Raw genomic sequence first — 109,112 nt, 5'->3', positions numbered from 1 at the left:
ACCGAATGGCTGATCGGCGAAGGCATCGAGCGCAGCGACCATGTCATCGCGCTCGGCGGCGGCGTCATCGGCGACCTCGTCGGCTTTGCGTGCAGCATCGTCAAGCGCGGCTGCCATTTCATCCAGGTACCGACCACCCTGCTCGCGCAGGTCGACAGCAGCGTCGGCGGCAAGACCGCGATCAGCGTCCCCGCGGGCAAGAATCTGATCGGTGCCTTCCACCAGCCGGCGCTGGTCGTGATCGACCCGACGACGCTCGCCACGCTGCCGCGGCGCGAACTGGGCGCGGGCTATGCCGAGGTCGTCAAATATGGCCTGATCGACGACGCAGCGTTTTTCGACTGGTGCGAAGCGAACGGCGCTGCGCTGCTCGCCGGCGATGCGGGAGCGCGGCACAAGGCAATCGCGCACAGCGTCGGCGCCAAGGCGCGCATCGTCGCCGCCGACGAACGCGAGACACAGGACATCCGCGCGCTGCTCAATCTCGGCCACAGCTTCGGCCACGCGCTCGAGGCCGAAACCGGCTATTCGGACCGCCTGCTCCATGGCGAAGCTGTCGCGGCAGGGATGGTGCTCGCGCATCAATTTTCCGCAGCGAACGGCCTGTGCCCCCTCGCCGACGCCGACCGCGTCCGCGACCATCTGGCCAGCGTCGACCTGCCGCACAGTCTCGCCAGCGCCGGGGTCAACACCGGTGGCGCCGCGCTCGCCGCGCATATGGCGCACGACAAGAAAGTGCGCGGCGGCAAACTGCCGCTGATCCTGACACGCGGCATCGGACAAAGCTTCGTCACCGACGAATATGGGCTGGATGCCGTGGCGGCGTTCCTCGATCGTTGAGGACGGCGGTTCGACCGAAATAAGCCGTCGCCCCCGCGCAGGCGGGGGCCGCTGTCGGTTTACGCGGCCGCGCAGAAATAGGCGGCTAGCGGCCCCCGCCTGCGCGGGGGCGACGTTGTTGATACATCCGCTCCCCACCCCAAAGCCGCCATCGCCGTCAAAAAGGTCTTTCCTACATTATCCGGCTATGCCAGCCTTCGTCCGGCTCATTCATCCGGGGAACGAAAAGCGGTCGCTGCCCGGTTCGCGGGTTCAGCTCCTGTGGGCCTGCCGCGCGCGTCCAGCACGCCGCGAGGTCCAAGCCCGGGTGCGCGTAAGGCTGAACTTTCCTGAACTTTGGCGACGGCCACGCGCCCTCGCGCCGGCCGAACAGCGCGGCTAGGCGGCTTGTTCTGCCTCAGCTTCCTCGCGCGCCCGCTTCGCGGCCTGCCGCCGTTCGCGCAGCGCCTCGAGCACGCTTGACGCCTGCCGTCCGCCCCCGGCAACGAACCGGTAATCGCGCCCCGCCGCGATATCGCCCTCGCTGATCTGCATGTCGAGCCGTTCGGCGTCGAGCTGGCGCAGTGCGCTTTCGACATCGTCGATCTCGCGCGGCTCGACCTCGAGCTGGCGCAGCGCCATGAGCCCGAGCGCGATCGAACTTTCGAACACCTCGCGCACCGCGCCCACGGCCCCGGAGCCCTCGATCGCCAGCAGCTGGCGGCGGTCGAACACCCGTGTCAGCACGCGGGCATTGGGAAAGGCCTCGACGATCGGCGCGAGTGCCGCCGCATCGATCGTCCGGTCGTCGGTGCAGAAAACGATCAGCCGCGCTTCCTCGGCCCCCGCGCGCCGCAGCACGTCGATGCGCAGTCCGTCGCCGAAATAGACCTTGGTATCGAAACGGCCCGACAGCTCGATCTGGCTCGGCTTCTTGTCGATCAAGGTCACCGAACAATCGACGGCATGGAGCATCTGGGCGACGATCTGGCCGAACCGGCCATAGCCGATGACGATCGACGACCCGCGCGGGGCATTTTCGGGGTCGTCGAGATCGGCCTCGACGCCCGACGAGAATTCGAGGTTGCGCGCGAACAGCATCAGGAAGGGCGTCGTCATCATCGACAGCGTCACGACCGCGCTGAACAGGCTTGCCGCCTCGGGCGCGATCAGCAGCGCGTCGGCCGCCTGCGCAAAGAGCAGAAAACCGAACTCGCCGCCCTGGCTCAGCAGCAGCCCGAGGCCGAGGCACATGCTCCAGGGCTTGCCGAAGGTACGCACGAGCAGCGTGAGCACGACGATCTTCACCGCCACAAGCCCCGCCGCGAGCCCGACGACCTGCATCGGTTTCTGGATCACGACATTGACATCGAGCACCATGCCGACCGCGAGGAAGAAAAGACCGAGCAGCACGAGGCGAAACGGCTCGACGTCGGCCTCGATCTCGTGCCGGTACGGCGAATCGGCGAGCATCATCCCCGCGATGAAGGCGCCGAGCGCGGTCGAGAGGTGCAGACTGTGCATGAAGGCGGCGCTCGCCAGCACCGCCAGCAACCCGACGACGACGAACAGCTCGCGTTCGCCATAGCGGCCGATCAGGCGCAGCAGCGGATTGACGACGAACCGGCCGACGAGCACCAGCGCCGCGATCGCTCCCACCGTATAAAGCGCCATCTGCCATCCCGGCGGCGCCGAGGGATCGGCGGGCGCGCGCGACAGCGCGGCGATGATCGTGATCATCGGGACGATCGCCAGATCCTGGAACAGCAGGACAGAAAAGGCCTTTTCGCCGAACGGCGAATTGATCCGCCCCGAGCTTTTGAGGCTGGGCAGCACCTGCGCAGTCGATGAGAGCGCGAGCGGCAGGCCGAGCGCGAGCGCCGCCTGCCAGCTGAAGCCGAGCGTCAGCAGGATCAGCCCCGCGAGGATCAGCCCGGTGATGACCACCTGCGCCAATCCCAGTCCGAAGATCGCCTTGCGCATCTCCCACAACCGCCGTGGATGGAGCTCCAGCCCGACGAGAAAGAGGAGGAAGGCGATGCCGATCTCGGCGAAGGCGAGCTTCGACTCGCCGCCGCCGACGAGACCGAGCCCGTGCGGCCCGACCAGCGCGCCGGCGATCAGATAGCCGAGCACCGCACCAAGACCGAGCCGGCGGAAGATCAGCACGAACAGCGTCGCAACGCCGAGCAGGATCGCGCCCTCGAACAGCGCGGTGTCGGTCGCGGTCTCCGCCGCCGCCGTGGCCGCCTCGGCCGTCGCGGCGGTGAGGAGGATCGGGCTCATGCCGCTGCCGCCTGACCTTCGAACGCCGTGACCGCGGCGTCAAAGGGCAGCAGGATGGCACCGTGCCGCGCAGGATAATCGCGCGCGGGTGCGAGCAGGTCGAAGCCCGGCCAATCGGGCACGGCGCCCTCGTTTCTGAACCAGCCGGCAATCGCGTCGCGGGCGGCGCGAATGTCGGCGAGCCCCCGCCCCACCGCGTGGCGCGCAAGCAATGCCGCCGACGCCTGCCCGAGCGCGCAGGCTTCGACATGCATCCCGACCGCGGTCACATGGCCCGCCTCATCGGTATCGAGATCGAATATGATCGCGCTGCCGCACAGCGGCGCGCGCGCCGAAACGCGGTGGCGCGGTGCCTCCAGTGGTGGGAAATCGGCCGTTGCCACCGCCAGCGACAATATGTCGCGATTATAGAGCGGAGCGCTCATTTCGGCGCCGCCGCAGGCGCGCCTTCGGATCCGGCGGCACGCGCTTCGGCGCGGCGATCGGCGATCACCTTGCTCAGCGCCCCGCTGGTCGCGCTGAGCGCGGGATAGGTTCGGCTGTCGGTCATCCACGCCGGCCTTTGCGCATTGCCATATCCGACATCATAGAGGAGCGTGACCAGCATGAAGCCGAGGGTCGCGATCATCAACCCCTTCACCGCACCGAACCCGGCCCCCAACCCGCGGTCGAAGCCGCCGACGAGCGACGCGCGGCTGCGCTGACCCATGGCGCGCGATCCCCATTTGACGATGGAGAACACCCCGCCGAACAGCAATACGAACGCCAGCACCGCCGCCCCGCCTTCCGTCCCTACCCACGCTTCGAGGAAATCGGTGGCGAAGGGATGGCCGAAACGCACCGCCGCGATCGCGAGCACCCAGGCGAGCAGGCTCGTCACCTCCTGCACCAGGCCGCGCAAGAACCCGAGGATCGCGCTGCCGCCCACGAGGGTCAGCACGATGATATCCAGAGCCGTCAGACTTGCCATTCGCCGGTCGCTAGTCGCGCCCGAGCATCAGGTCAACGAGTTCGCCGAGCCGGCCGAAGCCGGTGACGCCGATCCCGTTCACGCCCTTCATCCCCTTTGGCCCCCAGCCCCTTGAAAAACCGAGTTTCGCCGCTTCGCGCAGACGCAATGCATCGTGCGAAACGGGGCGCACCTCGCCCGACAGCGACAGCTCGCCGAAGACGATCGCGTCGGCGGGCACCGGCCGCTCGCTGAAGGCCGAGATCAGCGCCGCCGCGACCGCCAAATCGGCGGCCGGGTCGGTCAGCCGGTAGCCGCCCGCGATGTTGAGGTAGACTTCGGCGCCGCCCATCTGGAGCCCGCAGCGCGCCTCCAGCACCGCCAGCACCATCGCCAGCCGCCCGCTGTCCCAGCCGACGACCGCGCGCCGCGGCGTCGCCCCGCTTGCCAGCCGGACGGTCAGCGCCTGCACCTCGACGAGCACCGGGCGCGTCCCTTCCAGCGCGGGGAACACGACCGAACCCGGCACGTCGCAGCTGCGGTCGGTCAGGAACAGGCTCGACGGGTTGCTGACCTCGCCCAGCCCTTCCTCGCCCATCGCGAAGACGCCGATCTCGTCTGTGCCCCCGAAGCGGTTCTTCACGGCGCGGAGGATGCGATATTGGTGGCTGCGCTCGCCCTCGAATGCGAGCACGGTGTCGACCATATGTTCAAGGACGCGCGGTCCCGCGATCGTCCCGTCCTTTGTGACGTGCCCGACGAGCACGATCGCGGCGCCGCTGTCTTTGGCGTAGCGGATCAGCTCCTGCGCGCTGGCGCGCACCTGGCTGACCGTGCCCGGCGCGCTGTCGATCAGGTCGCTGTGCATCGTCTGGATCGAGTCGATCACGACGAAATCGGCGGCCCGGCTGTCGAGCGTCGCGAGAATATCGCGCACCGACGTCGCGCTGGCGAGCGCAACCGGCGCATCGCCGAGCCCCAGCCGCTGCGCCCGCAGCCGCACCTGCCCCGCGGCTTCCTCGCCGCTGATGTAGACGACCGACTTGCCCGATTTCGCCAGCCGCCCCGCCGCCTGCAAAAGAAGCGTCGACTTGCCGATCCCCGGATCGCCGCCGATCAGCGTGGCCGATCCCGCGACGAAGCCGCCGCCGAGCGCGCGGTCGAACTCGGCGATTCCGCACAGCATCCGCTCGGGCATCGGGCTATGCACGTCGAGCGTCTCGAGCGCGAGAGCGCGCCCGCCCCGGCTCAGGTCGTGCTTCGCCGAAAAAGCCGTCTCGCCGGCCTCCTCGACGAGCGTGTTCCACTCGTTGCAGTCGGCGCACTGTCCCTGCCAGCGGTACGAGACCGAGCCGCAATTCTGGCAGACATATTGACGTTTCGCTTTGGCCATCATGGCCTCGCTTAACGGGAACAAAGAACGAACGCTAGAAGATAATGACATCGTCATTGCGAGCGAAGCGAAGCAATCCAGGGCGACTTACGCAACTCTGGATTGCTTCGCTTCGCTCGCAATGACGAGGAAAGGGCTATAGGGGATCGCCAGCATCCGAATCACCCTCCCAAAAGGAACGCCCGCGCCATGAAATTCTTCGCCGACACCGCCGAAATCGCCGACATCCGGGAACTCGCCGCGACCGGCCTGCTCGACGGGGTGACCACCAATCCGTCGCTGATCGCCAAGTCGGGCCGCGACTTCAAGGAAGTGACCAAGGAAATATGCGCCATCGTCGATGGTCCGGTGTCAGCCGAGGTCGTCGCGCTCGACCACGAAACGATGATGAAGGAGGCCGAAATCCTCCGCAAGATCGCCGACAATGTCTGCATCAAGGTGCCGCTGACGATCGACGGGCTGAAGACCTGCAAGGCGCTGACCGACGACGGAACGATGGTCAACGTCACGCTCTGCTTCTCGGCGGCGCAGGCGCTGCTCGCCGCGAAGGCGGGCGCAACCTTCGTCTCTCCCTTTGTGGGCCGCCACGACGACAATGGTTTCGACGGCATGCAACTGATCGCCGACATCCGACTCATCTACGACAATTACACCTATGAAACCGAAATCCTCGTCGCGAGCGTGCGCCACGGCATCCATGTGCTCGAAGCCGCGAAGATCGGCGCCGACGTGATGACTGCGCCGCCGTCGGTGATCAAGGGGCTGTTCAAGCATATCCTGACCGAAAAGGGCATCGAAGGCTTTCTCGCCGACTGGGCGAAGACCGGGCAGTCGATTTAATTCTGCGCAACCTATTATAACGGTGTGTCCCCGCGAAGGCGGAGATCCATCTTCTGTCGGTTCGAAGTGGCGCCGACCGGTTATGGGCTCCCGCCTTCGCGGGAGCACACCGCATATTTGCACAGCCACCCTTTCCAGTTGACGTAAACGTCAACCACCCGCGATACTCGCCCGAAAGGGAGAGATTCGCGATGACCGATACCACCATCCTGACCGAACGCCGCGGCCATGTCCTGATCGTCACGATCAACCGGCCCGAGGCGCGCAACGCGGTCAACGCCGCGGTGCATATCGGCATCGGCACGGCGCTCGAAACCGCCGAGGCCGACCCCGAAATCCGCGTCGTCGTCATCACCGGCGCGGGCGAAAAGAGCTTTTGCGCCGGCGCCGACCTCGTAGCCCTGTCGCGCGGCGAGAGCCTCGCGCCGTCTGACCCCGATCAGCTTGCGTGGGGCTTCGCAGGCATGGTGTCGCACCCGATCTCGAAACCGATCATCGCCGCGGTCAACGGCTTCGCTTTCGGCGGCGGCTGCGAGATCGCGCTGATGAGCGACATCATCGTCGCCGCCGAGCACGCCCAATTCGGCCTGCCCGAAGTCAAGGTCGGGCTGTTCGCCGCTGCGGGCGGTGCCTTCCGCCTTGCGCAGCAGATGCCGCGCAAGCTGGCGATGGAGCATATGCTGACCGGCGACCCGATCCCTGCCGCGCGCGCGGCGCAATTCGGCCTCGTCAACCATGTCGTCCCGCTCGCCGAACTGATGCCGACCGCGCTTGCGCTCGCCGACAAGATTGCCGCCAACGCGCCGCTATCGGTGCAGGCATCGAAGCGCGTCGCACTTGGCATCCAGGACGGCCGCATCGCCGCCGACGCGCCCTATTGGGAGCACAACACCCTGGAACGCAGCGCCTTGATGCGCAGCGAAGACGCGCGCGAAGGCCCGCGCGCCTTTGCCGAAAAGCGCAAGCCCGAATGGAAAGCGCGCTGACATGACCATGACCGATCCCGAGCGCATTCCCGTCATCATCGGCGTCGGCCAGGTCAACGACCGCCCCGCCGACCCCGACGAAGGGCTCGACTCGCTCGGGCTGATGGTCGCGGCGCTGCGGGTCGCCGCCGAAGACGCCGGCGTGCCGCTCGCCGAGATCGACAGCCTCGCGATCGTCGACCAGATCAGCTTTCACAGCCTTGGCAAGCTGCCCGAACCGCTGGCCGCCGCCATCGGCGCCAGCCCGGCGATCAATTACCAGTCGGCGGCGCCGCACGGCGACACGCCGGTACGCCTGCTCAACGAAGCCGCAAATCGCATCGGCGCGGGCGAGGTCAAGCTCGCCGCGATCGTCGGCGCCGAAGCCTTACGCACGGCCGCCGGGCGCGCCGCCAAGGCCGCGAGCGGCGAAGACAAAAGCTATAACGCGATCCGCAAGGTCGCGACGCGGCGCGAGCCGAACTACGCGCAGCTCCACGGCCTCGCCGCTCCGGTCGATGTCTATCCCCTCTATGAGAATGCCACGCGCGCCGCGTGGGGCCAGACGCTCGCCGAAGCGCAGACTGAAAGCGCGGAAATCTGGTCGCGCTTTTCGGAGATCGCGGCCGCGAACGACGGTGCATGGATTCGTAAACCCGCGACGCCCGATGACATCCTCCGCGTCGACGAGCGCAACCGCCCGATTGCCTTCCCCTATTCGAAGCTGATGGTCGCCAATTCGTCGGTAAACCAGGGCGCGGGCTTCCTCGTCGCGAGCCTTGCTGAAGCGCGCCGTCGCGGCATCGCCGAGGACCGGCTGATCTATGTCGGGATGGGCGCGGCGGCGAAGGAGCCCGCAAGCATCCTCCACCGCGACCGCTACGACGGCAGCGTGAGCATGGAGACGTCGATCAATCGCACGCTTGAGCTGAATGGCATGGCGGTCGGCGATTTCGACTATGTCGAACTCTACAGCTGCTTCCCCTGCGTGCCCAAGATGGCGCGGCGCACGCTCGGCTGGCCCGCCGACCGGCCCGCAACGGTGTTCGGCGGGCTGACCTTCGGCGGCGGCCCGATCGCCAATTATATGAGCCATGCGATCGTCTCGATGGTGGATAAACTCCGCCGCGGAGGCCGCTATGGATTCCTGTTCGCCAATGGCGGCTTCGCAACCGACAATCATTGCATCGTCCTCGGCAGCGAGCCGATCGCGGCGGCGAGTTTCCCGCAGGATTTCGACTATCAGGCGGAGGCGGAAACGAAGCGTGGACCGGTGCCTGAATTGGTCGAGGATTATACAGGGCCGGCGACGATCGAGAGCTACACGGTCTTTTACGACCGTGACGGCAGTCCGAAAGCGGGTGTCGTGGTGGCGCGCACGCCCGAAGGCGCACGCACGCTGGCGCATGTCGATGTGACCGACGCGGCGATGCTGGCGTTCTTGACTGATGGCAAGGCCGAGCCGGTGGGCACTGCAGGGCAGATTGTGGCGTTGGAGGAAGGCTTCGGTTGGCGGTCAATCTGATCCAACCTCTATTCCGTTCGTGTCGAGCGAAGTCGAGACACCTGTCGGCCTCGCACCACTCCGATGGGCATCTCGACTTCGCTCGATGCGAACGGAAATTTTGGACCGGCTTTTCGGAAGCTAAATCTCGAACGAAACCCCCTGCGCCAGCGGCAGCGCGTCAGAATAATTCACGGTATTCGTCGCGCGGCGCATATATTGGCGCCAGCTGTCCGAACCGCTCTCGCGCCCGCCGCCGGTTTCCTTTTCGCCCCCGAATGCGCCGCCGATCTCGGCGCCCGAGGTACCAAGGTTAACGTTCGCGATGCCGCAGTCGCTCGCGGCCAGAAACCGCTCGGCCTCGCGCATGTCGGTGGTGAAGATCGCCGACGACAGCCCGGCCGCGACGTCATTGTGCAGCCCGATCACGGCATCGAGGTCGTAGTAGCGCATGACGTAGAGGATCGGCGCGAAGGTCTCTTCGAGCACCGGCCCGACCTGCCCCGGCATCTCAACAAGCGCGGGCTTCACATAGAAGCTGGCGCCCTCGCCGATGCGCTCGCCGCCGTGCACCACCCCGCCCGCTGCCTCTGCCGCACCCAGCGCCTCCTGCATCCTCTCATAAGCGGCCCGATCGATCAGCGGCCCGACGAGAACCTCGCCCTCCAGCGGATTGCCGACACCCACGCTGGCATAGGCGGCCTTAAGCTTCGCTACGAAACCATCGTAGATGCCGTCATGAAGAAACAGCCGCCGCGTCGTCGTGCAGCGCTGCCCCGCAGTTCCCATCGCCCCGAAGGCGACGCCGCGCAGCGCCAGGTCGAGGTCGGCCGAAGGCGCGACGATCACGCCGTTGTTGCCGCCGAGTTCGAGGATCGCGCGTGCGAAGCGCCGGGCGAGGCGCGGCGCCACCGCGCGGCCCATCCGCGTCGACCCCGTCGCCGACACCAGCGCGACGCGCGCGTCGTCGACCAGCGTCTCGCCCGCCTCGCGCCCGCCGATCAGCAGTTGCGACAGCCCCGCGGGCGCATCGCCGAAACGCGCCAGCGCACGCTCGAAAATCGCCTGCGTCGCGAGCGCGGTAAGCGGCGTCTTTTCCGACGGTTTCCACACCACGCTGTTGCCGCACACCAGCGCGAGCGCCGCATTCCACGCCCACACCGCGACGGGAAAGTTGAATGCCGAAATCACCCCGGCGACGCCCAGCGGATGCCAGACCTCCATCATCCGGTGCCCCGGCCGCTCGGTCGCGATCGTCAGGCCGTATAGCTGGCGCGACAGCCCGACCGCGAAGTCGCAGATGTCGATCATCTCTTGCACCTCGCCCGCGCCCTCGGACGGGATCTTGCCCGCCTCGATCGTCACCAGCTTTGCCAGATCGTCCTTGGCGGCGCGAAGCTCTTCGCCGAGCAGGCGAACGAGTTCGCCGCGGCGCGGCGCCGGCACGTTCCGCCATGCGCGAAAGGCGGCGCTCGCCTGATCCAGCACCGCCTCGATCGCCGCCGCATCGACGATCTTGATTTTCCCCAGTTGTTCGCCGGTCAGCGGCGTCACAGCAGGCATCGATCCGTCGGTCCATGCCGCCCGGTCGACGCCCAGGGCGCCGAGAATGCGATCGACCTCTTCGCCGACTCCGGCCATCTTCCGTCCTTTCGATTGCAATATTGCGCTGCCTCTAATCCTCTGCCCCCGTTCGTGTCGAGCGAAGTCGAGACGCCTTGCGAGTGCTCACGACCGATCGGCATCTCGACTTCGCGCGATGCGAGCGGATAAGGAGAGAAACGAGGATTCGCGGCCGCACGTCAATGCGACGAGGACGGGCCTGAAATCGGGAGAAGAAGATTGTCCTACCTGCCCCCGTCCGAACCGCTGGTTCCCGTTCCTGCCGATGCCGCTGCGAACACGCATTGCACAGCAGAAGACTACGACCGCCTCTATGCGCAGAGCGTGAGCGATCCCGACAGCTTCTGGGCCGAGCAGGCCAGGCGTCTCGACTGGATCACACCGCCGACGAAAATCGGCAACTGGTCCTACGACCCCGTCGAAATCCGATGGTATGAGGACGGCGTCCTCAACCTCTGTCACAATGCGCTCGACCGCCATGTCGCCGAGGGGCATGGGACACGCACCGCGATCATTTTCGAACCCGACGCGCCCGACGGCGAGACGCGGACGATCAGCTATGCGGCGCTGCTCGCCGATGTCATCCGCTTCGCGAACACGCTGAAAAAGCTGGGCGTCCGGAAGGGCGACCGCGTCACCATCTATATGCCGATGATCCCCGAGGGCGCGGTCGCGATGCTCGCCTGCGCGCGAATCGGCGCGGTGCACAGCGTCGTCTTCGGCGGCTTCTCGCCCGAGGCGATCCACGGCCGCATCGAGGATTGCGCGAGCGACTGGGTGATCTGCGCCGACGAGGGCCTGCGCGGCGGCAAGACCGTGCCGCTCAAGGCCAATGTCGACAAGGCGCTCGAGCGCATCGAGGTGAAGGCGGTGCTCGTCATCGCGCACACCGGCGGCGATGTCGCGATGAAGGAGGGCCGCGATCATTGGTATGACGCCTTGTCCGCGGACGTCCCCGCCGACTGCCCGTGCGAGCCGATGAACGCCGAAGATCCGCTGTTCATCCTCTATACCTCGGGATCGACCGGCAAACCGAAGGGCGTACTGCATACCGTCGGCGGCTACAGCGTCTGGACCGCGACGACCTTCTGGTACGGTTTCGACTATCGCCCCGGCGAGATCTTCTGGTGCAGCGCCGACATCGGCTGGGTCACCGGACATTCCTATGTCGTATATGGCCCGCTCCAGAACGGCGCGACGACGCTGATGTTCGAGGGGGTACCCAATTACCCCGACCACGACCGCTTCTGGCAGGTCGTCGACAAGCACCGCGTCAATATCCTCTACACCGCCCCGACCGCGATCCGCGCGCTGATGCGCGAGGGCGACGATTATGTCACGCGCCACGACCTGTCATCGATCCGCCTGCTCGGCAGCGTCGGCGAACCGATCAATCCCGAGGCATGGCGGTGGTATCACCAGATTGTCGGCAAGGGCCGCGTCCCCGTGATCGACACCTGGTGGCAGACCGAGACCGGCGGGATCATGATCACCACCCTGCCCGGCGCGCACGCGATGCAGCCTGGCAGCGCGGGCAAGCCCTTCTTTGGCGTCCGCCCCGAACTCGTCGACGCCGAGGGCAACACGCTCGTCTGCGAAGAAACGGGCGGCGCGGCGGAAGGTAACCTCTGCATCACGCACAGCTGGCCCGGACAGGCCCGCACGATCTACGGCGACCACGGCCGCTTCGCCGAGACCTATTTCTCGACCTACAAGGGCAAATATTTCACCGGCGACGGCTGCCGCCGCGATGCCGAGGGCTATTGGCGGATCACCGGCCGCGTCGACGATGTCATCAACGTCTCGGGCCACCGCATGGGCACCGCCGAGGTCGAAAGCGCGCTCGTGCTGCACGAGGATGTCGCCGAAGCCGCGGTCGTCGGCTTCCCGCACGACATCAAGGGCCAGGGCATTTACGCCTATGTGACGCTCAACGCCGGGGTCGAGGCCACCGACGCGATCGTCGCGGCGCTCAAGCAGCAGGTCCGCAAGGAAATCGGCCCGATCGCGACCCCCGACCATATCCACCTGACCCCGGGGCTGCCCAAGACGCGCTCGGGCAAGATCATGCGCCGCATCCTGCGCAAGATTGCCGAAAATGATTTCGGATCGCTCGGCGACACGTCGACCCTCGCCGACCCGAGCCTGGTCGACGGACTGATCGAGGGACGGAAGAACCGGTAAGGTTTCGCCGCCACATTCTTTCGTATGATTGAGGCCGGGGCGATGAGGCGCCATATCGGGGGCGCCCCCAAGTTCCGGCCGCCTTTCCCCCTCCCTGCGGCCGGAGCAACATGGCCCGGAAGGCACCGTCCTTCCGGGCCTTCCTTTTCAGGGACTGTCGATCGCCCGGCGGGGCGGTCAGAAATGGAAGTCGGGCAGTTCGGCCAGCGCGATTCCCAGCGCCTCGGCCCAGCCGTCGGCGACGCTTTCGAAATAGGGATCGTTGCGCTCGAACCGGCGCTCCCGCACGCCGACGAAATCGTCGCGCTCGTGCACCTTCAGATCGATCGGCAGGTCGACGCCGGCATTGGCGCGGATCGTCGAATCGAACGAGACGCACAGCAATTTCACCGCATCCTCGAACGACATCGCGGGATCGTAGGAGCGCACGATGATCGGCCGGCCGTATTTCGTCTCGCCGATCTGGAAGAAGGGATTATCCTCCCCCGCCTCGATGAAATTGCCTTCGGGATAGACCAGGAACAGCCGCGGCTCGGCGCCGTTGATCTGCCCGCCGACGATCAGCGACGCGCGGAACAGCGACTCCGCCGCCGGCCCCTCATCATTGTGGCGCATTACAATCTGGCGGAGCGTCTCGCCGACGATCGTCGCGACCGCGAACATCGACGGCGCCGCCAAGATCGAGGGATGGCGCTCTTCGGGGGCCTTGGTGCGCTCGTCGAGCAAGCTGACGACCGCTTGCGTCGTTGCCAGGTTGCCCGCCGACATCAGGGTGATCACGCGCTCGCCCGGCACATGCCAGCTGCGCATCTTGCGGACCTGCGAGATATCGTCGACGCCGGCATTGGTGCGGGTGTCCGACATGAACACCAGCCCCTTGTTCAAACGCATGCCAACGCAATAAGTCATCGAATCCCGTTTCCCGCCCCGGATTATTCTGATCGCCCGCAGCCCGCTTATTGCTGGACCTGCAATTGGACAACCAGATTTTCTTGCGCTGCACCATAACGCATCCCGCGAACCGGGGCCGCGTCGCGATAGTCGAGCCCGGTCGCGACGCGGATGTAACGGCGATCCGGAGAATGGCCGTTGCTGACGTCGAAACCGATCCAGCCGATGTTGTCGAAATGGGCCTCGGCCCAGGCGTGCGTCGCATCCTGATGCGTTCGGTCGTTCATCATCAGATAGCCCGAGACATAGCGCGCCGGGTGCCCGAGCTGCCGCATCGCCGAAATGAAGATATGGGTGTGGTCCTGACACACGCCGCCCTCGCCCGAGAGCGCGGTCTCAGCCGTCGTTTCGGCATCGGTCACGCCGATCCGGTACGGCAGTTTTTCGAGGATCAGCGCCGACAGCGCGTGCGCGCGTTCGATATCCGATGCAAAATCGCGGCCCAGCGAGGATACCAGCGCGCGCACCCCGCGTCCCGGCCGCGTCAGCGGAGTGCGGCGCAGGAAGCTCCACAGCGGCATCGGCCCGCGATGCGGGCCGATCACCCCGTCCCACGTCACCAGTTCGACCTCGCCGGCGCAGCGGATGACAAGCTCGCGCGCGCCGCTGTCGACCGCGATCAGGTCGACGCCATTGCCGTGATGATCGGTATAATGGAACTGCTGCGAACCGCCGTCGATCGCGATCGTCCAGTCGTGGATCAGCTGTTGCCCGGGTCGCTCCTTCGGCGTCAGCTTGAGCTGCTGCAGCGCGTAGCGAACCGGGCTGTCGTACTGATAATGGGTGGTATGTTCGACACGCAGTTTCATCGTCATTCCACAAAGCGGTAGTCGCGCTCGATCTGCTGCGCGAGCGCGGCGTTGGCACGAAGGAAGTCGGTGATGAATTCGTGCAGCCCGCCGTCGAAGATCGACCCGATCGGGCGCGACAGGCGTTCGCGGCACATCGACGAACCCATGCGGATCGCGTCGGTCTCCACGCCATAGGCGCGCTGGAGCAGGCCTAGATTGTCGTTCATCTGGTCGCAGCAGAAAGCAAGACTGCGCGGCATCTGTTTGTAGAGGATCAGGAATTCGGCGATCTTGAGCGCGCTGATCTCGGTACCGTAGAGCCAGTGATAGGCGCGGTGCGCCGACACCGAGCGCAGGATCGTCTCCCACTGCACATTGTCGATCGAGGTGCCGATATGCGCAACCGACGGCAGCAGCAGATAATATTTGACGTCGAGGATGCGCGCGGTGTTGTCGGCGCGTTCGAGGAAGGTGCCGAGCCGCGCGAAATTATAGCCGTCGTTGCGCAGCATCGTGCCCGAAAAGGCCCCGCGCACGAGCGCATTGTTCTGGCGGATCGCCGCGAGCACATCGGGCAGATCGTCCTCACGCACCTGCCGCTTGAGCTGCGCGCCGAGCGCCATCCAGCTGGTGTTGACCGCCTCCCATACTTCGCGGGTGAGATAGGTGCGCGCCGTGCGCGCATTGTCGCGCGCCTGCTTGACCACCGATAATATACTCGACGGATTGGCCGGGTCGCGCAGCATGAAATCGACGACGCGTTGCGAATGATAGTCCTGATGCGCCTGACGGAACCGGACATCCTGTCCCGCGGTGACGAGCACCGAGCGCCATTCGGCCGCCGCGGTGCTCGACCGTGTCAGCGCGATGCGGAAGCCCGCGTCGATCAGCCGCGCATTATTCTCGCTGCGCTCGAGGTAGCGCGCCATCCAGAACAGCGATCCTGCCGTTTTCCCGAGCATCAGTCTTCCAATACCCAGGTGTCTTTGGTGCCGCCGCCCTGGCTCGAATTGACGACCAGCGACCCCTTGGTCATCGCGACGCGCGTCAGCCCGCCGGGCGTGATCGTGATCCCCTGCGGCGACATGAGCACGAAGGGCCGAAGGTCGACGTGCCGCGGTGCCAGCCCCGCCTTGGTGAAGATCGGGACGGTCGAGAGCGACAGCGTCGGCTGCGCGATGTAATTGCCGGGGTTCGCCTCCAGCTTCCTGCGGAAGGCGGCGACCTCCTTCCTGCTCGCAGCCGGGCCGACGAGCATGCCGTAGCCGCCCGACCCGTGGACTTCCTTGACGACCAGTTCGGGCAGCCGGTCCAGCACCTCTTTCAGATGGTCGGGGTCGCTGCAGCGCCATGTCGGCACATTGGGCAGCAGCGCCTTTTCGCCCGTATAGAATTCGATGATGTCGGGCATGTAGCTGTAGAGCGCCTTGTCGTCGGCGATCCCCGTACCCGGCGCGTTGGCGATCGTGATCCCGCCGGCGCGATAGACGTCCCAGATCCCCGGCACGCCGAGCATCGAATCGGGCCGGAAGTTCAGCGGGTCAAGGAAATCGTCATCGACGCGGCGATAGATGACGTCGATCGGCGTATAGCCCTGCGTCGTGCGCATCGCGACGCGGCCGTCGACGACGCGCAGGTCATGCCCCTCGACCAGCTCGGCGCCCATCTGGTCGGCGATGAAGCTGTGCTCGAAATAGGCGCTGTTGTGGATGCCGGGGGTCAGCACCGCGACCGTCGGCGTGCCGTTGCACTTCGGCGGGGCGCAGGCCGAGAGCGACTTCAAGAGGTTGAGCGGATAGTCGCTAACCTCGCGTACCGAGATTTTCGCGAACAGCTCGGGAAACATCTGGAGCATCGTCTCGCGATTCTCGAGCATGTACGACACGCCCGATGGCGTGCGCGCATTATCCTCGAGCACATAATATTCATTCGGCCCGGTGCGGACGATGTCGATACCGCTGATATGCGTATAGACGCCGCCCGGCGGGTCCATACCCATCATCATCGGCAGGAAGGCCTCGTTGCGCGAGATGAGATTGACCGGCACGCGACCGGCGCGAAGGATTTCCTGCCGGTGGTAGATATCGTGGAGGAAGGCGTTGAGGGCGCGCACGCGCTGTTCGATCCCGCGCGACAGGCGGCGCCATTCGCCCGCCGAGATGATGCGCGGAACGACGTCGAACGGGATCAGCCGCTCGTCGGCCTCATCCTCGCCATAGACGTTGAAGGTGATGCCGGTGGTACGAAAAAAGGCCTCGGCCTGCTGCGCCTTGCGCTGGATGCGGGCCGCATCCTCACGATCGAACCAGTCATGATAATCGCGGTAGGGCGATCGGACCTCGCCCCCATGTCCCGTCATCTCGTCGAAAAAAGGAATGCCCCAGCCCTTTCCACGCAACATGCCTTCGGTCCGGCCGCGCGCGGTGCGCGGCCCGGGTCATCCCTGCCTGCTGCGTCGCTTGTAGGCTACGCGGCCGCCAAGCTTGTTGGATGATGCTAGCACTGACACGCCGGAAGGCAAGAGCGCTGAAAGCCCTTAAAAACCAAAGAGCAGGCGCAATGCCACAAAGCCGACGAGCAGCGCCGTCAGCCGCCGGATCAGCGTCGCGGGCCCGGTCTTGACCGCGAGCTGGGTACCAACCGCACCGCCGATCAGCACCGCGACGAGCAGCGGCCAGTGCCCGGCGACCGCGTCGATCATCTCGGCGCCCTTGCCCTTGATCAGCTGGCCGGTCAGCCCGAACAGGCTGTTGACGAGGATGAACAGGCTGGCGGTCGCGGCGACACTGCGCGCCTCGGCCCAGCGGATGAGGTGGAGGATCGGCGCGAGGAAGATACCGCCACCGATGCCGACGACGCCTGCAAGGTAGCCGATCGTGGCGGCGATCGGCAGCAACAGCTTGGGCGACAGCTCGACGGGCTTCGCGGTCTGCGGCTGGAACAGCAGCGCGATGGCCGAGGCGAGCAGCGACACGCCGAGCAGAATGACGAGCACGCCCTGTTTCACCGGGGTCAGCCCGCCAAGAAAGGCGAGCGGCGCCGCGACGACGATCAGGGGAAGCGCCTTGGCCCACGGCATCACACCGGCGCGCGCGAAGCGGATCGTCCCGCCGGTGACGACGACGACATTGCACGCGAGGCTGATCGCCGGGACGAGCCCGACCGCAACGCCGCCCAAGAGCAGCAGCGCAGTGTACGTCGACCCGCCACCGAAACCGACCGCCGCATACAGCAGCGCGGTCAATCCGAAGAGAGCGGCGAGTCCGGGCATTGCCTCAGCCTGACGTCATAGCTGCCCGTGGCAATGCTTGTACTTGCGACCCGAGCCGCACGGGCACGGCGCGTTACGGCTGATCTCGAGCGCCGCGTAAGGGTTTTCGCCCTCGGGCAAATCCGGGCGCGGCGCCTGCATCGGCGGCAGCGTGTTCGCGATCACGCCCAGCTGGCCGCCGTCGATATCGGCGCTGTCATCCTCGCCAGTGAACGGATCGATGTGCGTGGTCAGGAAGTCGGGCAGTTCGGGAAGCGGCATCGCCTCGGGCTCCTGGAACTGGAAATCGATCCGCGCGACGGTGCGCGTCACATCCTCGCGGATATTCGAGAGCATCCGCTCGAACAGCGCGAAGGCTTCCTGCTTATATTCGTTGATCGGCTGCTTCTGCGCGTAGGCGCGCAGGAAGATCGCCTGGCGCAGCGCGTCGAGCGTCGCGAGGTGATCCTTCCAGTGATGGTCGAGCGTCTGGAGGAGGATCGACTTTTCGACGCTGCGCCAGGTTTCGGGTTCGACCTGCCCCGCCTTTTCAGCCGCGGCCGCGTCCGCCATTTGCTGAATGCGTTCCTCGAAAATTTCGGGATCGACCGCATCCTCCTGCATCCACGCGTCGATCGGCGGATTGAGGTCGAGCACGTCGGCGACGCGCGCCTTCATCGTCTCGATATCCCACTGCTCGGGATAGCTGCCCGGCGGACAGGCGTCGGCGACGATCGCATTCACCGTCTCGGCGCGCATCGCCGTCATCACCTCATCGACGGTCTCGCTGTCGATGATCTCGCCGCGCTGTTCGTAAATGACCTTACGCTGGTCGTTCATGACGTTGTCATATTCGACGACCTGCTTGCGGATATCGTAGTTGCGCGCCTCCACCTTCTTCTGCGCGGTCTCGATCGCCTTCGACAACCATTTGGAGCCGATCGCCTCGCCATCTTCCAGATTCTTGTTCATCATCTTGGCGAACAACGTGTCCGGCCCGAAGATGCGCAGCAGGTCGTCGTCGAGGCAGAGATAGAATTTCGACAGGCCGGGGTCGCCCTGACGCCCCGACCGGCCGCGCAGCTGGTTGTCGATACGACGGCTTTCGTGGCGTTCGGTCGCGAGCACGAACAGCCCGCCCGCGGCGCGCACGGCTTCGCGTTCGGCCGCGACCTCGTCGCGGATGCGCTGCTCGGCGGCCTCGCGCTCGGGGCCCGCCGGCATGTCCTTCAGCTCATCCTCGATACGGAACTCTTCGTTGCCGCCGAGTTTGATGTCGGTGCCGCGGCCCGCCATGTTCGTTGCGATGGTGACCGCTCCGGTCCGGCCCGCCTGCGCGACGATATGCGCCTCGCTTTCGTGGAAGCGCGCATTGAGCACGCTGTGCGCCACGCCTTCCTTTTCGAGGAAGGACGACAGCAGCTCCGACTTCTCGATCGATACGGTGCCGACGAGCACCGGCTGGCCGCGCTCCTGCGCCTGGCGGATCGTCTTGGCGATCGCGCCGAACTTGTCGGTGATATTCTTGTAGAATTCGTCCTCGTCGTCCTGCCGCGCGATCGGGCGGTTGGTCGGGATGGTGACGACGTTCATCTTGTAGATGTCGAAGAATTCGGCCGCTTCGGTCGCGGCCGTGCCGGTCATGCCGCTGAGTTTCGGATACATGCGGAAGTAATTCTGGAAGGTGATCGACGCGAGCGTCTGGTTCTCGGGCTCGATCTGCACGCCTTCCTTGGCCTCGACCGCCTGGTGCAGGCCGTCGGACCAGCGGCGGCCGTCCATCATGCGGCCGGTGAACTCGTCGATGATGACGACCTTGCCGTCCTTGACGATATAATCGATGTCCAGCTTAAACATCTGGATCGCCTTCAGCGCCTGGTTGACGTGATGGACGACCTGCGTGTTCTCGATGTCGTAGAGGTTGCTACCCTGCAGCAGACCCGCAGCTTCGAGCAGGCGTTCGACATGCTCGGTGCCTTCTTCGGTCAGGTTGATCGACTTGGACTTTTCGTCCTTCTCATAATCCTCCTCGACGAGCTGATGCACCACCTCGTTGACGCGGACGTACATCTCCGACTTGTCGTCGGTCGGGCCCGAGATGATCAGCGGCGTGCGCGCCTCGTCGATGAGGATCGAGTCGACCTCGTCGACGATGCCGAAGTTGAATTCGCGGTGGACCATTTGCTGGCGTTCGAACTTCATATTGTCGCGGAGATAATCGAACCCCAGCTCGTTGTTCGTCGCGTAGGTGATGTCGCTGTTATAGGCTTCGCGGCGCTGCGTCTCGTTGAGGTTCGGGACGATGATCCCGGTGGAGAGACCGAGGAAGCTGTAAACGATGCCCATCCATTCGGCGTCGCGGCGCGCCAGATAGTCGTTGACGGTCACGACATGGACGCCCTTGCCCTCGAGCGCGTTGAGATAGCAGGGCAGGGTCGCCATCAGCGTCTTGCCCTCGCCCGTCGCCATTTCGGCGATCTCGCCGCGGTGGAGGACGATGCCGCCGATCATCTGCACGTCGAAGTGGCGCATGCCGAGCGTGCGCTTCGCCGCTTCGCGCACCGTCGCAAAGGCTTCGGGCAGGATGTCGTCGAGCGTCTCGCCGGCCTCGAGGCGGTCGCGGAATTTTTGCGTCTGCGCCTTCAGATTCTCGTCGCTCAGCGCTTCGAGTTCGGGTTCGAAAGCGTTGATTTTGGCGACGATCTTGCGGATCGAGGCGACATAACGGTCGTTGGACGAACCGAACAGGCTCTTGGCAAGGCTGCCGAACATAATGGATTTCCTTGGAATTCTATGGCTTCAGCGCAGTTTCAAACCGCACGCGAATGATATGCAAAGGCCCCCGCGCGAGCGGAGGCAAAGCCCGAAAGGGCGTCAGCGGGCGATGCTATTCGAGCGCGCGGTCGCTGCCGGTGAGGAGGCCGGGAAGATGCGGCGGGCCCGCCTTGCGCGGCTTGCCGCCGCCGCCGCTGGCGCGGCGGGTCGGTGTGGTGGCCGCCGGACGGCGCTCGCTGTCGCTGGCCTCGACTTTGCCTGCGCTTTCGGCGAGCATGACGAGCGACCCCATCGCCGCCGGAACGGCAGGCGCAGCCATCGCCCGGTCCGCACTCGCGAAACCGGTGAGCAAAGCCAAAAGGGTCAGCAAAAGCCGCAAGAATCGCCCCTCTAAACGTCCGGAGCCCCGATTATTGCGCCCCGTTCCCTGAACATAGGGTGAAAACGGACCGGCGTCTAGAGTCGGGATCCATTAATTCCGCGCTCGAGGCTCCGGTTCTGGAGCGGAATTTCAGACCGTCGCATTTTGGAGACGAATTGCGCCGACGGCTTCATTGGCGGCCCAAAAGCCAGACGGATAAATGGGGTGCGGGGCTGTCATGCCTCGCTGGTCATCGCGGCCCGGATTTCAAAGTTCAGGAAAGTTCAGCCTATCGCATCACCCGTTTGTGACCGGGAGGATTGCCGACGCATCGCGCACGCCGTGCCCGCAAGCCGGGCCGAGACCGCTTTTGTCCACCAGATGAAAGAGCCGGGTGAAGGCTGGCACAGGCGGATAATGTAGGAAAGGCCAATTTGAAGCCGATGGCGGCTGTGGGGTGGTTAGCGCACGTATCAACAGCGTCGCCCCCGCGCAGGCGGGGGCCGCTAGCCGTCTATTCCTGCGCGGCCGCGTAAACCGACAGCGGCCCCCGCCTGCGCGGGGGCGACGGCTTATTTCGGTCGTTAGCGGTCATTTGCAAAGAGCGTCGTCCTTTAACCAAGACTGGGCATTTTTGCTAAGTTGGGGGTCGCTACTCTTTTCCGCGATTTCGGTCATCATTTGACGCGCGGTGGGGCAATCCTTTGGGCCAATTTTCACTGCCAAGGAATGCCTACCGGGCTCGAACCCGGCCTTTGCTGAAAGCCGCAGCCATCGCTCTTCTTCCCGCAAGTTTCTCGGGTCACCGGCGACGCCAGATTCTCCCCCCGCCATCCCATAGAAGAGTGCAAGTTTATAAGCGGCCTCCCCATCGCCCGCGCGCGCCTGCTGCTGGAGCGCAATGCGTTCAGCGGGAACAATGTCAAAAGTAGAGGCGCCATCGACACCTGCCGCCGAACTTACGGATTGGTCGCTGGACTTACGCTCAACGAGATTGTCACATCCACTCATCATCAAAGCGGCTACGCCGAGGGCGACAATGGAAGGACGAGCGGTGGTCATAGGGCAATTATTACCGCTTTAACAAACGTCTGCAATCGGTCGCAACCCGTCACTCGGCCATTTTTCGACCGCCCGCCGAAAAGCCGTGCTATCGTCGGCGACATGATCGGGAAAAGCATGAGATGACATCGGGCGATTCAGGTCCGCATTATTCGCCCTTCACCCTCGGCGGCGGCCTCATTTTCGTGTCGGGACAGCTCCCCCTGCGGCCGGGCCGCGATACGACGCTGGCGGCGGCATCGTTCCGGGAGCAGGCCGAACAGGCGCTTTCCAACCTGCGCGCGGTGCTCGCAAGCGCGGGCGCCGACCTTTCGCAGGTGGTCAAGACGACCGTCTATCTGACCGACATCGCCGACTGGGACGAACTCGACGAGGTATATGGCGCCTTCTTCGGCACCGCGCGGCCGGCGCGGAGCGTCATCGCGACCGGACCGCTGCATTTCCGCTTCCGGATCGAGATCGAGGCCATCGCCGTCGCGGCGAAAACCGCCGGCTGATGCCCAAACGGAAACCGGCGCGGATCGCTCCGCGCCGGTTTCCGTGTAATAACTGGCTTGAAGCGGCTCAGGCGACCCGGCGCACTTCATTCCCCTCATCATCGATATCGCGCAGCACATAGCCGCGACCCCAGACCGTCTCGATATAATTTTCGCCGCCGCAGGCGAGCGCCAGCTTCTTGCGCAGCTTGCAGATGAAGACGTCGATGATCTTCAGTTCGGGCTCGTCCATGCCGCCATAGAGGTGGTTCAGGAACATTTCCTTGGTCAGCGTCGTACCCTTGCGGAGCGAGAGCAGCTCGAGCATCTGATATTCCTTGCCGGTCAGATGCACGCGGACGCTGTCGACCTCGACCGTCTTGGTGTCGAGATTGACCGCCAGCTTGCCCGTCTTGATGACGCTCTGGCTGTGGCCCTTCGACCGGCGGACGACCGCATGGATGCGGGCGACCAACTCGTCGCGGTGGAACGGCTTGGTGACATAGTCATCGGCGCCGAAGCCGAACGAGCGCACCTTCGAATCCATTTCCGAAATGCCCGACAGGATCAGCACCGGCGTCTGCACCTTCGCAGTGCGCAGCTTCTTCAGCACGTCATAGCCGTGCATGTCGGGCAGGTTCAGGTCGAGCAGGATGATGTCGTAATCATAGAGCTTGCCCAGATCGAGGCCCTCTTCGCCCAGATCGGTCGTGTAAACGTTGAAGCCCTCGGTGGTGAGCATCGTGTCAATCGCCTTCGCGGTCGTCGGCTCGTCCTCGATCAGCAGTACGCGCATTGGGCACCCCTTAACTGTTTCCCACGATGATCCCGCGAACCCGATCGCACGACCCCCCTGGATGTGCCGACCGGAACCCGCTCGCGAGACTGCCGGAACATTAACCATGAAACTAATGAAGGGAAAAGGTTAATTTTGGTTTAACCCGCAGGAATCCACGAGTCGCGGCGAATTCCGTTGCCATTTTGCACCAGATTCACCCCGTTCGCCGGGCGAGATGATCGTCATGCGCGCCGGTGCAGGAGCGTTTGAGGACATCGACCAGAAAGTCCGCCAGCGCGGTCACGCGCGCGGGACGCAGCCGCGACGGCGGCGACAGCAGATGCAGATAGGATTGCGGCAGCGACCAGTCGGTGAGGATGCGGACCAGCGCGCCCGACGCCAGTTCCTGGTCGGCGATGAAGTCGGGCAGCACCGCGATCCCGCCCCCCGCGACAAGCAAAGGAACCGCGATGTCGCCGTTGTTCGCGAACAGGGGCCCGCTGGGGACGACCGTCGCCTGCTCGCCCTCGCGGTGGAAGTGGAGCGGCATCGCGCGTTCGCGGTGCCCGTATCCGACCAGCCGATGGCCCGCGAGTTCGAGCGGGTGGCGCGGCGTGCCGTGGCGCTCCAGATAGGCCTCGCTCGCGATCACCGACGCCGCGACCGGCGCGATCGTCCGCGCGAGCAGGCTGGAATCGTCCATCCGCGAGATGCGGAGCGCGAGGTCGATCCCCTCGGCGACCAGGTCGCTCCGCGCGTCGCTGAGGATGATGTCGACCTCGACCGCCGGATGCATTTCGAGAAAGGTCGCGAGCGGACGCCCCAGCACCTTGATCCCGAAGCTCATCGGCGCGGCGAGGCGGATCGGCCCGGCAAGGTCGCGCCGGTCGCCGCGCGCCGCTTCGGTCGCCGACACCGCCGCCGCGACCATCGCCCGCGCCTCGTCGACCAGCCCCGCCCCGGCGGTCGACAGCGTCACCTGCCGCGAACTGCGCAGCAGCAGCGTGATGCCGAGCGACGCCTCGAGCCGCGTCACCGCTTTCGACACGCTCGCCTTCGACAGGCCGAGCGACGCGGCGGCGGCGGTGAAGCTGCCGCTGTCGGCGACCGCGGCGAAACAGGCCCAGCCCTCATAATCGGGAAGCGACATCCAATACCTCGAAAATGGAAACGATGATTTTCCATCTACGCTATTTTCGAAACGATCCCAAAGCCTATTTTGTCCTCAACACAAGGGCGCGGTCCGGCATCAATGCCGGCAAGGCCGCACCCAGGAAGGACAAGGCCATGATCGATATTCGCAAATTCGACACGCTGGGCCATGCCAATCACGGCTGGCTCGATGCCCGTCATCACTTCTCTTTCGCCGACTATTACGAACCCGGCCGCATGGGTTGGGGCGCGCTGCGCGTCTGGAACGACGATGCCATCGCGGCGCAGTCGGGCTTTCCCGCCCACCCGCACCGCGACATGGAAATCATCACCTATGTCCGCAGCGGCGCGATCAGCCACCGTGACTCGATGGGCAATGCCGGCCGCACCGTGGCGGGCGACGTCCAGGTAATGAGCGCCGGCACCGGCGTCATGCACAGCGAGTTCAACCTTGAGGACGAGGAAACGACGCTGTTCCAGATCTGGATCATGCCAACCCAAGGCGGCGGCAATCCCGGTTGGGGCCAGCGCGAATTTCCGAAGGCCGACCGGTCGGGCCGGTTCGTGACCCTGGCGAGCGGCATCGAAGGCGATGACGACGCGCTGCCGATCCGCGCCGACGCCCGTGTGGCCGCGGCGACGGTCGAGGCAGGTGAAAAGCTCGCCTACGACCTCGGCCCCGGCCGCCACGCCTATCTCGTCGCCGCCAAGGGCCGCATCCGCGTCAACGGTCAGGATGCCGACCCCCGCGACGGCATCGCGATCCGCGACGTCGGAACGATCGAGGTCGAAGCACTCGACGACGCCGAACTGGTGCTGGTCGACAGCCTCTGACGAAGTCCCCCGGGCCGCCGCCAAGCCCCTCCCCGTCGGCGGCGGCCCACCCCCTTTTCACCAAGTTCAAATTGAAGGAGTAACACGATGAGCCACATTCTTCGTATCGATGCGAGCGCGCGCCACGCGGGCTCGACCACCCGCCAGCTTGCCGACAAGCTCGTCGCCCGCCTGGTCGAACAGGGTTATGGCGCCAGCGTCACCGTGCGCGACCTCGCCCAGACCCCGCCGGCCCTGCTGACCGAAAACTGGGTCGGCGCGAACTTCACCGACGATGATGCCCGCAGCGCCGATCAGAAGGCCGCGCTCGCAGCATCGGACGAGCTGATCGGCGAACTCGAAGCCGCCGACACGATCGTCATCGGCGTGCCGCTCTACAACTTCGCGGTTCCGGCGTCGCTGAAGGCCTGGATCGACCTCATCGCCCGCGCCCGCCGCACCTTCCGCTACACCGAAGCCGGCCCCGAAGGGCTGCTGAAGGGCAAGAAGGCCTATCTGGTCGTCGCCACGGGCGGCGTGCCGGTCGGCAGCGACTATGATTTCGCGACCGGTTATCTGCGTCATGTTCTCGGCTTCGTCGGCATCACCGACGTCACCGTAATCGACGCCGGTCAGCAGATGATGGATGGCGATGCCGTGAACCGCGCAACCGCCGCAATCGACGAACTCAAGCAGGCCGCTTGATCCCCGAGTCGCCGCCGCGCGCTTCCTCCTGCGTGGCGGCGGCCTCTCTGCAAGGAAAGGACTGAACGATGGCCAAGGTACTGGTGCTTTACTATTCGAGCTATGGTCATGTCGAACAGATGGCCGATGCCGTCGCCGAGGGCGCGCGCGCCGCAGGCGCCGACGTCGACATCCGCCGCGTCGCCGAAACCGCCCCGCAGGCGGTGATCGAGGCCGCCGGCTTCAAGACCGACACCGCGCATCCGCTGCTGAGCGATCCGAACGAGCTCGCGACCTATGACGCGATCGTCGTCGGTACCCCGACGCGCTTCGGCCGCATGGCGAGCCAGATGGCGAGCTTTTGGGACACTGCCGGCGGCGTGTGGGCGCAGGGCAAGCTCAACGGCAAGGTCGGCGCGGCCTTCACCTCGACCGCGACGCAGCATGGCGGGCAGGAAACGACGCTCTTCTCGGTCCTGACCAACCTGCTCCACTTCGGCCTGACGATCGTCGGGCTCGACTATGGCTACGCCGGCCAGATGGGCGTCGGCGAGGTCAAGGGCGGCGCGCCTTACGGGGCGACGACCGTTGCCGACGGCGACGGTTCGCGACAGCCGAGCGAAGCCGATCTCGGCGGCGCCCGCTATCTGGGTGAGCGCGTCGCGAAGACCGCCGCCAAGCTGATCGCCTGAACCGATGCGCCGTCTCCCGAGCTGGTTCCTTTCGCATGGCTCGCCGATGATGGCGCTCGAGCCCAGCCCGGCGCGGGATTTCCTCGCCGGGCTGGGCAACTCGCTGCCGCGTCCGCGCGCGATCCTTGTCGTGTCGGCGCATCATGATGCGGCGTCTCAGGATGGCAGGGCGACTGTGACCGCTTCGCCCGCACCGCCGACAATTCACGATTTCGGGGGTTTCCCGGAAGAGCTGTTCGCGATGCGCTATCCCGCGCCGGGTGATCCGGCGCTGGCGCAGCGCGTTGTCGACCTGCTCGCCGCGCACGGTCTGACCGTCGCCGCCGATCCAGAGCGCGGGCTCGACCATGGCGCGTGGGTGCCGCTGTCGGTGATCTATCCGCAAGCCGACATTCCGGTCGTCCAGCTCTCGATCGCCTCAAACGCATCTCCCGAATGGCATTATGCGCTGGGGCAGGCGCTCGCCCCGCTGCGCGACGAAGGCGTCCTCGTCATCGGATCGGGCAGCATCACGCATAATCTCCGCGCCTTCTTCACCACGCGCCCGGCGATCGGTGCCCCGGCGCCCGCATGGGTCAGCGACTTCACTGCCTGGGTCGCCGGCCGGATGGAGGCCAATGCGATCGACGATGTCCTCCATGCGGTCAAGCGCGCGCCGCATGGGAAGGACAACCATCCGACGCCCGACCATATCCTGCCGCTGTTCGTCGCGATGGGAGCAGGCGCCGACGGCGATAACCTGCACGCAAAGCGCCTCCACGCCAGCACGACCTATGCGTTTCTGGCGATGGACGTTTACGCTTTCGGCGAGGAGAGCGTCGCCGTATAGCGCGGCCATGCTTCTTTCAGACCATATCCTTTTCCTCGACGGCGAGGCGCTTGTCATCGACAAGCCCGCGGGCCTGCCCGTCGACGCACCCCGCGACGGCAGCCTCAGCCTCGAGAATCATCTCGACAGCCTGCGCTTCGGCTTCAAGCGCTGGCCGCTGCCCGTCCACCGGCTCGACCGCGACACCTCGGGCTGCCTGCTGCTCGCGCGCAATCCGAAGGCGCACGGCCGCTTCACCCGCGCCTTCGAGGAGCGCGCGGTCGAAAAGCAGTATCTCGCGATCCTCGACGGCGTGCCCTCGGGCGACCGTGGCACGATCGACCTGCCCCTCGGCAAGACCTCGACGGCCGAACAGGGCTGGCGCATGGTCGTCGATCCGAAGGGCAAGCCCTCGGTCTCGCATTGGGAAAAGCTCGCCGTCGAGAACGGCCGCGCGCTGCTGCGCTTCCGCCCAGAGACCGGCCGCACGCACCAGCTGCGCGTCCATGCGCTCGAAGGGCTTGGTTTTCCGATCGTCGGCGATCCCGTTTACGGCAAGGGTGGTGCGAAGGATCGCACGATGCTCCACGCCGAACGGCTCGTCGTAAGACGTGACGTCAAGCCGCCAGTAATTGCCGAGGCGCCCTTTCCCGATCGCTTCGCCGCGATGGGCTTTTCGGCACCCGAAGGGGCGTCGCCGACCCGTGGCTGACATCCCCGAAAGCGCGATCACCGAGAAGTTCTTGGCGGGGTCGGGCCCCGGCGGTCAGAATGTCAACAAGGTCGCGACCGCGTGCCAGCTTCGCGTCGATGTCTTCGCGCTCGGACTCGCGCCCGATGCCTATCGCAGGCTCAAGACGCTCGCCGGAAGCAAGATGACCTCCGCCGGCGAACTCGTCATTCTCGCCCGCAGCTTTCGCACCCAGGAGGCCAATCGCGCCGACGCCCGCGCGCGGCTGAACGAACTGGTCGACGCCGCGCTCGTCCGCCCCGAGAAACGGATCAAGACCAGGCCGAGCAAGGCCGCGAAGGCCCGCCGCGTCGACACCAAGAAAGCGCGGAGCTCGGTCAAGGCGGGGCGCGGCCGCGTGCATCTCGACTAGACATGCAGCTCTATCGGCTCGACGGCACAGCAGCGCAGATTTCCGCTACTTTTGGCGTCGATGCGGGCGACGATCCCTGGACCGGCGGCTATGTCACGCCCGGCCGTCCCGCGCCGGTGATCGCCCCCGACAGCCGCGGCGGACCGCGCCGCTATCTGCGCCCGAAACTCTGGGGCGTCCCGCCCCCGCCGCAGGGCACGCAGCCCGTCGCCACCGTCCGCAACCTGACAAGTCCGTTCTGGATCGGGACACTCCGCCATCCCGAGCTCCGCTGCCTGATTCCGGCGACGAGCTTTGCCGTCTGGTCGGGCCCGGCGGGCGCGAAGCGCCAGCGCTGGGCGTCGGTGCCCGGTCGCCCGATCTTCGCCTTCGCGGGCATCCAGCGCCAGACCGAGGACTGGCCGGGCTTCGCGGTGCTGACGACCGACCCGAACGGCCTGCTCGAACGCCTCGCTCCTGTCGCGATGCCGCTGATCCTGCACGCCGAGGACCATGTGCGCTGGCTGACCGCCGACTGGCGCGACGCCGTGCATCTCGTCACCCCCTTCCCGAGCCATTTGATGGCGGTCGACGACACTTATCCCTACCCGTAATTTCATCAATTCGCTTCACCTTGCGATAACCAACGGCGCGTTAAATTCGCCCCGAATCGACCAGCGAGGTGGGAACACAGACGTGCTGACCAACGCCAACACCAAGACGACCACGAAGGGCCGCCGTGCCGAACGCTCGCCCGTGCAGGCACGGGCGCGCTTTCGCGAGCCCGGCTTCAATCCCTTCGACGTCGAGCTGTACGACCTGTCCTCGACGGGTTTCCGGATGGTGACATTCTCGCGCCCGCAGATCGGCAAGGCGATCTGGGTCAGCCTGCCCGGCCTGCAACCGCTCGAAGCGATCATCCGCCGCGCCGACGGCAATAACTACGGCTGCGAATTCACGCACCCGCTGCACCCGTCGGTCGCGAAGCACCTCCAGGTCAAGCTGCGCTGAGGATCAGCCCGCCGGCTTTTCCGACTTTTTCAGGATATGCTTCCACTCGGCAGGCGTGACGCGCCCGACCGACAGCCGCGACTGGCGGATGAGGTCCATGTCGGCGAGCGCCGGATCGGCCTTGATCGCGGCGAGCGTCACCGGATGCTTGAGCGCGCGCACCGGCGCGACGCGGACGATCACCCAGGGCGAGCCCTCCTCCGCCGTCGGGTCGGGCGACGCCGTCTCGGTGATCTTCATGATCCCGACGCATTCCTTGCCGATATTGCTGTGATAGAAGAGCGCCTCGTCGCCGACCTTCATCGCCATCAGGTTGAGCTTCGCAGTGTGGTTGCGCACCCCGTCCCACATCCCGGTCCCGTCCTTAACGAGTTGCTCCCACGCATAGGCGTCGGGTTCGGATTTCATCAGCCAATATTGCTTTGCCATGGCGGCGGGCTTAGCCGAGCCCCGCGCGGGGTGGAACCGCCTTTTTCCCTTTAAAGGTCGCGCCGCCGCGCCTAAATCGCGACTCATCCAGCGCCCGTGGAGGCGCCGCCCCTGATCAGATGGACAGAATATACATGACTGCTGCCGTTCCCGTCATTTCCATGTCGCTCCCCGCCGATCAGTTTGCGAAGGATTTCGGCGCCTCTTTCGAGCGCTTCGGCTTCGCGATGATCACCGACCATGGCATCGACCCCGAGCTGATCGACGACGCCTGGACGAAGGCGAAGGCCTTCTTCGCGCTGCCCGAGGACGTCAAGCGCGCCTATCACATTCCCGGCGGTGGCGGCGCGCGCGGCTACACCCCGTTCGGCACCGAGATCGCCAAGGGTGCGAAGGAAGTCGACCTCAAGGAATTCTGGCACGTCGGGCGCGATCTGCCCGCGGGGCACCGGCTCGCCGCGCAGCAGCCGAACAATGTGTGGCCGAAGGAAGTCGAGGGCTTCCGCGCCGTCTATGACAAATTGTTCGCCGAATTCGACCGCGTCGGCGGCCGCCTTCTCTCGGGCATCGCACGCTACCTCGGCCTCGCCCCCGATTTCTTCGACGACACCGTCAAGGACGGCAACAGCGTGATGCGCCTGCTGCACTATCCGCCCGTCGAAGGCCCCGCGAAGGGCATCCGCGCCGAGGCGCATGAGGATATCAACACGATCACCTTGCTGCTCGGCGCCGAGGAAGCCGGCCTCGAAATCCTCGACAAGGATGGCAGCTGGCTTCCCGTATCGCCGCCGCCGGGGGCAATGGCGGTCAACGTCGGCGACATGCTGCAGCGGCTGACGAACAACCGCCTGCCCTCGACCACGCACCGCGTCCGCAACCCCGACGAAGGCCGCGCGAGCGTCGCGCGCTATTCGATGCCCTTCTTTCTTCATTTCCGTTCGGATTATCCGATCGAGACGCTGCCAAGCTGCATCGATGCCTCGCACCCGAACCTCTACCCGACGCCAATCACCGCCGACGAGTATCTGCAGGAACGGCTGCGCGAGATCGGGTTGAAGAAATAGGGCGTCTGTTTTGAGGTGGTTTCCAGCCTTTCAATTCTCGTCATCCTGAACTTGTTTCAGGATCCATGGACTGAGCGTTCGTCCGGCGCGGCGCTTAAGGAAATGGCGGACCATGGATCCTGAAACAAGTTCAGGATGACGACGCTAGAAATGTCGTACTTCCGGTCGATAGCGGTCATGTAAAGGCGTCGGCGTCTGACCGACCGCAATGGGGAGGAGCGGACGTCTCCGATCCTCCCCGGCACGGGGAGGATCGCTTATGTCCCTAACCGGTCGATTCCGGTCATCGCATCCCTGTCGGCCGCAAATGTCAGCTCCCGCACGCAGCTCGTCATCAATGCATATGCTTCAGCTTGTCGGGGTTGCGCATCACATAGATGCCGGCGACCTTGCCGTCCTCGATTTCGAGCGCGGTGGTCTGAAACTCGCCGTCGGCCTCGCGGGTGACGAAGCCGGGCAAGCCGTTGATCGTGCCGACGTGCACGAGCGTCGAGCCATATTTGCCGAACAATACGGCAAGGCTGCGGTGCAGCGTCATCACCGTATCGAAGCCGAGTACGGGCACCATCGCGGCAGGGCGCTTGCCGCCACCGTCGGACCACATGCCGACATCGGCGGCGAGCATCGCGCCGAGCGCGCCCATGTCGCCGCTGCGTGAGGCCGCAAAAAACGCGTTGGCGATCTCGAGCCCGTGCGCCTTCTCCAGCTTGTAGCGCGGACGCGCGTCGCGGACATGGGTACGGGCGCGCGCGGCGAGCTGGCGCGTCGCGGCAGCGTCGCGTTCGATCGTCTTTGCGACTTCGTCGAACTCGACGCCGAAGACGTCGTGCAGAAGAAAGGCCGCGCGTTCGAGAGGGGAGAGCCGTTCGAGCGCGAGCATTAGCGGCAACGTCACATCGTCGTCGTCCTCCTCCTCGACCAGCGGGTCGGGGAGCCAGGGGCCGACATAGGTCTCGCGCTGTGCGCGCGCCGATTTGAGCTGGTCGAGGCAGAGCCGCGTCACCGTGCGGCGAAGGAAGGCCGCGGGCTCGCGCACCGCGTCCCGGTCCGTGCCGAGCCAGCGAATGAAGGCATCCTGTACCACATCCTCGGCATCGGCGACCGAGCCGAGCATCCGATAGGCAACGCGGGTGAGGAGCGGACGCAACGGGTCGAAACTCGCCGCCGCGTCCGCGCCCGATTCCATCTCGCCGCGAATGCCCGCGGGGGTCATCAGGCGGCCTTCACCAGCACGCCGCCCTCGTACCAGAGGTCGAAGCCGACCGCGATGCGGTTCCACCCGTTGATGATGTTGATCAGCAGCGTGAGGTTCACTTGCTCCTCCGGCGTGAAATGCGCTTCGAGTGCTTCCTTCGCGGCCTTCTGTGTGTGCCCTTCCGACATGCGGGTCAAGGCGTCGGTCCAGGCGAGCGCGGCGCGTTCGCGGTCGGTATAGACCGGGGCTTCGTGCCACGCGGCGAGCAGGTAGATGCGCTGTTCGGTCTCGCCATGCGCGCGGGCGTCGACCGTGTGCATGTTGATGCAGTTGGCGCAGCCATTGAGGATCGACGAGCGAATCTTCACCAGTTCGACGAGCGTCTTGTCGAGGCTCTTCTCGACGGCGAAGCCGGTCGCGGTCCATTGTTTCATCAGGGTCGGGGCGGCGGCATAGGGGTCGGCTACCTTGGTCATCTCACATCTCCTTCATCGGGTTGTACCTGCATGACGAGACAGCGCGGCCGCCCGTGACATGGCGTGCGAAAAAATCGTCCGGCAGGCGACATTTCGATGCGATGCCGAACCAAGTCATTGGAAACGCATCGTTTCGGATAATGCGCTTTGTCACGCCGCGGAGCTGCACTAGCATCGCCCAATCCAAAGCAAGAGAGGGGGATGACCATGAAGTTTCTCGACGACCACGGCGACCGCGCCTATGCCCTGCTCCGGATCGTTTCCGGATTGCTCTTTCTCGCGCACGGCGTGCAGAAATTTTTCAATTTTCCGACCGCCTTTCCCTATCCGCTGAACCCGATGCTGCAGGCGGCGGGGACGATCGAGATCGTTGCCGGCGCGCTGATCATCATCGGGTTTGCGACCCGCCCCGCCGCCTTCATCGCGAGCGGCATGTCGGCGGTCGGCTATTGGGTCGCGCACGGCAGCCAGGGGCCCTATCCGATCGCCAACGGCGGCGAGACGATCATCCTTTACTGCTTTATCTTCCTGTACATCGCGACGCGCGGTGCCGGGATCTGGAGCGTCGACGCCGCGCGCGCGAAGTAGCGTGTGCGTTATTATCTTGACGCCGAGTTCAACGGTTTCGGCGGCGCGCTGATCTCGATCGGGCTCGCGCCAGAGAATGCCGATCACCCGCGCTTCTATGGCGCGGTCGAGTGCCGCGACCCGACACCCTGGGTCGCGGCGCATGTGCTGCCGGTGCTCGACACAGAGCCCGTCGCCTATGAAGCCTTGCAGGACGCCTTCGCCGACTATCTGGCGCCCGACCCGCATCCGGTACTCGTCGCCGACTGGCCCGACGACATCGTCCACGCCGCGCGTCTGCTCGCGACCAGCGACGGGCGGCGGCTGATCGTCTCGGCGGTGAGCTTCGAGCTTGCCGAGGTGGTGAGCTTCTCGTCAGCCGAGCTCAGCCATGTCCCGCACAATGCCTATCACGACGCCGTCGCGCTGCGGACTTTCTGCATGGCGCGGCGCGGAATGAACGGAGCGAGGTCAGAGTAGCGCAGCGGGAGCGGCGGCGAGTTTGGACCGGAGGTGGACATTCGTTCCTCCCTGTAGCGCAGCCATGGGGAGGTGGCAGCGCGAAGCGCTGACGCAGGGGCGATGGCGCGACGTTGCGGCCCCTCCACCACCGCCTACGGCGACGGTTCCCCCTCCCCATCGCTACGCGACAGGGAGGATGCTTCTCGCTTCGTCATCCCGGACTTCATCCGGAATCCATCGCGGCGTCGAAGTCATGGACCCCGGATCAAGTCCGGGGTGACGAGTGTCGGGAATCCACCCTGAAGCCGTCATTCCTCCTGCTGGAGAAGTCGGGGCGCGGCTTATAGCCCGCCTACGCTCCCCGTTGCCTGCGCGCGGACGAAGTTTTCGAGCGCGGTGAACAGCATCGCACGCGCGTCGCTGCCCAGCATCTCGCCTGTCAGCACGTCGAATCCTATCCGGTCGCCTGCGCCCGCAGCGCGGACGATCGATGCGAGCAGCGCCTCGTCGAAGCTGAGCTGCGGGCAGCAGGGCGGGGCGACCGCGAAGGGGTCGGGCCAGACATGGCCGATCGCCTCGACCACCAGTCGGAAGCGCCGCGCGACGAGGATATTGCCCCAGCGCCGTTCGAGCTCGGGCATCGGGTCGCGCTCGCCACGGCGGCAGAGGATGCAATAGCGGAGCGCGAGAACGGCCTGGGCGGCGTCGGTAAACAGGTCGCGGACGAGCGGCTGCGCGGTGAATTTCCGGACCAGTTCGCTGCTCTGCATGAAGACTCCCCATCGATGCCGGCCCGATCGGCCGGGACGTTTCCTGGTCCCGCCCCACGCCTGAAAAAGATGCCGGCCGCCATAATGCAGCTGAAAGGTGCAGCGGCCGGCAGGAGGGGACTGCCCGATCTTGCTATTGCGAATTATTCGCATATACAAGCAAAAAAGGGGGCGCCCGAAGGCACCCCTCATTTCAACGGTTTAGGCCGTGGACGAAGCCCCCTCCGCCTTCGCGCCATCGTCAGTCTTCGCTGACCGGCTTCGACTGTAACTGGATGTAATTCTCGATTCCCATGCGCTCGATCATTTCGAACTGCTTTTCGAGCTCGTCGACATGATGCTCTTCGCTTTCAAGGATGTCCGAGAAAAGGTCGCGGCTGACATAGTCGCGAACGCTTTCGCTGTGCGCGATCGCGTCCTTGAGCAGCGGGATCGCCTCTTCCTCGAGCGCGAGATCGGCCTTCAGTATCTCCTCGACGGTTTCACCGACCCGCAGGCGCCCGAGCAGCTGGAAATTGGGGAGGCCGCCGAGGAAAAGGATGCGGTCCGCCAGCTTGTCGGCGTGCTTCATCTCGTCGATCGATTCATGCCGCTCGAAATGCGCGAGGCGCGCGATGCCCCAATTGTCGAGCATCCGGTAATGCAACCAATATTGGTTGATCGCGGTCAGCTCGTTCTTGAGCGCCTCGTTGAGGAAATCGATGACTTTTGCGTCGCCCTTCATGCTGTCAGTCCTGTCATTTTTCTTGGGATGGGATCGGGCGGCATCATACGCGCCCCGGACCGATCAGGCCAAGGTCAAAAATGGCAGAAAACCAAGAAAAATCAGGCGGTCTCGGCGACGTCGCTGATGATATTGCGAGCGAAAGGCAGGCACTGGCCGCATTTGGGTTTGCGACCCAGTTGCGCATAAGCGGCCTTGGCGCAGCGCAATTGGCCGTCGCGCGCGACGTCGCGCAGATCGCGCTCCCTTATTGCGTTGCAGACACAAACGACCATGTGCGAATCCTTCTCAACAAGGCCTATCTAGGGATAGTGCGAGCGATTCGCAACTGGAAAGTTGCGATTGGTTCGCAATCCGAACAGCGGCAATTTTAGCCCCGCCGGGCCTTGCCCGCAGCGCGATTCGCGGGCATAGGCGCCCCCATCTTCCCCGCCCCGCAAAGCAGAGGTCCGCCCCCATGAAAGTGAATGTCTATGTGACGCTCAAGCCGGGGGTTCTCGATCCGCAGGGCAAGGCGATCCATCATGCGCTGGAGGGGCTGGGTTTCGGCGGCGTCGCCGACGTCCGCGCGGGCCGCTTCATCGAACTCGACGTCGCCGACGGCACGAGCGATGCCGACCTCGACGCGATGTGCGCGAAGCTGCTCGCGAACACGGTCATCGAAAACTACCGCATCGAACGCCCGTAACACAGGAGCCGCGATCATGAAGACCGCCGTCATCGTCTTTCCCGGCTCCAACTGCGACCGCGACATGGCGGTCGCGCTCGAACAAGTGATGGGCAAGGCGCCCGCGATGGTCTGGCACCGCGAGAGCGAATTGCCCGATGGCGTCGATTTCATCGCGCTGCCCGGCGGTTTCTCCTACGGCGACTATCTCCGCTCGGGCGCAATGGCGGCCCGCTCGCCGATCCTGCGCGCGGTTTCGGATGCCGCGGGGCGCGGCGTCCCCGTGCTCGGGGTGTGCAACGGCTTTCAGGTGCTGACCGAGGCGCAGTTGCTCCCCGGCGCGCTGATGCGCAACGCTGGGCTCAACTTCGTGTGCCGCACCGTGCCGCTGAAGGTCGAAAACAGCCAGTCGCTGTTCACCGCGGGCTATGGCGCGGGCGAGGAGATTGCGATCCCCGTCGCGCATCACGACGGCAATTATTTCGCCGACGCTGCGACCCTCGACCGGATCGAAGGCGAAGGGCGCGTCGCCTTCCGCTACGCCGACAATGTCAACGGCTCGGCGCGCAATATCGCGGGCGTCCTCAACGATGCGGGCAATGTGCTCGGGATGATGCCGCACCCCGAACGCGCGATCGACCGCGCGCACGGCGGCACAGACGGGCTACGCCTGTTCGAGGCGGCGCTCGGCGTCCTCGCCTGACACGTCCGCCCGCGGCTGCGCCACGGGCTGGAGCCAGCGCCCGACGAGCAGCAGCACGGTGGGCCAGAACATCGTGTTCCATATGTCGTGCCAGTGCGCGGCGTCGGGCTGGATGGCGGCGTTGCTGAATTCCGCCGTCATGTCGAGCCATTCGCCGCCGCACGCCATGACGAGCACCGCCAGCCACGCGGCCACCCAACCGCCGCGCCAGCGCCACGCCAGCCGCACCAGCATGAAGAGCGCCAGGCCGAAATAGATGTGCAGCGCGTCCTTGCCGAGATCGGACGCCGTGACGAGCCAGGATTTTCGCTCCTCGAACAGCGAAGCCAATTCTATCAATGTCATCGGAAGGGTCAGACCTTGGCGCCGAAGGGGTTGAAGTCGGTGCCTTCATCGAACACGTCGACACCTTCGCGCCGCTTCAACGCACCGACGATGACATAGGTTGCCGGGGTCAGCGCGGCTTCCCAGGCCGTCTTGATGAGCCATTGCGACACCACGACCTGCATCAACTGCTCGGGCGGCCATCCGGCAAGCCCGTAAAAGGCGAGCGGGTAGAAAATCAGGCTGTCGAGACCCTGTCCGACGACGGTCGAACCGATCGTGCGGGCCCAGAGCATCCGCCCACCGGACCACATTTTCATGCGCGCGAGGACATAGGAGTTGGCGAATTCGCCGACGCAAAAGGCGATCATCGAGGCGAGAACGATGCGCCAGCTGTTTCCGAACACGAACTCATACGCCTGCTGCCCCGGCCAGCCATCCGCCGGCGGCAACGCGACAACCACCCACGCCATGAACGCCATGAAGGCGAGCGCCGCGAATCCGGTCCAGATCACCCGGCGCGCACGGGCATAACCATAGACCTCGGTCAGGACGTCGCCGATGATGTAGCTGATCGGAAAAAACAGCACGCCCGCGCCGAACGCCCATTGCTCGCCGCTGGGCAGTACGATGTAACTCGGCTTCGAGGCGCCGATGATGTTGCTGAGCAACAGGATCGCGACGAACGCCGCCATCATCAGGTCGTAATAACGGAAGTGGCGGACCGCCGAAGCAGCGACGTGCGCGGGGCTGGCGGAAGGGGTCGGAGTATCAGTCATCGCGACGCGGTGCTTAACCCGCTTTGCGCCGGACGCAAACCGCGCTATTCGCGCGGGCGACAGCCTTGGTGCACGCGCCCGTAGCTCAGCTGGATAGAGCACCCGCCTTCTAAGCGGGTGGTCGCAGGTTCGAATCCTGCCGGGCGCGCCATTCTCCATCGCTCTCTAAAGTACGATATCGCTTCCTGTGTTACGCTGCCACGCCTCGCCCGAATCTTTGTAAAGCAGCTTTGGTGTGGGAAGCGGACGTATCAACAACGTCGCCCCCCGCGCAGGCGGGGGCCGCTAGCCGCCCATTTCTGCGCGGCCGCGTAAACCGACTGCGGCGCAGGAAAAGGCCGATGGCGGCCCCCGCCTTCGCGGGGGCGACGATTATTGGTAACGTCCCCTCCTCACCCCAAAGCCGACTTACGGCAGCGATGATCGCGCCAGCCGGTGGACCGGCCCGAACTGCGCGACGGCAGCACCGATAAAGGGCAGCGCGACGACCCACAGGCGAACTCCGGTGACGCCCGCGGGGCTGGCGATGCTGATCGCGGCAGTCGCGGCGAGGCCGGCGCTGATCAGGACGAGGCCGAGGATCAGGCGCCAGTGCGGTGTTTCCATATCGGCCTTGCCATCGCCGCGCTCGTAGCGGGCGAAGAGCAGGATCAGCGGCAGCAGCGCGGCGATATAGAGCGCGAACCAGACGGGCCGCGCAAGCCACCATGCTGCGCTGCCCGGTGCGACGTCGAGCCCGATGCCGCCGAGGAGCCACGCCGCGACCATCACGAACACAAAGGCGGTGAGATGCCAGAGATAGATGGTCATGATCATCCCGTTGACCAGCACCACCGCGGTCCAGCGCGTCAGATTGTCGAGCATCCGCCGCCCCGCAGGTTCAAGCGCGAGCGCAAAGCCGCTTTGCGCTATGCCGAGCGCCAGCAGCGCGAGCGTCGGCGGCATCGAATTGCTCAAGGCCGAGCCCGGCACGCCGATCATTGCGACCGGATAGGGTCCAAGCCCGACAAGCAGGCCGAGCGCGACCAATCCGCCGACGCCCCAGCCGAGCGCCCTGCCCGGCGTCAGCCGTCCCTCGCTCCATGCGAAGCCGAGCTGGTGGATCGCGAGCCAGACGAAGGCGAAGTTCAGGAAGTTGACGTAAGGTACGCCGAAACGCAGCGCCGCGACGTCAATGGCGACCGCCCCCGCAACCAAGGCCCAGAAGGACGCGAAGCCCCAGCGCTTCCACGCCCTCCACGTTAGCGGTACAAGCGCCGCAACCATCAGATAGACCGACAGGAACCACACCGGGATCAGCGCGAGCTGCGCCGCCATCGCGACGACGCCCCGCTCCACCCCCATTGCGGTGCCGAAGGCCGCGAACAGCGTCCAGATCAGGAACAGCGGCAACACCGGGTTGATCAGCCGTTGCAGCCGCCCGCTGTACCACCCCGCATAGCTGCCGCCCTTGCGGAGGGTCGCGGCCCACGACATGGCGTTCGAGAAGCCGCCGACGAGGAAGAAGAGCGGCATGACCTGAAAGCCCCAGGTCAGCCAATGCGTCCAGGGCAGGATGCCGAGCAGATGTCCGCCCTCGACCGCGCCGTTTTTCATATAGGGCGCGGCGACCAGCCAATGACCGACGACAACCGCAAGAATCGACAGCGCGCGCAGGAAATCGACGTAGCGATTGCGTTCGGGCGGGGCCTGCGCCGCCATGTCGCGCGCACGGGTCCAGAGGCTTTTGCGAACTGCGCCAGTGACTTCGGTCAAGCGGTCATCCCTCTCCCGGTGAGAAACCCAAGCTAGTATGGTGCGCCGCCAACGCAAGCCTTTGCCTTGACGCGCGAGGCTTGCTATCGCGGCCGCAACAATGGCCAGTACAACCGACGATCTTCCTCCTTCCGGACCCGACCACAGCATCGACACCCCGTTCGACAGCGCGCTGTCCGAACGATACCTCGTCTATGCGCTGTCGACGATCACCGCGCGGTCGCTGCCCGACCTGCGCGACGGCCTGAAGCCCGTCCACCGCCGCTTGCTGTGGGCGATGCGCGCGATGCGGCTCGATCCGTCGCAGGGCTACAAGAAGTCGGCGCGCGTCGTCGGCGACGTCATCGGCAAGTTCCACCCGCACGGCGACACGGCAGTTTATGACGCGATGGTTCGCCTCGCGCAGGATTTCTCGCTCCGCTATCCGCTCGTCGACGGTCAGGGCAATTTCGGCAATATCGACGGCGATAATGCCGCCGCCTACCGCTATACCGAGGCGCGGCTGACGCGCGTCGCGATCGACCTGATGCAGGGGCTCGACGAGGGTACGGTCGATTTCCGCCCGACCTATAATGGCGAGGACGAAGAGCCCGAGATCATGCCGGGGTTGTTCCCGAACCTGCTCGCCAATGGCGCGAGCGGGATCGCGGTCGGCATGGCGACGAATATCCCGCCGCACAACGCCGCCGAGGTGATCGATGCGGCGCTGGTGCTGATCGAGAATCCGAAGGCCGAGCTGACCGACCTGCTGGAGCATGTAAAGGGCCCCGATTTCCCGACCGGCGGCATCATCGTCGACAGCCCCGAAACGATTGCCTACGCCTATGAAACCGGCCGCGGCGGCTTTCGGGTCCGCGCGCGCTTCTCGACCGGCAAGCTGGAAGGCGTCTGGGAAGAGACCGGGATCGAGAAGCAGGCGGGCGGCACCTGGCAGCTCGTCATCAGCGAGATTCCCTATGGCGTCGCCAAGGGCAAGCTGATCGAGCAGATCGCGCAGCTGATCGCCGACAAGAAGCTGCCGATCCTCGAGGATGTCCGCGACGAAAGCGCCGAGGACATCCGCATCGTGCTGGTGCCCAAGAGCCGTAACGTCGATCCCGATGTGCTCAAGGAAAGCCTGTACCGGCTGACCGAGCTCGAAAGCCGCTTCGCGCTCAACCTCAACGTCCTCGACGCGACGCGCACGCCGAAGGTGATGGGGCTGCACCAGCTGCTCACCGAGTGGCTGCAGCACCAGATCATCGTCCTCGTCCGCCGCGCCAAACACCGGATCGCGAAAATCGACGACCGGCTCGAACTCGTCGCGGGCTATCTGATCGCCTTCCTCAATCTCGACCGGATCATCGAGATCATCCGTACCGAGGACGAACCGAAGCCTGTCATGATGGCCGAGTTCATGCTGACCGACCGGCAGGCCGAGGCGATCCTGAACATGCGGCTGCGGTCGCTTCGCCGGCTCGAGGAAATGGAGCTCAAGCGCGAGCAGGATGATCTCTCCGCCGAGCGCGACGAGCTCGTCAAGCTGGTCGAAAGCCCGGCGCGCCAGCGGACGCGGCTGCGCAAGGATCTGGAAAAGCTGCGTGCGGTCTATGGACCCGAAACCGCGCTCGGTGCGCGCCGCACGACGCTGGCCGAAGCGGCGCCTGCACGCGACATCCCGCTCGACGCGATGATCGAGAAGGAACCGGTGACGGTCATCCTCTCGAAACGCGGCTGGATCCGCGCCCAGCGCGGCCATGTCGCCGCCGACCAGTGGGGCGAATTCAAGTTCAAGGAAGGCGACGAGCTCGCCTTTGCGACGCACGCGCAGACGACCGACAAATTGCTGGTGGCGGCGAGCGACGGGCGCTTCTACACCGTCGGCGCCGACAAGCTGCCCGGCGGGCGCGGGTTCGGCGAACCGCTGCGGCTGATGGTCGATATCGACCCGGAGGCGCGCATCGTCGCGCTGATACCGGCGAGCGCCGAGGGCCGCCTGCTGCTCGCCTCGTCGAGCGGACACGGCTTCATCGCGCAAATGAGCGAAGTGATCGCCGAGACGCGCAAGGGCCGCAACGTCGTGAACCTGAAGCCCAAGGCGCAGCTCAGCGTCGTGCGGCCGATCCCGGCGGCGCACGACAGCGTCGCGGTGATCGGCGAGAACCGCAAGCTGGTCGTCTTCCCGCTCGCCGAAGTCCCGGTGATGGCGCGCGGCCAGGGCGTGATGCTGCAGAAATATCGCGACGGCGGTCTGTCCGACGCCACCACCTTCGTCTTTGCCGAAGGATTGAGCTGGGCGATGGGCGGCGACACCGGCCGCACACGCACCGAAACCGACCTTGGCCCCTGGCGCGTCGCCCGCAGCGCATCGGGCCGGATGCCGCCGACGGGCTTTCCAAGGAATAATCGCTTCGACTGATCGTAAAACCCCTTTGCCGTAAATAGCTTCTTTACCCCCCATCCCCTAGGCAACGGCCAATGGGGAAAGGTCGCACAAAACCCGCTGTTATGACTATTGATCGAACCGGCGAAGACCGGCCCTCGCTGTTTGTCGGCTGGATCGACGCCCTGCCCGTTCCGGCAGCGCTGATCCGTCCGATGGATCGCGGCAATTTTTCGCTCCATGCCAGCAATTCAGCGTTCGATCGGCTCGACCTGTCCCCCGCCGGGGTCGACGCGCCGTTCGAGCTTCGCCGCGCGATCGAGCGCGCCGCCCAAGGCGGCGCCGGAACGCACGAATTCTCGTGCCGGCTGGGCAAGGGCGTCGCGGCGCGCGACCTGCGCGGATCGGTCGCCCTGCTGACCGATGAAAATGGCGCGACCTCGCTGTTTCTGCTGACCCTGATCGACCGCACGCAGGAGATGATGGTCGAGCGCAACTTGCGCCGCGAGCTGGTCTCCGACAGCCTGACCGGCCTGCCCAACCGCGCCGGCTTCGAGGAGCTCGTCGAACAACGCGGCGACCCCGAGGGGAGCGGCGATCATGCGATCCTGCTGCTCGACCTCGCGCGCTTCAGCCGCATCAACGAGCATATCGGCCCGATGGCGGGCGACGAACTGATCATCACCGTCGCGCGGCGGCTCAAATCGAGCCTGCGCAGCGGCGACATTCTGGCGCGCACCGGCGGCGACGAATTCGCGATCTCGTCGCGCGTCCCCGGCGGCAAGGCCGATGTCCGCGAAATGGCGCGGCGTATCCGCGGTTGTTTCGACCATCCGTTCCGGATCGGCGAGCTGAAAGTCAGCGTCGATTGCGCGCTCGGCTGCGCGATCCAGCCGGAAATTGACACCGATATCGCGGACCAGATCCGCCACGCGCAGATCGCGCTCAAGCGCGCCAAGCGCACCGATCGCATCGAAATCTATGAACCCGAAGCCGCCATCCTTTCGGACAATCGTTTCGGTCTCGAAACCGAGTTGCGCAACGCGATCGAGGAAGACCGGCTGCGCCTCGACTTCCAGCCGCTGATCGAACTGTCGACAGGCACGGTCGCGGGCTTCGAGGCGCTGGCGCGCTGGAACAACAGCAAGGGCGTCTCGGTGCCGCCTACCGAATTCATCCCGATTGCCGAGGATTCGGGGCTGATCGTCCCGCTCGGCCAATGGGCGATCGGGAAGGCGGCGGCGACGCTTGCCGACTGGGACCGCCAGAATACGAACAAGCCGGTCGATTGCTATATCTCGGTGAACGTCTCGGCGATCCAGCTCGTCCGCGACGATATCGCCGCCGTCGTTCGCGACGCGCTGTCGGCCAACGCGATCGGCGGCGACCGGCTGATGATCGAACTCACCGAAAGCGCCATCATCGGCGATCCCGACCTTGCCATGTCGGTGCTGAGCGAGCTCAAGGCGCTCGACGCACGCGTCGCGATGGACGATTTTGGCACAGGCTATTCGAACCTCGCCTATCTTCAGCGCCTGCCGCTCGACGTGCTCAAGATCGACCGCAGCTTCGTCGATCACATGGTCGAAGACCGCGACAAGGCGGCGATCGTCCGCACGATCCAGAGCCTGGCCGAAGTGCTGGGGATGCGCACGACGGCCGAAGGTGTCGAGACCGCCGACCAGGCCCGGCTGCTCTCGGCCCTGGGCTGCGATTTCGGGCAGGGCTTCCTGTTCGCGCACCCGATGGAAGCGAGCACAGCGCTCGCCTATTGGCGTCAGTCGCTGGTGCGCCCGATCATCTGATCGGCGAGCGCCGCGACGCGCGCGGCATCGGGATAATCCTCGGCCACCCAAGTCGCCTCGACAGCACGCAGGATGCGCGCTACCTCCGGGCCCGCGGTGACGCCGCGTGCGATGATATCGCCGCCCTTCATCGGGAGCTGCGGCACGTCCCAGCCGTTCAGCGACAGCACGGCGGCCGTCGCCATGTCGGGCGTTCCCGCCAGCAACCAGACGTCGCGCGCGCCATCGACCCCGATGGCGTGGGCGAGTTGGCGCGCCGGGCGAACGGGTCCGGTGCGATGCGCCGCGAGCGCCGCCAGATGCTTGCGCTGGCGCGTCGACAGGCGCAGGCGGCTCGCGACCTGTTCTGCGGTCACGGCATCGGGCGGCAGCAGCGCCGCGAAACGGCGCAGTGGCGCGGGACAGACGCCCGTCGCGGCTTCGTTGCCGAGCAGCCGGTCGAGCGTGGCCGCAAAATCGCCCGCCGTTTCGGGAAGGATCACAGCGAACATCCCGTCGGCCGCCATCTGCCTGACAATCGCACGCGGATCGGGCAGCGACAGGATCTTCATCAGTTCATCGGCCACGCGCTCGCGCGACAGGCTTTTCAGCGACTGGCGCGCCGCAATAACCGCAGCATGGCTGTCGGGTTCGAGATCGCCCTGCCCGAAACGCCCGGCGAAGCGATAGAAGCGCAGGATGCGCAAATGATCCTCGGCGATGCGCGCCGCGGCGTCGCCGATGAAGCGCACGCAGCCATTTTGCAGGTCCGCGATCCCGCCGAACCAGTCGTCGACTACGCCGCTTTCAGGGTCCGCATAGAGCGCGTTGATCGTGAAATCGCGCCGCGCCGCATCCTCGCGCCAGTCGTCGGCAAAGGCGATCGTCGCCCGGCGACCGTCGGTTTCGACGTCGCGGCGCAAGGTGGTGATCTCGTGATGGTCGCCACTGGCGATCGCGGTGACGGTGCCGTGCGCGATCCCGGTCGGAATGACCTTGATTCCGGCCTCCTCGAGCCGCTTCGTCACGTCCTGCGGCAACAGCGGAGTCGCGAGATCGATGTCGGTCACCGGCAGGCCGAGCAGCGTGTCCCGCACCGCGCCGCCGACGATCTTCACCGCGTCGGCGCCCAGCGCGGCGACGATCCGCCGGAGCCCCGGCGCCGAGCGCCATCGCGTGTCGGGCAGCACCGTCACCGATACCAGCCCGCCGGCAGTCGCCGCGCCAGATTGATGATGATATCCGCGGTCACGCCCCAGATCCGCCGTCCCTGCCAGTCCATGTCATAATAATGGCGGTCCTGCCCCTGCCAGTTCGCATGGCGGCGCTGATAATTGCCGGGGTCGAACAAGATGTCGAGCGGCACCTCGAACCAGTCCTCGACCTCGTCGGGATTGGGATCGAGGGGCAGATCGGGCGGGATGACGCCGAGCACCGGCGTGATGTGATAGCCGCTACCCGAGCGATAGGCCGTGGTCGCCCCCGCAACCATGACGTCACGGCGGTCGAGCCCGATCTCCTCCTCTGCCTCGCGGAGCGCTGCGTCGATGGCGTCGCGGTCGCCCGGATCGATCTTGCCGCCTGGGAAAGCGACCTGCCCCGCGTGGCTGCGCAGCCATTGCGGGCGTTGGGTCAGGATCACACCGGGGTCGGGCCGGTCGGTGAAGGCCACCAGCACCGCGGCGTCGCGCAGCGCCTGGCCGTGGAGCAGGTAGGCTTCGTCAGCGCCCTCATCGGGGCGCAGATTGCCGAGCGCGTCGCGCAGCCTCTCCGACAGCATCAGGCGTCCACCAGCGGGAAGCGGGCGCCGTTCGACCAGATTGCAAGTGGCTCGGCGCTCTCGGCGAGCGCCAACTCGACGATCTCGTAATAGAGCGCGCGGTCGATACGGGCTTCGAGACCGTTGCCGATGGCGCCGCGAACGTGGAGCCGCGGATCGGGATTGTCGGCGTCACTGCCGAAGCGAAGCGGGTGATCGGGGCCCGCCATGACGAGGTCGTCGGTGTCGAGGCGGAAGACGAGCTTGCGGGCTTCGCCCGTCCCTTCGCTCTTCATTTCGACCGCGCGGAAGGGCATGTCTTCGACCGCGATCGACAGCTTCTCGGCCGGGGTGACGAGGACGTGGCCGCCGTCGGACTCGCGGCGGAGGATCGTCGAGAAGAGTTTGACCATCGCCGGGCGATTGATGCGCCCGCCTTCGTGAAACCAGCTGCCGTCGGCGCGAATCTCCATCGCGCTGTCGCCTTCGCGCTCGGGATGCCAGCTTTCGACCGGCGGCAGTTTGCGCGCTGCGAGTAGCTCGGCCACCTCGGTCAGCGAGAGTTGGGCGAAGTCCTTGGGAAGCGAGGGTGCGGGAGTGACCATGCGTCCGACATAGGAATGTGGGGGCGCAAGTAAAGAGACCCCGCGCCGGGTCGCGTGAAATGGGCGATGATGGAGATTGGCGGAAAACTGCGCAACTTCACTCGCGATTTGCACTGAAGGCGTGGGTCGACGGCACGTCCGCCAGATGGATCCCGGATCAAGTCCGGGATGACGAAGACTGGGTCTGGAGAGAGGGACGAGCGATCGGGAGTCTTTCCGGGAGACCGCAGAAATCTGCGTAACTTCACGCGCAAAGCGACATTCGGAAGGGCGGGCGACCGGCATTCCGGAAGGCTATGCCCGCCGGATAATGTAGGACAGCGATTTTCTGTCTAGCGCGGCCCGATCATCCCCGCACCGGTCGGCAAGCCATGCCCATTCACTGCCCGCGCAAGCAGTCGGCGTTTCTCATAGGGGCCGGGCAAATCCCAATTGCCGGTCGCGTCGGCGGTGAAACCGAAGAAGCGGCCGTAATATTCGGGATCGCCGATCATCATCAGCGCGCTGTCGGCCTCCGTCTGAGCGGCCTCAAGCATATGCGCCATCAGGAGGCGGCCATGCCCGCCGCGCTGGACGTCGGGACGCACCGCGACGGGGCCGACCATCACCAGCGGCGTCGCACCGCCGTCCGGCGCATGATGCGCGACCGGCCAGCACTGGATCGTGCCGATCAGCGCGCCACCCTCGACCGCCGCGAAGCTCAAGGCCGGAACCGCATCCATGCCCTGACGGATACGGTAGGCGGTTCGTCCAAAACGATCCGGTCCGAAAGCGAGGTCGAGCAGATGCTCGACCGCCTGCGGCTCGATACCGGACAATGGAAGTAACTCGACCAACGCGCACCCTTTCGCTAATGCGGCGGCGCTTTAGGGGCGCTGCGCGGCGATGCAAAGCCGAATGTCGGTCCCGCCGAACAGGAATTTCTTGTGACCGATACATTGTGGCTGGAGGTGGACGGCCTGACCGTCGACGTTTTGACCGGCATCTATTCCGAAGAAACGCACCTGCCGCAGCCGCTGCGCATCTCGGTGCGCGCAAAGCTGGCGATGGCCGATCATTATGACCCGACCACACCGCTCAGCCGCTCGAAAAATTACATGCACCTGAAATTCGCGGCGACCGAGGGCATTCCGAAGGACGTGCATTTCGTGCTGATCGAAAGCGTCGCCGACCATATCATCGACACGCTGTTCCTGCAGGACGAAAAGGTCGAGGAGGTCGAGGTCAAGATCGTCAAACTCGCGATCGCCGAGGAAGGCGAGCAGATCGGCATCACGATGCGGCGGAGCCGCAAGTGACGCAGAAGCTCGCTCTCGTCACGGGCGGGCTCCACCGCGTCGGCGCCGCGATTTCGGCGCGGCTGGCGCGCGAGGGCTATGCGCTGGCGATCCACAAGCGCAGCCCGGGCGAGGCCGATCCGGTGCTGGCCGAGGCGCTGGCCGAGACGGCGGCGGTGAGTCACCGTTTTGCCGCCGATCTGGCCGATCCGGCGGCGGTTGACGCGCTGGTCCCGGCGGTAATCGACAAGTTCGGCCGCGCGCCCGACCTGCTCGTCAACAATGCCGCGCTGTTCGCCGAGGGCGAGTGGACCGACCTGTCGGCCGCGGCGTTGGCCAAGATGATGCAGGTCAATTTGTCTGCGCCGGTGATGCTGACAAAGGCGCTGGTTGCGGCGAGCGAGGGCAAGCGACCCGCAATCGTCAATATCGTCGATCAACGCGTCGTCCACCCGGTGCCCGACCAGATAGCGTACAGCCTGTCGAAATCGGCGCTGTGGCAGGCGACCGCGACGCTGGCCGTCGCATTCGGCGGCCGCGCGCGGGTCAACGCCGTCGCGCCGGGGCTGACGATGGCGACCGAGGATTATTCGGCGGCGCAGGTCGGGCGGCTGGCGAAGCGCATGCCGCTCGGCGCGCTGCCAACGCCGGCGCAGGTTGCCGATGCCGTCGTTTATCTGGCGCGCGCCGAGGCGGTGACGGGACAGACGATCTTCGTCGACGGCGGCGCGCACCTCGCCCCGCTGGGGCGCGATTTTGTGGCGTTGGAGCGGGATTGAGCAATCGCGTCCCCGCGAAGGCGGGGACCCATCTCCGGTGGGCTCGAATTGGCACCGGCAGGTGATGGGCCCCCGCCTTCGCGGGGGCACACCAAATTATTGACGTATCAATAAATGTGCACCGCCTTGGTCACGAGATAGCCGTCGAGCCCCTCGGGTCCGCTTTCGCTGCCGAAACCCGATTCCTTGATCCCGCCGAACGGCATGTCGAGCGTCGAGATGACGAAGCTGTTCACCCCGACCATGCCGCTTTCGATGGTGTCGACGATGCGGTTGATGCGGCGGCCGTTCTCGGTGAAGGCAAAGGCCGCGAGGCCGTAGGGCAGCCGGTTCGCCTGTTCGAGCGCTTCCTCCTCGGTGCCGAACGGGCGGATCAGCGCCATCGGGCCGAAGGGTTCGTTGTTCATCGCCGCGGCGTCGATCGGCACATCGGCGATCGCGGTCGGCTGGAAGAAATAGCCGTTGCCCGTCGCCTCGCCGCCCGCGATCACGCGCGCGCCCTTGGCCTTGGCGTCGGCGACCAAAGCCTCCAACGCCGGGATACGGCGGGCGTTGGCGAGCGGACCCATCTGCGTATCGGCATCAAGGCCGCTGCCGATCTTCACCTTCGCCGTGCGCTCGGCAAAGCCCTTCACAAAGGCGTCGTAGATGCCCTGCTGGACATAGAAACGCGTCGGCGAGATGCAGACCTGTCCGGCGTTGCGGAACTTCTGCCACACGACCTTGTCGAGCGTGCTCTCGAGGTCGCAGTCGTCGAAAATCAGCACCGGGGCATGACCGCCAAGCTCCATCGTGATGCGCTTCACGCCGTCGGCGGCGAGACGCATCAGGTGCTTGCCGACCGCGGTCGAGCCGGTGAAGCTGACCTTGCGGATCACCGGGCTGGCGAGCAGGTGGCGGCTGATCATGTCGGGGTCGCCATAGACGAGTTGCACGACGTCGCCGGGGATGCCGGCGTCGGCGATGCAGCGCATGATCGCGCTGGTGCAGCCGGGGGTTTCCTCAGGCGCTTTCGCGATCACGACGCAGCCCGCGGCGAGCGCGGGGGCGATCTTCTTGACCATCAGATTGACCGGGAAGTTCCACGGGCTGAAGCCCGCGACCGGGCCGACCGGATGTTTGGTGACCATCGCGCGCTGGCCGAGCGGACGCTGGAGGACGCGGCCCTCGATGCGTTTGCCCTGCTCGGCGAAATAGGCGAACAGCCCCGCAGCCGACAGCACCTCGCCGCGCGCCTCGGCGATCGGCTTGCCCTGTTCGAGGGTGAGCAGAGTGGCGATATGCTCGACGCGCTCGCGGATCAGCCCTGCGGCCTTGTGCATCAGCGCGGCGCGCTCGTCGGCGGTCTTGGCGCGCCATGCGGGCCACCCGCGCTCCGCAGCGGCGAGCGCTTCGTCGAGATCGGCCGCGGTCGCGACCGGCAGTTCGGCGATCGTGCCCGCAGTCGCGGGATTGAACACCGGTCGCTCGTCGCGCCCCTCGCCGCTCCGCCAGGCGCCGTTGATGAAGAGCTGGAGGTCGGCGTCGTAGATCGCGGTCATGGGGGATTTCCTTCTAGAGCTTCGTCATTGCGAGCGAAGCGAAGCAATCCAGAGCGGTTCACGCACCGCTGGATTGCCGCGTCGCTTCGCTCCTCGCAATGACGAAGAGCGATATAGGCGCGCTCAGCGATAGTTAAAGCTGATGCTGATGCGATCCTTCTTGGCGGCATTGGGCATCACCTCGTGCCGCAGCCAGCTTTCCCACAGGAAGACGCGGCCCGCGGCGGGTTCGGCGTAGATGAAGGGACGCTGATGCTCGGGCGCGTCGTCGGTGCGGCCCGGCGCGGCCATCAGCATCGGCAGGCGCGGGTCTTCGAGTTTCAGCGCGCCCGATCCCGGCGGGACGGCGACATAGAAGGTACCCGACACGATGCTGTGCGGATGGATGTGGCCGCTGTGGGTGCCGCCGGACTTCAGGACATTGACCCACAGGCTGTCGAGCTTGAGCGGTTTCGCGAGGTCGAAATGACAGGCCTTGGCGAAGGCCTTGACCTCCTTGTCGAGCAGCTTCTTGAGGTCGTGGAAAGCCGGGTCGCGTTCGGGCAGGTCGCCGAGGCTCGCGTAGCTGGTATAGCCTTTGTAGCCATGCTCGCGGCTCCACGCGCGGCCCGCGCCATCCTCCTCGGCGAACAGGCGGCAGCTATCCTCCAGCTCTGCGAGCAGGTCGGGGGTGCCGATATCGGCCTCGTAAAAATTGGTGGCGAAGAGCGTGCGAACGGGCATGATGGGCGCAAAGCATAGGAAACGCGCGAGAGCAAGGAGAGACGCTGCCGCTCGAGTCGTCATGCCGGACTTGATCCGGCATCCATTCCGCCCGCCGAGGCCCGGATGGACCCCGGATCAAGTCCGGGGTGACGAAAAGGAAGCAGCAGCGAACGACCCGGACCCCGCGACAATAAGCAAAGAGGGAGACGAGGATGGCCGAGTTTGAACTGATCGCCGACGGATTGCGCTTCCCCGAGGGGCCGGTCGTGATGGACGATGGCAGCGTCATTGTGACCGAGATCGCCCCCGGGCGGATCACGCGTTGCTGGCCGGGCGGACGGAAAGAGATCATCGCGACCCCCGGCGGCGGCCCCAACGGCCTCGCGATCGGCCCCGACGGCAAGCTTTACTGCTGCAACAACGGCGGCTTCAATTATGTCGAATCGAACGGCTATCTGGCGCCGCACGGGATCGCCGACGACTATTCGGGCGGACGGATCGAACGGATCGACATCGAGACCGGAGCCGTCGAGGTGCTGTATCAGACCGGCGACCATGGCGTCGTGCTGCGCGGCCCGAACGACATCATGTTCGATGCACACGGCGGCTTCTGGTTCACCGACCATGGCAAGGTCGACTATGCGAAGCGCTGCCACGACATCGTCGGCATCTTCTATGCCAAGGCCGACGGCAGCTTCATCGAGGAAGTGATCTTCCCGAGCTATAATCCGAACGGCATCGGGATCTCGCCCGACGGAACCAAACTCTATGCGGCAGAGACCTACACCTGCCGGCTGACGCAGTTCAACATTATCGCCCCCGGCAAGGTCGATGATGCCGCGGGGCCGGGCGGCCCGGGCATCCCGCTCTATCGCCCCGCGGGCTATAAATTCTTCGACAGCCTCGCGATGGAAGCGAACGGCAATATCTGCGTCGCGACGATCGGCGAGTGCGGGATATCGGTCGTCGGCCCCGATGGCGCGCTCGTCGAATTTGTCGAGACCGACGACATTTTCACGACCAACATCGCCTTCGGTGGAGCCGATATGCAGGACGCCTATCTCAGCCTGTCGGGGTCTGGCCGGCTAGTGAAGACGCGGTGGAAGCGTCCGGGGTTGAAGCTCCAGCACTAGGGATTTTGCCGGGAGGCGAAAATGAGGATAGTTGCGGCCGCAGTTCTGCTCGCGGCGACACCGGCAAGCGCGCAGATGCTGAGCGCCGAACAGGCCGACGCGATCGTCAAGGGCTGCGCCGCGCACGCGCGTGCGAAGGGACAGAGCCATGCGATCGCGGTCGTCGATCTTGGCGGCCATCCCGTCGCGACATGGCGGATGGACGGCAACGCGTTCGGGATGATGGACTTCTCGCTCGAAAAGGCGCGCGCGGTCGCAGCGTGGGGCTTTGCAACGAGCGGAATGGAGGAAGCCGCCAAGGGCACGCCGGGCTTTGCCCATGCCCCCCATGTCGTCACCGTTCCGGGCGGCGTGCCGGTGTTCAGCGCCGACGGGCGCACGCGGCTCGGCGGGGTCGGCGCATCGGGCGAAGCGCCCGCCGACGATGCGGCTTGCGCCGCCGCCGGGATCGCGGCAGCAGGGCTCAAGTCCGAGCGCGCCCGCTGACCCTGATGGCGCGCCGTTCGCAACGGGGAGCGCCACGATGCATGAGGAAACACACGCCGTTACGCGAATCGGCTGGCTGCGCGCGGCGATTCTGGGCGCCAATGACGGGATTGTTTCGACCGCGAGCCTGATCGCGGGCGTCGCCGCGGCGGGTGCCTCCGAATCGTCGATCCTCGTCACCGGCACCGCGGGGCTTGTCGCGGGCGCGATGTCGATGGCAGCGGGCGAATATGTCTCGGTGAGCTCACAGGGCGATGCGGAAAAGGCCGACATCGAACTCGAAAAGCTCCACCTCGCGAACGATCCCGAGTTCGAACTGGAGGAACTGACGCAAATCTACGAGGAGCGCGGGCTCGACCGCGTGCTTGCCGAGCAGGTCGCGGTGCAGCTCACCGCGCACAACGCACTTGATACCCATTTGCGCGACGAACTCGGCTTGACGGAGGCGGCGGCGGCGCGGCCCATTCAGGCGGCGATCGCGTCGGCCGCAAGCTTTTCGGTCGGCGCCGCGCTGCCGCTCGCGACGGTGTTTTTCGACCATGGCGGCTCGCTGCCATGGACCGTGTCGGGGGCGTCGCTGATCTTCCTGGCGCTCCTCGGCGCGCTCGGCGCGTGGGCAGGCAACGCGCCGATGCTGCGGCCGGTCGTGCGCGTGACCTTCTGGGGCGCGATGGCAATGGTGATGACGATCGCAATCGGGTCGCTGTTCGGGGCGGTCACCTAGCGCCGCTCCAGCCATTCGCGCAGCGCCAGCGCATTGTTCCGCTCGGCGCTCTTCGCGGCGTAGAGTAAGGTCACCGGTCCTGAATCCGCCGCGGCGTCGAGCGTGAACAGCGCCGCCCTCACCTCTTCGCCGCCCGCATCCAGCTCCGCGAAATAGTCGAGGCGAAAGGCGTCCCAGGCCTCGTCCGAATCGGCGGTCTCGCCATGATAGCGTTTGCGCAAGCCATCGCTGGGCGACAACGGCTTCAGCCAAGCGGAAAGCGCGGCCTTTTCCTTCGAAACGCCGCGCGGCCAGAGCCGGTCGACGAGGAAGCGCGCGCCGTCGCCTGCCTCGACCGCGTCATGAATGCGCTTTACCGCGATTGTAACTGGCTGTTTCATCTGCAAGACTATCGGCGATCCCGCGGCTGCGGGCAAGATATCGGAGGGGTCCGGACATGACTTGGGCGATCGACATCGACCGTGACGACGTGAAGCAGGCCAGCCTGGTCGACGACCCCTCGCCGCCGCTCGCGCCCGGGCAGCTCCGCGTGCATCTCGACAGCTATGCGATGACCGCGAACAACATCACCTATGCGGTGTTCGGGAAGCCCGCGGGGCTGTTCGGCCCAGATAAAAATGGGAGGGATCAGGGCTATTGGGATTTCTTCGCCGAGCGCGGCGAGCCCAGCCGGCTGCCCGTCTGGGGGTTCGCGACGGTGACCGAAAGCGCGGCCGAGGGCGTCGCGCCCGGCGACCGCTTCTACGGCTATTACCCGATGGCCGAGACGGCCGTGCTGACCGCCGGGAATGTCGGCCTCGGCGGCTTTACCGACGTAACGCCGCGCCGCACGACGCTGCCGCCCATCTACAATCATTACCAGCGGATCGAGGCGCTGCACGACTATCGCGCCGCCGATCATGATTATTGGCCGGTCTTCCGCCCGCTGTTCCTGACCGGCTGGCTGATCGCCGACCAGTTCGAGGATGAGGGCGATTATGGCGCCGAGCAGATCCTGATCGCGAGCGCGTCGAGCAAGACCGCGATCGGGCTTGGCTTCTCGCTGAAGCAGCGGCCCGAGCCGCGGCCTGAGATCGTCGGCCTGACCAGCGCTGCGAATGTCGACGCGCTGGCCGCGCAGAATATCTACGACCGCGTCATCAGCTATGATCAGATCATGACGCTGAGCGCCGGGGCGCCCTCGGCCCTCGTCGATATGGCGGGCAATGGCGCGGTGACGCGCAGCGTCCACAGCCATTTCGGGGGGCAGCTCAAGGCGTCGATCATCGTCGGCAAGTCGCATTGGGACGCGCAGGCCGATGTCGAAGGCCTGCCCGGCCCCGAGCGGCAGGGCTTTTTCGCGCCCGGCCGCAGCCAGAAGCGGATCGCCGACTGGGGCGGCGCGGTATTCGGGCAGAAGGTCGCCGAGGCTTGGGTCGGCTTCATGGAGGTCGCGCCGCGGCTGGCGCGGATCGACAAGCGCAGCGGCGGAGAAGCCGCGCTGGAGGCTTACAAGGAAATGCTGTCGGGTCGCGCCGATCCCAAGGCAGGGATCATCGTCGAACCCTAGCTTATACCGCCATTCGGCACACGGCGGCCTGCAAATGGCTCGCCAAGAACCAAATGGCGGTACAAGCTGCTCCCTGAAAGGACCAGATATGCTTCGTTCGCTTTCCCTCGCCGTCGCGGCCGCGCTGCTGCTGCCCGCCGCGGCCCATGCCGAAACCAAGCCCGCCACCGCGCCGCGCAAGACCGACCTCGCCGATCGCGTTGCCGGCACCTACAGGGGTGACGTGATCTCCGACGCGCGCGGTTCGTCGAAGAGTGGTGTCACGATCACCGTCACGCGCGTCGGACCGAACAAGGTCGAAGTGAAGTCGAGCTATGCGCGCATCCCGACCGTGACGATCCCCCTCGAAAAGGCGATGGACGCGATCCTCGCAGCGAGCGGGCCCTATGTCTTCCTACTCGACACGGTGCGCTCGCCCGACCGGCTCGACCTGACGATCGACGATGCGAGCTGGTCGGGCAATCGGGTGAAGTAGCGCAGCGACGCGCGACCGGATTGACGTTAACGTCAATCTCGGCTCTAGCCGCCGCATGTCTCGCTACACCCATGTCATCTTCGACTTCGGCGGCGTCATCACCGCTTCGCCCTTCGAGGCGTTCAACCGGCTGGAGGCCGAGCGCGGGCTGCCGCACGACTTCGTGCGCCGGGTCAATGCGACCAACCCTGACGACAATGCCTGGGCGAAGTTCGAGCGCGCCGAGATCGACGCCGCGGCGTTCGACGCGCTGTTTGCCGAGGAAGCGCGTGCGCTGGGGCACGAGCTCGAAGGCGAAGCGGTGCTCGCGGTCATCGCGGGCGCGGTCCGCCCGGCGATGGTTGCCGCGCTCGATACGCTGAAGAACAGCGGCTTCACCATCGCGTGCATCACGAACAACGTCCCTGGTGGCAAGATGGGCATTCGCGGCGCGGGGATGACGCGCAGCGCGGAAGCCGCGATCGAGGTCGCCGACATCATGGCGCGCTTTGCGCATGTCATCGAATCGAGCAAGGCGGGGGTGCGCAAGCCCGACCCGCGCATCTATCAGATGATGTGCGAGGCGCTGGACGCCCACCCCGCGAACTGCGTCTATCTCGACGACCTCGGCATCAACTGCAAACCCGCGAGCCAGCTCGGCATGCACGCGATCAAGGTGACGAGCGGCGAACAGGCGCTCGCCGATCTGTCGGCGGTGCTGGAACTGCCCTTACCCTGAAATCGCGCGCCCGGTGTCCTCGACCTAGGGTCAGGAACCTAGTGCGCGAGCAGCAACGGGAAGCGGCCGCTCGTGACCAGATATTGCGTCACCCCGCCGAACAGCGTTTCGCGAAGGCGGCTCTTGCCGAACGCGCCCATGACGATCAGCCCGGCGCCCATCGCCTCGGCCGCCTTTTCGAGCGCCTCCTCGACCGTCACGCCGCCGCGCTCGACGATCCGCGCCTCGGCATGGATATCGTGGCGCGAGAGATAGGTCAGCGCGTCGGTCGCGGGAAAGCTGCCGTCGTCCTTGCCCACCGAGACCAGTTCGACGCGCCGCCCGGCGAGCAGCGGGATCGCGGTGCGCAGCGCGTTCGCAGCCTCTCCGCTGCCGTTCCACGCGACCATTACGGGAGCGTCGAGGTCGGGCCGTCCGCCCTCGCGCGGCAGCGCGAGCACCGGCGCCGCGGCGGCGATCGCGAGGTCGCCAGCGAGCATCGACGGCTCGCCGACGCCGCTACCGGGTTTGCCGGGTAGGCTGACCACGGCGAGATCGGCAAAGGCCGCCGCCGCCGCGAGCGACCCGACGATGTCGCCGTCGGCAGTGACGATATCCCATGGCACATCTTCGCCGCCGAGCCGCGCCGACAGCGCGGCTTCGAGCGCCGCATCGTCGGCCTGCGCCTTCGCCATCGCCTCGGCGAGGACATAGCTGCCGCCGAAGGGATCGACGGCGACGAACTGCCGGAACGGAGTCGCGATCAGCAGCGTCAGATGCGCGCGCAGACGCCGCGCGATGTCGAGCGCGGTCTGCAGGCGGACTTCATTGGCTTTGTCATGATCGGCATGGACGAGAATCGAACGCATGGCAGACTCCTTTGGTGTCGGCCCTTAATGGGCCCACCGCCGCCGCCGATCATTGACCGGCGTCAAAATTGAGGCGGCACGGAAAGGCTGAGCAGCGCCGAGCGCTCGAAGATGCGCGCAAGCACGGGCTCGCTGTCGGACACGCGCATTGCGACATGAAAAGCGACGGGCGCGAGTACCGGCATATCCGAAAGCTCGACCAGCGCGCCTGCGGCGACCTCTGCCCGCGCCATCGGTTCGGGAAAGATGCCGACTCCGCCGCCCGCCTTCGCGATATCGATCATCGTGCGCGCGTTGTTGCAGAGATTGAGCGATTCCTGCGCGATCCGCGATGCCTCGATCGCATCGCGCATCCGGCCGTGGATCGGCGAGTGGCTGGCGAGCGACCAGACCGGAAGCTGCGCCTCGCCCGCTGCGAACGCCGCCGCGACCGCGGGGCTCGCCAGCCACATCAGCGCGACCTCGCCGATCGGCTGGGTCTTGAGCGCCGGGTGCGCGATCGGCCCCGCGGCGAAGGCGATGTCGGTGCGCCCCGTCAGCAGTTGCTGGATCAGGTTCGCGGTCAGATCGATCTCGATCTCCAGCCCGACATTCGGCATGTCGGCCTTGAGGTCGGCAACGAAGGCGGGCAGGCAGCTTGCCGCCGCGATCTCGCCCGCGCCGATCCGCACCACTCCGCTCGCCTCGGCAAAACCGCCGCTGCCGAGCAAGGCGACCTGCATGTCGCGGAGCAAGGGATCGCAGTCGCGCACCAGCTTGCGCCCCGCCGCGGTCAGCGACATCGTGCGCCCGTCGCGGCGGAACAGCCTTGTTCCCAGTCGTTGTTCGAGCTCACGCATCCGTGCCGATACTGCGGGCTGCGTCGTGTTGAGCCGCTCGGCGGCCGCGGAGAAGGTCCCGAGCCGGTCGATCCAGAGCAGGGTTTCGAGGTGATAGAGCGAGACGCGACTGATAGACATTGTTTATGCATAATCGAAAATTAGAAAAATTAGAATTGATGGATCAAATGCGCCAATCTCGCGCGATCATTCATCAAGGAGGCCGTTTCATGGGGAACAAGCGCTATTCCGACGCCGCCGCCGCACTCGAAGGCCTGCTCTTCGACGGCATGCAGATTTGCGCGGGCGGCTTCGGCCTTTGCGGCATCCCCGAACGGCTGATCGACGCGATCCGCGACGCGGGCACGAAAGACCTCATCATCGCGAGCAACAATGCCGGGATCGACGGCGAAGGGCTCGGCAAGCTGCTCCGCACGCGGCAGGTCCAGAAGATGATCTCGTCTTACGTGGGCGAGAACAAGGAATTCGAGCGGCAATATCTCGCGGGCGAACTCGAGGTCGAATTCTGCCCGCAGGGCACGCTCGCCGAACGCTGCCGCGCCGGCGGCGCGGGCATCCCCGGCTTCTACACCAAGACCGGTGTCGGCACGCTCGTCGCCGAGGGCAAGGAAGTGAAGAGCTTCGACGGGCAGGATTATATCCTCGAACGCGGCATCTTCGCCGACCTCGCGATCATCAAGGGGTGGAAGGCCGACGAGAGCGGCAACCTCATCTTCCGCAAGACCGCGCGCAACTTCAACCAGCCGATGGCGACCGCGGCGAAAATCTGCGTCGCCGAGGTCGAGGAAATCGTGCCCACCGGCAGCCTCGACCCCGACGCGATCCACCTGCCCGGCATCTATGTGAAGCGCATGATCGTCGGCGCGCCCTACGACAAGAAGATCGAATTCCGCACGACGCGCCCGCGCGAGACCGCGTGATGCGCAGCTTAGCCCTTACTGCCGCGCTGCTCCTTGCCGGGTGCGCGAGCGCGCCGGCAGAGGTGGCTCCGGCTCCGCCGCCCGCCCACCCTCCGGCATCCGCTCCCGCTGACGCTGCCAAGCCGCCGGTAGCGTTGCAATATCTCTATGGCTCGCCCGAGGCGGCGGTCGCGGTGCGTGCGACCAATGCGCGGATCGTCGATTATGCTGTGGGACGGATCAAGCAGCGGCCGGAGGACAGCGTCGTGCTGGCGCCGGGCGCGGGCGTGGATGCCCCGGCGTTCGAGCCTTGCGGGAACAAGCCCTTCGCCGCGGTGTTCGATGCCGACGAGACGTTGATCTGGAACCTTGGCCCGATGCGCTATTTCGCCGAGCGGGGCACCGCTTTCGATCCGAAAATCTGGGACCAGTGGGAAAAGACCGGCGCGGGCAAGGCGGTCGCGATGCCGGGCAGCGTCGATATGGTGAACGCCCTGCGCGCGGCGGGCATAACCGTCATCGTCAATACCAACCGCAGCGCCGCCAATGCCAAGGGCAGCGAAGACACGCTGCGCGCCGCCGGGCTCGGCGAGTTCAAGCATGGCGAGACGCTGTTCCTGATGGGCGATGACGCCGGCGGGTCGAGCAAGGACGGGCGACGCGCCACCATCGCGTCGAAATATTGCGTGATCATCCTCGGCGGCGACCAGCTCGGCGATTTCAGCCAGCAGTTCAACGTGAAGGATCTGCCCGCTGCACAGCGAATGGCGCTCGCGACGAGCACTGGCACTACCGCACTCTGGGACAAGGGCTGGTTCCTGTTCCCCAATCCCGTCTATGGCCCATGGGAGAAACTGGGCTGGGACGACGCTTTCCCCTCCGACAAGCAATGGGAGCCGAGCCGATGAGCTGGACGCGTGATGACATGGCGGCGCGCGCCGCGAAGGAACTGCAGGACGGCTATTACGTCAACCTCGGCATCGGCATCCCGACCCTGGTCGCGAACCATATCCCCGAGGGGATGGAAGTGACGCTGCAGTCGGAAAACGGGATGCTCGGTATCGGCCCCTTCCCCTTCGAGGGCGAAGAGGACGCCGACCTGATCAACGCCGGCAAGCAGACGATCAGCGAATTGCCGCAATCGGCCTATTTCGGGTCGGAGCAGAGCTTTGCGATGATCCGCGGCGGGCACATTGACCTGACCGTGCTCGGCGCGATGGAAGTCGCAGAAAACGGCGACATCGCCAACTGGATGATCCCCGGCAAGATGATCAAGGGGATGGGCGGCGCGATGGACCTGGTGGCGGGGGTCAAGAAGATCATCGTCGTGATGGAGCATAACGCCAAGGACGGCAGCCCGAAGTTCATCCCCGAATGCACCTTGCCGCTGACCGGCAAGAATGTCGTCGACATGATCATCACCGACCTCGCGGTGTTCAAGCGCGACGATCATGACAGCCCGTTCAGGCTGATCGAACTCGCACCGGGGGTGACGGCGGAGGACGTCGCGGCAAAGACTACGGCCCATTATATTGCCTGACCTTGCGGCCAGCCCCGGCGCCACCTGGCTGCTCGTCGGCGGATGGCTCTCGGTGGCGGCGGCGGTGCCGCACATTGCCTGCATCTTCGGCGGGCCCGACTGGTACCGCTTCTTCGGCGCCGGCGAAGCCATGGCACGCGCCGCGGCGCGCGGCGACTGGCGGCCGGCGCTGATCACGCTGGGCATAGCGGCGGCATTGCTTGTCTGGGCCGCTTATGCCTTTTCGGGCGCCGGATCGCTGCCGCGCCTGCCGCTGCTGCGCCCGGGCCTTGTCGTCATTACCGCCATCTACCTGCTGCGCGGCCTGTTGTTCGTGCCGGTCAACCTCGCCCGCCAAACCCACAGCGCCGAATTCGCGCTATGGTCGTCGGCGATCGTGCTGGTCTTCGGCGCCGTCCACGCCGCCGGTACGATCAAAGCCTGGGGATATCTTGCGCCCTGATCCCCGGCGGGGGTGACGGAGGGACAAGTCGCGGCTAAGACGGCGGCCACAGATAGGGTCGCAGTTTAGTCACGAGTCCATGAAGCGCGTTATTGTAAGTCTGATTGCGGTGGCCGCGCTGGTATCGGCCGGCTGGTTCGGCGTTCGCGCCTTTGGCAGCAGCCAACCGCTCGCCAGCATCCCGATCCCGTTCCGGCCCTCCGAAAACCTGCCCGACACGCCCACCGAATGGCAGGGGCGGATCGATTACAAGACGCTCGACCGGCAATTGTCCGCCCTTGCGCAGCGACCCGAGATGGCGGGCCTCGCGGTCGCGGTGGTCGAGGACGGCAAACTGCGCTTTGTCCGCGCCTATGGCGTCGCCGACAAGTCAACCGGGACGCCGGTCACGCTGCAGACCCTGTTCCGCTGGGCCTCGGTCTCGAAGACCGCGACGGGCGCGATGGCGGCGACGATGGCGAAGGAAGGTACCGTCGATCTCGACCATCCGGTCGCCGACTGGCACAGTTCGCTGCGCCTGCCGGGCGGCGCCGAAGCGCGGATCACGCTGGCCGATGTGCTGTCGCAGCGCACGGGCCTGACCAAAAACGCCTATGACGAAAAGCTGGAAGAGGGACAGGATCCCGCGCAGCTGCGCGCGGGCCTTTCCGCCGCGCCCCTGCAATGCGAGCCCGGCACCTGCCACACCTATCAGAATATCGCCTTCGACACCGCAAGCGAGGTTCTGGCGAAGGCGGCGCACAAGCCGTTCGGCGACGCGGTCGAGGATCGTCTGTTCCTGCCGCTTGGCATGGTCAGCGCAGGTTACGGGATGGAACGGCTGACGGGCGCGAAGGACTGGGCGCGCCCGCATCGCGGCGCACAGGTCCTCCCCGCCAAGGCAGCCTATTGGCGCGTGCCCGCCGCCGCGGGGGTCGAAAGCGATATCGTCGATTTCGCGACGTGGATGCAGGCGATGATGGGGAACCGCCCCGATGTGCTGCCTCCCCGCGTGTTGCAGATCGCGCATCACCCCCGCGTTGGCACCGACCGCCTGTATGGGGGTTCGTTGCGGCAGGCGATCAGCGATGCCGGCTACGGGCTCGGCTGGCGGAGCTTCAGCTATGACGGCCACCGGCTCGAGGGGCATTCGGGTGCGGTGTCGGGCTACCGCGCGACGATGATTTTCGAACCGGCCACGAAGACCGGCGTCGTCGCGCTGTGGAACAGCGATTGGGGCTTTCCCTTCCGCATCCCGTTTGCGGCGATCGACAGTTATCACGGGCGCGCGGACGCCGCCTGGCTCGACCTCAGCGAACTGCCCCCGGCGACAGGCGGCGCGGCCGGGGCCGGGCCGGTCACCGCGAGCCTCAAAAAGTAGCGCGCGCCTTCCCTGCCCCGTGTATCGGGCGCGTCAAAGCGAAGAGGAGAATCATCGATGCGCGTGCTGCTTACCGGATCGTCGGGCTGGCTCGGGCGCACTCTCGCCCCGCTGCTGACTGAAAACGGCCATGCGGTGACCGGGCTCGATGTCGTGCCCGGCACCCATACGCAGGTGATCGGGACCGTCGCCGACCGCACGCTGATCGACCGGACGATGGGCGAGCATGGGATCGAGGCGATCATCCACGGCGGCGCGCTGCACAAGCCCGATATCGTCCGCTATCCGCGGCAGGCCTTTATCGACGTCAACGTGACGGGCACGCTCAACCTGATCGAGGCGGCAGTCGCGGCCGGGAACGACCGCTTCCTCTTCACCTCGACCACCTCGCTGATGGTGCGCGCCGATGTGCGCGAAGGCGCGGGCGTGCATGGCGCGTGGTGGATGGACGAGGATTTCGGTCCGCTCGAGCCGCGCAACATCTATGGCATCACCAAGCTTGCCGCCGAGCAGGCGGTGAGGCTGGTGCACCGCGATCATGGCATCCATGCCCTGATCCTGCGCACCGGGCGCTTCTTTCCCGAGGATGACGACACCCATGCGGTCCCGAGTGGGCCGAACCTGAAAGCGAACGAACTGCTGGGCCGCCGCCTGACCGTCGAGGATGCCGCTGCAGCGCATCTCGCCGCGCTGGAAGCCGCGCCGCAGATTGGCTGCGACACCTTCATCCTCTCGGCCCCGCCGCCTTTCGTGCGTGAAGATGCCGAAGAGTTGGCGCGCGATGCCCGCGCCGTGATCGCGCGCCATTTTCCCGATGCGGCCGAACTTTATGCGGCCGAAAATTGGGTGCTCCCCGAGACCATCGACCGCGTGTACGATCCGTCGCGTGCCGAGCGCCGCTTCGGCTGGCGGGCGGAAACCGACTTCGGCAGCGTGCTGACCGCACTGCGTAACCGGACGCCGCTCCCCTTCGCGCATGACCCCGGCTACACCTCTCCCCTCGCCCGTCAGGAGCGCGACGCATGTATGTGCTGATCACCGCCAACCGCAATTATTCGAGCTGGTCGCTGCGGCCGTGGGTGCTGATGCGCGCGCTGGGCCTATCGTTCGAGGACCGGATCGAGCCCTTCGCCAAGCCCTTGAATTACGAGGCGTTCCGCAGCTTCTCGCCGACCGGCCAGGTTCCGGCGCTGCTGCACGAAGGGCGCACCATATACGATTCGCTCGGCATCGCGCTCTATCTTGCCGACCGGCACGCGGGCGTGTGGCCCGCCGATCCGGACGCGCGCGCCTGGGCGCAGTGCGCGACGGCGGAGATGCACAGCGGTTTTGCGGCGCTGCGCAACGATTGCACGATGAATGTCGGGGTGCGCGTTACGCCGAAGCCGATGTCGGATGCGCTGCGCAGCAACGTGGCGCGTATCCGTGAGCTGTTCGAGGAAGGCCTCGGGAGGTTTGGCGGGCCGTGGCTGGCGGGGACCGACTTCTCAGCCGTCGACGCCTTTTTCGCACCGGTCGCCTTCCGCATCCGCACTTACGGCCTCGACGTCGGTGCCGGGCAGGCATGGGTCGACCATGTGCTGGCGCATCCCGCGATGGTCGAATGGGAGCGGCAGGCGCTACTGGAGACGTGGCGCGAGGAGAGTCATGAAGCCGAATTGGCGGCGGCGGGCGCGATGACGGCGGATTACCGGACGGCCTAAAAGATCCGTCATTGCGAGCGGAGCGAAGCAATCCAGAGCGGTTACCGCACACTCTGGATTGCCGCGTCGCCTCGCTCCTCGCAATGACGAAGGTTTAGTCGACGAGCGCATCCCTCACGACGGCAACCCCAGCCTCGCGCTGCGCCTTCAATTCAGCCTTCAGCTTCGCCGGATCGCGCGCGAGCACGAAACCGAAGCTGACCCCGCCTTCCTTGCCGATCGTCGCATGGTGGAGCTTGTGCGCCTGCACCAGCCGCTTGGCGTAGCCGCGGCGCGGCACCCAGCGGAAATAGCGCTGATGGACCAGCCCGTCGTGCACCAGCGTGTAGATGATGCCGTAGAAAAGGATGCCGAGCCCGATCCATGTCCCCGGCTCCCATGCCGAATCGCCGAGGATCATCGGGCTGCCGATCGCGAACATCGCAATGCTCATCGCCGCGCCGACGATGGCGAACAGGTCGTTTTTCTCCAGAACCCGGTCGTGCGGTTCATGATGGTCGCGGTGCCATGCCCAGCCGAAGCCGTGCATGATATATTTGTGGCTCGCCCAGGCGACGCCCTCCATCGCCGCGACGGTGGCAAGAATGAGCAGGATGATCGCGAGCGTCGACATGGGGGGATTATAGGCTTGTTACGGCAACAGCGCTATCATCTCTCGTCACCCCGGACTGGACCCGGAGTCCCGCTGATCGGCGTCGCAAAGCGGGATGCCGGATCGAGTCCGGCATGACGAAGAAAGGATGGTCGTGCGACCGAAAATTGCGTTTTTGTGTCCCACTCGCTTGCATTGTTATCCGACTGGCGTAAGTGAACCGGCATGACCCGGCCCCGCACCCTCTATGAGAAAATCTGGGACGCGCATGTCGTCGAACAGCGCCCCGACGGTACCTGCCTGATCTTCATCGACCGCCATCTCGTTCATGAAGTCACCAGCCCGCAGGCCTTCGCGGGGCTCCGCGCGAGCGGGCGCACCGTCCGCCGTCCCGACCTGACGCTGGCGGTGCCCGACCACAATCTGCCGACGACGGCGCGCAAGGATGCGGGCGGAAACAAGCTGCCGATCGCCGATCCCGAGAGCGCGGCGCAGCTGGCGGCGCTCGAGAAGAACGCGCCCGAGTTCGGGATCCGCTACATCGACGCGGTCGCGCCCGAACAGGGCATCGTCCATGTCGTCGGCCCCGAGCAGGGCTTTTCGCTGCCCGGCACGACGATCGTGTGCGGCGACAGCCATACCGCGTGCCACGGCGGCATCGGCGCGCTCGCCTTCGGCATCGGGACGAGCGAGGTCGAGCACGTGCTGGCCACGCAGACCTTGCTGTTACAGCCCGCGAAGACGATGGAAGTCCGCGTCGAGGGCGAGGTCGGCCCCGGCGTGACCGCGAAGGATGTCATCCTCCACATCACCGGCACGATCGGCGCCGCGGGCGGCACCGGCCATGTCATCGAATATACCGGCAGCGCGATCCGCGCACTCAGCATCGAGGGCCGCCTGACCGTCAGCAACATGGCGATCGAGGGTGGCGCCCGCGCAGGGCTGATCGCGCCCGACGAGACGACCCTCGCCTATCTCAAGGGTCGCCCCTATGCGCCCAGGGGCGCCGACTGGGACGCGGCGGTCGCCTACTGGAAAAGCCTCGCGACCGATCCCGGCGCGACCTATGACAAGACTGTCGTGATCGACGCCGCCGATATCGCGCCCAGCGTGACCTGGGGTACCAGCCCCGAGGATGTCGTCCCGATCACCGGTACCGTCCCCGACCCTGCGAGCTTCGCCGATCCGTCGAAGCAGGCGGCGGCCGCCAAGTCGCTCGCTTACATGGGCCTCGAACCCGGCACGCGAATGCAGGACGTCAGAATCGAGAATATCTTCATCGGCAGCTGCACCAACAGCCGCATCGAGGACATGCGCGCCGCCGCCGCGATCGTGAAGGGCCGCAAGAAGGCCGACAACGTCAAATGGGCGATCGTCGTCCCCGGCTCGGGCCTCGTGAAGGCGCAGGCCGAGGCCGAAGGGCTCGACCGCATCTTCACCGATGCGGGGCTGGAGTGGCGCGAGCCGGGCTGCTCGGCCTGCCTCGCGATGAACCCCGACAAGGTGCCCGCCGGCGAGCGCTGCGCCAGCACGAGCAACCGCAACTTCGTCGGCCGTCAGGGCCCCGGCAGCCGCACGCATCTGGTCAGCCCCGCAATGGCGGCGGCGGCGGCGGTGACCGGCAGGCTCACCGATGTGCGGGAGTTGATGGCATGACGCCGATCGAGAAAGTCGAAGGCCGCGCGATCCCGCTGGGCCTCAAGAACGTCGACACCGACGTCATCATCCCGGCGCACTGGCTGAAAACCACCAGCCGCGAGGGCATGGGCAAGGGCGCGTTCGAGACGCTGCGGGCCGATCCCGACAATCTGTTCGACAGCGCCGAGTATAAAGGCGCGCCGATCCTGATCGCGGGCGACAATTTCGGGTGCGGGTCGAGCCGCGAGCATGCCGCCTGGGCGCTCGGCGACCTTGGCATCCGCGTCGTCATCGCGCCCTCCTATTCGGACATCTTCTCGGGCAATGCGGTCAAGAACGGCATCCTGCCCGTGGTGCTGCCGCAAGCGGCGATCGACCGGCTGATGGAGGTCGCACAGACCGATCCGGTGCATGTCGACCTCGACACCCAGACGGTGACTACGCCGTTCCAGGACCGATTTGTCTTCGAGATCGATCCCTTCCGCAAGATGTGCCTGCTCGAAGGGCTCGACGAGATTTCGCTGACCGAAAAGAGCGACGCCGCGATCGGCGCCTATGAAGCGAAGCTCGATGCCGAGCGGCCGTGGATGCGGCCCGCCGCCTGATAATCAAACAGAGGAGAAGATGATGAAGGCTCTCTTGTCGACCGCAACCGGCGGCCCCGAAACGCTCGCCCTTGGCGAACTGCCGCGCCCGACCGCGGGCAAGGGCCAGATCGTGATCGATGTGAAGGCCTGCGCGGTCAACTTCCCCGACGTGCTGATCATCGAGGATAAATATCAGTTCAAACCCGAACGCCCCTTCGCGCCCGGTGGCGAAGTCGCCGGCCTCGTCGCCGAGGTCGGCGAAGGCGTGACCGAGTTCAAGGTCGGCGAGCGCGTGATCGCGGGCTGCGGCAACGGCGGCATGTCCGAGGCGGTCGCGGTCTCGGTCCACAATGTCTATCACCTGCCCGAAAGCCACGGTTTCGCCGAGGGCGCGTCGCTGCTGATGACCTATGGCACCAGCATCCATGCGCTCGTCGATCGCGGGCATATCGAGGAAGGCGACACGCTGCTCGTACTCGGTGCATCGGGCGGCGTCGGCATTGCCGCAGTCGAGCTCGGCAAGGCATTCGGCGCACGCGTCGTCGCGGGCGTGTCGAGCGAGGAGAAGGGCGAGATCGCGCGTCAGGCGGGCGCCGACGAGGTCGTCGTCTATGGCCGCCAGCCGTTCGACAAGGACCAGTCGAAAGAGCTCGCCAACAAGTTCAAGGAAGCGGTCGGTCCCAATGGCGCGAACGTCATCTACGACGCGGTCGGCGGCGATTATGCCGAGCCGGCATTGCGGTCGATCGCATGGGAAGGCCGCTATCTCGTGGTCGGCTTCCCTGCGGGCATCCCGCGCCTGCCGCTCAATCTGACCCTGCTTAAGAGCTGCGACGTCGCGGGCGTCTTCTGGGGCGCGTTCGTGATGCGCGAACCGGCGCGCAACCGCGCCAATATCGCGCGGCTGTTCCAGCTGTGGGAACAGGGCAAGATCAAGCCGCGCGTCACCGAAAGCTTCGCGCTCGCCGACGGCGGCAAGGCGATCGCCAAGCTCGGCGACCGGACCGCGGTCGGCAAGCTGGTCGTCACCGTCTGAAATATCGCCCCGACCCCGCGCTGACCGCGGCACTGCGCATCCTTGCAGCGCCGGGCCGGCTGGAGGTGCGCGTGACGCCGGGCGCGCGGCGCGACGAGGTGCGGATCGTCGAGGGCGCGGTGCAGGTGCGGGTCACCGCGCCGCCCGCCGACGGCGCCGCCAATGACGCAGTGCTGGCCGTGCTGGCGGCAGCATTGGACCTTCCGCGGCGCGATCTGACCCTGCTGCGCGGGGCGGCGGCGCGGATCAAGCTGATCGGAATCGCACTCGACTGATCGCATCGCCGCGGCCCGGTTAACCCTTTGTCAGGGCTGTTTGTCTATGACCGGAGGCTGGACAATCGGGACCATTGGGTGTGGGTGATGGCGACTCGCCGCTCGAAAGAAGACACTGTGCAAAACGCGAGTCTCGCGAACATATCGCGCACCCGCCGCGCGCAGCTGGTGGCCGAATTCGAAAGCGAGCTCGGCATCGACTATAAGGCGCGCGCCAAGGCCGCCTATGAAGCCAAAAGGTGGCAGATTATCAAGACGATCATCGTCTGGACGATCGCGGTGATGTTCTTCACCATCGCCTGCCACAAGCTGTGGGTCATGGGCGAACAGGTCAAGGAACCCTTCGCCGACATCAATCCGTCGAAAAGCCTGTTCGGCAGCGAATAAGGCGCCCCGGCCCGCGGCCGGGGCATCGCGCCAATCCGTCCTAGTAAACGCGCGCCTTCGGCTTGATATATTCGGCGTCGTCGGTCAGCGTATATTCGTGGACCGGACGGTAATCGAGGCGGACGCCGCCGCCCTTGCCGCCCCAGCCGTCGAACCAGCTGATCGTGTGCTTCATCCACACCGTGTCATCGCGGTTGGGGAAATCCTCGTGCGCGTGGGCGCCGCGGCTTTCCTTGCGGTTGTACGCCGAATGCATCGTCACTGTCGCCTGCGCGATCAGATTGTCGAGCTCGAGCGTTTCGACGAGGTCGGTGTTCCAGATCAGGCTGCGGTCGGCGACATGGACGTCGGTCATGCGGCTGTAGGTCTTGGCGAGCTTTTCCTTGCCCTCGGCCATCAGCTCGTCGGTGCGGAACACCGCCGCATGCTGCGACATCGCGCGCTGCATCTCGGTGCGGATTTCCGCGGTCGGCGAACCGCCATTGGCGTTGCGGAAATGATCGAGGCGGCCGAGCGCCAGATCGGCGCTGTCCTTCGGCAGCGGCGCCTGCGCGGCGCCGGGGGTGAGGATTTCCTTGAGGCGGTGGCCCGTCGCGCGGCCGAACACGACGAGGTCGATCAGACTGTTCGAGCCGAGACGGTTCGCGCCGTGGACCGACACGCAGGCGGCCTCACCGACCGCGAACAGGCCGGGAACCACGGAGTCGGGGTTGCCATCCTTCAGCGTGACGACTTCACCATGATAGTTACATGGGATGCCGCCCATATTGTAATGGACCGTCGGCACGACCGGCAGCGGCTGGCGCGTGAGGTCGACGCCCGCGAAAATCTTGCCGCTTTCGGTGATCCCCGGCAGGCGCTCGGCGAGCACCGCGGGATCGATGTGGTCGAGGTGGAGATAGATGTGGTCGGCGTGCGGGCCGACGCCGCGGCCTTCGCGGATTTCGAGAGCCATCGAGCGCGACACGACGTCGCGCGACGCGAGATCCTTCGCCGAGGGGGCATAGCGCTCCATGAAACGCTCGCCTTCGGAGTTCGTCAGATATCCGCCCTCGCCGCGCGCGCCCTCGGTGATGAGCACGCCCGCGCCATAGATGCCGGTCGGGTGGAACTGGACGAATTCCATGTCCTGCAGCGGCAGGCCGGCACGCAGCACCATGCCGCCGCCGTCGCCGGTGCAGGTATGCGCCGAGGTCGCGGTGAAATAGCAGCGGCCATAGCCGCCCGTCGCGAGGACGACCGCCTGGCTGCGGAAGCGGTGGATGCTGCCATCCTCCATGCACAGCGCGATCACGCCCCGGCACGCGCCGTCTTCCATGATCAGGTCGAGCGCGAAATATTCGATGAAGAAGTCGGCGTCATATTTCAGCGACTGCTGATAGAGCGCGTGGAGCATCGCATGGCCGGTGCGGTCGGCCGCGGCGCAGGTGCGCTGCACCGGCGGGCCTTCGCCCATATTCTGCATATGTCCGCCGAACGGGCGCTGGTAGATCGTGCCATTGGCGTTGCGGCTGAACGGCACGCCGGCATGTTCGAGTTCATAAACCGCGGCGGGCGCCTCGCGCACCATATATTCGATCGCATCCTGGTCGCCGAGCCAGTCCGAGCCCTTGACGGTGTCGTACATATGCCACTGCCAATGGTCGGGGCTGTTATTGCCGAGCGAGGCGGCGATGCCGCCCTGCGCCGCGACGGTGTGGCTGCGGGTCGGGAACACCTTGGTGATGCACGCGGTCTTGAGGCCGGCTTCGGCGCTGCCCATCGTGGCGCGCAGGCCCGAGCCGCCGGCGCCGACGACGACGGTGTCGTAGATATGGTCGATGATCTTGTAGGCTTCGGTCATCTTACATGCCCCCCGGAACGCCCGCTACGGGGACCAATGCGATGCGGACGATGGCGAAGATGCCGTAGGCCGCACCGCCGATGGCATAGAAGTTGAGCGCGACGATCGCGAGCAGGCGCATCGCCTCGCCATGGACATAGTCCTCGATAAGAACCTGAAGCCCGAGCCGGAAGTGCCAGAAGACGCTGATCACGAGCAGGATCAGCGCGAGCGCGACGGTCGGGTTCGACGCCCAGCGATGCACCGCGGCATGGTCGTCGAGCGGCAGGCGGAGCAGCGAGACAAAGAGCCAGGTGACGAGCAGGACGTTGCCGAGCGCGGTCAGGCGCTGCTGCAGCCAGTGATGCGAACCGTGATGCGAGGAGCCAAGCCCGCGCACGCGGCCGAGGCGCGTACCATTACCCATTGAGCGCCTCCTTCGCGATATAGAGCCAGGTCGCGGTGGTCGCGAGGACCGCACCGACCATCACCAGCGTCGACCACAGCTTGTTGGTCTTGAGCTCATAGCCCGCGCCGGTGTCGAGGACGAAGTGGCGAAGCCCCGAGAAGAGGTGCTGGAAAAAGGCCCAGGTCAGGCCGACGAGCACGACCTTGCCGAGAATGTTCGTGATCTGGTGGAACAGGCCGATCTCGGGACTGGGATCGTGCCAGACGCAGGCGACGAAGGCGGCATAGGCATCGGGACCGGCGGCAAGGGCGCCGAGCCACCAGAGGAACATCAGCGCCCCGGCGATCGCCAGCCCGTCGCCGCTGATGCGGTGGAGGATCGAGACCGCCATCGAAGGCGCCCATTTATATACCTGAAGGTGCGGCGAAAGCGGCCGCGCGCTCGGTTCGTTGCCAGCCATAACAGCCCCGTTTTCCTGACTCTCATCGGTCGATGGGCGCGGGTTAAGCGTTCCCGCCGCGATATGCAATTACTTAGGGGGCGATGAACGCAGATTTTGGCTGAAGGGCGTTCGCGGGATGCAGGGGCTGCCGGTCGCTGCGAAGGCAAGGGCCGGTTGCGGGCGAGAGCCGGCATTTGCGGCCGATCGGGAGGCGATGACCGGTAACGGCCGGAAGTCGCCATTGTGCACCCCGGGGCCCAGAGCGGCAAAACACCAGGCCGGTGTGTGAATTCCTGGGCCCCGGCTTTCGCCGGGGATCACAAAAGGATGTCCGCTTCCCACCCCGAAACAGACATCGCGCCTACACCGGCGCAGGCGCGATCACTTCAGCTTGTCGCGGTTCGCGTAGAGCAGCGCCGCGAGCACGGCCGCCGAGCCGACGCCGATGCCCGCCGCGGTTTTCCAGCCGATCTTCTTGCCGCCTTTCGCCACGGCCGCCTTGTCGGCGGCTTCGGTCGCCTCGGCGGCCTCCTTCTGCGCCTGAAGCTCGCGCGCGGCGCGCAGCACTTCATTTTCCTCTTCTTCGTGAGGCGGCGGGGGAGATTGATCGGTCATGTCACGCAAGTCCTTGTTATCAGGCGAGTGCCTGATCGACAGGCACATAATCCGTTCCCACCGCTTCCGCTACGGCTTCGAACGTCACCTTACCATTCCAGACGTTGAGTCCCTGCGCAAGATGCGTGTCGCGCTTCAATGCCTCTTTCCACCCGAGGTCTGCGATGCGCAGCGCATGCGGCAGGGTGACGTTGTTGAGGGCATAAGTGCTGGTGCGCGCCACCGCGCCGGGCATGTTCGCGACCGCATAATGCACGATGCCGTCGACCACGTAAGTGGGGTCCGCGTGGGTCGTCGCATGGCTGGTCTCGAAGCAGCCGCCCTGGTCGATCGCGACGTCGACGAGCACCGAGCCGGGGCGCATCGTCTTCAGCATCTCGCGGCTGACGAGCTTCGGCGCCTCGGCGCCGGGGATCAGCACCGCGCCGATCACGAGGTCGGCCTCGGCGACGCATTCGGCGAGGTTCGCGCGGTTCGAGAAGCGCGTCTTGGCGCGCGCCTCGAAAAAGGTGCCGACGCGTTCGAGCACCTCGGGATCGCGGTCGAGGATGGTGACGTCGGCGCCGAGGCCCGCGGCCATTTGCGCCGCGTTGAAGCCGACGACGCCGCCGCCGATCACGCACACCTTGCCCGGCGCCACGCCGGGGACGCCGCCCAGGAGCACGCCGCGGCCGCCATGCGCCTTTTCGAGCGCGGTCGCGCCGGCCTGGATCGACATGCGGCCGGCAACCTGGCTCATCGGCTTCAAGAGCGGCAGCCCGCCATGGGGGGAGGTCACGGTTTCATAGGCGATGCAGATCGCGCCCGACTTCATGAGGTCGAGCGTCTGTTCGGGATCGGGCGCGAGGTGGAGATAGGTGTAGAGAATTTGGCCGGGGCGCAGCATCGCGCGCTCGACCGCCTGCGGCTCCTTGACCTTCACCACCATGTCGCAGGTCGAGAAAATCTCTTCGGCACTCTGGACGATCTCGGCGCCCGCCTGCTGATAGAAGGCGTCGTGCGCACCGATGCCTTCGCCCGCGCCGGTCTGCACCAGCACCCGGTGGCCATGGACGACGAGCTCGCGCGCGCTCTCGGGGGTCAGGCCGACGCGATATTCGTGATTCTTGATTTCCTTGGGGGTGCCGATGATCATTGTCGCTCTCCATATCTCTGCGCCCGGACGCAAAATTTCCGCATCCGTAGCCTTCGGAGAAACATAACAGTAAAGCCGCGAGAGGTGCTTGCATATCCTCGCCCGATTTCGCAATGATGCGCACATATTGAGCGCAATATGCGGAAATGACGCACAATTATGGATCGAATCGATACAAAGCTGCTTCACCTGCTGCAGCGCGAGGGGCCAAAACCCGCCGCCGAGCTGGGCGAGATCGTCGGCCTGTCGCCCTCGGCGTGCCATCGCCGCATCCGCGCGCTCGAGGCCGCGGGGATCATCACCGGCTATGCCGCGCGGCTCGATCCCGAGGCGATCGGGCTCGGCCTCGACGTCTTCGTCGACATCAGCCTGACCTCGCAGAGCGAGGAGGCGCTGACCGCGTTCGAAAGCGCGGTGAAGAGCTTCGACGAGATACTGGAGTGCCAGCTGCTGTCGGGCGCGTCGGACTATCGCCTGCGCGTCGCGGCGCGAAACGTCGCCGACTTCGACCGGCTGCACCGCCATTGCCTGTCGCGCCTGCCCGGCGTCGCGTCGATGCACAGCGCCTTTGCGCTGCGCACGATCAAGGCGTTCGAGGGCTATCCGGTATCGGCGGCGCAAATCGGCGACCCGGCGCGCTGAAGCCAAAATTCCCGCGGCTGGTTAACGCCGCTTTTACCATCCTCCCAGCATATCCCGGTGACGCGTTTCGCGGACGATGGGGACCGACAGAGTCCGCGCGTCCGAATTTGGCCAGGGAAGCAGGATCATGGTGAAGGAAAATCCGATTCATAAGCAGCAGATCGATCCCGTGCTGATGGCCGATCGTTTCCCTTTTTATGACCTCGACGGACGCCTCGCCGCAGACGCCGCCGAAATCCACGCCATCATCTCGGGCCGCGAGGACATGATCGCGCGCGCCTATTGGGACGCCTTCAACCGGCTTCCCGGGATCGAGCGCAAGGTCGAGGGCGAACTTCTCGAATCCTATGTGCGCGGCAGCGCACGCCACGCCGCGGTCAAATACAGCGATGCAGCGGGACAGGAGGTCGCGACGATCGCGTGCCAGAACACCCATATGGCACGCCGTGTGAAGCTGCCGCTGGCGTCGGTGATGTCTTGCATCGCCGAGAGCCTGCGCCTCACCATCGAATATGTCATCGAAGCCGCGGCCGGCGACACCGCGCGGCAGGCGCGACTGACCGGTGCCATCAACCGGCTCGCGTTGCTCGAGTTCGACATCATGCAGCGCTATGCGACCAAGCTGGACCGCGCCGTGATCTCGGGCGAACGTCAGGCGCTCGCGGGCGATTTCGACCGCTCGATCGCCTCGCTGGTTCAGGATACCGACGCCGCGCGGCAGCAGCTCGCGCGGCAGGCCGCTTCGGCCGACCAGGCGGCGAAGGGCATGATCGCCAAGACGAGCGAGGTCGCTGCCGCCTCCGAACAATCGGCGATGGCGATGCGCGAAGCCGCCTCGACCGCCGCGGGCCTGATCCGTGCGATCGAGGATGCGCGCAGCGAGGTCGAAGCCTCGGCCAGCGTCGCGACGCGCGCCTCCGAACAGGCGGGCGAAGCCGTCGCCATGTCCGAGGCGCTGTCGCGCCACGCCGAATCGATCGAGTCGATCCTGGGCCTGATCCGCGAGATCGCAGGACAGACCAACCTGCTCGCGCTCAACGCCACCATCGAAGCCGCCCGCGCCGGCGAATCGGGCCGCGGCTTTGCGGTCGTCGCGCAGGAGGTGAAGAGCCTCGCCAACGAAACCGCGCGCGCGACCGACGATATCGCGGGTAAGATCGCGGCGATCCAGCAAGCGACGCGCGGGTCGGTGAGCGCCAACCAGTCGATCCAGCAGACCATCGTCGAAGTCCAGACCTCGGCGCAGCGCATCCGCGACGCCATGGACGCGCAGGCGCAGACGGTCACCTCGATCACCGCCGCCGTCGACGAGACCGCGCTCGCCGCCGATTCGATGTCGTCGACGATCGCCAGCATCCGCAACGATTCGGGGATGGTCGCGGGCGAAATCAGCACGCTGAGCACCGAATTCGCCAAGATGGGCGAGCGGCTCCAGTCGCTTGAAAAGGCTGCGAGCGAGTTCAGCCGCCGCGTGGCCTGACCTTGGCAACGCCCATTCCCCTGCCCTAAGGCGGGGGAATGACGACCCGCATCTTCATCACCGGCGCAAGCCGCGGCATCGGTGCCGCGATCGCCGACGCCCTGACTCTCGACACGACCCGGGTGGTCGCGCTGTCGAGCGCCGACGGCGACCTTTCCGATCCCGCTGTTCCCGACGCGCTGTGGGAAAGCGGCCTCGACCGGCTCGAGGGGCGGATCGACATACTCATCAACAACGCCGGCATTTTCGAAGCGAATCCGATCGATACAGCCGACGCCGACTGGCTTGCCGCATGGGACCGCACGATGCGGATCAACCTGACCGCGAGCGCCCTGCTCTGTCGCCGCGCCGTTCGGCATTGGCAGGACCGCGGAAGCGGCGGCCGCATCGTCAATATCGCAAGCCGCGCCGCCTATCGCGGCGACAGTCCGGCGCACTGGGACTATGCGGCATCGAAGGCGGGCATGGTCGCGATGACCAAGACGATCGCGCGCAGCTACGCCAAGGAAGGCATCCTCGCCTTTGCCATCTGCCCCGGCTTTACGATGACCGACATGGCGGGTGAGGCCCTTCAAGGCCGAAGCGGAGAAGCCTTGCTTGCCGAGATCCCGCTTGGCCGCGTTGCCGATCCCGAAGAGATCGGCGAGATGGCGCGCTGGTGCGCGCTCGAGGCGCCCGCGTCGATGACCGGGGCGGTGCTCGACGCCAACGGAGCCAGCTATGTCCGGTAAGCTGCTTCTCTTAGCCGCCGTGGCGCTCGCCGGTTGCACGCCGCATGCCGCCCCCTCCGCCCTTGCCACCGCGCCGACCGGCAAGGCGCTCGCGGCGGCCTGCGCCGGCCGCGAGGGCTGGAGCGACCCTGCCCCGCCCGCGAAGATTTTCGGCAACAGCTATTATGTCGGCACCTGCGGCATATCGGTGGTGCTGATCGATACGCCCGCCGGATTGGTGTTGATCGACGCCGCAACCGAAGAGGCCGCGCCATCGATCCTTGCGAACATCCGCACGCTGGGATTCGATCCGAAGAATGTGCGGTTCCTGCTGACCAGCCACGAGCATCTCGACCATGTCGGCGGGCTGAAGGCGCTGCAAGAGGCCACTGGTGCGCAAGTCATCGCGCGGCCCGAAGCGGCAGCCGCGCTGGCCAGCGGCGAGCCCGACGCGACCGACCCGCAGCGCGGCAGCATTCCGCCCTTTCGCGGCGTCGCCGTCGCGCGCACCGTTCTCGACGGCGAGATGCTGGAGATCGAAAAGCTGCGCCTGACCGCGCACGCGACGCCGGGCCACACCCCCGGCGGTACGAGCTGGACGTGGCGGTCGTGCGAAGGGACCGACTGCCGCACCATCGCCTATGTCGACAGCCTGTCCGCGGTGTCGGCCGACGGCTACCGGTTCGTCGATCATCCCGACTATGTCGCGACCTTCCGCGCGACCTTCGCGAAGGTCGAGGCGCTGCCGTGCGAGATATTGATCACGCCGCATCCGGGGGCGAGCAACCTCTTCGCTCGGCTCGCGAACCCGGCGACCCTCGCCAATCCCGAATCGTGCCGCGCCTATGCTGCGGGTGCGAGGATGCGGCTTGCCGACCGGCTGGCGTCCGAAAGCACGCCACCGAAATGAGCTGGATCGTCTCGCTCCCCTGCACCCGCGACGAGGCCGAAGCCTTGTCGGGCGAGGTTCCCGAACTCGATGCGTTGCCCGAGGCGCCCGTCATCGTGACGCGCGAGATCGACGAGGATTTGGGGCTGTGGCAGCTCGACGCCTATCTGGACGACAAGCCCGGCGCGGCACTGCTGGGGCTGCTGCAGGCGCTGATCCCGAGCGCGAAGGGCAGGAAACCGCAAGTCGAGGAACTGGTAGAGCAGGATTGGGTGACGCTGTCGCAGCAGGGACTCGAACCTGTGCAGGCCGGGCGCTTCTTCGTCCATACCAGCAGCTATGCCGACCGCGTGCCTGCGGGAACCGTGCCCTTCCTGATCGACGCGAGCCAGGCCTTCGGAACCGGCGGCCACGACACAACGGCGGGCTGCCTCGCGATGCTCGACCGGCTGGCGCGGCAGGGCGCGAGCCCGCGCAATATCGCCGACATCGGCACCGGAACGGGCCTGCTCGCCTTTGCCGCGATGCACCTCTGGCCGCGCGCGAAAGCGATCGCGTCGGATATCGATCCCGCGAGCATCGTCGTTACCCGCGACAATGCCGCGATCAACGGCGTGCCGCTGGGCCGCAGCGGCGGGCGGCTCGCGCTCGCGGTCGCGCCGGGGACCGATCATCCCGCGATCCGCCGCCGTGCGCCCTATGATCTGGTCATCGCGAATATCCTCGCCGGGCCGCTGATCACGCTGGCGCCCGACATCGGCGCGGCGACCTCGCCCGGCGGCCATGCCATCCTCGCCGGGCTGATCGCGCGCCAGATGGAACCGGTGCTGGCCGCCTATCGCGCGCAGGGCTTCCGCCTTGCGGCGCGCGGCGGGAGCGCCGAATGGCCGTGCCTGTTGCTGGTGAAGCGGCGGCGCTACGGGTATCGGCGCAAGCAGCGCGCCTTCCACCGGTCCAATCCGGCGGACGCAACGTTCGGGAGCTGGTAAACAAAGCCCCCCTCCCCCCCTCCCGCAGGCGGGAGGGGTTTGGGGGTGGGCGCGAGCATAGCGAGCTTTCGGCCTCGCGAAAGCCCACCCCGCTGCGACTAACGAGCAAGCTCGTAAGTCTCGCTGCCCCTCCCGCTTGCGGGAGGAGTTTATTAGACGGTCTGCTTCCCCAGCGCATAGTCCTGCGTGCCGCGCGTGATCACCTCGTCGCCCGGCAGGATGTCGGCAATGGCGATCGGCGGCAGCGCGTCGTTCGCGGCATAGAGCGGCGCGAAATCGGTGTTCACGGTTACGTCGAGCAGCTGGTCAAGGCTGTCGATGACGAAATAATTCTGCTGGAAGTCGTCGATCCGGTAATCGGTCCGCATGACCCGCGCGAGGTCGAAGCCGATGCGGTTCGGGCTGTCGCTGTCGAGCGCGAACACGCTTTCGGCGTAACTCGACACGATCCCCGCGCCATAGATACGCAGCCCCCCGGCTTCGCGGATCAGCCCGAATTCGACCGTGTACCAGTAAAGCCGGGCGAGCTGTTTCAACGCGTCATATTTCAGGCTGCGGAGCCCGCCTTCGCCATAGGCGACCATATAGTCGGCGAACACCGGGTCGGCGAGCATCGGCACGTGCCCGAACACGTCGTGAAAGACGTCTGGTTCCTGCAGATAGTCGAGCTGTTCGGGGGTGCGGATGAAATTGCCCGCGGGAAAGCGGCGGTTCGCGAGATGATCGAAGAAGACGTCGTCGGGCACCAGCCCCGGCACCGCGACGACCTGCCACCCCGTCGCGTCCATCAGCCGCGCGTTGAGCTCGCGATAGTCGGGAATGCCGGGCTTTTCGAGCTTGAGCACATCGATCCCGCGCAGGAAGGCTTCCGCCGCGCGGCCGGGCAGCATGTCGGACTGGCGCGCGAATAGCCGGTCCCACATCGCATGCTCGTCGGCGGTAAAGGCGTCCCAATTCTGCGAAATCGTCCAGTCGGCCGCGGTACCCGGCGGCGGCACTTCGTGGACGTGGGTAAAGCCATCCTTCATGAGCAGCAGCCTAGCATGAAATAGTTTCAAATGAAACCTTTATGCGCGCGCGACTCCGAGCCACCGGGCCGCGCGCGGAAGGCGCGGCAAGATTAACCGATCGACGATCCACAGCAAGACCAGCGATGCCGCGAGCAGCGGCAGAAAGGTCGCGAGCAGCAGGACGATCGCCGCCACGCCTTTAAGCCGCGCCGGATCGCGCGGCAGCGGCGGCGCGCCGAGCGCATCGTCGGGCTTGCGGCGCCGCCACATGAGCAATCCCGAGATCGCGAGCGTGAAGAGCGCGAGCACCGTCGCCACGCCGACGAGCTGGTTCGCGAGGCCGAACAACTGCCCCTCGTGCCACGCGATCCCGTAGCCGACGGCGCGGTCGATGACATGCTTGTCGGCGAAACCGCTGCGCGAGACCTCGAGGCTCGTTTCGGGGTCGTAGCTGACCTTGCGCACCAGCGGCCGGTTCTGCGTCAGCGTCGTCAGCGTCCAGGTGTTGCCATTGGGCGGGCCGAACAGATTGGGGGCGCCGGGCGGTTGGATGATCGCGGGCGCGGGCATATGCTCGGCGCGCGCACGCATCACGATATATTCCAGCGGCGCGCGCGAAGCGTGGCCGGGTGGGGGCGCCGCCGCCATCGCATGATGATCGTGCGCCGCGTGCGGGTCCGCCCCGCCCTTCCAGTCCTGCACCCCCGACACCCACCCCATTTCGGCGCGCACCGCGCGAAATCCGCTCGCCCAGACGTCGGTCCACGGCAGCGCGGTGAAGAGCAGGACGAGCGCGAAGCCGGAGACCCAGAAGCCGGTCACCGCATGGAGGTCGCGCAGCGCCGCCCGGCCACCGAGCGACAGCCGCGGCCAGACGACCCCCGCCAGCCCGCGCCCGCGCGGCCACCAGAGATAGAGGCCGGTCAGGATCATCACGATCGCCCAGCTTGCCGCCAGCTCGACGAGCAGCTTGCCGCTGCGCCCGACGAGCAGGCTGCCGTGCAGGCGCGCCAGCCACGCCGACCAGCGCGCGTCAGGATCGGCTGACCCGATCACGCGCCCCTGCGGCGACACGGCGACATCGCGCATCGCGCCGCCGGGCAGGCCGAGATGGACGATCGCGGCGTCGCCGGGCGCCTCCGGGATGCGGTAATAATGGAAGGCCGCGCCCTTGTTGGCGGCGAGCGCGGCGGCGACCTGCGCATCGGCGTCGACCGCATCGGCGGCGGGCAACCCGCGCCATGCGCGCTCTTCCCATCGGTCGATCTGCGGCTTGAACAGATAGGCTGCGCCCGTCACCGACAGCACAAGGATGAAGGGGATGACGAACAGCCCGGCGTAAAAATGCCAGCGCCAGATCGTGCGATAGAGCGGAATCTGCCTGGTGTCGGTCATCCCCTGCCCTCTCCTCAGAAACGCGCGCGGATGCCGGCGGACACTGCGCGGCGCTCGACCGGATAGTAGATAGCCGACGCCGCAGGCGTGACCACCGACGGCGCGGTGGCGGCGATCACCGCGCTGATGTCGCCGATCGCCTTCTTGCCGGTGATATTGCGCACATCGACAAAGGCGTCGATCCCCTCGGCAATCCGGGCGCCGCCGGTCACGCCCAGCAAGGCATAGCCCGGCGTGCGGACCTGATTGCGGTAATCGGCATAGGGACCGTCGGGCACCCACTCGACGTTGGGCGCGACATGCAGCACATCGCTCCCGATCCGCACCTCGGCGCGATAGACGTGCTTCGGTACCACCGGCAGGCGATTGTCGCCGAACTGCGCATCGTTGCGGAACCGGAAGTCGCTGCAGGTATAGACTTGCCGCAGCCGCAGCCAGGCAGCCGGGGCGATCTCCAGCGCCGCCTCGACGCCCTGATGCCGCGTGCGGTCGGCGTTGAAGGTCGCCGCCGGAATGCTGGCGTTGGTGGTAAATTGCAGCAATTCGCCCTTCAGCGTCGAGCGATACAGCGCCAGATCCCAGCTGACTATGCCCGCCTTCCCGCGCGTGCCGATCTCGGCCGTCCATGCGCGCTGCGGGCGGATCGTCGAGACGACCTGGCTGACCGGCGGCGTGCCGATATTCTGGAACACTTCGCCGAAGCCCGGAAATTCGGCCGAGCGGCTGTAATTGGCGAAGACCTGCACCGCGTCGCTCGGTTCGAACAACAGACCGAACTTGGGCGAAAAGGCGTCGAAGTCGATCCGCCCGTCCAGCGAAGTCGACACATTGACCCGCCGCTTGCGGAAGCCATCGGCATAGACGCCGCCGGCGATCAAGGTCAGCTGTTCGACCGGCCGCACCCGCACCTCGCCATAGATATTGGCGGTGCGCGCGGTCTGGTCGGCGTCGAAGGTCAGCGCCCCACGCCGGCCGGCGATGTTCACGAACTGCAGGGCGTCGGTCGTCCCGCGCCGCAATTCGCCGCCCAGCGTGACCTCGACCGGCCCCCCCGCGTAATCGGCGCGGAAGAAGCCGCCAAGGTCGACCGAATCCTGGTCGATCACCTGAAAGATCGGGTGATAGAGTGACTTGGCATTGACGAAACCGCCGACGTCGAGCTTGAACGCGCCCCAGTCGAACATCGTGCGGTTCTGGATCCGCAGCGACACGATATCGCGCGCCTGATCGCCCGCCACCGCCGCCGCGCTCGCCGCGCGCGGGGTGGTCAGCGCCTGATTATAGGTCAGCGCACCGGGGATCTCCTGCTTGATGTCATTGTAGCTCGCGTAGAAGCGCGTCGATACGACGTCGCTCAGCTTCAACCCGACATTGCCGTGAAAGCGAAAGCTGCGGCGCTGCACATGGTCGCGGTCGCCGTTCGAGGTGTCGGCGCTGATCGCGCCCCACGCATCGACCCGGTCGCCCGCGACACCCGCCGACACCAGCCCGCGATAGCTGTCGAAGCTGCCGACGTCGCCGCGCAGGTAGAAGCCCTCCGCCGTGCGCCCGGTCGGCGTCACGCCATTGACCGCGCCGCCGAGCGTCCCCGAACCGAAGCGCAGCGCATTGGCGCCGCGATAGACCTCGAGATGGTCGAAGAAGATCGGCTCCAGCTCCTGGAAATCGCCATTGTCGTCGGCGAGGTTGATCGGCACCCCGTCCTGCAAGAGCGTCAGCCCGCGCATGTGAAACCCGCGCGAGAGACCCGAGCCGCGGATCGAGATGCGCACCTCCTGCCCGTAGCGCGGCTGGAGATAGACGCCGGGCGAGAAGGCGAGCGTGTCGCGCAAGCTGACGACCGATTTGTCGGCATAATCTTCGTAGGACACGACATCGGTGCCGCCCGGCGTGCGCGAGGCGCGCTCTTCGGCGGCGTCGGTCGCGGTCGGGGCGGTGACGATGATCGTCGAATCGGCCTCGTCGGCATGGGCTGGCGAGGCGGCGAGACAGGTGGCGAGCGCCAGCAAGGGCGCCGCGCGATTGGCAATGGTATTCATCGGAAAATCTTCCCTGGATACAGGCATGGGACCGCGCAGCGCTATTGTGCGCAGGCGGCAGTTCAGGCTGGATCAGGCGAAGTGCGGCGGGCCGGTACTCGGCGGGAGCGGCGAGGCGATGCCCGGCGCATAGCCGAGCGATGGGGCCGCGACAGGCGCAGGCTCGGCGATCGCGAGTTTTTCGGGCAGCGCCGGCAGGTCGGGGACGATCGGCGCCGCGGCCAGCGCGCCCCACGGGCAATGCTGCTGCCCTTCGCCCGCCTGATGCTCGCCCGCCTTCTGGAGCGGGATTGTCAGCGTCGCCCCCGGATTGGACGGGTCCGAACAAACGCGGACGGTGATCGATCCCGCCGCGTCGCTCTCGATCATCCAGCCCGGCGCGACGAGCACCCGCGCGGCGAGCGCGAGGATCAGCGGCAGCAGCAGCAGGATGCCCGGACGGCGAAAGGCGGCGAGGAGGCCCACGGCCCGCCCCTTATGACGCGGCGCCCGCGCTGACAAGCGGACAAAGCGTCCAGCGCCGCAGCAAGCTATTCGGCGGGCGCCTCGTCGCTCTTCTTGCCCGTGCGCGTCCACGGATAGAGGAACTGGCCCCAATAGGCCTTGGGTACATCCTCGGGGATGCCGTAATTTTCGGGCCAGCGGTCCTTGGGCAAATGAAAGGTCCCGAAAATCTTGTCGAGCACGGGAAAGTGGATCGCGAAATTGACGTCGAAAGCCTCGCGCTCCAGCCCGTGATGCCAGTGGTGGAAGCGCGGCGTCGCGATCCAATGGCCGAGCCGGTTGAAATTGCCGCCGACATTGGCGTGGAGCAGCGACGACCAGACATAGACGAAGCCGATATAGGCCTGCATCACCGACGGCGAGAAGCCGAGCGTGAAGAGCGGCAGCGAGGTGATCGCGCGGAGCAAGATGATCTCGACGAAATGCATCCGCGACCCGGCAAGCCAGTCCATCGACTTGGCGCTGTGATGGATCGCGTGGAAGCCCCAGAGGAACGGCACCTTATGGAACAGCCGGTGGTACCAATATTGCGCGAGGTCCGACGCGACGAGCACGATCAGGAACTGGACGATCCACGGCAGCGACGCGACCGCGGCGCGGAACGCGTCCCAGCTGTTCGTGTGCGCGTTGACGAACTGCTGCGGGGCCAATGCGAGGAAGCCGAGCACCTGCACGAACATCGTGCTCACGAGATAATAGAAGAGATCCTCGCGCCATTCGGTGCGGAACAGCCGCTGCGCGCGGCGATGCGGGAAGGCGCGCTCGAGCGGCGCGAACATGAAGCCGGTGACGAGCAGGTTCACGACGAAAAAGTCGAGCCCGAAGAAGATACCCCAGTCGCGCGTTTCCTGCGGCTGGACGTTCGATCCGCCGAGCAGGATCGCCGCCAGCCCGATCATCAGCGCGGTGAGCCCGAGCACCTTGCGCGGGCGGAGCAGCAGGCTGAGCAACGACAGGCCGTAGCTGATCAGCAAGACGAGGTGGACCGCGCCGCGAAAGCCGCCCCAATTCTTGATGATCTCGAGCTCGGGGGTCGCGAACCAGTCGGGGAAGCGCAGCGCGATCACCATGAAGAAGCCGGCGATCGCGAAGAGCAGCCCGAAAAAGCCCGAAAGCCAGCCGCTGCCGAACCGCCGCACCTCGGTGTGCGATTCAAGATCGTGCATCAGCGTCTTGAGATAATCACCCTTTGCCATGTCCGCCCCTTCACAGCATTTCGTGGCGACCGTCTGTGACGGCGCGCACGGCTTGATATCAGCCCGACTCTGTTTTCGTCATGCCGGACTCGATCCGGCATCCATTCTTTCTTCGCAGCATGGACCCCGGATCAAGTCCGGGGTGACGACTATGGTAATGTTCAACCGGACGCCTCGACGATTTTCGCCCATTCGGCCTCATCGATCACCCTGATACCCAGCGCGCTCGCCTGCTTGAGCTTCGAGCCGGCACCGGGGCCCGCAACCACAAGGTCGGTCTTCGCGCTTACGCTTCCCGCCGCCTTGGCGCCCAGCGCTTCGGCCTGCGCCTTCGCCTCGTCGCGGCTCATCGTCTCCAGCTTGCCGGTGAAGACGACGGTCATCCCCGACACCTCGCTCTCGCGCGTCTCGACGACATAGGGCGGCGGCGACACTTCGCTCAGCAGATCATCCCACAGCGCGCGGTTGTGCGGTTCGTGGAAGAAGTCGCCGAGCGCTTCGGCGACGGCCGGTCCGATGCCATCGGCCCGCACTTCGAGGATAGCCTTGATCGCGTCCATCTTGCGCGTCTGATATTTGCCGTCGGACTCGCCTTCGGCTTGCGGGTTGGCGTCGAGATAGGCCTGAATCTCGGCCGCTTTTGCGGGCAGCAGCGCAATATCACCTAAGCCTTTAAGCAAGTCGCGCGCGGTCACCGCGCCGATATGGCGGATGCCGAGCCCGAACAGCAGCCGCGCCGCGTCGGGCGACCGCTTCGCCTCGATCGCGGTGAACAGATTGTCGACCGACTTTTCCTTCCACCCCTCGCGCCCGAGCAATTCGTCGCGGTGGTTCTTCAGGCGGAAGATGTCGGCCGGCCCCTTGTCGAGCCAGCCGAGGTCGAGGAATTCCTGGATGCTCTTCTCGCCCAGCCCCTCGATGTCGAGTGCGCCGCGGCTGACGAAGTGGCGGAGGCGCTCGAACTTCTGCGCGTTGCAGATCAGGCCGCCGGTGCAGCGGACGTCGACCTCGCCCTCCTCGGCGACCGCCTCGCTGCCGCACACCGGGCAATGATCGGGGAAGATGTAAGCGGCGCGGTCTTCGTCGCGGGTCAGATTCTCGACCACCTGCGGGATCACGTCGCCCGCGCGCTGGATCACCACGCGGTCGCCCGGGCGCACACCTAGCCGGCCGATCTCGTCGCGGTTGTGGAGCGTGACGTTCGAGACGACGACCCCGCCGACGGTGACGGGCGTAAGCCGCCCGACCGGGGTCAGCTTGCCGGTGCGGCCGACCTGGATGTCGATGGCTTCGAGCGTCGTCTGAGCCCGCTCGGCCGGGAATTTGTGCGCGATGGCCCAGCGCGGCGCCTTCGCGACGAAGCCCAGCCGCTGCTGCCAGTCGAGCCGGTCGACCTTGTAAACGACGCCGTCGATGTCGTAGGGCATCTCGGCGCGCTCGGCCTCGATCGTCCGGTAATGCGCCAGCACCTCGGCAACGCCCTCGAAGCGCTTCAGTAGCGGCGAGACGGGAACGCCCCATGCCGCGATCCGCTGCATCATGTCGAACTGGGTGTCGGCAGGAACCGCGCTCGCCTCACCCCAGCCATGCGCAAGGAAGCGCAAGGGGCGCGACGCGGTGACGCTCGCGTCCTTCTGGCGCAGCGATCCCGCCGCCGCGTTGCGCGGGTTGGCGAACTGGCGGACGGTCGCGGGATCGAATTCCTGCCCGCGCTGCGCCGCAAGCGCCCTTCCCTCCTCCATCAACCTCGCGTTCAGCGCCGCAAAATCGGACTTGGCCATATAGACCTCGCCCCTGATCTCGAAGACGTCGGGCGCCTCGCCCGCCAGCTCCTGCGGAATATCGCCGATCGTACGAACGTTCGCGGTCACATCCTCGCCCACCGCGCCGTCGCCGCGCGTCGCCGCCTGCACCAGCCGGCCCTGTTCGTAGCGCAGCGAACAGGACAGCCCGTCGATCTTGTCCTCGGCGGTCAGCGCGACGGCCTCGCCCTCGCCGAGGTTGAGGAAGCGCCGCACGCGCGCGGCGAATTCCTCGACATCCTCGCCCGAAAAGGCGTTGTCGAGGCTCATCATCCGCGCCGCGTGCGCGACCTTCGCGAGCGGCGAGGCCTCGACCGCAGCGCCGACGAGCCGGTTCGGGCTGTCGGCACGGATCAGGTCGGGGAAAGCCGCTTCGATTTCATTGTTGCGGCGGACGAGCGCATCATAGTCTGCGTCCGAAATCTCGGGGCTGTCCTCGGCGTGATAGCGCTTGTTGTGATGCGCGATCTGCTTTGCCAACCGCATCAGTTCGTTGGCGGCGTCGGCGGGGGAAAGCGATTCAATCTCGGTCATGCAGCGGCTTTTGCCACCGGCTTGAACTCCGCGCGAGTACCAAATCCCGCAATAAGCGGGCGACCTTTCGCGATCGCCGCCCGAACCTCGGGAAGCTGCAGCGATGCGGCGTGCGCGTCCTTGCTGTCCCACAGTTCGACGATCCAGATCGCATCGGGGTTCGCAGCGTCCTCGCCGATCAGATAGGCGATGTTGCCCGGCATCGCCCCCGTACCTTCGCCAAGGATCGCGACGAGCGCCGCGCGCTGCCCCGGCTGCGCGATCATCTGCCCGATGAGGCCATAGTGCGGATCGGCGTCTTCCATCATGTCCTCCAGAGCCCGGACCTTCGCCGCGGGCAACAAGGCTGCGGCCATCGCCAGCAGCGCCATGAGATGTTCGCGGCGGTTCACTTCGCGATCACCAGCACATGCACCTCGCGCCGGATGCGAAAGCCGAGCGATTCGTAGAGGCCGATCGCGCCTTCATTGTCGGCATAGCTGTGCAGGAACGGCTGCTCGCCGCGCGCGACCATTGCGCGCATGACATGGCCGATCAGCGCGCGCGCCAGGCCGCGTCCGCGACAATCCTCCCACGTCGAAACGCCGCTGACCTCGGCCATGCCGGGCACGAGGATGCGCTGCCCCGCCATGGCGAGCAGGCGGCCATTCTCGCGGATCCCGAAGAAGGGACCATAGCGATGCGTCGCGGGGCCCCATGGTCCCGGCTTTGCATGGTCGGCAAGCGCCGCCATTTCCGCCGCGTCCCCCTCGCCGAGCGCGACGATCGGCGGTTCGCCCTCGCGCGGTTCGGGGGGCGGACCGTCGGCGACCATCTGCGCAAGCACCGCGCGTTTGACCTCGCGCGCTCCGGGCGGAACCGGCCAGCGCTCACCCTCGACGATCCAGAGTTCGCCGTCGTCCGGAACCAGCGCCGCGAGCGCTGCCTGCGCCTCCGCGCCGGTATCGGCGGCGACCCCGAACACGCCGTAAGCGCGATCGATCCGCTTCGCGCGGTCGCCCCCCTCAGCCAGATGCGCCTGCCGTCCGGTGAGCATCGTCCAGATCGGACGGTCGAGCGGATGCGCGGGCGTCATCGCGCGATCACGCCTGTTCCATCGCCAGCGTTTCGGTCGCTGGGATCACCACGCCTTCCATCGCATGTTCGGCATAGGGGCCCGCGGGATCGACCCAGTGGAGAAAGAGATGCGCCGACCAGCGATTGGGGTTCGGCATCGTCCGTCCGTGCAGGCGGTGAACGCCCTGGTAAAGCACCGCATCGCCCGGCAGCATCGGCACCGAGCCGTAGGCCTCATCGCCGAAATCGGGATCGGCGCGCTCGCGCGGGGTCTCGATATGCTGCGATCCGACCTCGAGCGGCCAAGGCTTGTCGTCGCTTGCGGCGAGCAGCAACGACAGGCTGTGTTCGCAGGCGTAGCGGTCCGAATGGACGTGGCAGACGTCGCCCTGCCGATACATGCGGAAATAGCAATAGGAGGGCTTGAGCGCGGTCCCGACGAGCGCGCTGACCGCCGGCGTCATCCCCCAGAGGAAGGTCGAGAGCGGCAGATAATGCCGCCCGTAAATCTCGACCGCCTCGTTCGCGAGCAGCGCGTGTTTGCGCTTCAGCCGGTCGAACGACACGCCGCCGCGCGTCAGGTCGCCCTTCATCATGCCGAGCAGCGCGTGCGTGACGTCGGTCGGCACGAAGCCGGGCAACGCGAGATAGCCCTCTTCGCGGTAGCGTTCGGCCTGCCCCGTCATATCGTCTCCAGCAATCTTTCGGCCTGCGCGCGCGCTTCTTCGGTGACTTCGGCGCCCGACAACATGCGCGCGATTTCCTCGCGGCGACCCGCTTCGTCAAGCGCGCGGACGCCGGTGCGCGTGACCGTCCCCTCGCTCGACTTGGCGATGATGAAATGCGACGCGCCCTTTGCCGCGACCTGCGGGCTGTGCGTCACCGCGAGCAATTGCTTGCCTCCTCGCGACAGGCGCGCGAGCCGCTCGCCGATCGCACTCGCCACCGCGCCGCCAACGCCGCGGTCGATCTCGTCGAAAATGATCGTGTCCGCCCCGCCCTCCTCGGCGAGCGCGACTTTCAGCGCGAGGATGAAGCGCGAGAGCTCGCCGCCCGACGCGATCTTCGCGAGCGGCGCGAAGGGCGCGCCGGGATTGGTCGAGATGAGGAATTCGACGCGGTCGATCCCGTCGGCGCCCCAGCGCTCGGCGGGCAGCCGTTCAACCGCGGTCTGGAAACGCGCCGCATCGAGTTTCAGCGGCACGAGTTCGCCCGCTACCGCCGCGTCGAGCCGCGCCGCCGCTTTGGCGCGCAGGTCGGAGAGCGCGGTCGCGGCGTGGGTATAGGCCGCCGCCGTCTCGGCCACCGCCGCTTCGAGTTTCGCGAGCCCCGCGCTGCCGCCCTCGATCGCATCGAGCCGCGCTGCGAGTTCGCCCGCCAGTTCGGCCAGCTCGTCTGGCTGGACCCCATGCTTGCGGGCCATCGCGCGCAGTTCGAACAACCGCGTCTCCGCCGCTTCCAGCCGATCGGGATCATATTCGAGCGCGCGCGCGGCTTCGTGCAGCTTCGTTTCGGCATCGTCGGCGTCGATGATCGCACGGTCGAGCGCCGCGAGCGCTTCGGCGAGCAGCGGGTGATCGCCCGCGAGCCGGTCGAGGCGCCGCGCCGCGCCGCGCAGCAGTGCGGGACCGCCGTCGCTGCCGTCGAACGCTTCGAGGATCGTGCCGAGATCGCCCGCGATCTTCTCGCCCTTCTGCATCGCGGCGCGCGCTTCGGCGAGTTCGGCCTCTTCGCCCGGCTGCGGGTCGAGCTTCTGCAGCTCGGCAACGCAATGCTCGAGCCATTCGCGGTCGCGTGTCGCTTCCGAAATCGCGGCCTTCGCCACCGCCAGCTTTTCCTCCGCCGCGCGCCAGGCCGCATGGGCCACAGCCACCGCGCCGGTGTCCGCGCGCGCATAGACATCGAGCAAGGCGCGGTGCCCTGCGGGCGCGAGCAGGCCGCGATCGTCGTGCTGCCCGTGGATTTCAACCAGATAGCCGCCGACCTCGCGCAGCAACGCCGCCGAACAGGGCTGGTCATTGAGGAAGGCGCGGCTGCCGCCGTCGGCCTTCAGCGTCCGGCGGATCAACAGCGGTTCGCCGGGTTCCAGCGCGACCTCATTCTCCGCCAGCAGCACGGCGAGCGGCGTCCCTTCGGACGGCGGCGTGAAACTCGCGGTCACCTGCGCCTTGTCCGTGCCCTGCCGCACCAGCGCGCTGTCGGCGCGCATCCCGAGCGCGAGGCCCAGCGCGTCGAGCAGGATCGACTTGCCCGCGCCGGTCTCGCCCGTCAGCACGCCCAGCCCGGCCTCGAAATCGAGGTCGAGCCGTTCGATCAGAACGATATTGGCGATGGACAAGGCAGTCAGCATGTCCCGCTCTTAACGCAGAACAAAATGCGAATCTATTCCCCGAACCGCATCACGCCGTCGGCGCGTGCTTCCGCATCAGGTCATAGGCGCGGTCGTACCATTTGCTGCCCGGATAGTTGGCGCCGAGCACGGCCGCAGACTTCTTGGCCTCCTCGGGAATGCCGAGCGCGAGATAGCATTCGGTCAGGCGATAAAGCGCCTCGGGCGTGTGGCTCGTCGTCTGGAATTTCTCGGTCACTTCGCGGAAGCGGATCGAGGCGGCGAGCCAGTTCGAACTGCGTTCGTAGAAGCGGCCGATCTCCATCTCCTTGCCCGCAAGATGGTCCTGCACCAGGTCGACCTTGAGCCGCGCGTCGGCGGCGTAGCGGCTGTCGGGATAGCGGCGGATCACTTCGCCCAGCGCATTCTTCGCCTGCTCGGTGATCTTCTGGTCGCGCGTCACGTCGCTGATCTGCTCATAATAGCTGAGGCCGATCAGATAATAGGCGTAGGGCGCGTCCTTGTTGCCCGGGTGGATCGACAGGAAGCGCTGCGCCGCCTCGATCGCCGGGGTATATTCGCGGTCCATATAGTAACTGAACGCGCTCATCAGCTGCGCGCGGCGCGCCCAAGGCGAATAGGGATGCTGGCGTTCGACCTCGTCGAACAGCGCCGCCGCGACCTTGTACTGCTTGCGGTCGAGCCGGTCCTGCGCTGCGCGGTACAGCGTGTTGACGTCGCGCGCGACATAGCGCGTGTCCTTCTTGACCCCCGACCCGCCCGCACAGGCGGCGAGCAGCGGCGAAATGACGAGAGCGGCGGCGAGCAGGCGCGTCGTGGCGCGCAGGGAGGGACGCTGAATCATGGCTGCGGTATAGCCACAGCGCGGATGAACGCAAAATAAATGATCGCTTGCCCACGCGGCCTTTGCGCTGCGCGTCAGCTGCCCCCCGTCACGCAGCCTTTCGGCGCCTCGGCCGGCGCGGGGACGCGGCGGGCAGAGACGATCTTCACCGCGGGTTCGATCATTTGACCCTTCATCGCGCCCTCGCCCGCGGTCGCCGACACCGGCAGCGCGTAGATTCTTTCCGCGACATCGCGGCCCGCGACCATCTCGCCGAACACCGCGAAGCCCGCATTGTCGCCGGGCGCCTTGGGATCGGCCTCGAACCCCGGGATGTTGCTGAGCAGCAGGAAGAAGTCGGTGGTCGCATCACCCGGCGCGAGCCGTGCCATGAGGAGAGCGCCGTCGCAGCTCTTGAGCCCCGTCACATTGGTCGGCTCGTGCGCGATGGGCGGGAAATTCTTGCGCGCGTCGCCGCGGTTGCCCGCCTGCACCAGCTTGCTGTCGGGGCCCCAGCTGCGCGTCGTGCGATAGAAGGAAAAGCCGTCCATGCGCTTGGTGTCGACATAGCGGAGGAAATTGGCGGCGGTGACCGGGGCGCGCTTGTTCTCGATCCGCACGACGATCGTCCCCGCGTCGGTGACCAGCGCCACATAAGGCCGCGTGTCGGGCTCGTCGGCCTTCGGCGGCACCGGAAGCGGTGGCGGCGGCGGCGGAGGCGCCATCATCGGCGGGGGCGATGGAGTCGGCTGCCGAGCCGGCGCGGCCGCCGCGCTCGCAATGGCAATCGACAGGATCAGCGTTTCGAACATCATGGAATCACTCTGATTGCGGACACGGTCGGCACAGAGGCTAGACGCAGTTTACGGCTGCGCCAAGCGAGCCCGCGATCATTCGACCATATGGTTGACAATAAAATCCGACTCGCCGATATTAAACCACATGGTTGAACATGATTCGCATAGCCTCGACACGATCTTCCACGCGCTCGGCGATACAACGCGGCGCCAAATGCTCGGCGAACTCGCCGTGGGCGAGCGCACCGTCGGCGAGCTTGCCGAACCTTTCGCGATGTCGCTCGCGGCGGCGTCCAAGCATATCAAGGTGCTCGAGGCGGCGGGGCTGATCCGCCGCGACGTTCGCGGGCGCACCCACGTCTGCAGCCTCGATCCGGCCCCGCTGATGAGCGCCCATCAGTGGCTCGGCATCTATCGCCGCTTCTGGACCGACCGCCTCGACACCCTCGAAGCACTGCTCCGCAATCCGCCGCCCCTGCCCGCAGAAAGCCCCTCCCCGGCAAAGAAGGAGAATGACGATGACCGCCACGCTGACCGATGACGCCTATGGCACGCTGACCGAGCCCGCGACGCTGACCCTCCAGCGCCTGCTTCCCGGCCCGATCGAGCGCGTCTGGGCCTATCTCACCGACGGCGAGCTGCGCCGCCAGTGGCTCGCCGCGGGCACGATGGAGGAAAAGGTCGGCGCGCCGGTCGAATTCGTCTGGCGCAACGACGAACTGACCGACCCGCCCGGCGAACGCCCCGAAGGCATGGCCGAAGAGCACCGCATGACGTGCGAGGTCACCGCGATCGACGGCCCGCACATGTTGTCGGTCACGTGGGGCAGCACCGGCGGCGTGACCTTCACCCTCGAAGAACAGGGCGACGAGGTCTTGCTGACCATCGTCCACAGACGGATCGAGGACGTCACCGTCCGCCTGAACGTCAGCGCCGGCTGGCACGCGCATGTCGATCTGCTCGAAGCGCGGCTGCGCGGCGCGACCCCCGCGCCGCATTGGGACAATTGGCTCCGGCTGCGCGCCGACTATGCCGAGCGCTTCGCGCGCTGATCCCCCGACCGCGTGTGAAGGGAAGGGGTCGCCCGCGCGGCCCCTTCCTTCCCGGTCGATTCGTCAGGCCGCCCATTCCGCGGGGTCGGGCTCCTCGCCGATCAGCGCGAGTCCGTGCGCGATCGAGGTCAGCTCGCCGCCCGACGCGATGCGCTCGGCCCCGAACCGGCGGTCGAAGATCGCGCGGATCGCCGGAATCAGCGACGAACCGCCGGTCAGGAAGATGCGATCGATGGCGCGCGCCTCGACGCCCGCCTTGGCGAGCGCCGCGTCCATCGCGGCCTCGATACGCACCAGGTCGTCGGCGATCCACGCCTCGAAATCGGCGCGGCGTACCGTCGCGGCGATCTCGACGCCGCCGCCGCTGAAGCGGAACTCAGCCTCCTCACTGCCCGAAAGCGCGCGCTTGGCCTTGCCCACCGCATCATAGAGCGGGAAGCCCTGCTCATGCTCGATCAGCGCGATCATCCGCCCGATCGGCTCGGGCTCGACCGCGTCGCGCTGCAGGCGCTTCAGCTCGTCGATCGTGCGGCGGTTGCGCATCATCGCAAGCCGCGACCAGTCGGCGAAGTCGGCGAAATAGCCGCCCGGAATCTCCAGTATCTTGTCGAACGAGCGATAGCGCCCACCCTTGCCGAGCAGGGGCAGGACGAGCTTGTCGACGATCCGCTGGTCGAAGCGGTCACCGGCGATCGCGACGCCCGACGAGGCGAGCGGGACGCAGCGGCGCGGACTTCCGGGCGCGGCGATGCGGACAATCGAAAAATCGGTGGTGCCACCGCCGAAATCGGCGACGAGGATCGTCGCCGGTTCGGTCAGGCGCGAGGCATAGCTGTGCGCCGCGCCGAGCGGTTCGTGGACATAGAAAAGCTCGATGCCGAACTGACCCAGCATCGCATCGTACCGCTGCCGCGCCAGTGCGGGGTCGGCGCGCGCGCCCGCATACTCGACCGGCCGTCCGACGATGACGCGGCGCGGCCGCTGGTCGAGGCGGCCGCCCGCGTGCGCAACGAGCCGTTGGAGGAACAGCCGCCCCATATCCTCGAAGCGGAACGGCTTGCCGAAGATCGTCGCGCGCTCGAACAGCGGGCTCGCCGCGACGCTCTTGAACGACTGGACGAAACGGCTGTCGAGCGGCGACTGGAGATATTCCGAAATCGCCCATGGCCCCGCCTCGGATGCGATCCCCTGCCACGCGCGCTCCTCTTCCCAGAAGCAGAGCGCCGAGCGGAAGACGGGGCCGGTCGCCTCGTCGCCGGCGAAGTCGACGAGGTGCGATCCGCCCTGCCCGTCGGCGAGCGCGACGACGGTGTTCGTCGTACCAAAGTCGAGGCCGAGCGCGGTCGCCGCCGCATTGCTGTCCATGATCTGTCCTGTGCCGGCCGGTGTGCGAGGGGCGGCGCCTATTGCACAGCACGGCGGGTGGGGCAAGCCGGGCGAGCCCCACCGATTCGTCCCCTCCGACTTGATCCGGGGGTCCACGACCTAATCGCCACGATCGATCCCGGATCAAGCCTGTCCTGAGCCTGTCGAAGGGTCCGCGATGACGAATTCTGGAAAATGGGGCTAGCCCGGTGGTGGCTGAAAGGCCTTCCTTCCGTCCGCAGCGGCAGCCCGGATCGCGCAGCCCTCGGCATGATCGTTGATCAGCCCCATCGCCTGCATAAAGGCGTGCACCGTCGTCGGGCCGACGAATTTCCAGCCGCGTTTCTTCAGATCCTTCGACATCGCGATCGACGCGGGCGACGTCGAGGCCAGATGGGGAATATCGCCGCGCGGCTCGAAGCCCCACACATAGGCGGCGAGCGAGCCTTTCTCGCCTATCAGATCCTGCGCGCGGCGAGCGTTGTTGATGACCGCCTCGATCTTGCCGCGATGCCGGACGATCCCGGCATCCTGCAGCAGGCGCTCGACATCGCTTTCGTCGAAATCCGCAACGCGGTCGAAATCGAAACCGGCGAATGCCGCGCGGAAATTCTCGCGCTTCATCAGGATCGTCCGCCAGCTGAGCCCCGACTGGAAGCCTTCGAGGCTCAATTTCTCGAACAATCGCCGGTCGTCAGCGACGGGAAATCCCCATTCGCGGTCGTGGTATGCGATATAATCCTCCGACGCCGCACACCAGCCGCAGCGCGCGATGCCGTCGGAAGCGGTGAAGAGCGTCATAGCCGGCCTCCCATCTTATTCACGATATGTTCTCTTATTGAGCCCTGTCGACCGTTTCAAGGAAGAACCGCAATGCGTGTCCGTGTCGGCCGGGGGCAGCCACGCCGCGTGGGATGGTGATGATGGTCGGTCGCGGACATCTACTGCCATTTGCGGCCGTTCCGGCGTCAACGGCCGAAATCAACCGGACCACGACATTTCTAACATCGTCATGCTGAACTTGTTTCAGCATCCATGGACTGAGTGTTCGTCCGGCGCGGCGATTAAGGAAATGGCGGACCATGGATCCTGAAACAAGTTCAGGATGACGAGAATGGGAAGGCTGGAAACCACCCCACAACCGACAAAAAAGGGGCCGCCTTTCGGCAGCCCCTTCTCGTTCCGTTTGCGGAAAGACTTAGTCCTTCAGGAAGTCGGGCACATGGCCCTGATCTTCCGGACCGTCTTCCGAACGCTCGCGGCGCGGGCCGCGATCACCGCGGTCGCCGCCGTCACGGCGGGGGCCGCGATCGCGGTCACGGCCACCACCGCCACGCGGGCCGCGGTCACCGTCACGGCGCGGGCCACGATCGCCGCGGGGGCCGCGGTCTTCGCGGGGTTCGCGCGCCGGGCGGGTGTCTTCCAGCTCTTCGCCGGTTTCCTGATCGACGACGCGCATCGACAGACGGACCTTGCCGCGCGGGTCGATCTCGAGGACCTTGACCTTGACGTCCTGGCCTTCGCTCAGGACGTCCGAGACCTTCTCGACGCGCTCGTTCTTGATTTCGCTGACGTGGACGAGACCGTCCTTGCCGCCCATGAAATTCACGAACGCACCGAAATCGACGAGGTTGACGACCTTGCCGTCATAGATCTTGCCGACTTCGGCTTCCTCGACGATGCCGGCGATCCACTTGCGGGCCGCTTCGATCTGGGTGAGGTCGCTCGACGAAATCTTGATCAGACCTTCGTCGTCGATGTCGACCTTGGCGCCGGTGGTCGCGACGATCTCGCGGATCACCTTGCCGCCGGTGCCGATGACGTCGCGGATCTTCGCCTTGTCGATCTGCATCGTCTCGATGCGCGGCGCGTGCGCCGACAATTCGCTGCGGGTTTCGCCGAGCGCCTTGTTCATCTCGCCAAGGATGTGCGCGCGGCCTTCCTTCGCCTGGTTGAGCGCGGCTTCGAAGATCTCGCGCGTGATGCCCGCGATCTTGATGTCCATCTGCATCGTCGTGATGCCTTCGGACGTGCCCGCAACCTTGAAATCCATATCGCCGAGGTGATCTTCGTCGCCGAGGATGTCCGACAGGATCGCATAATCCTTGCCTTCGAGGATCAGGCCCATCGCGATGCCCGACACCGGCCGCTTGATCGGCACGCCGGCGTCCATCATCGCGAGCGAACCGCCGCACACCGACGCCATCGACGACGAACCGTTCGATTCGGTGATGTCGCTGGTCAGGCGGATCGTATAGGGGAACTCGTCCTTCGTCGGCAGCACGGGGTGCAGCGCGCGCCAGGCGAGCTTGCCATGACCGACTTCGCGGCGGCCCGGCGCGCCGAAGCGGCCGACTTCACCGACCGAATAGGGCGGGAAGTTATAGTGCAGCATGAAGTGCTGGTACGACAGGCCGTTGAGGCCGTCGATCATCTGCTCCGCATCCTTGGTGCCCAGCGTCGCCGTGGCGATCGTCTGGGTTTCGCCGCGAGTGAACAGCGCCGAGCCGTGCGCGCGGGGCAGGAAGTGCGTTTCGGCGACGATCGGACGGATCTGCGTCGTCGTGCGGCCGTCGATGCGCTTGCCGTCCTTGAGGATGGCGGTGCGGACGATTTCGGCTTCCAGCTTTTTGGTCAGCTTGATGCCGGCCATGACGTCCTGCGGGCTGAGGCCGTCGGCGGTGAAGCTTTCCTTCGCCTTCGCGCGCGCTTCGTTCAGCGCGTTCGAGCGGGCCGACTTGTCGGTCAGCTTGTAGGCGGCGGCGATGTCCTTGCCGATCAGCTTCTTGAGCTTGTCCTTGAGCGCGGCGTTGTCGTCCGACGCGGCCATTTCCCAAGGTTCCTTGGCAGCCTGCTCGGCGAGCTTGACGATCGCCTTGATGACTTCCTTGCACGCGTCGTGCGCGAACAGGACGGCGCCGAGCATGACCTCTTCCGACAGCTCGTTCGCTTCGGATTCGACCATCATCACAGCGTCATAGGTCGCGGCGACAACCAGATCGAGGTCGCCTTCGGCAACCTGCTCGTCGGTCGGGTTCAGGATATATTCGCCGTTCAGATAACCGACGCGCGCGGCGCCGATCGGACCCATGAAGGGCACGCCCGAAATGGTGAGCGCGGCCGATGCGGCGACCATCGCGAGGATGTCGGGCTCGTTGTGGCCGTCATAGCTCAGCACCTGGGCGATCGCGTTGATTTCGTTATAGAAACCTTCGGGGAACAGCGGGCGGATCGGACGGTCGATCAGGCGGCTGACCAGCGTTTCCTTTTCGGTCGCGCCGCGCTCGCGCTTGAAGAAGCCGCCCGGGATGCGGCCCGCGGCCGAATATTTCTCCTGATAATGGACGGTGAGCGGGAAGAAGTCCTGCCCCTCCTTCACCGACTTCGCGGCGGTCACCGCGCACAGGACGACCGTTTCACCCAGCGTCGCCATCACGGCGCCGTCGGCCTGGCGGGCAACCTTGCCCGTTTCGAGAGTCAGCGTTTCACCGCCCCACTCGATCGATACTTTTTTCACGTCAAACATGTGGTTTCCTTCGCCCGCCGGGCCCTATGCCGGGCGGGGCCTCTGATTCCGGGCAATCCGGCCCGGGGCGGTACGGGGCGCTTTGATGCCCCTGTGGCGGTCCCGCCGGATGCGGGAGCGGCCCTGCGATCGCGCGCAAATGCGGGCGACCAATATGACAGCGGCCCCGGAAGTCCGGGGCCGCCCTCGAATTCTTATTTACGAAGACCCAGCTTCGCGATCAGCGCCTGGTAGCGGTCCTCGTCCTTCTTGCGAAGATAGTCGAGAAGGCTGCGGCGCTTGTTGACCATCATCAGCAGCCCGCGGCGGCTGTGGTTGTCCTTGTGGTGCGCCTTGAAATGCTCGGTCAGCGTGTTGATGCGGTCGGTCAGGATCGCGACCTGGACTTCCGGCGAACCGGTATCGCCCTTTGCGCGCGCATTGTCGTTGATGACTTCGGTTTTGCGCTCTGCGGTAATCGACATATTTCTTCCTTCGAACATCGTGTCATATGTTGAAGCCCCGCACGACTTTCAGCGTTCCCGCCAAAGCCTCGATCAGGGCGACCGGCCGACTATCGGCATCGCGTCCCCAATAGAGCCCGTCGTGCGTGCTTTCCCCGGTCCAGACGCGACCCTGACGGATCGCCCCTGCCGCTTCCGGGGAAAGGTTCAGAGCCGGGATGTCGACCAGCCCTGCCTCGAGCGGCAGAATGATATCTGATTGCGCGGCCCCTTGGCCGAAAGCGTTCAATTTGTCCAGCGAAATCGCTTGTCGCAAGTCGAACGGCCCCGCACGCACGCGGCGAAGCATGGTGACATGCCCGACGCTGCCTACCGCCCGCGCGATGTCGCGTGCAAGGCTGCGGATATAGGTGCCCTTCGAGACATGGGCGGTGAGGGTGATGGAGGCGAGCCGCGCCTCTTCTGCTTCGTCACCCCGGACTTGATCCGGGGTCCATTCTTCGGCCGCTGCAATGGATGCCGGATCAAGTCCGGCATGACGAAGGGAGTGAATGGTCACCGCCCGCGCCTTCATCTCGACCGTTTCGCCAGCCCGCGCACGGTCATAGGCCCGCTGCCCGTCGATCTTGATCGCGGAGTATGCGGGTGGCACCTGCTCGATCGCCCCGGTGAAGCGCGGCAGCACCGCCTCGACCTCGGTGGGCGTCGGCCGCACGTCGCTGGTCGCAACCACCTCGCCTTCGGCATCGAGCCCGGCGGTCTCGGTCCCGAACTGCACGGTAAACTCATAGACCTTGCTGGCATCGAGCATCCGCCCGCACAGCTTCGTCGCCTCGCCGAGCGCGATCGGCAGCACCCCCGACGCCAGCGGGTCGAGCGTGCCGCCATGGCCGACCTTGACCTTGCCCAGCCCCGCCTCGCGGCAGACCCGCTTAACCGCGGCGACCGCCTGCGTCGAACCGAGCCCCACGGGTTTGTCGAGAATGATCCAGCCGTTCATCCTGCGCGCCCTGCTGGCGCGCGGCGCGCTTGTCAATTTGCCTCGGCGGCTTTCGTCGCCTTTGCGGCTTCCACGGTCGCTTTCCGTTCGGCCTTGGTCGGCGGCGGCGCGGAGGTCACGAAGGAGATGAGCTGGCAGCGCTGGCGACCGACGAGAATTGCCGCGAACTTGTCGAGCTGCCCCGTGCCGCGATTGTCGATGCCGATGCCGTGCGCGAAATCCAGGTCGCGGCAGATCGTCGCGAACTTGCCGTAATACCAGTCGCGATGGCGGGTCTGAATCCAGATGCCGTCCTCGCCATCGGCTTCCCACGTCTTGATCGTTGCATCGTTCGGAAAGGCGATGCTCGATTCGACGCCGAGCGGGCGCGGCTCGTCAGCGGACTTGGCAAGCACGGGCGAAGCGGCGGGGAGGAGCAGGACGGCGGCGAGCGCGATGGAGAGCAGTTTTTTCATGTCCGGGTCTTTCGATTCACGAATCCCTGCCCTGCACGGTCCCATAGCAAGTCGACCCTGAACCCGGGCTGACCCTTCAGAGGCTCATGCGCGCGCCCTCCATTCGTCCGCAAGCAGCGACCACAGCCCGGTATCGCGAACATGGCCCGTCCAAGTGATGCGTTCGGCGCGCAGCACCCCCTCCTTGGTGCAGCCGAGCTTCGCGACGGCAGCCTGGGACCGCTTGTTGCGTTCGTCGATGCGAAACTCGATGCGGCGGATGCCGACGGCAAAGGCATGATCGATCATCAAGCGTTTGAGCCGTCCGTTGAACCCCGTGCCGCGTGCGTCGGGATGGATATAGCTGTTGCCGACCTCGATCGTCTGCGCCGTCCAGTCGGGACGCAGCCAGGCGGTCATTCCGACGAGCCGGTCGCCGCCGAAAATCGCATAGGGCATCCGGCTTTCGTGTCCGATCAGCGCCGCGAAGCTCGCATCGAAATGCTCGGGATCGAAGCTCGACGAATAGATCGGCCAGATGTCGGGGTCGGCCGCGCAGGCGGCGCGCAGCGCCTCGCGGTGCGGCTCGGCCAGCTTGACGAGACGCAGGTCGCCGTCACCGAGTTCGATATAGAGCGCGTTACGCATCGGCGACTACCGCGGTTGGCACGCTTGCCGCCTCGCGGCGCTTCTCCATGAAGTGGCGGCGGCACATGGCGACATAGCGGTCGTTGCCGCCGATCTCGGTCTGCGCGCCCTCGACGACCGCGCGGCCGCTTTCGTCGACGCGGAGGTTCATTGTCGCCTTGCGCCCGCATTCGCAAACGGCCTTCAACTCGACGAGCGCGTCGGCAAGGCCCAGCAGGGCCGCCGATCCCGGAAACAGGTTCGCGGCGAAGTCGGTGCGCAGCCCATAGCAAAGCACCGGAATGTTCATCTCGTCGGCCAGCCGCGCGAGCCCGAGCACCTGATCGCGCGACAGAAATTGCGCCTCGTCGACGAGAACACATGCCAGCGGCCGCTCCAGATTCTCGGCGCTGACCGCAGCGAACAGGTCGCTTTCGGGGTCGAACTTATGCGCCTCGGCGAGCAGGCCGATGCGGCTGGTGATCTGCCCCGCGCCGTACCGGTCGTCGAGCGCCGCGGTCCACAGCATCGTCTCCATCCCGCGCTCGCGATAGTTGAAGTCCGCCTGCAGCAGCGTCGTCGATTTGCCGGCGTTCATGCTGGCATAATAGAAATAGAGCTTGGCCATGTCCGCTGCGATACCGCCTTGGTGGCGGCGCGCAACGGGAATCAGCCGGCGCCGAGCAGCGCGCGGAACCGGCCCGGCTGGGGCAGCAGATCGGCGAGCGTATAATCGTCGAGATAGCGGACGAAGGCGCCGAGCGCGCCGCCGAGGACGCCCTGCAATCCGCACGCGCCGCGTACCGGGCAGGTCGAGGTCGCCGGATCCATGCACTCGACGAACGTGTCGAGATTTTCGAACTGGCGGACGACGGTTCCGACGTTGATCTCGCCGGCGTCCTGCGCGAGCCGCATCCCGCCACCGCGCCCGCGCTGGGTCGCGACATAGCCGAGCCCCTGCAGTCGCTGCGCGACCTTCGCAAGATGGTTGCGGGAGACACCATAGCGCCCCGCAATCTCGTCCACCGACATCTGCTCGCCCGTGGCGCCAAGCGCCATCAGGATGCGCAGGGCATAATCGCTATGAAGGCTCAATCGCATAAAATATGCATATCAGATATTGATTTTATCCTCAACCACGAATAAAAGGTATTTCAGATACCAATTATCGAGTCGAAGCCATGAACAGGACCGTCACCGCCCACCCCCATGCGATCACCGCGCGCGCGGGCCGTCAGGCCGAAGCCGCGGCGATGGGCATTGATGCGGACTTCATCGCTGCGCTCGTCGACCGCTTCTATGCTGCCGTCCGCGTCGACGCCGACCTGGCACCGATCTTCGGCGAACGCGTCGACGACTGGCCCGCGCATCTGGGACAGATGAACCGCTTCTGGCAGTCGATTCTGCTCGGCGCCGGGACGTTCTCCGGCAATCCGATGATGAAGCATCTCGCGATCCCGACGCTCGGTCAGCCGCATTTTGAGCGCTGGCTCGCGCTCTTTTACGGAACACTGAACGACATCGCGCCGACGCCGGCGGCGCGGGACCATGTCGGGGCGAAGGCGCGCATGATCGCCGAAAGCCTCCTCACCGGCATCAGCGTTCATCGCGACCGCGATGAGGCCTTGTCCAGCAAAGTGGAGCTTCCCCATGTTTGACCATCTGACGTCCGACCACGACAAAGCCGCCATCCATCTGCCGAACGATCCGTATGAGGTTCACGGAATGCAGGCGGGCTTCCAGCTTCCCCGCACAATCTGGCGCGCGATGTTCGCGCTCTATGGTGTCTTCTTCGTCGGCATCGCGGCGGCGACCGGGCGCGATACCGCGACGGTCTTCATGCTCGTGATCTCGCTGCTCTATGCGCTGATGTATTTCGTCACGGCGGGTATCCTACACGCGCAGAAAGGCGAGGAACATGCCTCGCCGCTCGACCGCAGCGACGGCGTGCTGCAGACTTGGACCGGGCCGATGGACCGCCACACGGTCGCAGCGCAGATCCTCGCGGTGCCGGCGGGCTTCGCCTTCCTCGGCGTCACTTTCTTCGTGATCCGCGCGACTGCGGGCTTCTGATATGGCGGCACAGATCGTCCAGCGCGGCCCCGATCTTCCAGTACAGGCCAGGCCCTACCGGACCATCGGCCCGTTCGATGCTGACAGCATGCCCGCGGGCCTCTGGCTGCAACACGAGCTGAAGGCTGGCGTCTGGGGCCTGTTGTCGGTCGAGGAAGGAAATATCCGTTTCTGCTGGGACGACCAACGGGGCGGCGAACGCCTCCTGTCGGCGGGCGAGACGATATTGATCCCGCCCGCCGCGCCGCATCATCTCGAACGCGAGGGTCCGGTCATCATCGCCCTCACCTTCTGTACCATTGCGGAAAATCGCCGCCGCTTGACTCGCTCACCGCCGCTGCCATGCTGCGCAGCATAAAGTCGCAGCATGACAGTGGGGAGAGCGACCATGCGGCTGATGCCGATAAGCGACGCGATGTTTCTGGTCGCTGAGACGCGCGAAACCCCCATGCATGTCGGCGGCGTCAATCTCTATACTTTGCCCGACAAGGTCGACGAGACCGAATGGCTCGACGAAATGCTCGCGCTGCTGCGCCAGTCCGAAGGGCTGCGGCGGCCGTTCAGCGAGGTGCTGAAGCTCACCCCGCTCGGCCAGTACGGTCCGATCCGGCTGGTCCCCGACAGGGACATCGACATGCATTACCATGTCCGTGCGGCGGCGCTCCCCAAACCGGGGCGCTACCGCGAGATGTTCGAACTCGCCTCGCGCCTCCACGGCACCTTGCTCGACCGCACTCGGCCCTTGTGGGAAATCACCCTGATCTCGGGGCTCCCCAATCGCCAGATCGCGACCTATTTCAAGATCCACCACGCCTTCATGGATGGCGCCAGCTCGATGCATTTCACCAATGCTATGCTGAGCAACGACAAGACTTACAAGCCCACCGCGTCGCCGATGTCGGTCGAGGTCTATGAGGCGTATAAGCGCAAATTCCCGACCGCGAAAAAGGCGCCGACCCCCAGCATCACCGACCTGAAAGCGATCGGCGCCTTTCTGAAGGAACAATGGGGCAATAGCGTCGGGGTAAGCAAGGCCCTCAACCAATATGCCGCAGCAATGTTTGGTATGGGCGGCGGCGACCTCACAACGCCATGGGCCGGGTTGCCGCGCACCAGCTTCAACCGCAACATCACCGGCGCGCGGCGCTTCGTGGCGCAAAGCTGGTCGCTCGAGCGCGTGCGCGCGATGGGCAAGGCGTATGACGGCACGATCAACGACGCGGTGCTCGCGATGTGTTCGGGCGCGATGCGCAAATATCTGCAATCGCTGAACGAGCTGCCCGACAAGCCATTGAAAGCCATGGCGCCGGTGTCGATCCGCGCCAAGGACGATATCGATTCGGGCAATTCGGTCGCGGCGGTGACCGCCAATCTCGCGACCCATATCGACGATCCGGCCGAGCGGATGCGGACGATCCAGGCGTCGATGAACGCCGCCAAGGCGCAGCTGCGCGAGATGACCGCGCAGCAGATCCAGATTTATACCGCGATCACCCAGATGCCGCAGATGCTGACCGCGCTGACGCGCACCGCGGACAAATTTCCGGCCTATTCGGTGACGATCTCGAACGTCCCCGGCCCGCGCGAGCAGCTTTACTGGAACGGCGCGCGGCTCGACGGCATGTATCCCGCGAGCATCCCGGTCGACGGCATGGCGATGAACATCACGCAGGTCAGCAACAACAAGAATATCGACTTCGGCATCACCGCCTGCCGCCGCAGCGTGCCGCATGTCCAGCGGCTGATCGACTATCTGGAAGACGCGCTCGTCGAGCTGGAGGAAGCGGCGGGGATCAAGGGGAAGGCATAGCCTAAATCCAACCCGTTCGCATCGAGCGAAGTCGAGATGCCCCTCAGCCTCGCGCTGTCCTGATGGGTGTCTCGACTTCGCTCGACACGAACGGGAAATAGAGGTTAGGCCTCGTCACCCTCGCCGCTCGCCAGATCGCGCGCCACCTTCGGGTCGCGCAGCAATTTGTCGATATGGCTCGCCTCGTCGAAACTCTCGTCGGCGAGGAATTTCAGCTTCGCCGCATATTTCATCCGCACCTTCGACGCGACGGTCTTCTGGAGATAGGCCGTATTGGTGCGCAGCGCCTTGATCACCGCTTCCTCGCCTTTGCCGAGCAACGGTTTCACAAAGACCGTCGCGTGGCGCAGGTCGGGCGACATGCGCACTTCGGTGATGCTCACCGGATGCTTCGCGAGCACATCGTCGTGCACGTCGCCGCGCGCGAGGATTTCGCTCAGCACATGGCGCACCTGTTCGCCCACGCGCAGAACGCGGACCGAGGGGCCGGACGGGGTTTCGTTGTGACGCATCGATCAATTCCTGCTGCACCCCCGCCGCCGGCGTGAGTGCGGCAACGGGATAATTACAGCGTACGTTCGCGCAGCTCGACCTCGAAGACTTCGAGATTGTCGCCCGGCTTGATGTCGTTGGTGTCCGCCAGCACGACCCCGCATTCGAGGCCGGCGCGCACTTCGGCGACGTCGTCCTTGAAGCGGCGCAGCGAGGCGATCGTCGTTGCCGAGACGATGACGTCGTCGCGCGTAAGGCGTGCGTGCAGCCCCTTGCGGATGACGCCTTCGAGCACCAGCAGGCCCGCGGCCTTGTCGCGCTTGCCGGCCGGGAAGACGTCCTTGACCTCGGCGCGGCCGACGACATTCTCGATCCGCTCCGGACCCAGCTCACCGGCCATCTCCTTCGCCACTTCGGCGGTCAGGTGATAGATGACGTCATAATACATGAAGCGTACTTTTTCGCGGTTCGCGATCTCGCGCGCCTTGGCATTCGGGCGGACGTTGAAGCCGATGATCGGCGCGCCGGTGGCCGCCGCCAGCGTCACATCGCTCTCGGTAATCGCGCCGGCGCCCGACTGGAGTACGCGGACCCGGATCTCGTCGGTCGACAGGCGGTTGAGCGCATTGACGATGGCCTCGACCGAGCCCTGCACGTCGCCCTTGATGACCACCGGATATTCGATGACCTTCGCCTTGTCGGCGAGCGCCGAGAACATGCCCTCGAGGCTGACCGGCGCCTGCGCGGTACGCTTCTTGAGCGCTTCGCTCTGACGATAGGCTGCGACTTCGCGCGCGCGCGCCTCATTCTCGACGACGGTCAGCGTATCGCCCGCCATCGGTACGCCGCCGAGGCCGAGGACCTCGACCGGCATCGACGGACCGGCTTCCTTGATCTGCTGACCCTTGTCGTTAACGAGCGCACGGACGCGGCCGCTTTCGGCGCCGCAGACGAAGATGTCGCCGACCTTCAGCGTGCCGCGGCGGATCAGGATCGTCGCGACGGGGCCGCGGCCCTTGTCGAGCTTCGCCTCGACCACCGTGCCTTCGGCGGGGCGGTCGGGGTTCGCCTTCAGTTCCATGATTTCGGCCTGCAGCGCGATCGCATCGAGCAGCTTGTCGAGGCCGGTCTTCTTCAGCGCCGATACTTCGACATTCTGCACGTCGCCGCCCATTTCCTCGACCACCAGCTCGTGTTCGAGCAGGCGTTCGCGGACGCGCTGCGGGTTCGCGCCTTCCTTGTCGACCTTGTTGATCGCGACGATGATCGGCACGCCGGCCGCCTTCGCATGGTTGATCGCCTCGATCGACTGCGGCTTCAGCCCGTCATCGGCCGCGACCACCAGGATGACGATGTCGGTGACGTTGGCGCCGCGCTGGCGCATCTCGGTAAAGGCTTCGTGGCCCGGCGTATCGAGGAAGGTGACAAGCGAGCCATCGGGGGTCTTCACCTGATAGGCGCCGATATGCTGGGTGATGCCGCCGGCCTCGCCCGCCTGCACATTCGCACCGCGCAGCGCGTCGAGCAGCGACGTCTTGCCGTGGTCGACGTGACCCATGATCGTCACGACCGGGGGGCGCGGCTTCAGCTGCGCGGCGTCGTCGACGTCCTCGTCATGACGGATGTCGACGTCGGCTTCGCTCACACGCTTGATCTCGTGCCCGAATTCGGTGACGAGCAGCTCGGCGGTGTCTTGGTCGATCGACTGGTTGACCGTTACCGGCATGCCCATCTTGAACAGCGCCTTCACCAGATCCGCGCCCTTTTCGGCCATGCGGTTGGCGAGCTCCTGCACCGTGATGCTGTCGGGCACGACGACTTCGCGGACCTGCTTCTCCCGCGGGCCCGACGAAATCATGTGCGAACGCTTTTCCTTCTCGCGGGCGCGCTTCAGCGCCGCGAGGCTGCGCGCGCGCGCGCCTTCATCGTCGTTGAGCGCGCGCGAGACGGTGAGCTTGCCCGACTGGCGACGGTTGTCGGTCGCGCGGCCCGACTTGGGCTCGGGACGCTTGGGCTCGGGGCGCTTCGGCGCCTCGACCGGCGTGAAGCGGCGCGGTGCCGGTGTGGCGGTCGCGGCAGGCGTCGTGCGCGGCGCGTCCTCGCCCGCTTCCTTGGCAGCGGGGGCTTCGGCAGCAGCCGGCGCTTCGGGCGCAGCGGTCGGCCCCGGAGCCGGCGCGGCTTCGACGGTCTTCGCCTTCTCTTCGCGCGCCTCGGCACGCGCCCTTTCCTCTTCGGCGGCGCGCGCGCGCTCGGCCTCTTCGCGGCGGCGGTTTTCCTCGAGCGCCTGCATCCGCGCTTCCTCGGCCTCGCGGAGCAGCTGCGCCTGGCGTTCCTGGCGCGACATCAGGCTGTCCGCGGCGGGCTTGGGCGCGGCAGGCTTCGCGGCGACCGGGGCGGTCGCGGGGGCCGGAGCGGGCGCGGGTGCGGCCTTGACCTCTTCAACCTCGGGCACGGGGGCGGCCTCGCCGGGGCGACCGAGAACGCGGCGGCGCTTCACCTCGACCACCACCGTGTTGCGGCGACCGTGGCTGAATTGCTGCTGCACCTGGCCGGCCTCGACCGTCCGCTTCAGCCCCAGCGGCTTGCGGGTAAGGGTCGGCTTGTCCTGTTCGTCGCTCATCTAAACTTCTTATTCCTTCAATACGCGTCCGAAGCATCGGAATCCTTATCGGAATCCGTGGACGCCGTCCCATTACCCGCCGTGCGGGGATTCGTGCTCGAAACGCGGTCGGCCGCGTCCCTACTCCATCCGGTGAAAAACTGCCAGCGGCTCAAATGCGCCAGCAACCGGTCAGCGGCACGGGCGTCGATGACAGCCAGATGGACCGCATTTTCTCGCCCCAATGCCATAGATAGGGTGGCCCGGTCCACTGGCAAGATCATCCCTTCGCGGCCGGAACCCTCGTCGTCCTCGCCGACACGCCATGCCTGGGCGAGTTTCTTGCGACCGTCCTCGCCGGCATCACTGGCATGAAGCAGCAGGCGAACCTGCCCGCGCCGCGCCGCCTGCTCGATCTTTTCATTGCCCGAAATCAGGGTTCCGGAGCGCGATTCGAGCCCGAGCCGGTCAAGCGTCGCGCGCTGGAGCTGCGCCTCGATGCGCGCACCGAGATCGTCGGGGATCGTGATAGCCCCCTCGTGCAGCGCCCGCGCGAGCCCGCCCTTGAGCTTGCCCTTCGCCTGCGCGGCTTCGAGTTCGGAGCGCGTCACGCCGATCCACCCCCCGCGCCCCGGCGCCTTGCCGAGAACATCGGGCGCAATCGTGCCGTCGGGCCCGAGCGCAAGGCGCACGAGCCGTTCGGCCGGCGCCACTTCGCCGGTCACCACGCAGCGCCGCTCGGGCACATGCTTCCCGCGCTTGCCCGCGCGGCCGGTTTCGCTCAGCTGATCATTGCGCGGGGTCCGCATCGGCGGCCTCCCCGGTTGCCGGTTCGTCTTCGAACCAGTGCGCACGTGCCGCCATGATGATCTCGTTGCCCTGCTCTTCGCTGAGGCCATATTCGCCGAGCACGCCGCCCTTGTCCTCGGGGCGTTCGCGCGCCGGGCCGCGGCGGTTGTCCTGCCGCTTCTTGGCGATCAGCTCGTCGGTCGCGAGGTCGGCGAGGTCGTCGAGCGTCTTGATTCCTGCCTTGCCGAGCGTGACCAGCATCGCTTCGGTCAGGTGTGGCAGTTCGGCAAGGTCGTCCTCGACGCCCATACCGCGGCGTTCCTGACGGGCGGCCTCCTCGCGGCGTTCGAGCGCCTCGGTCGCGCGGCTCTGCAGTTCCTGCGCCAGTTCCTCGTCGAAACCTTCGATGCCCGCCAGTTCGTCGAGCGGAACATAAGCGACTTCTTCGAGTTCGCCGAAACCCTCGGCGACGAGAAGCTGCGCGAGCGTCTCGTCGACGTCGAGCTCTTCCTGGAACATCGTCGAGCGTTCGACGAATTCGCGCTGGCGCTTCTCGCTCGCGTCGGCCTCGGTCATGATGTCGATCTGGCTGCCGGTCAGCTGGCTGGCGAGACGGACATTCTGGCCGCGGCGGCCGATGGCGAGGCTCAGCTGGTCGTCGGGAACGACGACTTCGATACGGCCGTCATCTTCGTCGATGACGACGCGCTGCACCGTCGCGGGCTGAAGCGCGTTGACGACGAAGGTCGCGGTGTCTTCCGACCAGGGGATGATGTCGATCTTCTCGCCCTGCATCTCCTGCACGACCGCCTGCACGCGGCTGCCCTTCATGCCGACGCAGGCGCCGACCGGATCGATCGAGCCGTCATAGCTGATCACGCCGATCTTCGCGCGCGAACCGGGGTCGCGGGCCGCGGCCTTGATCTCGATGATGCCGTCGTAGATTTCGGGCACTTCCTGCGCGAACAGCTTCTTCATGAACTCGGGATGCGCGCGGCTCAGGAAAATCTGCGGGCCGCGGTTCTCGCGGCGCACCGACAGGATGATCGCGCGGACGCGGTCGCCGACGCGCATCAGTTCGCGCGGGATCTGCTGGTCGCGGCGGATCACGCCCTCGGCGCGGCCGAGATTGACGACGATGTGGCCGAACTCGACCGACTTGACGACGCCGGTGATGATCTCGTTGGCGCGGTCCTTGAATTCTTCATACTGGCGCTCGCGATCGGCTTCGCGGACCTTCTGGAAGATCACCTGCTTCGCCGACTGCGCGTCGATGCGGCCAAGGTCGACCGCGGGCAGCGGGTCGACGATGAAGTCGCCGATCTTGGCGTCCTTCTGCAGCTTTTGCGCGGCAGCAAGATCGACCTGCTTGAAATAATCCTCGACGGTCTCGACGACCTCGACGACGCGCCACAGGCGAAGGTCGCCGGTCTGCGGGTCGAGCTTGGCACGGATATCGTTCTCGGCGCCGTAGCGGGCGCGCGCGGCGCGCTGGATCGCTTCCTCGATGGCCTCGATGACGATGCCCTTGTCGATCATCTTCTCGCTGGCGACGCTGTTGGCAATCGCGAGCAGCTCGGCCTTGTTGGCGGAAATGGCAGTGGCCATCAGTCCTGTCCTTCTTCTTCCATTTCATCCGCGCCCTCGATCGAGAGCGGGACGGTTGCGGCAATCAATTTGTCGGTGAGGACCAGCTTCGCCGTGTCGATCGCATCGAACGGCAGCTTGTGCTCCACCCCTTCCTTATCCGAAATCGTGACGGTATCACCGTCGATGCCGACCAGCTCGCCGTTGAAGCGCTGGCGGCCGTTCAGCTTTTCCTTGAGCGCGACCTTCGCCTCATGCCCCGCCCAGTCGGCGAAGTCGGCGCGGCGCGTCAGCGGCCGGTCGATGCCCGGCGACGACACTTCGAGACGATAGGCGACCTCGATCGGGTCTTTCCCTGCCTCTTCGAGCGCGTCGAGCCGGTCGGAGATGCGGCGCGACAAATCGGCGCAATCGTCGATCGTCAGCTGACGCGTGTCGGGCCGCTCGGCCATCACCTGAAGCGTCGGATCGCTTGTCCCGCCAAAGAAGGCGACGCGCACGAGCGCAAGGCCCATCGCCTCGGCTTCGGGCGCGATGATCGCGTTGAGGACGTCGAAGTCGACCAAGTCTGTTTCCCAAATCGGCTGACCGGAAAACCATGCAGGAAAAGCCGCCGCGGCCCGCGGCCCCGACGTCCCAACTGGCTAACCATGTCAAGAAGTAGGGCGCATATAGGCTTTGCCGCGAGAGTCGGCAAGGGGAGATTGGGGTGGCAGGTTTCGGCGTCCGCCGTCATGGATCCCGACCGTGACTGGGGCACTCAAAGGCATCCGACACCGGCACCACGCACCCCCTTGTCATTCCACCCTTATCCGATAGGCAGCAACGATGTCGCTCGACAGTGAAATCGACGCCCTGACGCACAGCCATGTCTATCTGGGCAAGCGGCACGACGAGAATGCGCGCCGCACGCTCTGGGTGGTGTTGCTCACCGCGGTGATGATGGTCGGCGAGATCGTCGCCGGGATCGCCTTCAATTCGATGGCGCTGCTCGCCGACGGCTTTCACATGGCGACGCACGCCGGTGCGCTCGGCATCGCGGCGCTCGCCTATCGCTACGCGAAACGCCACGCGACAAGCGGTCGCTACAGCTTCGGCACGGGCAAGGTCGGCGACCTCGCGGGCTTCGCCTCGGCACTCGTCCTCGGCATCGTCGCGATCGGCATCGCCTGGGAATCGGCGATCCGCCTCGTCGATCCAAGCCCGGTCGAATTCGGCGAGGCGACGGTCATCGCGGTGATCGGGCTCGGCGTGAACATCGCCAGCGCGCTGCTCCTCGGCCACGGGCACGATCATGAGGATCATCACGGTCACGCGCACGATCACAGGCACGAAAAGGACAACAACCTCCGCTCGGCCTATCTTCACGTCGTCGCCGACGCGCTGACCTCGGTGCTGGCGATCGCCGCGCTGCTCGGCGGACGCTATCTTGGCTGGGTGTGGCTCGACCCCGCGATGGGTGTCGTCGG

118 protein-coding genes and 1 tRNA gene (2 of these 119 cut by a window edge) are annotated in these 109,112 nt (G+C 66.1%); 54 read left to right on the top strand and 65 right to left on the bottom strand.

Annotated features, from left to right (window positions below; translation table 11 throughout):
• Positions 1-840 carry the 3' portion of a 3-dehydroquinate synthase gene (gene aroB / locus ATE64_RS01425; RefSeq protein WP_058454682.1) on the top strand. 255 nt of this gene lie to the left of the window's left edge, so the window shows 840 of its 1,095 coding nt (coding positions 256-1,095); its start codon lies off the left edge, out of view; it ends in the stop codon at positions 838-840.
• A gap of 378 nt (positions 841-1,218) precedes the next feature.
• Here aroB and ATE64_RS01420 read toward each other — a convergent pair whose 3' ends face one another.
• Genes ATE64_RS01420 through radA form a run of 4 tightly spaced genes read right to left on the bottom strand, consistent with a single transcriptional unit; the run spans position 1,219 to position 5,447 of the window.
• Positions 1,219-3,105, bottom strand: a complete 1,887-nt coding sequence (locus ATE64_RS01420) for a cation:proton antiporter (RefSeq protein ID WP_058457032.1) — start codon at positions 3,103-3,105, stop codon at positions 1,219-1,221.
• Entirely contained in the window at positions 3,102-3,530 is a 429-nt protein-coding gene (locus tag ATE64_RS01415; RefSeq protein WP_058457031.1) for an iron-sulfur cluster assembly scaffold protein, read from the bottom strand. Before ATE64_RS01415 ends, ATE64_RS01420 begins: the two co-directional genes overlap by 4 nt.
• Positions 3,527-4,075, bottom strand: a complete 549-nt coding sequence (locus ATE64_RS01410; RefSeq protein WP_156416442.1) for a CvpA family protein — start codon at positions 4,073-4,075, stop codon at positions 3,527-3,529. The genes ATE64_RS01415 and ATE64_RS01410 overlap by 4 nt, the downstream gene beginning before the upstream one ends.
• 10 nt (positions 4,076-4,085) lie before the next feature.
• Complete coding sequence (gene radA / locus ATE64_RS01405; protein WP_058457038.1) at positions 4,086-5,447, bottom strand: DNA repair protein RadA; 1,362 nt, start codon at positions 5,445-5,447, stop codon at positions 4,086-4,088.
• Between the two features lie 189 nt (positions 5,448-5,636).
• On the opposite strand from radA, the gene fsa reads away from it, so the two are divergent.
• From fsa to ATE64_RS01390, 3 genes are all read left to right on the top strand, one after another.
• On the top strand, positions 5,637-6,287 hold the full coding sequence (gene fsa / locus ATE64_RS01400; protein WP_058457030.1) for a fructose-6-phosphate aldolase: 651 nt from the start codon (positions 5,637-5,639) through the stop codon (positions 6,285-6,287).
• 191 nt (positions 6,288-6,478) lie between these two features.
• Positions 6,479-7,273, top strand: coding sequence for a crotonase/enoyl-CoA hydratase family protein (locus tag ATE64_RS01395; RefSeq protein WP_058457029.1), 795 nt, complete (start codon positions 6,479-6,481; stop codon positions 7,271-7,273).
• A gap of 1 nt (position 7,274) precedes the next feature.
• On the top strand, positions 7,275-8,777 hold the full coding sequence (locus ATE64_RS01390) for an acetyl-CoA acetyltransferase (RefSeq protein WP_058457028.1): 1,503 nt from the start codon (positions 7,275-7,277) through the stop codon (positions 8,775-8,777).
• Positions 8,778-8,897: 120 nt separating this feature from the next.
• Here the strand turns inward: ATE64_RS01390 and ATE64_RS01385 are convergent, their stop codons facing one another.
• Positions 8,898-10,397 carry an aldehyde dehydrogenase family protein gene (locus ATE64_RS01385; protein ID WP_058457027.1) on the bottom strand — a complete coding sequence of 500 codons (1,500 nt, stop codon included), beginning with the start codon at positions 10,395-10,397 and terminating at the stop codon, positions 8,898-8,900.
• Between the two features lie 201 nt (positions 10,398-10,598).
• Between ATE64_RS01385 and acs the strand changes: the two genes are divergently transcribed.
• Positions 10,599-12,563 carry an acetate--CoA ligase gene (gene acs / locus ATE64_RS01380; protein ID WP_058457026.1) on the top strand — a complete coding sequence of 655 codons (1,965 nt, stop codon included), beginning with the start codon at positions 10,599-10,601 and terminating at the stop codon, positions 12,561-12,563.
• Positions 12,564-12,740: 177 nt separating this feature from the next.
• On the opposite strand, the gene ATE64_RS01375 is transcribed toward acs, so the two are convergent.
• From ATE64_RS01375 to ATE64_RS01340, 8 genes are all read right to left on the bottom strand, one after another.
• The gene (locus ATE64_RS01375; protein WP_058457025.1) at positions 12,741-13,472 is read right to left on the bottom strand and encodes a peptidase; all 732 of its coding nucleotides are present in this window, start codon (positions 13,470-13,472) and stop codon (positions 12,741-12,743) included.
• Positions 13,473-13,519: 47 nt separating this feature from the next.
• Positions 13,520-14,323, bottom strand: a complete 804-nt coding sequence (locus ATE64_RS01370) for a transglutaminase family protein (RefSeq protein WP_058457024.1) — start codon at positions 14,321-14,323, stop codon at positions 13,520-13,522.
• A gap of 2 nt (positions 14,324-14,325) precedes the next feature.
• Complete coding sequence (locus ATE64_RS01365; protein ID WP_058457023.1) at positions 14,326-15,267, bottom strand: alpha-E domain-containing protein; 942 nt, start codon at positions 15,265-15,267, stop codon at positions 14,326-14,328.
• On the bottom strand, positions 15,267-16,706 hold the full coding sequence (locus tag ATE64_RS01360) for a circularly permuted type 2 ATP-grasp protein (protein WP_058457022.1): 1,440 nt from the start codon (positions 16,704-16,706) through the stop codon (positions 15,267-15,269). The genes ATE64_RS01365 and ATE64_RS01360 overlap by 1 nt, the downstream gene beginning before the upstream one ends.
• A 135-nt stretch (positions 16,707-16,841) precedes the next feature.
• On the bottom strand, positions 16,842-17,576 hold the full coding sequence (locus ATE64_RS01355; protein ID WP_058457021.1) for a sulfite exporter TauE/SafE family protein: 735 nt from the start codon (positions 17,574-17,576) through the stop codon (positions 16,842-16,844).
• Between the two features lie 15 nt (positions 17,577-17,591).
• Positions 17,592-20,327: a preprotein translocase subunit SecA gene (secA, locus tag ATE64_RS01350; RefSeq protein WP_058457020.1), complete on the bottom strand. Its 2,736-nt coding sequence runs from the start codon at positions 20,325-20,327 to the stop codon at positions 17,592-17,594.
• 115 nt (positions 20,328-20,442) lie between these two features.
• Positions 20,443-20,649, bottom strand: coding sequence for a hypothetical protein (locus ATE64_RS01345; protein ID WP_231728995.1), 207 nt, complete (start codon positions 20,647-20,649; stop codon positions 20,443-20,445).
• A 633-nt stretch (positions 20,650-21,282) separates the two neighbouring features.
• Positions 21,283-21,753 carry a hypothetical protein gene (locus ATE64_RS01340; protein WP_058457018.1) on the bottom strand — a complete coding sequence of 157 codons (471 nt, stop codon included), beginning with the start codon at positions 21,751-21,753 and terminating at the stop codon, positions 21,283-21,285.
• A gap of 122 nt (positions 21,754-21,875) precedes the next feature.
• Here ATE64_RS01340 and ATE64_RS01335 point away from each other — a divergent pair, with 122 nt between their 5' ends.
• Positions 21,876-22,250, top strand: coding sequence for a RidA family protein (locus ATE64_RS01335; protein ID WP_058457017.1), 375 nt, complete (start codon positions 21,876-21,878; stop codon positions 22,248-22,250).
• 67 nt (positions 22,251-22,317) lie between these two features.
• Here the strand turns inward: ATE64_RS01335 and ATE64_RS01330 are convergent, their stop codons facing one another.
• Positions 22,318-23,025 carry a response regulator transcription factor gene (locus ATE64_RS01330; RefSeq protein WP_058457016.1) on the bottom strand — a complete coding sequence of 236 codons (708 nt, stop codon included), beginning with the start codon at positions 23,023-23,025 and terminating at the stop codon, positions 22,318-22,320.
• A 196-nt stretch (positions 23,026-23,221) separates the two neighbouring features.
• Entirely contained in the window at positions 23,222-24,157 is a 936-nt protein-coding gene (locus ATE64_RS01325; protein WP_058457015.1) for a LysR family transcriptional regulator, read from the bottom strand.
• Between the two features lie 137 nt (positions 24,158-24,294).
• Here ATE64_RS01325 and ATE64_RS01320 point away from each other — a divergent pair, with 137 nt between their 5' ends.
• From ATE64_RS01320 to ATE64_RS01285, 8 genes are all read left to right on the top strand, one after another.
• Positions 24,295-24,993, top strand: a complete 699-nt coding sequence (locus ATE64_RS01320) for a pirin family protein (protein WP_058457037.1) — start codon at positions 24,295-24,297, stop codon at positions 24,991-24,993.
• Positions 24,994-25,080: 87 nt separating this feature from the next.
• Entirely contained in the window at positions 25,081-25,677 is a 597-nt protein-coding gene (locus tag ATE64_RS01315; protein ID WP_058457014.1) for an NAD(P)H-dependent oxidoreductase, read from the top strand.
• A 68-nt stretch (positions 25,678-25,745) separates the two neighbouring features.
• Complete coding sequence (gene wrbA, locus ATE64_RS01310; RefSeq protein ID WP_058457013.1) at positions 25,746-26,348, top strand: NAD(P)H:quinone oxidoreductase; 603 nt, start codon at positions 25,746-25,748, stop codon at positions 26,346-26,348.
• A gap of 4 nt (positions 26,349-26,352) precedes the next feature.
• Positions 26,353-27,177, top strand: a complete 825-nt coding sequence (locus tag ATE64_RS01305; protein WP_058457012.1) for a class III extradiol ring-cleavage dioxygenase — start codon at positions 26,353-26,355, stop codon at positions 27,175-27,177.
• A 7-nt stretch (positions 27,178-27,184) separates the two neighbouring features.
• Positions 27,185-27,868, top strand: coding sequence for an RNA pseudouridine synthase (locus ATE64_RS01300; RefSeq protein WP_058457011.1), 684 nt, complete (start codon positions 27,185-27,187; stop codon positions 27,866-27,868).
• Positions 27,861-28,259, top strand: coding sequence for an alternative ribosome rescue aminoacyl-tRNA hydrolase ArfB (gene arfB / locus ATE64_RS01295; RefSeq protein WP_058457010.1), 399 nt, complete (start codon positions 27,861-27,863; stop codon positions 28,257-28,259). Before ATE64_RS01300 ends, arfB begins: the two co-directional genes overlap by 8 nt.
• 2 nt (positions 28,260-28,261) lie before the next feature.
• Positions 28,262-28,852, top strand: coding sequence for an SOS response-associated peptidase family protein (locus tag ATE64_RS01290; protein WP_058457009.1), 591 nt, complete (start codon positions 28,262-28,264; stop codon positions 28,850-28,852).
• A gap of 82 nt (positions 28,853-28,934) precedes the next feature.
• On the top strand, positions 28,935-29,249 hold the full coding sequence (locus ATE64_RS01285; protein WP_058457008.1) for a PilZ domain-containing protein: 315 nt from the start codon (positions 28,935-28,937) through the stop codon (positions 29,247-29,249).
• Positions 29,250-29,252: 3 nt separating this feature from the next.
• On the opposite strand, the gene ATE64_RS01280 is transcribed toward ATE64_RS01285, so the two are convergent.
• Positions 29,253-29,678, bottom strand: coding sequence for an EVE domain-containing protein (locus ATE64_RS01280; protein WP_058457007.1), 426 nt, complete (start codon positions 29,676-29,678; stop codon positions 29,253-29,255).
• A 134-nt stretch (positions 29,679-29,812) separates the two neighbouring features.
• Between ATE64_RS01280 and ATE64_RS01275 the strand changes: the two genes are divergently transcribed.
• A complete protein-coding gene (locus tag ATE64_RS01275) occupies positions 29,813-30,742 on the top strand; it encodes a 2-oxoglutarate and iron-dependent oxygenase domain-containing protein (RefSeq protein WP_058457006.1) in 930 nt (309 codons plus the stop codon).
• Positions 30,743-31,076: 334 nt separating this feature from the next.
• Here ATE64_RS01275 and ATE64_RS01270 read toward each other — a convergent pair whose 3' ends face one another.
• Positions 31,077-31,955: a sigma-70 family RNA polymerase sigma factor gene (locus tag ATE64_RS01270; protein WP_231728996.1), complete on the bottom strand. Its 879-nt coding sequence runs from the start codon at positions 31,953-31,955 to the stop codon at positions 31,077-31,079.
• On the bottom strand, positions 31,955-32,413 hold the full coding sequence (locus ATE64_RS01265; RefSeq protein WP_058457005.1) for a carboxymuconolactone decarboxylase family protein: 459 nt from the start codon (positions 32,411-32,413) through the stop codon (positions 31,955-31,957). The genes ATE64_RS01270 and ATE64_RS01265 overlap by 1 nt, the downstream gene beginning before the upstream one ends.
• A 201-nt stretch (positions 32,414-32,614) precedes the next feature.
• Between ATE64_RS01265 and ATE64_RS01260 the strand changes: the two genes are divergently transcribed.
• Together ATE64_RS01260 and ATE64_RS01255 are read left to right on the top strand one after the other, a co-directional pair.
• Positions 32,615-33,001: a DoxX family protein gene (locus ATE64_RS01260; RefSeq protein ID WP_231728997.1), complete on the top strand. Its 387-nt coding sequence runs from the start codon at positions 32,615-32,617 to the stop codon at positions 32,999-33,001.
• Positions 33,002-33,004: 3 nt separating this feature from the next.
• Positions 33,005-33,460: a hypothetical protein gene (locus ATE64_RS01255; protein ID WP_058457003.1), complete on the top strand. Its 456-nt coding sequence runs from the start codon at positions 33,005-33,007 to the stop codon at positions 33,458-33,460.
• A 323-nt stretch (positions 33,461-33,783) separates the two neighbouring features.
• Here the strand turns inward: ATE64_RS01255 and ATE64_RS01250 are convergent, their stop codons facing one another.
• The 3 genes from ATE64_RS01250 to ATE64_RS01240 form a co-directional block, all read right to left on the bottom strand.
• A complete protein-coding gene (locus tag ATE64_RS01250) occupies positions 33,784-34,212 on the bottom strand; it encodes a hypothetical protein (protein WP_058457002.1) in 429 nt (142 codons plus the stop codon).
• Positions 34,213-34,453: 241 nt separating this feature from the next.
• Positions 34,454-34,936: a bacterioferritin gene (gene bfr / locus ATE64_RS01245; protein ID WP_058457001.1), complete on the bottom strand. Its 483-nt coding sequence runs from the start codon at positions 34,934-34,936 to the stop codon at positions 34,454-34,456.
• Between the two features lie 101 nt (positions 34,937-35,037).
• Positions 35,038-35,211 (bottom strand): (2Fe-2S)-binding protein, encoded by a 174-nt coding sequence (locus ATE64_RS01240; RefSeq protein WP_058457000.1) that lies wholly within the window; start codon positions 35,209-35,211, stop codon positions 35,038-35,040.
• A 182-nt stretch (positions 35,212-35,393) separates the two neighbouring features.
• Between ATE64_RS01240 and purS the strand changes: the two genes are divergently transcribed.
• Positions 35,394-35,624 carry a phosphoribosylformylglycinamidine synthase subunit PurS gene (gene purS, locus ATE64_RS01235; RefSeq protein WP_037513977.1) on the top strand — a complete coding sequence of 77 codons (231 nt, stop codon included), beginning with the start codon at positions 35,394-35,396 and terminating at the stop codon, positions 35,622-35,624.
• Positions 35,625-35,640: 16 nt separating this feature from the next.
• Positions 35,641-36,306: a phosphoribosylformylglycinamidine synthase subunit PurQ gene (gene purQ, locus ATE64_RS01230; RefSeq protein WP_058456999.1), complete on the top strand. Its 666-nt coding sequence runs from the start codon at positions 35,641-35,643 to the stop codon at positions 36,304-36,306.
• On the opposite strand, the gene ATE64_RS01225 is transcribed toward purQ, so the two are convergent.
• Positions 36,268-36,651: a hypothetical protein gene (locus ATE64_RS01225; RefSeq protein WP_058456998.1), complete on the bottom strand. Its 384-nt coding sequence runs from the start codon at positions 36,649-36,651 to the stop codon at positions 36,268-36,270. The two genes, purQ and ATE64_RS01225, sit on opposite strands and share 39 nt — an antisense overlap.
• A gap of 8 nt (positions 36,652-36,659) precedes the next feature.
• Positions 36,660-37,409 (bottom strand): queuosine precursor transporter, encoded by a 750-nt coding sequence (locus tag ATE64_RS01220; RefSeq protein WP_058456997.1) that lies wholly within the window; start codon positions 37,407-37,409, stop codon positions 36,660-36,662.
• A gap of 74 nt (positions 37,410-37,483) precedes the next feature.
• Here ATE64_RS01220 and ATE64_RS01215 point away from each other — a divergent pair.
• Positions 37,484-37,560: transfer RNA gene (locus tag ATE64_RS01215), tRNA-Arg, on the top strand.
• A gap of 257 nt (positions 37,561-37,817) precedes the next feature.
• On the opposite strand, the gene ATE64_RS01210 is transcribed toward ATE64_RS01215, so the two are convergent.
• Entirely contained in the window at positions 37,818-39,164 is a 1,347-nt protein-coding gene (locus tag ATE64_RS01210; protein WP_058456996.1) for an acyltransferase, read from the bottom strand.
• 100 nt (positions 39,165-39,264) lie between these two features.
• On the opposite strand from ATE64_RS01210, the gene parC reads away from it, so the two are divergent.
• Positions 39,265-41,562, top strand: a complete 2,298-nt coding sequence (gene parC / locus ATE64_RS01205) for a DNA topoisomerase IV subunit A (RefSeq protein WP_058456995.1) — start codon at positions 39,265-39,267, stop codon at positions 41,560-41,562.
• Positions 41,563-41,651: 89 nt separating this feature from the next.
• Positions 41,652-43,331, top strand: a complete 1,680-nt coding sequence (locus ATE64_RS01200; RefSeq protein WP_231728998.1) for an EAL domain-containing protein — start codon at positions 41,652-41,654, stop codon at positions 43,329-43,331.
• Here ATE64_RS01200 and ATE64_RS01195 read toward each other — a convergent pair.
• The 4 genes from ATE64_RS01195 to ATE64_RS01180 all read right to left on the bottom strand — a co-directional run bounded on the left by ATE64_RS01195 (position 43,304) and on the right by ATE64_RS01180 (position 46,510).
• Positions 43,304-44,506: a CCA tRNA nucleotidyltransferase gene (locus ATE64_RS01195; protein WP_058456994.1), complete on the bottom strand. Its 1,203-nt coding sequence runs from the start codon at positions 44,504-44,506 to the stop codon at positions 43,304-43,306. The genes ATE64_RS01200 and ATE64_RS01195 overlap by 28 nt on opposite strands.
• The gene (locus ATE64_RS01190; protein ID WP_197410094.1) at positions 44,503-45,090 is read right to left on the bottom strand and encodes a CoA pyrophosphatase; all 588 of its coding nucleotides are present in this window, start codon (positions 45,088-45,090) and stop codon (positions 44,503-44,505) included. The genes ATE64_RS01195 and ATE64_RS01190 overlap by 4 nt, the downstream gene beginning before the upstream one ends.
• On the bottom strand, positions 45,090-45,674 hold the full coding sequence (locus ATE64_RS01185) for a DUF1285 domain-containing protein (protein WP_058456992.1): 585 nt from the start codon (positions 45,672-45,674) through the stop codon (positions 45,090-45,092). The genes ATE64_RS01190 and ATE64_RS01185 overlap by 1 nt, the downstream gene beginning before the upstream one ends.
• 332 nt (positions 45,675-46,006) lie before the next feature.
• A complete protein-coding gene (locus ATE64_RS01180) occupies positions 46,007-46,510 on the bottom strand; it encodes an N-acetyltransferase (protein WP_058456991.1) in 504 nt (167 codons plus the stop codon).
• A gap of 90 nt (positions 46,511-46,600) precedes the next feature.
• On the opposite strand from ATE64_RS01180, the gene ATE64_RS01175 reads away from it, so the two are divergent.
• Both ATE64_RS01175 and ATE64_RS01170 read left to right on the top strand, forming a co-directional pair.
• The gene (locus tag ATE64_RS01175) at positions 46,601-46,972 is read left to right on the top strand and encodes a dihydroneopterin aldolase (protein WP_058456990.1); all 372 of its coding nucleotides are present in this window, start codon (positions 46,601-46,603) and stop codon (positions 46,970-46,972) included.
• Complete coding sequence (locus tag ATE64_RS01170; RefSeq protein WP_058456989.1) at positions 46,969-47,730, top strand: SDR family oxidoreductase; 762 nt, start codon at positions 46,969-46,971, stop codon at positions 47,728-47,730. The genes ATE64_RS01175 and ATE64_RS01170 overlap by 4 nt, the downstream gene beginning before the upstream one ends.
• Before the next feature lie 107 nt (positions 47,731-47,837).
• Here ATE64_RS01170 and ATE64_RS01165 read toward each other — a convergent pair whose 3' ends face one another.
• Together ATE64_RS01165 and ATE64_RS01160 are read right to left on the bottom strand one after the other, a co-directional pair.
• Positions 47,838-49,271: an NAD-dependent succinate-semialdehyde dehydrogenase gene (locus ATE64_RS01165; RefSeq protein ID WP_058456988.1), complete on the bottom strand. Its 1,434-nt coding sequence runs from the start codon at positions 49,269-49,271 to the stop codon at positions 47,838-47,840.
• Positions 49,272-49,394: 123 nt separating this feature from the next.
• Positions 49,395-49,994: a TIGR02466 family protein gene (locus ATE64_RS01160; protein ID WP_058456987.1), complete on the bottom strand. Its 600-nt coding sequence runs from the start codon at positions 49,992-49,994 to the stop codon at positions 49,395-49,397.
• A gap of 194 nt (positions 49,995-50,188) precedes the next feature.
• Between ATE64_RS01160 and ATE64_RS01155 the strand changes: the two genes are divergently transcribed.
• Genes ATE64_RS01155 through ATE64_RS01145 form a run of 3 tightly spaced genes read left to right on the top strand, consistent with a single transcriptional unit; the run spans position 50,189 to position 52,319 of the window.
• Positions 50,189-51,109 carry an SMP-30/gluconolactonase/LRE family protein gene (locus ATE64_RS01155; protein WP_058456986.1) on the top strand — a complete coding sequence of 307 codons (921 nt, stop codon included), beginning with the start codon at positions 50,189-50,191 and terminating at the stop codon, positions 51,107-51,109.
• Between the two features lie 21 nt (positions 51,110-51,130).
• Positions 51,131-51,595: a heme-binding protein gene (locus ATE64_RS01150; RefSeq protein ID WP_058456985.1), complete on the top strand. Its 465-nt coding sequence runs from the start codon at positions 51,131-51,133 to the stop codon at positions 51,593-51,595.
• Between the two features lie 37 nt (positions 51,596-51,632).
• On the top strand, positions 51,633-52,319 hold the full coding sequence (locus ATE64_RS01145) for a VIT family protein (RefSeq protein WP_058456984.1): 687 nt from the start codon (positions 51,633-51,635) through the stop codon (positions 52,317-52,319).
• Here ATE64_RS01145 and ATE64_RS01140 read toward each other — a convergent pair.
• On the bottom strand, positions 52,316-52,699 hold the full coding sequence (locus ATE64_RS01140; protein WP_058456983.1) for a DUF488 family protein: 384 nt from the start codon (positions 52,697-52,699) through the stop codon (positions 52,316-52,318). The two genes, ATE64_RS01145 and ATE64_RS01140, sit on opposite strands and share 4 nt — an antisense overlap.
• Before the next feature lie 56 nt (positions 52,700-52,755).
• Here ATE64_RS01140 and ATE64_RS01135 point away from each other — a divergent pair, with 56 nt between their 5' ends.
• The 3 genes from ATE64_RS01135 (at position 52,756) to ATE64_RS01125 (ending at position 55,061) form a co-directional block, all read left to right on the top strand.
• Positions 52,756-53,868 (top strand): DUF2855 family protein, encoded by a 1,113-nt coding sequence (locus tag ATE64_RS01135; RefSeq protein WP_058456982.1) that lies wholly within the window; start codon positions 52,756-52,758, stop codon positions 53,866-53,868.
• A gap of 88 nt (positions 53,869-53,956) precedes the next feature.
• Complete coding sequence (locus ATE64_RS01130; RefSeq protein WP_058456981.1) at positions 53,957-54,343, top strand: hypothetical protein; 387 nt, start codon at positions 53,957-53,959, stop codon at positions 54,341-54,343.
• A 55-nt stretch (positions 54,344-54,398) separates the two neighbouring features.
• Positions 54,399-55,061: an HAD-IA family hydrolase gene (locus ATE64_RS01125; RefSeq protein WP_058456980.1), complete on the top strand. Its 663-nt coding sequence runs from the start codon at positions 54,399-54,401 to the stop codon at positions 55,059-55,061.
• A 38-nt stretch (positions 55,062-55,099) separates the two neighbouring features.
• Here ATE64_RS01125 and ATE64_RS01120 read toward each other — a convergent pair whose 3' ends face one another.
• A complete protein-coding gene (locus ATE64_RS01120; protein ID WP_058456979.1) occupies positions 55,100-55,909 on the bottom strand; it encodes a universal stress protein in 810 nt (269 codons plus the stop codon).
• A 62-nt stretch (positions 55,910-55,971) separates the two neighbouring features.
• Entirely contained in the window at positions 55,972-56,868 is an 897-nt protein-coding gene (locus ATE64_RS01115) for a LysR family transcriptional regulator (protein ID WP_058456978.1), read from the bottom strand.
• Between the two features lie 89 nt (positions 56,869-56,957).
• On the opposite strand from ATE64_RS01115, the gene ATE64_RS01110 reads away from it, so the two are divergent.
• The 7 genes from ATE64_RS01110 (at position 56,958) to ATE64_RS01080 (ending at position 62,692) form a co-directional block, all read left to right on the top strand.
• Entirely contained in the window at positions 56,958-57,668 is a 711-nt protein-coding gene (locus ATE64_RS01110; protein ID WP_058456977.1) for a CoA transferase subunit A, read from the top strand.
• Positions 57,668-58,555: an HAD family acid phosphatase gene (locus tag ATE64_RS01105; RefSeq protein ID WP_082657525.1), complete on the top strand. Its 888-nt coding sequence runs from the start codon at positions 57,668-57,670 to the stop codon at positions 58,553-58,555. Before ATE64_RS01110 ends, ATE64_RS01105 begins: the two co-directional genes overlap by 1 nt.
• Entirely contained in the window at positions 58,552-59,187 is a 636-nt protein-coding gene (locus ATE64_RS01100; RefSeq protein ID WP_058457034.1) for a CoA transferase subunit B, read from the top strand. Before ATE64_RS01105 ends, ATE64_RS01100 begins: the two co-directional genes overlap by 4 nt.
• A complete protein-coding gene (locus ATE64_RS01095; protein WP_058456975.1) occupies positions 59,180-59,629 on the top strand; it encodes a hypothetical protein in 450 nt (149 codons plus the stop codon). Before ATE64_RS01100 ends, ATE64_RS01095 begins: the two co-directional genes overlap by 8 nt.
• A gap of 79 nt (positions 59,630-59,708) precedes the next feature.
• Positions 59,709-60,989 (top strand): serine hydrolase domain-containing protein, encoded by a 1,281-nt coding sequence (locus ATE64_RS01090; RefSeq protein ID WP_058456974.1) that lies wholly within the window; start codon positions 59,709-59,711, stop codon positions 60,987-60,989.
• A gap of 57 nt (positions 60,990-61,046) precedes the next feature.
• The gene (locus ATE64_RS01085; RefSeq protein WP_058456973.1) at positions 61,047-62,024 is read left to right on the top strand and encodes an NAD(P)-dependent oxidoreductase; all 978 of its coding nucleotides are present in this window, start codon (positions 61,047-61,049) and stop codon (positions 62,022-62,024) included.
• Complete coding sequence (locus ATE64_RS01080; RefSeq protein ID WP_058456972.1) at positions 62,012-62,692, top strand: glutathione S-transferase family protein; 681 nt, start codon at positions 62,012-62,014, stop codon at positions 62,690-62,692. Before ATE64_RS01085 ends, ATE64_RS01080 begins: the two co-directional genes overlap by 13 nt.
• A 94-nt stretch (positions 62,693-62,786) precedes the next feature.
• Here the strand turns inward: ATE64_RS01080 and ATE64_RS01075 are convergent, their stop codons facing one another.
• Entirely contained in the window at positions 62,787-63,305 is a 519-nt protein-coding gene (locus ATE64_RS01075) for a sterol desaturase family protein (RefSeq protein ID WP_058456971.1), read from the bottom strand.
• A 204-nt stretch (positions 63,306-63,509) separates the two neighbouring features.
• On the opposite strand from ATE64_RS01075, the gene leuC reads away from it, so the two are divergent.
• The 5 genes from leuC (at position 63,510) to ATE64_RS01050 (ending at position 67,207) form a co-directional block, all read left to right on the top strand.
• Complete coding sequence (leuC, locus tag ATE64_RS01070; protein WP_058456970.1) at positions 63,510-64,940, top strand: 3-isopropylmalate dehydratase large subunit; 1,431 nt, start codon at positions 63,510-63,512, stop codon at positions 64,938-64,940.
• Positions 64,937-65,527 carry a 3-isopropylmalate dehydratase small subunit gene (gene leuD, locus ATE64_RS01065; RefSeq protein WP_058456969.1) on the top strand — a complete coding sequence of 197 codons (591 nt, stop codon included), beginning with the start codon at positions 64,937-64,939 and terminating at the stop codon, positions 65,525-65,527. Before leuC ends, leuD begins: the two co-directional genes overlap by 4 nt.
• 22 nt (positions 65,528-65,549) lie before the next feature.
• Positions 65,550-66,545 (top strand): NADPH:quinone oxidoreductase family protein, encoded by a 996-nt coding sequence (locus ATE64_RS01060; protein ID WP_058456968.1) that lies wholly within the window; start codon positions 65,550-65,552, stop codon positions 66,543-66,545.
• A 65-nt stretch (positions 66,546-66,610) separates the two neighbouring features.
• Positions 66,611-66,820: a DUF167 domain-containing protein gene (locus ATE64_RS01055; RefSeq protein WP_231728999.1), complete on the top strand. Its 210-nt coding sequence runs from the start codon at positions 66,611-66,613 to the stop codon at positions 66,818-66,820.
• A 117-nt stretch (positions 66,821-66,937) separates the two neighbouring features.
• Positions 66,938-67,207 (top strand): hypothetical protein, encoded by a 270-nt coding sequence (locus ATE64_RS01050; protein ID WP_231729000.1) that lies wholly within the window; start codon positions 66,938-66,940, stop codon positions 67,205-67,207.
• A 40-nt stretch (positions 67,208-67,247) separates the two neighbouring features.
• Here the strand turns inward: ATE64_RS01050 and sdhA are convergent, their stop codons facing one another.
• The 5 genes from sdhA to ald form a co-directional block, all read right to left on the bottom strand.
• Positions 67,248-69,050 carry a succinate dehydrogenase flavoprotein subunit gene (sdhA, locus tag ATE64_RS01045; protein ID WP_058456966.1) on the bottom strand — a complete coding sequence of 601 codons (1,803 nt, stop codon included), beginning with the start codon at positions 69,048-69,050 and terminating at the stop codon, positions 67,248-67,250.
• A gap of 1 nt (position 69,051) precedes the next feature.
• Positions 69,052-69,456: a succinate dehydrogenase, hydrophobic membrane anchor protein gene (sdhD, locus tag ATE64_RS01040; protein ID WP_058456965.1), complete on the bottom strand. Its 405-nt coding sequence runs from the start codon at positions 69,454-69,456 to the stop codon at positions 69,052-69,054.
• Positions 69,449-69,898 (bottom strand): succinate dehydrogenase, cytochrome b556 subunit, encoded by a 450-nt coding sequence (sdhC, locus tag ATE64_RS01035; RefSeq protein ID WP_058456964.1) that lies wholly within the window; start codon positions 69,896-69,898, stop codon positions 69,449-69,451. The genes sdhD and sdhC overlap by 8 nt, the downstream gene beginning before the upstream one ends.
• 363 nt (positions 69,899-70,261) lie before the next feature.
• Positions 70,262-70,495 (bottom strand): hypothetical protein, encoded by a 234-nt coding sequence (locus ATE64_RS01030; RefSeq protein WP_058456963.1) that lies wholly within the window; start codon positions 70,493-70,495, stop codon positions 70,262-70,264.
• A 19-nt stretch (positions 70,496-70,514) separates the two neighbouring features.
• Entirely contained in the window at positions 70,515-71,630 is a 1,116-nt protein-coding gene (gene ald, locus ATE64_RS01025) for an alanine dehydrogenase (protein WP_058456962.1), read from the bottom strand.
• Between the two features lie 159 nt (positions 71,631-71,789).
• On the opposite strand from ald, the gene ATE64_RS01020 reads away from it, so the two are divergent.
• From ATE64_RS01020 to ATE64_RS01000, 5 genes are all read left to right on the top strand, one after another.
• Positions 71,790-72,272, top strand: coding sequence for an Lrp/AsnC family transcriptional regulator (locus ATE64_RS01020; protein ID WP_058456961.1), 483 nt, complete (start codon positions 71,790-71,792; stop codon positions 72,270-72,272).
• A gap of 127 nt (positions 72,273-72,399) precedes the next feature.
• Complete coding sequence (locus ATE64_RS01015; protein WP_058456960.1) at positions 72,400-73,752, top strand: methyl-accepting chemotaxis protein; 1,353 nt, start codon at positions 72,400-72,402, stop codon at positions 73,750-73,752.
• Positions 73,753-73,790: 38 nt separating this feature from the next.
• Positions 73,791-74,483, top strand: coding sequence for an SDR family oxidoreductase (locus ATE64_RS01010; RefSeq protein ID WP_058456959.1), 693 nt, complete (start codon positions 73,791-73,793; stop codon positions 74,481-74,483).
• The gene (gene bla / locus ATE64_RS01005; protein WP_058456958.1) at positions 74,473-75,372 is read left to right on the top strand and encodes a subclass B3 metallo-beta-lactamase; all 900 of its coding nucleotides are present in this window, start codon (positions 74,473-74,475) and stop codon (positions 75,370-75,372) included. Before ATE64_RS01010 ends, bla begins: the two co-directional genes overlap by 11 nt.
• Positions 75,369-76,340: a 50S ribosomal protein L11 methyltransferase gene (locus ATE64_RS01000; protein WP_058456957.1), complete on the top strand. Its 972-nt coding sequence runs from the start codon at positions 75,369-75,371 to the stop codon at positions 76,338-76,340. Before bla ends, ATE64_RS01000 begins: the two co-directional genes overlap by 4 nt.
• 152 nt (positions 76,341-76,492) lie before the next feature.
• Here the strand turns inward: ATE64_RS01000 and phhA are convergent, their stop codons facing one another.
• From phhA to ATE64_RS00940, 12 genes are all read right to left on the bottom strand, one after another.
• Entirely contained in the window at positions 76,493-77,368 is an 876-nt protein-coding gene (gene phhA / locus ATE64_RS00995; protein WP_058455712.1) for a phenylalanine 4-monooxygenase, read from the bottom strand.
• A 39-nt stretch (positions 77,369-77,407) separates the two neighbouring features.
• Positions 77,408-78,745, bottom strand: coding sequence for a PepSY domain-containing protein (locus ATE64_RS00990; RefSeq protein WP_058455711.1), 1,338 nt, complete (start codon positions 78,743-78,745; stop codon positions 77,408-77,410).
• Between the two features lie 14 nt (positions 78,746-78,759).
• Positions 78,760-80,784 (bottom strand): TonB-dependent receptor, encoded by a 2,025-nt coding sequence (locus tag ATE64_RS00985; RefSeq protein WP_058455710.1) that lies wholly within the window; start codon positions 80,782-80,784, stop codon positions 78,760-78,762.
• A gap of 72 nt (positions 80,785-80,856) precedes the next feature.
• Positions 80,857-81,249: a hypothetical protein gene (locus ATE64_RS00980; protein ID WP_058455709.1), complete on the bottom strand. Its 393-nt coding sequence runs from the start codon at positions 81,247-81,249 to the stop codon at positions 80,857-80,859.
• Between the two features lie 65 nt (positions 81,250-81,314).
• Positions 81,315-82,484 carry a sterol desaturase family protein gene (locus ATE64_RS00975; RefSeq protein WP_058455708.1) on the bottom strand — a complete coding sequence of 390 codons (1,170 nt, stop codon included), beginning with the start codon at positions 82,482-82,484 and terminating at the stop codon, positions 81,315-81,317.
• 161 nt (positions 82,485-82,645) lie between these two features.
• The gene (gene ligA / locus ATE64_RS00970; RefSeq protein WP_058455707.1) at positions 82,646-84,820 is read right to left on the bottom strand and encodes an NAD-dependent DNA ligase LigA; all 2,175 of its coding nucleotides are present in this window, start codon (positions 84,818-84,820) and stop codon (positions 82,646-82,648) included.
• Positions 84,817-85,212 carry a putative quinol monooxygenase gene (locus tag ATE64_RS00965; protein ID WP_231729001.1) on the bottom strand — a complete coding sequence of 132 codons (396 nt, stop codon included), beginning with the start codon at positions 85,210-85,212 and terminating at the stop codon, positions 84,817-84,819. Before ATE64_RS00965 ends, ligA begins: the two co-directional genes overlap by 4 nt.
• The gene (locus ATE64_RS00960; RefSeq protein ID WP_058455706.1) at positions 85,209-85,895 is read right to left on the bottom strand and encodes a GNAT family N-acetyltransferase; all 687 of its coding nucleotides are present in this window, start codon (positions 85,893-85,895) and stop codon (positions 85,209-85,211) included. Before ATE64_RS00960 ends, ATE64_RS00965 begins: the two co-directional genes overlap by 4 nt.
• 7 nt (positions 85,896-85,902) lie before the next feature.
• Entirely contained in the window at positions 85,903-86,562 is a 660-nt protein-coding gene (locus tag ATE64_RS00955; RefSeq protein WP_058455705.1) for a hypothetical protein, read from the bottom strand.
• Complete coding sequence (recN, locus tag ATE64_RS00950) at positions 86,559-88,226, bottom strand: DNA repair protein RecN (RefSeq protein WP_058455704.1); 1,668 nt, start codon at positions 88,224-88,226, stop codon at positions 86,559-86,561. The genes ATE64_RS00955 and recN overlap by 4 nt, the downstream gene beginning before the upstream one ends.
• A gap of 49 nt (positions 88,227-88,275) precedes the next feature.
• Positions 88,276-89,070 carry an outer membrane protein assembly factor BamD gene (locus tag ATE64_RS00945; protein WP_058455703.1) on the bottom strand — a complete coding sequence of 265 codons (795 nt, stop codon included), beginning with the start codon at positions 89,068-89,070 and terminating at the stop codon, positions 88,276-88,278.
• 74 nt (positions 89,071-89,144) lie between these two features.
• Positions 89,145-89,864 (bottom strand): peptidylprolyl isomerase, encoded by a 720-nt coding sequence (locus ATE64_RS00940; RefSeq protein WP_231729002.1) that lies wholly within the window; start codon positions 89,862-89,864, stop codon positions 89,145-89,147.
• Positions 89,865-89,991: 127 nt separating this feature from the next.
• On the opposite strand from ATE64_RS00940, the gene ATE64_RS00935 reads away from it, so the two are divergent.
• The gene (locus ATE64_RS00935) at positions 89,992-90,387 is read left to right on the top strand and encodes a metalloregulator ArsR/SmtB family transcription factor (protein WP_197410093.1); all 396 of its coding nucleotides are present in this window, start codon (positions 89,992-89,994) and stop codon (positions 90,385-90,387) included.
• Positions 90,365-90,898, top strand: coding sequence for an SRPBCC family protein (locus ATE64_RS00930; RefSeq protein WP_058455702.1), 534 nt, complete (start codon positions 90,365-90,367; stop codon positions 90,896-90,898). Before ATE64_RS00935 ends, ATE64_RS00930 begins: the two co-directional genes overlap by 23 nt.
• Before the next feature lie 63 nt (positions 90,899-90,961).
• Here ATE64_RS00930 and ATE64_RS00925 read toward each other — a convergent pair whose 3' ends face one another.
• The 9 genes from ATE64_RS00925 to ATE64_RS00885 all read right to left on the bottom strand — a co-directional run bounded on the left by ATE64_RS00925 (position 90,962) and on the right by ATE64_RS00885 (position 99,394).
• The gene (locus tag ATE64_RS00925) at positions 90,962-92,263 is read right to left on the bottom strand and encodes an Hsp70 family protein (RefSeq protein WP_058455701.1); all 1,302 of its coding nucleotides are present in this window, start codon (positions 92,261-92,263) and stop codon (positions 90,962-90,964) included.
• 201 nt (positions 92,264-92,464) lie between these two features.
• Entirely contained in the window at positions 92,465-93,064 is a 600-nt protein-coding gene (locus ATE64_RS00920) for a DNA-3-methyladenine glycosylase I (protein WP_058455700.1), read from the bottom strand.
• A gap of 397 nt (positions 93,065-93,461) precedes the next feature.
• The gene (gene pnp / locus ATE64_RS00915; protein WP_058455699.1) at positions 93,462-95,789 is read right to left on the bottom strand and encodes a polyribonucleotide nucleotidyltransferase; all 2,328 of its coding nucleotides are present in this window, start codon (positions 95,787-95,789) and stop codon (positions 93,462-93,464) included.
• Positions 95,790-95,983: 194 nt separating this feature from the next.
• On the bottom strand, positions 95,984-96,253 hold the full coding sequence (gene rpsO / locus ATE64_RS00910) for a 30S ribosomal protein S15 (protein ID WP_058455698.1): 270 nt from the start codon (positions 96,251-96,253) through the stop codon (positions 95,984-95,986).
• Positions 96,254-96,275: 22 nt separating this feature from the next.
• Positions 96,276-97,232, bottom strand: a complete 957-nt coding sequence (gene truB, locus ATE64_RS00905) for a tRNA pseudouridine(55) synthase TruB (protein ID WP_058455697.1) — start codon at positions 97,230-97,232, stop codon at positions 96,276-96,278.
• A gap of 32 nt (positions 97,233-97,264) precedes the next feature.
• The gene (locus tag ATE64_RS00900; RefSeq protein ID WP_231729003.1) at positions 97,265-97,687 is read right to left on the bottom strand and encodes a DUF6491 family protein; all 423 of its coding nucleotides are present in this window, start codon (positions 97,685-97,687) and stop codon (positions 97,265-97,267) included.
• Between the two features lie 84 nt (positions 97,688-97,771).
• Positions 97,772-98,314 (bottom strand): GNAT family protein, encoded by a 543-nt coding sequence (locus ATE64_RS00895; protein ID WP_058455696.1) that lies wholly within the window; start codon positions 98,312-98,314, stop codon positions 97,772-97,774.
• The gene (locus ATE64_RS00890; RefSeq protein WP_058455695.1) at positions 98,307-98,921 is read right to left on the bottom strand and encodes a thymidine kinase; all 615 of its coding nucleotides are present in this window, start codon (positions 98,919-98,921) and stop codon (positions 98,307-98,309) included. The genes ATE64_RS00895 and ATE64_RS00890 overlap by 8 nt, the downstream gene beginning before the upstream one ends.
• 41 nt (positions 98,922-98,962) lie before the next feature.
• Positions 98,963-99,394 carry an Rrf2 family transcriptional regulator gene (locus ATE64_RS00885; protein WP_058455694.1) on the bottom strand — a complete coding sequence of 144 codons (432 nt, stop codon included), beginning with the start codon at positions 99,392-99,394 and terminating at the stop codon, positions 98,963-98,965.
• 80 nt (positions 99,395-99,474) lie between these two features.
• Between ATE64_RS00885 and ATE64_RS00880 the strand changes: the two genes are divergently transcribed.
• The 4 genes from ATE64_RS00880 to ATE64_RS00865 are packed head-to-tail and all read left to right on the top strand — an operon-like array spanning position 99,475 to position 102,176.
• The gene (locus tag ATE64_RS00880) at positions 99,475-99,951 is read left to right on the top strand and encodes a group III truncated hemoglobin (protein WP_058455693.1); all 477 of its coding nucleotides are present in this window, start codon (positions 99,475-99,477) and stop codon (positions 99,949-99,951) included.
• Positions 99,944-100,366: a hypothetical protein gene (locus ATE64_RS00875; protein WP_058455692.1), complete on the top strand. Its 423-nt coding sequence runs from the start codon at positions 99,944-99,946 to the stop codon at positions 100,364-100,366. Before ATE64_RS00880 ends, ATE64_RS00875 begins: the two co-directional genes overlap by 8 nt.
• Before the next feature lies 1 nt (position 100,367).
• Complete coding sequence (locus ATE64_RS00870) at positions 100,368-100,724, top strand: DUF1971 domain-containing protein (protein ID WP_058455691.1); 357 nt, start codon at positions 100,368-100,370, stop codon at positions 100,722-100,724.
• 30 nt (positions 100,725-100,754) lie between these two features.
• Positions 100,755-102,176 carry a wax ester/triacylglycerol synthase family O-acyltransferase gene (locus ATE64_RS00865; protein WP_058455690.1) on the top strand — a complete coding sequence of 474 codons (1,422 nt, stop codon included), beginning with the start codon at positions 100,755-100,757 and terminating at the stop codon, positions 102,174-102,176.
• A gap of 104 nt (positions 102,177-102,280) precedes the next feature.
• Here ATE64_RS00865 and rbfA read toward each other — a convergent pair whose 3' ends face one another.
• Genes rbfA through rimP form a run of 5 tightly spaced genes read right to left on the bottom strand, consistent with a single transcriptional unit; the run spans position 102,281 to position 108,209 of the window.
• Complete coding sequence (gene rbfA / locus ATE64_RS00860) at positions 102,281-102,688, bottom strand: 30S ribosome-binding factor RbfA (protein WP_058455689.1); 408 nt, start codon at positions 102,686-102,688, stop codon at positions 102,281-102,283.
• Positions 102,689-102,741: 53 nt separating this feature from the next.
• Complete coding sequence (gene infB, locus ATE64_RS00855) at positions 102,742-105,288, bottom strand: translation initiation factor IF-2 (RefSeq protein ID WP_058455688.1); 2,547 nt, start codon at positions 105,286-105,288, stop codon at positions 102,742-102,744.
• A gap of 17 nt (positions 105,289-105,305) precedes the next feature.
• Complete coding sequence (locus ATE64_RS00850; RefSeq protein WP_058455687.1) at positions 105,306-106,076, bottom strand: DUF448 domain-containing protein; 771 nt, start codon at positions 106,074-106,076, stop codon at positions 105,306-105,308.
• Entirely contained in the window at positions 106,057-107,664 is a 1,608-nt protein-coding gene (gene nusA / locus ATE64_RS00845) for a transcription termination factor NusA (RefSeq protein WP_058455686.1), read from the bottom strand. The genes ATE64_RS00850 and nusA overlap by 20 nt, the downstream gene beginning before the upstream one ends.
• The gene (gene rimP / locus ATE64_RS00840) at positions 107,664-108,209 is read right to left on the bottom strand and encodes a ribosome maturation protein RimP (RefSeq protein WP_058455685.1); all 546 of its coding nucleotides are present in this window, start codon (positions 108,207-108,209) and stop codon (positions 107,664-107,666) included. Before rimP ends, nusA begins: the two co-directional genes overlap by 1 nt.
• Before the next feature lie 262 nt (positions 108,210-108,471).
• Between rimP and dmeF the strand changes: the two genes are divergently transcribed.
• Positions 108,472-109,112 carry the 5' portion of a CDF family Co(II)/Ni(II) efflux transporter DmeF gene (dmeF, locus tag ATE64_RS00835; RefSeq protein WP_058455684.1) on the top strand. Its footprint extends 268 nt past the window's final position, so 641 of the gene's 909 nt are visible here — the first part of the coding sequence; it begins with the start codon at positions 108,472-108,474; its stop codon lies beyond the right edge, outside the window.

The organism is Sphingopyxis sp. H073 (assembly GCF_001468395.1).
GTDB lineage: Bacteria > Pseudomonadota > Alphaproteobacteria > Sphingomonadales > Sphingomonadaceae > Sphingopyxis.
The sequence above is the reverse complement of the archived record's forward strand: the minus strand, read 5'-3'. Positions and strand labels throughout refer to the sequence as shown.

Excerpts from the sequence above, each read along its gene's own strand:
- ATE64_RS01420 (WP_058457032.1), bottom strand. The coding sequence starts at position 3,105 with ATGAGCCCGATCCTCCTCACCGCCGCGACGGCCGAGGCGGCCACGGCG.
- ATE64_RS01415 (WP_058457031.1), bottom strand. The coding sequence starts at position 3,530 with ATGAGCGCTCCGCTCTATAATCGCGACATATTGTCGCTGGCGGTGGCA.
- ATE64_RS01410 (WP_156416442.1), bottom strand. The coding sequence starts at position 4,075 with ATGGCAAGTCTGACGGCTCTGGATATCATCGTGCTGACCCTCGTGGGC.
- radA (WP_058457038.1), bottom strand. The coding sequence starts at position 5,447 with ATGGCCAAAGCGAAACGTCAATATGTCTGCCAGAATTGCGGCTCGGTC.
- fsa (WP_058457030.1), top strand. The coding sequence starts at position 5,637 with ATGAAATTCTTCGCCGACACCGCCGAAATCGCCGACATCCGGGAACTC.
- ATE64_RS01395 (WP_058457029.1), top strand. The coding sequence starts at position 6,479 with ATGACCGATACCACCATCCTGACCGAACGCCGCGGCCATGTCCTGATC.
- ATE64_RS01390 (WP_058457028.1), top strand. The coding sequence starts at position 7,275 with ATGACCATGACCGATCCCGAGCGCATTCCCGTCATCATCGGCGTCGGC.
- ATE64_RS01385 (WP_058457027.1), bottom strand. The coding sequence starts at position 10,397 with ATGGCCGGAGTCGGCGAAGAGGTCGATCGCATTCTCGGCGCCCTGGGC.
- ATE64_RS01375 (WP_058457025.1), bottom strand. The coding sequence starts at position 13,472 with ATGACTTATTGCGTTGGCATGCGTTTGAACAAGGGGCTGGTGTTCATG.
- ATE64_RS01370 (WP_058457024.1), bottom strand. The coding sequence starts at position 14,323 with ATGAAACTGCGTGTCGAACATACCACCCATTATCAGTACGACAGCCCG.
- ATE64_RS01365 (WP_058457023.1), bottom strand. The coding sequence starts at position 15,267 with ATGCTCGGGAAAACGGCAGGATCGCTGTTCTGGATGGCGCGCTACCTC.
- ATE64_RS01360 (WP_058457022.1), bottom strand. The coding sequence starts at position 16,706 with ATGTTGCGTGGAAAGGGCTGGGGCATTCCTTTTTTCGACGAGATGACG.
- ATE64_RS01355 (WP_058457021.1), bottom strand. The coding sequence starts at position 17,576 with ATGCCCGGACTCGCCGCTCTCTTCGGATTGACCGCGCTGCTGTATGCG.
- secA (WP_058457020.1), bottom strand. The coding sequence starts at position 20,327 with ATGTTCGGCAGCCTTGCCAAGAGCCTGTTCGGTTCGTCCAACGACCGT.
- ATE64_RS01345 (WP_231728995.1), bottom strand. The coding sequence starts at position 20,649 with ATGGCTGCGCCTGCCGTTCCGGCGGCGATGGGGTCGCTCGTCATGCTC.
- ATE64_RS01340 (WP_058457018.1), bottom strand. The coding sequence starts at position 21,753 with ATGACCACCGCTCGTCCTTCCATTGTCGCCCTCGGCGTAGCCGCTTTG.
- ATE64_RS01335 (WP_058457017.1), top strand. The coding sequence starts at position 21,876 with ATGACATCGGGCGATTCAGGTCCGCATTATTCGCCCTTCACCCTCGGC.
- ATE64_RS01330 (WP_058457016.1), bottom strand. The coding sequence starts at position 23,025 with ATGCGCGTACTGCTGATCGAGGACGAGCCGACGACCGCGAAGGCGATT.
- ATE64_RS01325 (WP_058457015.1), bottom strand. The coding sequence starts at position 24,157 with ATGTCGCTTCCCGATTATGAGGGCTGGGCCTGTTTCGCCGCGGTCGCC.
- ATE64_RS01320 (WP_058457037.1), top strand. The coding sequence starts at position 24,295 with ATGATCGATATTCGCAAATTCGACACGCTGGGCCATGCCAATCACGGC.
- ATE64_RS01315 (WP_058457014.1), top strand. The coding sequence starts at position 25,081 with ATGAGCCACATTCTTCGTATCGATGCGAGCGCGCGCCACGCGGGCTCG.
- wrbA (WP_058457013.1), top strand. The coding sequence starts at position 25,746 with ATGGCCAAGGTACTGGTGCTTTACTATTCGAGCTATGGTCATGTCGAA.
- ATE64_RS01305 (WP_058457012.1), top strand. The coding sequence starts at position 26,353 with ATGCGCCGTCTCCCGAGCTGGTTCCTTTCGCATGGCTCGCCGATGATG.
- ATE64_RS01300 (WP_058457011.1), top strand. The coding sequence starts at position 27,185 with ATGCTTCTTTCAGACCATATCCTTTTCCTCGACGGCGAGGCGCTTGTC.
- ATE64_RS01290 (WP_058457009.1), top strand. The coding sequence starts at position 28,262 with ATGCAGCTCTATCGGCTCGACGGCACAGCAGCGCAGATTTCCGCTACT.
- ATE64_RS01280 (WP_058457007.1), bottom strand. The coding sequence starts at position 29,678 with ATGGCAAAGCAATATTGGCTGATGAAATCCGAACCCGACGCCTATGCG.
- ATE64_RS01275 (WP_058457006.1), top strand. The coding sequence starts at position 29,813 with ATGACTGCTGCCGTTCCCGTCATTTCCATGTCGCTCCCCGCCGATCAG.
- ATE64_RS01270 (WP_231728996.1), bottom strand. The coding sequence starts at position 31,955 with ATGACCCCCGCGGGCATTCGCGGCGAGATGGAATCGGGCGCGGACGCG.
- ATE64_RS01265 (WP_058457005.1), bottom strand. The coding sequence starts at position 32,413 with ATGACCAAGGTAGCCGACCCCTATGCCGCCGCCCCGACCCTGATGAAA.
- ATE64_RS01260 (WP_231728997.1), top strand. The coding sequence starts at position 32,615 with ATGACCATGAAGTTTCTCGACGACCACGGCGACCGCGCCTATGCCCTG.
- ATE64_RS01250 (WP_058457002.1), bottom strand. The coding sequence starts at position 34,212 with ATGCAGAGCAGCGAACTGGTCCGGAAATTCACCGCGCAGCCGCTCGTC.
- bfr (WP_058457001.1), bottom strand. The coding sequence starts at position 34,936 with ATGAAGGGCGACGCAAAAGTCATCGATTTCCTCAACGAGGCGCTCAAG.
- ATE64_RS01240 (WP_058457000.1), bottom strand. The coding sequence starts at position 35,211 with ATGGTCGTTTGTGTCTGCAACGCAATAAGGGAGCGCGATCTGCGCGAC.
- purS (WP_037513977.1), top strand. The coding sequence starts at position 35,394 with ATGAAAGTGAATGTCTATGTGACGCTCAAGCCGGGGGTTCTCGATCCG.
- purQ (WP_058456999.1), top strand. The coding sequence starts at position 35,641 with ATGAAGACCGCCGTCATCGTCTTTCCCGGCTCCAACTGCGACCGCGAC.
- ATE64_RS01225 (WP_058456998.1), bottom strand. The coding sequence starts at position 36,651 with ATGACATTGATAGAATTGGCTTCGCTGTTCGAGGAGCGAAAATCCTGG.
- ATE64_RS01220 (WP_058456997.1), bottom strand. The coding sequence starts at position 37,409 with ATGACTGATACTCCGACCCCTTCCGCCAGCCCCGCGCACGTCGCTGCT.
- parC (WP_058456995.1), top strand. The coding sequence starts at position 39,265 with ATGGCCAGTACAACCGACGATCTTCCTCCTTCCGGACCCGACCACAGC.
- ATE64_RS01200 (WP_231728998.1), top strand. The coding sequence starts at position 41,652 with ATGACTATTGATCGAACCGGCGAAGACCGGCCCTCGCTGTTTGTCGGC.
- ATE64_RS01190 (WP_197410094.1), bottom strand. The coding sequence starts at position 45,090 with ATGCTGTCGGAGAGGCTGCGCGACGCGCTCGGCAATCTGCGCCCCGAT.
- ATE64_RS01185 (WP_058456992.1), bottom strand. The coding sequence starts at position 45,674 with ATGGTCACTCCCGCACCCTCGCTTCCCAAGGACTTCGCCCAACTCTCG.
- ATE64_RS01165 (WP_058456988.1), bottom strand. The coding sequence starts at position 49,271 with ATGACCGCGATCTACGACGCCGACCTCCAGCTCTTCATCAACGGCGCC.
- ATE64_RS01160 (WP_058456987.1), bottom strand. The coding sequence starts at position 49,994 with ATGCCCGTTCGCACGCTCTTCGCCACCAATTTTTACGAGGCCGATATC.
- ATE64_RS01155 (WP_058456986.1), top strand. The coding sequence starts at position 50,189 with ATGGCCGAGTTTGAACTGATCGCCGACGGATTGCGCTTCCCCGAGGGG.
- ATE64_RS01150 (WP_058456985.1), top strand. The coding sequence starts at position 51,131 with ATGAGGATAGTTGCGGCCGCAGTTCTGCTCGCGGCGACACCGGCAAGC.
- ATE64_RS01145 (WP_058456984.1), top strand. The coding sequence starts at position 51,633 with ATGCATGAGGAAACACACGCCGTTACGCGAATCGGCTGGCTGCGCGCG.
- ATE64_RS01140 (WP_058456983.1), bottom strand. The coding sequence starts at position 52,699 with ATGAAACAGCCAGTTACAATCGCGGTAAAGCGCATTCATGACGCGGTC.
- ATE64_RS01135 (WP_058456982.1), top strand. The coding sequence starts at position 52,756 with ATGACTTGGGCGATCGACATCGACCGTGACGACGTGAAGCAGGCCAGC.
- ATE64_RS01130 (WP_058456981.1), top strand. The coding sequence starts at position 53,957 with ATGCTTCGTTCGCTTTCCCTCGCCGTCGCGGCCGCGCTGCTGCTGCCC.
- ATE64_RS01125 (WP_058456980.1), top strand. The coding sequence starts at position 54,399 with ATGTCTCGCTACACCCATGTCATCTTCGACTTCGGCGGCGTCATCACC.
- ATE64_RS01120 (WP_058456979.1), bottom strand. The coding sequence starts at position 55,909 with ATGCGTTCGATTCTCGTCCATGCCGATCATGACAAAGCCAATGAAGTC.
- ATE64_RS01115 (WP_058456978.1), bottom strand. The coding sequence starts at position 56,868 with ATGTCTATCAGTCGCGTCTCGCTCTATCACCTCGAAACCCTGCTCTGG.
- ATE64_RS01110 (WP_058456977.1), top strand. The coding sequence starts at position 56,958 with ATGGGGAACAAGCGCTATTCCGACGCCGCCGCCGCACTCGAAGGCCTG.
- ATE64_RS01105 (WP_082657525.1), top strand. The coding sequence starts at position 57,668 with ATGCGCAGCTTAGCCCTTACTGCCGCGCTGCTCCTTGCCGGGTGCGCG.
- ATE64_RS01100 (WP_058457034.1), top strand. The coding sequence starts at position 58,552 with ATGAGCTGGACGCGTGATGACATGGCGGCGCGCGCCGCGAAGGAACTG.
- ATE64_RS01090 (WP_058456974.1), top strand. The coding sequence starts at position 59,709 with ATGAAGCGCGTTATTGTAAGTCTGATTGCGGTGGCCGCGCTGGTATCG.
- ATE64_RS01085 (WP_058456973.1), top strand. The coding sequence starts at position 61,047 with ATGCGCGTGCTGCTTACCGGATCGTCGGGCTGGCTCGGGCGCACTCTC.
- ATE64_RS01080 (WP_058456972.1), top strand. The coding sequence starts at position 62,012 with ATGTATGTGCTGATCACCGCCAACCGCAATTATTCGAGCTGGTCGCTG.
- ATE64_RS01075 (WP_058456971.1), bottom strand. The coding sequence starts at position 63,305 with ATGTCGACGCTCGCGATCATCCTGCTCATTCTTGCCACCGTCGCGGCG.
- leuC (WP_058456970.1), top strand. The coding sequence starts at position 63,510 with ATGACCCGGCCCCGCACCCTCTATGAGAAAATCTGGGACGCGCATGTC.
- leuD (WP_058456969.1), top strand. The coding sequence starts at position 64,937 with ATGACGCCGATCGAGAAAGTCGAAGGCCGCGCGATCCCGCTGGGCCTC.
- ATE64_RS01060 (WP_058456968.1), top strand. The coding sequence starts at position 65,550 with ATGAAGGCTCTCTTGTCGACCGCAACCGGCGGCCCCGAAACGCTCGCC.
- sdhA (WP_058456966.1), bottom strand. The coding sequence starts at position 69,050 with ATGACCGAAGCCTACAAGATCATCGACCATATCTACGACACCGTCGTC.
- sdhD (WP_058456965.1), bottom strand. The coding sequence starts at position 69,456 with ATGGGTAATGGTACGCGCCTCGGCCGCGTGCGCGGGCTTGGCTCCTCG.
- sdhC (WP_058456964.1), bottom strand. The coding sequence starts at position 69,898 with ATGGCTGGCAACGAACCGAGCGCGCGGCCGCTTTCGCCGCACCTTCAG.
- ATE64_RS01030 (WP_058456963.1), bottom strand. The coding sequence starts at position 70,495 with ATGACCGATCAATCTCCCCCGCCGCCTCACGAAGAAGAGGAAAATGAA.
- ald (WP_058456962.1), bottom strand. The coding sequence starts at position 71,630 with ATGATCATCGGCACCCCCAAGGAAATCAAGAATCACGAATATCGCGTC.
- ATE64_RS01020 (WP_058456961.1), top strand. The coding sequence starts at position 71,790 with ATGGATCGAATCGATACAAAGCTGCTTCACCTGCTGCAGCGCGAGGGG.
- ATE64_RS01015 (WP_058456960.1), top strand. The coding sequence starts at position 72,400 with ATGGTGAAGGAAAATCCGATTCATAAGCAGCAGATCGATCCCGTGCTG.
- ATE64_RS01010 (WP_058456959.1), top strand. The coding sequence starts at position 73,791 with ATGACGACCCGCATCTTCATCACCGGCGCAAGCCGCGGCATCGGTGCC.
- bla (WP_058456958.1), top strand. The coding sequence starts at position 74,473 with ATGTCCGGTAAGCTGCTTCTCTTAGCCGCCGTGGCGCTCGCCGGTTGC.
- ATE64_RS01000 (WP_058456957.1), top strand. The coding sequence starts at position 75,369 with ATGAGCTGGATCGTCTCGCTCCCCTGCACCCGCGACGAGGCCGAAGCC.
- phhA (WP_058455712.1), bottom strand. The coding sequence starts at position 77,368 with ATGAAGGATGGCTTTACCCACGTCCACGAAGTGCCGCCGCCGGGTACC.
- ATE64_RS00990 (WP_058455711.1), bottom strand. The coding sequence starts at position 78,745 with ATGACCGACACCAGGCAGATTCCGCTCTATCGCACGATCTGGCGCTGG.
- ATE64_RS00985 (WP_058455710.1), bottom strand. The coding sequence starts at position 80,784 with ATGAATACCATTGCCAATCGCGCGGCGCCCTTGCTGGCGCTCGCCACC.
- ATE64_RS00975 (WP_058455708.1), bottom strand. The coding sequence starts at position 82,484 with ATGGCAAAGGGTGATTATCTCAAGACGCTGATGCACGATCTTGAATCG.
- ligA (WP_058455707.1), bottom strand. The coding sequence starts at position 84,820 with ATGACCGAGATTGAATCGCTTTCCCCCGCCGACGCCGCCAACGAACTG.
- ATE64_RS00960 (WP_058455706.1), bottom strand. The coding sequence starts at position 85,895 with ATGACGCCCGCGCATCCGCTCGACCGTCCGATCTGGACGATGCTCACC.
- ATE64_RS00955 (WP_058455705.1), bottom strand. The coding sequence starts at position 86,562 with ATGACGGGGCAGGCCGAACGCTACCGCGAAGAGGGCTATCTCGCGTTG.
- recN (WP_058455704.1), bottom strand. The coding sequence starts at position 88,226 with ATGCTGACTGCCTTGTCCATCGCCAATATCGTTCTGATCGAACGGCTC.
- ATE64_RS00945 (WP_058455703.1), bottom strand. The coding sequence starts at position 89,070 with ATGATTCAGCGTCCCTCCCTGCGCGCCACGACGCGCCTGCTCGCCGCC.
- ATE64_RS00940 (WP_231729002.1), bottom strand. The coding sequence starts at position 89,864 with ATGATGTTCGAAACGCTGATCCTGTCGATTGCCATTGCGAGCGCGGCG.
- ATE64_RS00935 (WP_197410093.1), top strand. The coding sequence starts at position 89,992 with ATGGTTGAACATGATTCGCATAGCCTCGACACGATCTTCCACGCGCTC.
- ATE64_RS00930 (WP_058455702.1), top strand. The coding sequence starts at position 90,365 with ATGACCGCCACGCTGACCGATGACGCCTATGGCACGCTGACCGAGCCC.
- ATE64_RS00925 (WP_058455701.1), bottom strand. The coding sequence starts at position 92,263 with ATGGACAGCAATGCGGCGGCGACCGCGCTCGGCCTCGACTTTGGTACG.
- ATE64_RS00920 (WP_058455700.1), bottom strand. The coding sequence starts at position 93,064 with ATGACGCTCTTCACCGCTTCCGACGGCATCGCGCGCTGCGGCTGGTGT.
- pnp (WP_058455699.1), bottom strand. The coding sequence starts at position 95,789 with ATGTTTGACGTGAAAAAAGTATCGATCGAGTGGGGCGGTGAAACGCTG.
- rpsO (WP_058455698.1), bottom strand. The coding sequence starts at position 96,253 with ATGTCGATTACCGCAGAGCGCAAAACCGAAGTCATCAACGACAATGCG.
- truB (WP_058455697.1), bottom strand. The coding sequence starts at position 97,232 with ATGAACGGCTGGATCATTCTCGACAAACCCGTGGGGCTCGGTTCGACG.
- ATE64_RS00900 (WP_231729003.1), bottom strand. The coding sequence starts at position 97,687 with ATGAAAAAACTGCTCTCCATCGCGCTCGCCGCCGTCCTGCTCCTCCCC.
- ATE64_RS00895 (WP_058455696.1), bottom strand. The coding sequence starts at position 98,314 with ATGCGTAACGCGCTCTATATCGAACTCGGTGACGGCGACCTGCGTCTC.
- ATE64_RS00890 (WP_058455695.1), bottom strand. The coding sequence starts at position 98,921 with ATGGCCAAGCTCTATTTCTATTATGCCAGCATGAACGCCGGCAAATCG.
- ATE64_RS00885 (WP_058455694.1), bottom strand. The coding sequence starts at position 99,394 with ATGCGATTGAGCCTTCATAGCGATTATGCCCTGCGCATCCTGATGGCG.
- ATE64_RS00880 (WP_058455693.1), top strand. The coding sequence starts at position 99,475 with ATGAACAGGACCGTCACCGCCCACCCCCATGCGATCACCGCGCGCGCG.
- ATE64_RS00875 (WP_058455692.1), top strand. The coding sequence starts at position 99,944 with ATGTTTGACCATCTGACGTCCGACCACGACAAAGCCGCCATCCATCTG.
- ATE64_RS00870 (WP_058455691.1), top strand. The coding sequence starts at position 100,368 with ATGGCGGCACAGATCGTCCAGCGCGGCCCCGATCTTCCAGTACAGGCC.
- ATE64_RS00865 (WP_058455690.1), top strand. The coding sequence starts at position 100,755 with ATGCGGCTGATGCCGATAAGCGACGCGATGTTTCTGGTCGCTGAGACG.
- rbfA (WP_058455689.1), bottom strand. The coding sequence starts at position 102,688 with ATGCGTCACAACGAAACCCCGTCCGGCCCCTCGGTCCGCGTTCTGCGC.
- infB (WP_058455688.1), bottom strand. The coding sequence starts at position 105,288 with ATGAGCGACGAACAGGACAAGCCGACCCTTACCCGCAAGCCGCTGGGG.
- ATE64_RS00850 (WP_058455687.1), bottom strand. The coding sequence starts at position 106,076 with ATGCGGACCCCGCGCAATGATCAGCTGAGCGAAACCGGCCGCGCGGGC.
- nusA (WP_058455686.1), bottom strand. The coding sequence starts at position 107,664 with ATGGCCACTGCCATTTCCGCCAACAAGGCCGAGCTGCTCGCGATTGCC.